The sequence below is a fragment of the Streptomyces glomeratus genome (assembly GCF_021462825.1).
GTDB lineage: Bacteria > Actinomycetota > Actinomycetes > Streptomycetales > Streptomycetaceae > Streptomyces > Streptomyces glomeratus.
On the sequence record NZ_JAKEEB010000030.1, the window covers coordinates 1 to 88,368 of the forward strand.

At 70.8% G+C, this 88,368-nt stretch carries 92 protein-coding genes and 1 rRNA gene; 57 read left to right on the forward strand and 36 right to left on the reverse strand.

Features of this window, described 5'->3' with window-relative positions:
* From rrf to LZ604_RS26890, 3 genes are all read left to right on the forward strand, one after another.
* Positions 1–70 (forward strand): 5S ribosomal RNA (gene rrf / locus LZ604_RS36585); the annotation flags it as partial.
* Positions 71–419: 349 nt separating this feature from the next.
* Positions 420–1,085: an alkaline phosphatase family protein gene (locus LZ604_RS26885; RefSeq protein ID WP_234518123.1), complete on the forward strand. Its 666-nt coding sequence runs from the start codon at positions 420–422 to the stop codon at positions 1,083–1,085.
* Between the two features lie 111 nt (positions 1,086–1,196).
* Complete coding sequence (locus LZ604_RS26890; RefSeq protein WP_234518125.1) at positions 1,197–1,742, forward strand: GNAT family N-acetyltransferase; 546 nt, start codon at positions 1,197–1,199, stop codon at positions 1,740–1,742.
* Between the two features lie 6 nt (positions 1,743–1,748).
* Here LZ604_RS26890 and LZ604_RS26895 read toward each other — a convergent pair whose 3' ends face one another.
* From LZ604_RS26895 to LZ604_RS26920, 6 genes are all read right to left on the reverse strand, one after another.
* Positions 1,749–3,341 carry a TraM recognition domain-containing protein gene (locus LZ604_RS26895; protein WP_234518127.1) on the reverse strand — a complete coding sequence of 531 codons (1,593 nt, stop codon included), beginning with the start codon at positions 3,339–3,341 and terminating at the stop codon, positions 1,749–1,751.
* Between the two features lie 13 nt (positions 3,342–3,354).
* The gene (locus LZ604_RS26900) at positions 3,355–4,779 is read right to left on the reverse strand and encodes an ATP-binding protein (RefSeq protein WP_234518129.1); all 1,425 of its coding nucleotides are present in this window, start codon (positions 4,777–4,779) and stop codon (positions 3,355–3,357) included.
* A gap of 7 nt (positions 4,780–4,786) precedes the next feature.
* Positions 4,787–6,346: an SCO6880 family protein gene (locus tag LZ604_RS26905; RefSeq protein WP_234518131.1), complete on the reverse strand. Its 1,560-nt coding sequence runs from the start codon at positions 6,344–6,346 to the stop codon at positions 4,787–4,789.
* Positions 6,343–7,662, reverse strand: coding sequence for a hypothetical protein (locus LZ604_RS26910; protein WP_234518133.1), 1,320 nt, complete (start codon positions 7,660–7,662; stop codon positions 6,343–6,345). Before LZ604_RS26910 ends, LZ604_RS26905 begins: the two co-directional genes overlap by 4 nt.
* Positions 7,652–8,482, reverse strand: a complete 831-nt coding sequence (locus LZ604_RS26915) for a DUF8175 domain-containg protein (protein WP_234518135.1) — start codon at positions 8,480–8,482, stop codon at positions 7,652–7,654. The genes LZ604_RS26910 and LZ604_RS26915 overlap by 11 nt, the downstream gene beginning before the upstream one ends.
* Before the next feature lie 230 nt (positions 8,483–8,712).
* Entirely contained in the window at positions 8,713–9,021 is a 309-nt protein-coding gene (locus LZ604_RS26920) for a DUF8827 family protein (RefSeq protein ID WP_234518138.1), read from the reverse strand.
* 659 nt (positions 9,022–9,680) lie between these two features.
* On the opposite strand from LZ604_RS26920, the gene LZ604_RS26925 reads away from it, so the two are divergent.
* The 3 genes from LZ604_RS26925 to LZ604_RS26935 all read left to right on the forward strand — a co-directional run bounded on the left by LZ604_RS26925 (position 9,681) and on the right by LZ604_RS26935 (position 12,620).
* Positions 9,681–10,436 (forward strand): trypsin-like serine peptidase, encoded by a 756-nt coding sequence (locus LZ604_RS26925; protein WP_234518140.1) that lies wholly within the window; start codon positions 9,681–9,683, stop codon positions 10,434–10,436.
* A gap of 190 nt (positions 10,437–10,626) precedes the next feature.
* Positions 10,627–11,634, forward strand: coding sequence for a C40 family peptidase (locus LZ604_RS26930; protein WP_308283649.1), 1,008 nt, complete (start codon positions 10,627–10,629; stop codon positions 11,632–11,634).
* 287 nt (positions 11,635–11,921) lie between these two features.
* A complete protein-coding gene (locus LZ604_RS26935) occupies positions 11,922–12,620 on the forward strand; it encodes a phosphatase PAP2 family protein (RefSeq protein ID WP_234518141.1) in 699 nt (232 codons plus the stop codon).
* An 88-nt stretch (positions 12,621–12,708) separates the two neighbouring features.
* On the opposite strand, the gene LZ604_RS26940 is transcribed toward LZ604_RS26935, so the two are convergent.
* On the reverse strand, positions 12,709–14,271 hold the full coding sequence (locus tag LZ604_RS26940; RefSeq protein WP_234518144.1) for an FAD-binding oxidoreductase: 1,563 nt from the start codon (positions 14,269–14,271) through the stop codon (positions 12,709–12,711).
* A gap of 462 nt (positions 14,272–14,733) precedes the next feature.
* Here LZ604_RS26940 and LZ604_RS26945 point away from each other — a divergent pair, with 462 nt between their 5' ends.
* Together LZ604_RS26945 and LZ604_RS26950 are read left to right on the forward strand one after the other, a co-directional pair.
* Entirely contained in the window at positions 14,734–15,576 is an 843-nt protein-coding gene (locus LZ604_RS26945) for an SCO4651 family lipoprotein (RefSeq protein ID WP_234518146.1), read from the forward strand.
* Between the two features lie 152 nt (positions 15,577–15,728).
* Positions 15,729–15,899: a hypothetical protein gene (locus LZ604_RS26950; protein ID WP_234518255.1), complete on the forward strand. Its 171-nt coding sequence runs from the start codon at positions 15,729–15,731 to the stop codon at positions 15,897–15,899.
* Between the two features lie 45 nt (positions 15,900–15,944).
* Here the strand turns inward: LZ604_RS26950 and LZ604_RS26955 are convergent, their stop codons facing one another.
* Positions 15,945–16,301 carry a metal-sensitive transcriptional regulator gene (locus LZ604_RS26955; protein ID WP_234518148.1) on the reverse strand — a complete coding sequence of 119 codons (357 nt, stop codon included), beginning with the start codon at positions 16,299–16,301 and terminating at the stop codon, positions 15,945–15,947.
* Positions 16,302–16,606: 305 nt separating this feature from the next.
* On the opposite strand from LZ604_RS26955, the gene LZ604_RS26960 reads away from it, so the two are divergent.
* From LZ604_RS26960 to LZ604_RS26970, 3 genes are all read left to right on the forward strand, one after another.
* A complete protein-coding gene (locus LZ604_RS26960) occupies positions 16,607–17,227 on the forward strand; it encodes a DUF47 domain-containing protein (RefSeq protein ID WP_234518150.1) in 621 nt (206 codons plus the stop codon).
* 7 nt (positions 17,228–17,234) lie between these two features.
* Positions 17,235–18,233 (forward strand): inorganic phosphate transporter, encoded by a 999-nt coding sequence (locus LZ604_RS26965; protein ID WP_234518152.1) that lies wholly within the window; start codon positions 17,235–17,237, stop codon positions 18,231–18,233.
* A 190-nt stretch (positions 18,234–18,423) separates the two neighbouring features.
* Positions 18,424–18,624 carry a DUF5988 family protein gene (locus LZ604_RS26970; RefSeq protein ID WP_234518154.1) on the forward strand — a complete coding sequence of 67 codons (201 nt, stop codon included), beginning with the start codon at positions 18,424–18,426 and terminating at the stop codon, positions 18,622–18,624.
* Between the two features lie 121 nt (positions 18,625–18,745).
* On the opposite strand, the gene pstB is transcribed toward LZ604_RS26970, so the two are convergent.
* From pstB to LZ604_RS27005, 7 genes are all read right to left on the reverse strand, one after another.
* Positions 18,746–19,522 carry a phosphate ABC transporter ATP-binding protein PstB gene (gene pstB, locus LZ604_RS26975; RefSeq protein ID WP_234518156.1) on the reverse strand — a complete coding sequence of 259 codons (777 nt, stop codon included), beginning with the start codon at positions 19,520–19,522 and terminating at the stop codon, positions 18,746–18,748.
* Positions 19,523–19,585: 63 nt separating this feature from the next.
* Complete coding sequence (pstA, locus tag LZ604_RS26980) at positions 19,586–20,650, reverse strand: phosphate ABC transporter permease PstA (RefSeq protein ID WP_234518158.1); 1,065 nt, start codon at positions 20,648–20,650, stop codon at positions 19,586–19,588.
* The gene (gene pstC, locus LZ604_RS26985; RefSeq protein WP_234518162.1) at positions 20,647–21,654 is read right to left on the reverse strand and encodes a phosphate ABC transporter permease subunit PstC; all 1,008 of its coding nucleotides are present in this window, start codon (positions 21,652–21,654) and stop codon (positions 20,647–20,649) included. Before pstC ends, pstA begins: the two co-directional genes overlap by 4 nt.
* 100 nt (positions 21,655–21,754) lie before the next feature.
* Positions 21,755–22,888 carry a phosphate ABC transporter substrate-binding protein PstS gene (gene pstS, locus LZ604_RS26990; protein ID WP_234518163.1) on the reverse strand — a complete coding sequence of 378 codons (1,134 nt, stop codon included), beginning with the start codon at positions 22,886–22,888 and terminating at the stop codon, positions 21,755–21,757.
* 385 nt (positions 22,889–23,273) lie between these two features.
* Positions 23,274–23,690: an NUDIX hydrolase gene (locus LZ604_RS26995; protein ID WP_234518164.1), complete on the reverse strand. Its 417-nt coding sequence runs from the start codon at positions 23,688–23,690 to the stop codon at positions 23,274–23,276.
* Between the two features lie 169 nt (positions 23,691–23,859).
* Complete coding sequence (locus LZ604_RS27000) at positions 23,860–24,972, reverse strand: CHAD domain-containing protein (protein WP_234518165.1); 1,113 nt, start codon at positions 24,970–24,972, stop codon at positions 23,860–23,862.
* The gene (locus LZ604_RS27005; RefSeq protein ID WP_372482206.1) at positions 24,953–27,367 is read right to left on the reverse strand and encodes an RNA degradosome polyphosphate kinase; all 2,415 of its coding nucleotides are present in this window, start codon (positions 27,365–27,367) and stop codon (positions 24,953–24,955) included. Before LZ604_RS27005 ends, LZ604_RS27000 begins: the two co-directional genes overlap by 20 nt.
* A gap of 400 nt (positions 27,368–27,767) precedes the next feature.
* Between LZ604_RS27005 and LZ604_RS27010 the strand changes: the two genes are divergently transcribed.
* Genes LZ604_RS27010 through LZ604_RS27030 form a run of 5 tightly spaced genes read left to right on the forward strand, consistent with a single transcriptional unit; the run spans position 27,768 to position 32,269 of the window.
* Positions 27,768–28,307: an RNA polymerase sigma factor gene (locus LZ604_RS27010; RefSeq protein ID WP_234518167.1), complete on the forward strand. Its 540-nt coding sequence runs from the start codon at positions 27,768–27,770 to the stop codon at positions 28,305–28,307.
* Entirely contained in the window at positions 28,304–29,176 is an 873-nt protein-coding gene (locus LZ604_RS27015) for a zf-HC2 domain-containing protein (protein ID WP_234518168.1), read from the forward strand. The genes LZ604_RS27010 and LZ604_RS27015 overlap by 4 nt, the downstream gene beginning before the upstream one ends.
* The gene (locus LZ604_RS27020; protein WP_234518169.1) at positions 29,173–30,042 is read left to right on the forward strand and encodes an ABC transporter ATP-binding protein; all 870 of its coding nucleotides are present in this window, start codon (positions 29,173–29,175) and stop codon (positions 30,040–30,042) included. The genes LZ604_RS27015 and LZ604_RS27020 overlap by 4 nt, the downstream gene beginning before the upstream one ends.
* Positions 30,039–31,613, forward strand: a complete 1,575-nt coding sequence (locus tag LZ604_RS27025; RefSeq protein ID WP_234518170.1) for an ABC transporter permease — start codon at positions 30,039–30,041, stop codon at positions 31,611–31,613. Before LZ604_RS27020 ends, LZ604_RS27025 begins: the two co-directional genes overlap by 4 nt.
* The gene (locus LZ604_RS27030) at positions 31,601–32,269 is read left to right on the forward strand and encodes an ABC transporter (RefSeq protein ID WP_234518171.1); all 669 of its coding nucleotides are present in this window, start codon (positions 31,601–31,603) and stop codon (positions 32,267–32,269) included. Before LZ604_RS27025 ends, LZ604_RS27030 begins: the two co-directional genes overlap by 13 nt.
* 121 nt (positions 32,270–32,390) lie before the next feature.
* On the opposite strand, the gene mshD is transcribed toward LZ604_RS27030, so the two are convergent.
* The 5 genes from mshD to LZ604_RS27055 all read right to left on the reverse strand — a co-directional run bounded on the left by mshD (position 32,391) and on the right by LZ604_RS27055 (position 37,507).
* Positions 32,391–33,329 (reverse strand): mycothiol synthase, encoded by a 939-nt coding sequence (mshD, locus tag LZ604_RS27035; RefSeq protein WP_234518173.1) that lies wholly within the window; start codon positions 33,327–33,329, stop codon positions 32,391–32,393.
* Positions 33,330–33,566: 237 nt separating this feature from the next.
* Entirely contained in the window at positions 33,567–35,015 is a 1,449-nt protein-coding gene (locus tag LZ604_RS27040) for a sensor histidine kinase (protein WP_234518174.1), read from the reverse strand.
* On the reverse strand, positions 35,012–35,743 hold the full coding sequence (locus tag LZ604_RS27045; RefSeq protein ID WP_234518175.1) for a response regulator transcription factor: 732 nt from the start codon (positions 35,741–35,743) through the stop codon (positions 35,012–35,014). The genes LZ604_RS27040 and LZ604_RS27045 overlap by 4 nt, the downstream gene beginning before the upstream one ends.
* A gap of 386 nt (positions 35,744–36,129) precedes the next feature.
* Positions 36,130–36,429 (reverse strand): hypothetical protein, encoded by a 300-nt coding sequence (locus LZ604_RS27050; RefSeq protein WP_234518176.1) that lies wholly within the window; start codon positions 36,427–36,429, stop codon positions 36,130–36,132.
* A 37-nt stretch (positions 36,430–36,466) separates the two neighbouring features.
* Complete coding sequence (locus LZ604_RS27055; protein ID WP_234518177.1) at positions 36,467–37,507, reverse strand: S1C family serine protease; 1,041 nt, start codon at positions 37,505–37,507, stop codon at positions 36,467–36,469.
* A gap of 415 nt (positions 37,508–37,922) precedes the next feature.
* On the opposite strand from LZ604_RS27055, the gene LZ604_RS27060 reads away from it, so the two are divergent.
* Positions 37,923–39,701 carry a trypsin-like serine protease gene (locus LZ604_RS27060; protein ID WP_234518178.1) on the forward strand — a complete coding sequence of 593 codons (1,779 nt, stop codon included), beginning with the start codon at positions 37,923–37,925 and terminating at the stop codon, positions 39,699–39,701.
* A gap of 148 nt (positions 39,702–39,849) precedes the next feature.
* Here the strand turns inward: LZ604_RS27060 and LZ604_RS27065 are convergent, their stop codons facing one another.
* A complete protein-coding gene (locus tag LZ604_RS27065) occupies positions 39,850–40,875 on the reverse strand; it encodes a LacI family DNA-binding transcriptional regulator (RefSeq protein WP_234518179.1) in 1,026 nt (341 codons plus the stop codon).
* Positions 40,876–40,924: 49 nt separating this feature from the next.
* Entirely contained in the window at positions 40,925–41,704 is a 780-nt protein-coding gene (locus LZ604_RS27070; protein WP_234518180.1) for a response regulator transcription factor, read from the reverse strand.
* A gap of 252 nt (positions 41,705–41,956) precedes the next feature.
* On the opposite strand from LZ604_RS27070, the gene LZ604_RS27075 reads away from it, so the two are divergent.
* From LZ604_RS27075 to LZ604_RS27105, 8 genes are all read left to right on the forward strand, one after another.
* Complete coding sequence (locus tag LZ604_RS27075; protein ID WP_234518181.1) at positions 41,957–42,811, forward strand: alpha/beta hydrolase; 855 nt, start codon at positions 41,957–41,959, stop codon at positions 42,809–42,811.
* Positions 42,812–42,848: 37 nt separating this feature from the next.
* The gene (locus LZ604_RS27080) at positions 42,849–43,103 is read left to right on the forward strand and encodes a MoaD/ThiS family protein (protein ID WP_234518253.1); all 255 of its coding nucleotides are present in this window, start codon (positions 42,849–42,851) and stop codon (positions 43,101–43,103) included.
* A gap of 3 nt (positions 43,104–43,106) precedes the next feature.
* The gene (locus tag LZ604_RS27085; RefSeq protein ID WP_234518182.1) at positions 43,107–44,327 is read left to right on the forward strand and encodes a hypothetical protein; all 1,221 of its coding nucleotides are present in this window, start codon (positions 43,107–43,109) and stop codon (positions 44,325–44,327) included.
* Between the two features lie 137 nt (positions 44,328–44,464).
* A complete protein-coding gene (locus tag LZ604_RS27090; RefSeq protein WP_234518184.1) occupies positions 44,465–45,202 on the forward strand; it encodes an LmeA family phospholipid-binding protein in 738 nt (245 codons plus the stop codon).
* 295 nt (positions 45,203–45,497) lie between these two features.
* Positions 45,498–45,578 carry an Ms5788A family Cys-rich leader peptide gene (locus LZ604_RS36370; protein ID WP_351335063.1) on the forward strand — a complete coding sequence of 27 codons (81 nt, stop codon included), beginning with the start codon at positions 45,498–45,500 and terminating at the stop codon, positions 45,576–45,578.
* 138 nt (positions 45,579–45,716) lie between these two features.
* The gene (locus LZ604_RS27095) at positions 45,717–46,562 is read left to right on the forward strand and encodes a sulfurtransferase (protein WP_234518186.1); all 846 of its coding nucleotides are present in this window, start codon (positions 45,717–45,719) and stop codon (positions 46,560–46,562) included.
* A gap of 34 nt (positions 46,563–46,596) precedes the next feature.
* Entirely contained in the window at positions 46,597–46,884 is a 288-nt protein-coding gene (locus tag LZ604_RS27100; RefSeq protein ID WP_020122955.1) for a DUF1416 domain-containing protein, read from the forward strand.
* Positions 46,885–46,972: 88 nt separating this feature from the next.
* Entirely contained in the window at positions 46,973–47,230 is a 258-nt protein-coding gene (locus LZ604_RS27105; protein ID WP_234518189.1) for a DUF3099 domain-containing protein, read from the forward strand.
* 37 nt (positions 47,231–47,267) lie between these two features.
* Here the strand turns inward: LZ604_RS27105 and LZ604_RS27110 are convergent, their stop codons facing one another.
* The 3 genes from LZ604_RS27110 to LZ604_RS27120 all read right to left on the reverse strand — a co-directional run bounded on the left by LZ604_RS27110 (position 47,268) and on the right by LZ604_RS27120 (position 48,355).
* A complete protein-coding gene (locus tag LZ604_RS27110) occupies positions 47,268–47,501 on the reverse strand; it encodes a hypothetical protein (protein WP_234518191.1) in 234 nt (77 codons plus the stop codon).
* A gap of 93 nt (positions 47,502–47,594) precedes the next feature.
* Positions 47,595–47,957: a DsrE family protein gene (locus LZ604_RS27115; RefSeq protein WP_234518192.1), complete on the reverse strand. Its 363-nt coding sequence runs from the start codon at positions 47,955–47,957 to the stop codon at positions 47,595–47,597.
* 23 nt (positions 47,958–47,980) lie between these two features.
* Positions 47,981–48,355 carry a hypothetical protein gene (locus tag LZ604_RS27120; RefSeq protein WP_234518195.1) on the reverse strand — a complete coding sequence of 125 codons (375 nt, stop codon included), beginning with the start codon at positions 48,353–48,355 and terminating at the stop codon, positions 47,981–47,983.
* Positions 48,356–48,537: 182 nt separating this feature from the next.
* Here LZ604_RS27120 and LZ604_RS27125 point away from each other — a divergent pair, with 182 nt between their 5' ends.
* The 6 genes from LZ604_RS27125 (at position 48,538) to ygfZ (ending at position 51,814) form a co-directional block, all read left to right on the forward strand.
* Positions 48,538–49,380: a helix-turn-helix domain-containing protein gene (locus LZ604_RS27125; RefSeq protein ID WP_234518196.1), complete on the forward strand. Its 843-nt coding sequence runs from the start codon at positions 48,538–48,540 to the stop codon at positions 49,378–49,380.
* The gene (locus LZ604_RS27130; protein WP_234518197.1) at positions 49,362–49,556 is read left to right on the forward strand and encodes a DUF397 domain-containing protein; all 195 of its coding nucleotides are present in this window, start codon (positions 49,362–49,364) and stop codon (positions 49,554–49,556) included. Before LZ604_RS27125 ends, LZ604_RS27130 begins: the two co-directional genes overlap by 19 nt.
* 64 nt (positions 49,557–49,620) lie before the next feature.
* Entirely contained in the window at positions 49,621–49,752 is a 132-nt protein-coding gene (locus LZ604_RS35835; RefSeq protein ID WP_267971893.1) for a hypothetical protein, read from the forward strand.
* Positions 49,753–49,789: 37 nt separating this feature from the next.
* Positions 49,790–50,365 (forward strand): heme-binding beta-barrel domain-containing protein, encoded by a 576-nt coding sequence (locus tag LZ604_RS27135; RefSeq protein ID WP_234518198.1) that lies wholly within the window; start codon positions 49,790–49,792, stop codon positions 50,363–50,365.
* A gap of 35 nt (positions 50,366–50,400) precedes the next feature.
* The gene (locus LZ604_RS27140) at positions 50,401–50,838 is read left to right on the forward strand and encodes a Fur family transcriptional regulator (RefSeq protein ID WP_234518199.1); all 438 of its coding nucleotides are present in this window, start codon (positions 50,401–50,403) and stop codon (positions 50,836–50,838) included.
* A gap of 10 nt (positions 50,839–50,848) precedes the next feature.
* Positions 50,849–51,814, forward strand: a complete 966-nt coding sequence (gene ygfZ / locus LZ604_RS27145; protein WP_234518200.1) for a CAF17-like 4Fe-4S cluster assembly/insertion protein YgfZ — start codon at positions 50,849–50,851, stop codon at positions 51,812–51,814.
* A 20-nt stretch (positions 51,815–51,834) separates the two neighbouring features.
* Here the strand turns inward: ygfZ and dtd are convergent, their stop codons facing one another.
* The gene (dtd, locus tag LZ604_RS27150; RefSeq protein ID WP_234518201.1) at positions 51,835–52,260 is read right to left on the reverse strand and encodes a D-aminoacyl-tRNA deacylase; all 426 of its coding nucleotides are present in this window, start codon (positions 52,258–52,260) and stop codon (positions 51,835–51,837) included.
* Between the two features lie 241 nt (positions 52,261–52,501).
* On the opposite strand from dtd, the gene LZ604_RS27155 reads away from it, so the two are divergent.
* The 10 genes from LZ604_RS27155 (at position 52,502) to LZ604_RS27200 (ending at position 63,120) form a co-directional block, all read left to right on the forward strand.
* A complete protein-coding gene (locus LZ604_RS27155) occupies positions 52,502–53,104 on the forward strand; it encodes an RsiG family protein (protein ID WP_234518202.1) in 603 nt (200 codons plus the stop codon).
* 109 nt (positions 53,105–53,213) lie between these two features.
* The gene (locus LZ604_RS27160) at positions 53,214–54,194 is read left to right on the forward strand and encodes an asparaginase (protein WP_234518204.1); all 981 of its coding nucleotides are present in this window, start codon (positions 53,214–53,216) and stop codon (positions 54,192–54,194) included.
* Positions 54,195–54,550: 356 nt separating this feature from the next.
* Entirely contained in the window at positions 54,551–55,843 is a 1,293-nt protein-coding gene (locus tag LZ604_RS27165) for a GNAT family N-acetyltransferase (protein ID WP_234518205.1), read from the forward strand.
* Between the two features lie 493 nt (positions 55,844–56,336).
* Positions 56,337–57,077: an HAD family hydrolase gene (locus tag LZ604_RS27170; protein WP_234518206.1), complete on the forward strand. Its 741-nt coding sequence runs from the start codon at positions 56,337–56,339 to the stop codon at positions 57,075–57,077.
* 147 nt (positions 57,078–57,224) lie between these two features.
* On the forward strand, positions 57,225–58,103 hold the full coding sequence (locus LZ604_RS27175) for a GntR family transcriptional regulator (protein WP_234518207.1): 879 nt from the start codon (positions 57,225–57,227) through the stop codon (positions 58,101–58,103).
* Complete coding sequence (locus tag LZ604_RS27180; RefSeq protein ID WP_234518208.1) at positions 58,103–58,840, forward strand: HAD family hydrolase; 738 nt, start codon at positions 58,103–58,105, stop codon at positions 58,838–58,840. The genes LZ604_RS27175 and LZ604_RS27180 overlap by 1 nt, the downstream gene beginning before the upstream one ends.
* Before the next feature lie 170 nt (positions 58,841–59,010).
* Entirely contained in the window at positions 59,011–61,362 is a 2,352-nt protein-coding gene (locus LZ604_RS27185) for an aminoglycoside phosphotransferase family protein (RefSeq protein WP_372482207.1), read from the forward strand.
* A gap of 22 nt (positions 61,363–61,384) precedes the next feature.
* The gene (locus LZ604_RS27190; RefSeq protein WP_234518210.1) at positions 61,385–61,888 is read left to right on the forward strand and encodes a helix-turn-helix domain-containing protein; all 504 of its coding nucleotides are present in this window, start codon (positions 61,385–61,387) and stop codon (positions 61,886–61,888) included.
* Between the two features lie 101 nt (positions 61,889–61,989).
* Positions 61,990–62,634: a hypothetical protein gene (locus tag LZ604_RS27195; protein WP_234518211.1), complete on the forward strand. Its 645-nt coding sequence runs from the start codon at positions 61,990–61,992 to the stop codon at positions 62,632–62,634.
* A gap of 150 nt (positions 62,635–62,784) precedes the next feature.
* Positions 62,785–63,120, forward strand: coding sequence for a DUF2516 family protein (locus LZ604_RS27200; RefSeq protein WP_267971890.1), 336 nt, complete (start codon positions 62,785–62,787; stop codon positions 63,118–63,120).
* Between the two features lie 13 nt (positions 63,121–63,133).
* Here the strand turns inward: LZ604_RS27200 and LZ604_RS27205 are convergent, their stop codons facing one another.
* The 3 genes from LZ604_RS27205 to LZ604_RS27215 all read right to left on the reverse strand — a co-directional run bounded on the left by LZ604_RS27205 (position 63,134) and on the right by LZ604_RS27215 (position 66,829).
* A complete protein-coding gene (locus tag LZ604_RS27205) occupies positions 63,134–64,426 on the reverse strand; it encodes a PP2C family protein-serine/threonine phosphatase (protein ID WP_234518212.1) in 1,293 nt (430 codons plus the stop codon).
* Between the two features lie 270 nt (positions 64,427–64,696).
* Positions 64,697–65,782, reverse strand: a complete 1,086-nt coding sequence (locus LZ604_RS27210) for a C40 family peptidase (RefSeq protein ID WP_234518213.1) — start codon at positions 65,780–65,782, stop codon at positions 64,697–64,699.
* A gap of 228 nt (positions 65,783–66,010) precedes the next feature.
* Positions 66,011–66,829 (reverse strand): class I SAM-dependent methyltransferase, encoded by an 819-nt coding sequence (locus tag LZ604_RS27215; protein WP_234518214.1) that lies wholly within the window; start codon positions 66,827–66,829, stop codon positions 66,011–66,013.
* A 224-nt stretch (positions 66,830–67,053) separates the two neighbouring features.
* Here LZ604_RS27215 and mshA point away from each other — a divergent pair, with 224 nt between their 5' ends.
* The 3 genes from mshA (at position 67,054) to LZ604_RS27230 (ending at position 70,738) form a co-directional block, all read left to right on the forward strand.
* Positions 67,054–68,391 carry a D-inositol-3-phosphate glycosyltransferase gene (gene mshA / locus LZ604_RS27220; protein ID WP_234518215.1) on the forward strand — a complete coding sequence of 446 codons (1,338 nt, stop codon included), beginning with the start codon at positions 67,054–67,056 and terminating at the stop codon, positions 68,389–68,391.
* A gap of 23 nt (positions 68,392–68,414) precedes the next feature.
* Positions 68,415–68,915, forward strand: a complete 501-nt coding sequence (locus LZ604_RS27225; protein ID WP_234518216.1) for a type III secretion system chaperone family protein — start codon at positions 68,415–68,417, stop codon at positions 68,913–68,915.
* 149 nt (positions 68,916–69,064) lie between these two features.
* Positions 69,065–70,738 carry a glycosyl hydrolase family 28-related protein gene (locus LZ604_RS27230; protein ID WP_234518217.1) on the forward strand — a complete coding sequence of 558 codons (1,674 nt, stop codon included), beginning with the start codon at positions 69,065–69,067 and terminating at the stop codon, positions 70,736–70,738.
* A gap of 4 nt (positions 70,739–70,742) precedes the next feature.
* On the opposite strand, the gene LZ604_RS27235 is transcribed toward LZ604_RS27230, so the two are convergent.
* Positions 70,743–71,327, reverse strand: a complete 585-nt coding sequence (locus LZ604_RS27235; RefSeq protein ID WP_234518218.1) for a TetR/AcrR family transcriptional regulator — start codon at positions 71,325–71,327, stop codon at positions 70,743–70,745.
* Positions 71,328–71,411: 84 nt separating this feature from the next.
* On the opposite strand from LZ604_RS27235, the gene LZ604_RS27240 reads away from it, so the two are divergent.
* Together LZ604_RS27240 and LZ604_RS27245 are read left to right on the forward strand one after the other, a co-directional pair.
* Positions 71,412–71,795, forward strand: a complete 384-nt coding sequence (locus tag LZ604_RS27240) for a DUF4267 domain-containing protein (protein ID WP_234518219.1) — start codon at positions 71,412–71,414, stop codon at positions 71,793–71,795.
* Positions 71,796–71,826: 31 nt separating this feature from the next.
* A complete protein-coding gene (locus tag LZ604_RS27245; protein WP_234518220.1) occupies positions 71,827–72,315 on the forward strand; it encodes a cupin domain-containing protein in 489 nt (162 codons plus the stop codon).
* Between the two features lie 108 nt (positions 72,316–72,423).
* On the opposite strand, the gene LZ604_RS27250 is transcribed toward LZ604_RS27245, so the two are convergent.
* Positions 72,424–73,677: an MDR family MFS transporter gene (locus LZ604_RS27250; protein ID WP_234518221.1), complete on the reverse strand. Its 1,254-nt coding sequence runs from the start codon at positions 73,675–73,677 to the stop codon at positions 72,424–72,426.
* Between the two features lie 175 nt (positions 73,678–73,852).
* Here LZ604_RS27250 and LZ604_RS27255 point away from each other — a divergent pair, with 175 nt between their 5' ends.
* Positions 73,853–74,614 (forward strand): phosphoglyceromutase, encoded by a 762-nt coding sequence (locus LZ604_RS27255; RefSeq protein ID WP_234518223.1) that lies wholly within the window; start codon positions 73,853–73,855, stop codon positions 74,612–74,614.
* Positions 74,615–74,953: 339 nt separating this feature from the next.
* On the opposite strand, the gene LZ604_RS27260 is transcribed toward LZ604_RS27255, so the two are convergent.
* Complete coding sequence (locus LZ604_RS27260) at positions 74,954–77,221, reverse strand: WD40 repeat domain-containing protein (protein WP_234518225.1); 2,268 nt, start codon at positions 77,219–77,221, stop codon at positions 74,954–74,956.
* A 282-nt stretch (positions 77,222–77,503) separates the two neighbouring features.
* Between LZ604_RS27260 and LZ604_RS27265 the strand changes: the two genes are divergently transcribed.
* The 4 genes from LZ604_RS27265 to LZ604_RS27280 all read left to right on the forward strand — a co-directional run bounded on the left by LZ604_RS27265 (position 77,504) and on the right by LZ604_RS27280 (position 80,329).
* Positions 77,504–78,424, forward strand: a complete 921-nt coding sequence (locus LZ604_RS27265) for a septum formation family protein (protein WP_234518227.1) — start codon at positions 77,504–77,506, stop codon at positions 78,422–78,424.
* A 56-nt stretch (positions 78,425–78,480) separates the two neighbouring features.
* A complete protein-coding gene (locus tag LZ604_RS27270; RefSeq protein ID WP_234518228.1) occupies positions 78,481–78,807 on the forward strand; it encodes an LAETG motif-containing sortase-dependent surface protein in 327 nt (108 codons plus the stop codon).
* 107 nt (positions 78,808–78,914) lie between these two features.
* Positions 78,915–79,529, forward strand: coding sequence for a DUF1326 domain-containing protein (locus LZ604_RS27275; protein ID WP_234518229.1), 615 nt, complete (start codon positions 78,915–78,917; stop codon positions 79,527–79,529).
* On the forward strand, positions 79,526–80,329 hold the full coding sequence (locus tag LZ604_RS27280) for a DUF2182 domain-containing protein (RefSeq protein ID WP_234518231.1): 804 nt from the start codon (positions 79,526–79,528) through the stop codon (positions 80,327–80,329). The genes LZ604_RS27275 and LZ604_RS27280 overlap by 4 nt, the downstream gene beginning before the upstream one ends.
* A gap of 102 nt (positions 80,330–80,431) precedes the next feature.
* Here LZ604_RS27280 and LZ604_RS27285 read toward each other — a convergent pair whose 3' ends face one another.
* From LZ604_RS27285 to phoU, 3 genes are all read right to left on the reverse strand, one after another.
* Positions 80,432–80,683, reverse strand: a complete 252-nt coding sequence (locus tag LZ604_RS27285) for an SCO4226 family nickel-binding protein (protein WP_234518234.1) — start codon at positions 80,681–80,683, stop codon at positions 80,432–80,434.
* Between the two features lie 174 nt (positions 80,684–80,857).
* Positions 80,858–81,010: a hypothetical protein gene (locus LZ604_RS27290; RefSeq protein WP_234518236.1), complete on the reverse strand. Its 153-nt coding sequence runs from the start codon at positions 81,008–81,010 to the stop codon at positions 80,858–80,860.
* 164 nt (positions 81,011–81,174) lie between these two features.
* Positions 81,175–81,864: a phosphate signaling complex protein PhoU gene (gene phoU / locus LZ604_RS27295; RefSeq protein ID WP_234518237.1), complete on the reverse strand. Its 690-nt coding sequence runs from the start codon at positions 81,862–81,864 to the stop codon at positions 81,175–81,177.
* Positions 81,865–82,104: 240 nt separating this feature from the next.
* Between phoU and phoR the strand changes: the two genes are divergently transcribed.
* On the forward strand, positions 82,105–83,373 hold the full coding sequence (phoR, locus tag LZ604_RS27300; RefSeq protein WP_234518239.1) for a two-component system sensor histidine kinase PhoR: 1,269 nt from the start codon (positions 82,105–82,107) through the stop codon (positions 83,371–83,373).
* Positions 83,374–83,378: 5 nt separating this feature from the next.
* On the forward strand, positions 83,379–84,050 hold the full coding sequence (phoP, locus tag LZ604_RS27305; RefSeq protein ID WP_010985401.1) for a two-component system response regulator PhoP: 672 nt from the start codon (positions 83,379–83,381) through the stop codon (positions 84,048–84,050).
* A gap of 103 nt (positions 84,051–84,153) precedes the next feature.
* Here the strand turns inward: phoP and LZ604_RS27310 are convergent, their stop codons facing one another.
* Entirely contained in the window at positions 84,154–84,813 is a 660-nt protein-coding gene (locus LZ604_RS27310) for a copper chaperone PCu(A)C domain-containing protein (RefSeq protein WP_234518241.1), read from the reverse strand.
* A gap of 737 nt (positions 84,814–85,550) precedes the next feature.
* Here LZ604_RS27310 and LZ604_RS27315 point away from each other — a divergent pair.
* The 4 genes from LZ604_RS27315 (at position 85,551) to LZ604_RS27330 (ending at position 88,188) form a co-directional block, all read left to right on the forward strand.
* Positions 85,551–86,033: a CarD family transcriptional regulator gene (locus LZ604_RS27315; protein ID WP_003953493.1), complete on the forward strand. Its 483-nt coding sequence runs from the start codon at positions 85,551–85,553 to the stop codon at positions 86,031–86,033.
* Between the two features lie 286 nt (positions 86,034–86,319).
* The gene (ispD, locus tag LZ604_RS27320; RefSeq protein WP_234518243.1) at positions 86,320–87,165 is read left to right on the forward strand and encodes a 2-C-methyl-D-erythritol 4-phosphate cytidylyltransferase; all 846 of its coding nucleotides are present in this window, start codon (positions 86,320–86,322) and stop codon (positions 87,163–87,165) included.
* Positions 87,155–87,649, forward strand: a complete 495-nt coding sequence (gene ispF, locus LZ604_RS27325) for a 2-C-methyl-D-erythritol 2,4-cyclodiphosphate synthase (RefSeq protein ID WP_234518246.1) — start codon at positions 87,155–87,157, stop codon at positions 87,647–87,649. The genes ispD and ispF overlap by 11 nt, the downstream gene beginning before the upstream one ends.
* A 131-nt stretch (positions 87,650–87,780) precedes the next feature.
* Positions 87,781–88,188, forward strand: coding sequence for a PPOX class F420-dependent oxidoreductase (locus LZ604_RS27330; protein WP_234518248.1), 408 nt, complete (start codon positions 87,781–87,783; stop codon positions 88,186–88,188).
* Positions 88,189–88,368: the final 180 nt, after the last annotated feature.

Genomic DNA, 88,368 nt, shown 5'->3' on the forward strand with positions numbered 1-88,368 from the left:
GGAAGCTAAGCCTTACAGCGCCGATGGTACTGCAGGGGGGACCCTGTGGGAGAGTAGGACACCGCCGAACAATACTTGAGAAAGAGCCCCAACTCCGGGTTGAACCCGTGAGTTGGGGCTTTTTCGTATGCTCACCAGACGGTCATGGCCACGCCGGTCGGACGTCAGGGGACCCCGCCATCGCGCCCAACAAGGATCCCGAGCACGCGTACATCTGGCAGCGGCTCTCGGATCACGGCGTCAGCTTCCGGAACTACGGGTTCTACGCGAGTGCGGACAAGAGTGGGAAGGCCGTGGTCGAGGACCCCGTGCTGAACGCCGGGACCGGCCACGCCTTCGGGCCCTAACCTGAGCTGCCCCCACTCCGCGAACACCTTCCGTGCCCGTGCCGCGACCTGCGGCAGCCCGCGGATCGTGGAGTGGAAGAAGGAGTTCGCCCGGTACGAGAAGGACGGGGGCTGCCCTCGTTCGAGAGGGTGCGGCTGCCCAACGACCCCACCTCCGGTACCAAGGCCGGCATGCCGACCCCGCAGGCGTACGTCACCGACAACGACTGGGCGCTCGGGCAGCTCGTCGACGCGGTGTCGCACTCGAGGTTCTGGAAGTCGGCCGCGATCTTCGTGACCGAGGACGACGCCCGGAACGGGCCCGACCATGTGGACGCACACCGGACGATCTCGCAGGTCATCAGCCTGTACACGCGCACGGGGCGGATCGACTCGACGTTCTACTCCACCGCGTCGATGGTCCGCAGGATCGAGCTGCTGCTCGGTCTCTCACCGATGACGCGGTTCGACGCGTACGCCACTCCGGTGGTCAACTCCTTCACGGCCCGGCCCGACGCGGCCGCGTACGACGCCATCAAACCGTCCTACGACCTGACCGCCGTGAACGCGGTCGACTCCCCGATGGCCGGGGTCTCCGCGAGGCAGAACCTCACCAAGGAGGACCAGATCGACGAGCGGACCTTCAACGAGGCGATCTGGAAGAGCGTGCGCGGTGCGAAGTCCGTGATGCCGGCGCCGAAGCACGGTCTGTACGGGTCCGCGCCGGACGACGGGCAGCAGGGACCGGACGACGACTGAACCCGGGTGACCGGGTGGGTGCCCGGCTGGGTTCCGCCCGCCGGGCAGGGTGCGGCTCCGCTCGAAAAAAATGGGGCCGCACCTGTCGCGTCCGGTCGTTACCGTGGCCGTATGCCTTATCTGATCAGGTCCATACGCCCCGACGAGTGGCCCGCGGTGAAGGAGCTGCGGCTCGCCGCGCTTCAGGACCCGGTCGCGCATCTCGCGTTCCTCGAATCCATCGAGCAGGCCTCGGACAAGCCGGACAGCTACTGGCGGGAGCGGACGGCGAACGGCGCCGAGGGGGCTCCCGGCGCGCAGCAGATCATCGCGGAGGGCCCGGACGGGCACTGGGCCGGCACCCTGACGGTTCTGGTCGAAGAGGCCGGGAGCAAGGACTGGGCCGGGTTCCCGGTCGAGCGGAGGCAGGGGCACGTCGTCGGAGTGTTCGTCCGGCCCGAACACCGGGGAAGCGGGCTGACCGAGGCGCTGTTCGAGGCCGGTCTGAAGTGGGCGTGGGGGCGCGGCGCCGAGCGGGTGCGGCTGATCGTGCACGAGGACAACGCCCGGGCCAGGGCCTTCTACCGCAAGGTGGGCTTCGTGCCGACCGGGCTCACCGTCCCTTTGTCGGAGGACTCGGGGGACTCCGAGCTGGAGATGGTGATCGAACAGGTCTAGCGGCTGCTACACCGGCAGTTCGTCCTGCGGCCAGCGCGCCCGGGCCTGTTCGCGGGAGCGCAGCAGGGCCAGGGTGGGCAGGCCGCGGTCCGCTCCGGTGGAGAGCAGTTCCGGGAGCTGGGGCAGGGGGGCCACGGCCGCCACGTCGTCCAGCACCAGGGTGAGTGGTGGGTCGAGCCGACCGGAGGATGACCGTTCGGCCACGCGCCGGCCGCGCTCGACCACGCTGGAGGCGAGAGCCGTCAGGAGCGGCATCGCGCCGGGCTGTTGTCTTGGGTCCTCGATGGATTCACCGACCACATAAAGCGTGCCCCCTTCGTTGACGAAGGAATCCAAGGCGAGGGTGTCATTTCGGTTGGGTGTACATGCCTCTCGGATGTTGACCGTGAAGAGGGAGGACAGGGCGCGTGCGGTCAACTCCTGGGCCATGTCGCGACGTTCGGGATACGAGGTGAGGGCCGCCTCCAGCTCCCCGGCCGCGCCGGAGGACGCCTTGGGGTGCGTACGCAGGGCCCGTACCGCTTCCTGGACCTGGCTGCCCTGGGCCCAGCGGTGGATGTGCCGGATGGTGCGGCCGTCTATGGCGGCGGCGTGCAGATAGCTGCGCAGGAGCGTCTCCGCCGTATCGGCGACCGCCTGGTCGATCCGGGCCGTGGGGCGTACGGGCGCGAGCAGCGCGGCGGCACGGGCCGCGGCGGTCGTCCTGTCCTCGCAGCCGGCGGACGGGGACCAGTGCAGCCGTGCCGGGGTGTCGCACAGATGCGAGGGGTCGTAGAGGAGAACCGGGCCGAGCTTGGCGCGGGCGTCCTTGGTCTCGGCCCAGAGGGCGGGGCTGGAGGTGATGACGAGAGCCGGGCCCGCGGCATCGCGCACGGCCTGGGCGGCTACGGGGTGCCGGATGTCCGAGGTGCCCAGGACCACGGACGGGGATTCCCCCGGGGCCGTGCGCGCAGCGGTGGAGCCGGGCTGCTCGGGACCCGCACCGATCGGCGGGGCGGGAGGTCTTCGCTCCGCCACGGCCGCGAGCGGGAGCGGCCGGGGCGCCGGCGGTCCCGCCACGAGGTGTTCCACGGCGGGGTGCTCCGCTGCCGGGTGTTCCGCTGCCGGGTGTTCCGCTGCCGGGCGCTCCCCTGCGGGGCGGGGGGCGGGAACCGGAGGGGGAGCAGTGCCGGTGTACGCAGGGTACGGAACACCGGCGTCCGCGCCGCCCGCGGCAGCCACCGCCTTCTTCTGCGCCCGTACCGTCTTCCACCTCGCCACCGTGCCGATCGCGAACACGGTCACCACGAACAGCACCATCAGTTCGCCTATGAACAGGCCCCAGAACAGTCCGTACCCGGACAGCTGGCCGGGCGGTGCGTCCGGCCATGCGCCCGGGAGGTCGTGGGGCTGGGCGATCAGATGGCGCATGGCCACCGGCGTACGGCTGAACCGGACGCCGTGCGGCCAGGAGGCCTGCGAGAACCAGCCCGCGAGGCACGTGGCCGTCCACACCATCAGCGTCACACCCAGCAGGAAGGCCAGTACACCCACCAACAGGCCGTCGGGGATGCCTCCCTGGCCGTCCCGCTGCTCCCGCCGCTCCTTGCCTGGTCTCATAGGGGCCCCAGTCTCAAGCCACCGTGGACTCGGACGAGCCGTCCAGGTCGCCCATCCGCTGCTCCACGAATGCCGCCGCCCGCTCCTCCGCCTCCAGCTCCGCGGCGCGCAGCGCGTCGTCCGCCAGACGGTCGCTCGCCGACTCCGTCATCGCGCGGTCGGTGAAGACGAGCGGCCGTTCCGTCTCCGTGACCAGGTGTTTGACCACCTGCACATTGCCGTTGACGTCCCAGACCGCGATGCCGGGCGTCAGGGTCGGGATGATCTCCACGGCCCACCTAGGCAGACCGAGCACCCGGCCCGTGGCCCGTGCCTCGTCCGCCTTCTGGGCATAAATCGTCCTGGTCGACGCCATTTTCAGAATCGCGGCCGCCTCCTTCGCGGCCGCTCCGTCCACCACGTCGCTCAGGTGGTGCACCACCGCCACGAAGGACAGACCGAGCCGTCGGCCGAACTTCAGCAGCCGCTGGAACAGCTGGGCGACGAACGGGCTGTTGATGATGTGCCACGCCTCCTCGACCAGGAAGATGCGCTTCTTGCGGTCGGGGCGGATCCAGGTGTGCTCCAGCCACACACCGACGATCGCCATCAGGATCGGCATGGCGATCGAGTTGCGGTCGATGTGGGACAGGTCGAACACGATCAGCGGGGCGTCCAGGTCGATGCCGACCGTCGTCGGCCCGTCGAACATGCCCCGCAGGTCACCGTCGACCAGGCGGTCCAGGACCAGCGCCACGTCCAGGCCCCAGGCCCGTACGTCGTCCAGGGCGACGTTCATCGCCTCCGCCGAGTCCGGTTCCGGGTGCCTCAGCTGCTCGACGATGTCGGTGAGCACCGGCTGGCGCTCGACGATCGTCTCGTTGACGTAGGCGTGTGCGACCTTCAGCGCGAAGCCGGACCGCTCGTCCAGGCCGTGTCCCATCGCGACCTCGATGATCGTGCGCAGCAGTGCCAGCTGGCCGGTCGTGGTGATCGCCGGGTCGAGCGGGTTGAGGCGGATTCCGTGGTCCAGGGCCGCCGTGGGGTCGAGGCGGATGGGGGTGATGCCCAGTTCCTGGGCGATGAGGTTCCACTCGCCGACCCCGTCCTCGCCCTGCGCGTCCAGGACCACGACCTGCCGGTCGCGGAAGCGCAGCTGGCGCAGCACATACGTCTTCTCGAGCGCCGACTTGCCGTTGCCGGACTCACCTAGGACGAGCCAGTGCGGCGCCGGGAGCTGCTGGCCGTACAGCTGGAAGGGATCGTAGATGTAGCCCTTCCCGGAGTAGACCTCGCGGCCGATGATCACGCCGGAGTCGCCCAGGCCGGGTGCGGCGGTGGGCAGGTAGACGGCCTGGGCCTGGCCCGTGGACGTGCGAACGGGCAGCCGGGTCGTCTCGACCTTTCCGAAGAGGAAGGACGTGAAGGCGTCGGTCAGGACGGACAGCGGATCCCGCATCAGGGCCTTACCTCCGAATGCCGGTGGCGAAGGGGAGCGTGTTGACGAAGGCCCGGTGGTGCTCGCGGTCGCACCACTCCAGCTTCAGATACGACTTGCCGGCCGAGGCGCGAATGGTCCGCTTGTCGCGGGCCAGGGCCTCCGGCGACCGGGCGGAGACCGTGATGTAGCCGACCAGGTTGACGCCCGCGGCGCCGCTCGCGAGATCCTCGCCACGCTGGTCGAGGCGGGAGTGGGCGGCGATGTCACGGGGGTCGACGGTGCGGTTCATCTTGGCGGCGCGGCTGGCCTCCGCCACGTCGTTCGTCTTCTCGGTCAGCATGCGCTCGATGGCGACCTCGGTGGGCTCGAGGTCCATGGTGACGGCGACGGTCCGGATGACGTCCGGGGTGTGGACGAGCAGCGGCGCCAGGAAGTTCACGCCGACCGGGGTCATCGGCCACTCCTTGATCCAGGCGGTGGCATGGCACCAGGGCGCGCGCGTCGACGACTCCCGGGTCTTCGCCTGGAGATAGGTGGCCTCCATGGCGTCCAGTTCGGCGGGCCACGCGTTGCGCTTGGTCATCGCCTGGATGTGGTCGATGGGGTGGTCCGGGTCGTACATGGAGTGGATGAGGGAGGCGAGCCGGCCCTGGCCCAGCGGCTGCCGTACGCGGATGTCGGCTTCCTGGAGACGGGAACAGATGTCGGTCAGCTCGCGCGCCATGACGACCGCGAGGCCCGCGTCCCGGTCGACCTTCTTGCCGCCCTGGGGACGCGCGGCGCGGGCCATGGCCTGGGCCTCGGCGGCGAGTTCGCGGGTGTAGTGCATACAGGCGACGAGGTAGGCGCGGTGCTGCTCGCTGCTCGTCGAGACCATGGACTGTAGCTGGTCGTAGGACTGGCGCAGCCAGGTCGGGGCGCGCTCGTCGCCGCGCTGGGCGACGTCCTTGGCGTGCGCGTCCGGATCGGCGGGCAGGGTGCGGGCGAGCATCTGGAGGCGGGTGACGAAGCCGTCGCCGTTCGCCACGTGCTTCAGGAGCGTGCCGAAGCGGTCGACGAGGGCCTCCTGGTCCTCGCTGTCGCGCAGGCCGACGCCCGGGCCCTCGATCTCGATGGCGGCGGTGACGGTGCGCCGGTCGGCATGCAGCAGTACGGCGATCTCGTCGGGCCCGAAGGGAGCGGCGAGCCAGGTGATCCGCCCGATGCCGGGCGGCGGCCCCACCTCGATCTCACGCCCGTCGAGCCCGGTTCCGGCCTCCATCACGGCGCTGCGGTACGTCGTCCCCTGCCGCAGGGTCCGCTTGTAACTGCGGTTGACCTCGAACCACTTGTAGAACGTGCGGTGCTTGTACGGGACGTACACGGCGGCCAGCGCGAGCAGTGGGAAACCCATCAGGAGCACGAGGCGCAGGGACAGGACCGGGACGAGAAGCCCGCACATCATGCCGAGGAACGCGCCCGCGATGATCAGCACGATCTCGCCGGACTCGCGGTTGCGGCCGATGATCGCGTTCGGCCGGGCGCGGCCGATCAGATAGGTCCGGCGGGGCGTGACCGGATGCGACACGTGGGACTCGGTCGTCAACGCCCTTCACCTCCTGTGCGGTTGGTACTGCTGTTGCGGGTGCTGCTGGCATGCGGGGTGTCGGCCGGGCTGCTACGCGGCGGGGGCGCGGACGAGGTGACGGGTCCGCCGCCCGGGGTGCGGGTGCTGTGCGCGGCCACGCCGCCGGTGGCCGGGTTGGCGGGGCGGGGCGGCTGGCCGCCGCCCTGGCCGCCGCCGGTGTCGGCGCGGGTGCTGTGGGTCTTGATGCCCTGGGCGACGAGGGTGGCCGGGGAGCTGATGACGGCCGCGGCCTTGCGTTCGGCGCCCTGCATGACGCGGTTGTTGCGGGAGGCGGCGATCTCGTCGCCGAAGCCGGGGACGAACCGGTAGATCATGGCGCTCGCGAAGATGGCGAGCAGGATGATGGCGAGTCCGGAGACGACGGCGGCGAGGGAGTCCGGGCCCTTGTCCGTGGCGAGGGCGCCGGCGAGGCCGAGCACGATGACGATCACCGGTTTCACCAGGATGACGGCGATCATGATGCCCGCCCAGCGGCGGACGTGGCCCCAGAGGTTCTTGTCGACGAGGCCCGAGTAGACGACCACGCCGAGAAGGGCGCCGACGTACAGCAGGACCGCCCTCAGGAACAGCTCCAGATACAGCACGCCCGCGGCGAGGATCGAGACGAGCGACACCAGGATCAGCATGATGGGGCCGCCGCCGATGTTCGTTCCCTTGCTGAGAGCGCCGGAGAACGCGCCGAAGAACGTCTGGGTCTGGTCGCCCGTGGTCTTGGCGAGGACGTCGCTGACGCCGTCGGTCGCCGAGACGACCGTGTAGAGGATCAGGGGGGTGAAGGCGGAGGCGAGCACGGTGAGCCAGAGGAAGCCGACGGCTTCGGACACGGCGGTGGCGAACGGGACGCCGCGGACCGCCCTCTTGGCGACGGCCAGGAGCCACAGCAGGAGGGTCAGGATGGCCGAGGCCGCGAAGACGATCTCGTACTGGTGGAGGAACGCCTGGTTGGTGAAGTCGACGCTGGCGGTCTGCTTCACGGCCTCGCTGAGCTTGTCGACGGTCCAGGAGGCGGCGTCGGCACAGCCCTTGGCGAGGGAGGAGAGGGGGTCGAGGCTGTCGGGGAGGGTGTTGGAGGGGCCGCTGGAGCCGGAGGAGTTGCCTTTTTCGCAGTACTTCTTGGAAGGGCCGATCAGGAGGTCGCACGGGTCGTTCGACTTTGTGGGCGACGGCGAGGGTGACGGAGCTGCGAAGGCACGCGTGGCGAGCAGCACGGCAGTGGTTTGAACGCCGGCTGCAGCGGCCGTGAACGTGAGTACGCGTCGCGGGCTACCGGGCATATGTGAACCCTCCGTACTCTTCGATGGCCTTGCTGATCTCGTCGGACGCGGCGGCCCGGTCATCACCGGGCACCGGGGCGGGGCCATCCGTCTGGGAGTCCGCGACGATCTTCCAGTCGCCGTTGGACCACTGCAGTTCCAAGGTCCAGGTCTTCCACGTGGAGCTGACGGGATCGGTTGAACCCTGACCGGACATGCCGATGAGCCCCATGTACCAGACGGAGACCTTGGCGTCGTTGGCGCTGTACTGCGTGATCTTCGTGCCCACCGGGATCGTGCGCGACACGAAGGTGCTGCCCGCCGGTGCGTTGCCGTCGGCATTCAGTCCCAGTTTGTTGAGGAAACTCGCCGAATACGCCTGGTCCATCGGTCCCTGGAGCTTGCTCGCGGCGGCCGGCGTGTAGATGGCGTCGACGATGCTGTGTCGGCTGTCCCTCTTGAACATCCCCGTCGAACCCAAAGCCACCGCATAATTAGCCGCAGCCGACTGCGCGCCCTGTTCGTTGCGGGGGAAGCCCGAGGGGATGGTGCCCGGGGTCGAGCGGACCGGGCGGGTGCCCGTCGCTGCCGTGGGGGCCGCGCCCGCCTTGTCGTTGCTGTTGCCGTCCGAGGAGGAGTCGCCCCCGCGGTTCGCGAAGGCGATCGCGGCGATCAGCAGGACGACCACCCCGACGACCGTGGCCAGACTGCGTGAGGAGGACCGGCCCCGCCGGGCGCCCCCGTACACGTCACCGGGCCGGTCGGGCAGCCGCGTCCGCGTCTGCCCGACGCCGCCGTACTCTCCCTCGCCCCCGCCGGAGGCACCGTCACCGGGACTCACGCCGCGCACGCCCCCTCGAACTCGTGGTCGTTCCGCGCTTGTGCGGAAACGCTTTGAAGTACGACGGTAGCCGTGCTGGTTCCCGCGCGGGCGCGGTGTGGTGACTCGACATCAGGGAAACGCAACCTCAGCCGGTGGGCGCGACGGACGGATGGGTCGGAGGAGCAAGCCGGGCGGTCCGGCGCGGGACTGGCGGCGCGCCAGGCGGGTGGTGGCGGTCCGGGACCGCCCTACACGGCCATGCCGTAGACGATCGTGAACAGCGTGCCGAGCGAGCCGATGATGAAGACGCCGGTCAGTCCCGCGATGATCAGGCCCTTGCCCTGCTCGGCACTGAACGTGTCGCGCAGGGCGGTCGCGCCGATGCGCTGCTTGGCCGCGCCCCAGATGGCGATCGCCAGGCAGAGCAGGATGGCAATGGCCATCACCACCTCGACCATCACGCGAGCCTCGTTGCCCAGGCTGCCGAACGGGCCCCAGTCCGGGGCGATACCGCCGATGATCGTGTTGATGTCGCCTTTTGCGGCCGCGAGCTGCATGTAAGTCACCGCCCCTGGTGGGTAGTTCCGTAGCCTCTGGCACGCGCGCAGAGGTCACGGTCATTCTCGCCGACAATGACGCCCTCGTATGTCGACTTGGCGTCATTGATTGGCGGGTTTCGTATGTGTCCCTTGCCTTCGGCCCGAAGGACCCCCCACGCAGGCGCGGGAAGAAATCGGAAGGGGCGCACGGCCACTGTGTGTATCACGGCAGGTGATGGCGGGCAATCAAGTCGAAGCGGAACCTGACGTGCGGTTCCGTCGTTAACCCCCCTTGTGCCGTGCCGAGTCGGTCCGGGCCCCGGGGTGCCGCGTTCGTCCGGTCCGTTCTGTACGGGGGTCACCCGTACGAGCGGAAGGCTATCCCCCTTCGGCGAGCAGCCGTCGCCGGTGGTGTGCTCCGGCCCGCCGCGTACGGCCGGTCCGTGCCCGTCCGCCTGCCGTGGTCGTCGAACGGGAAAACGTCGTTCATGTGAACGACGAACTGGGTCTCGTCGGCCCGCCTGCCGGGTATCGGTTCCAGGGGAAGGCGCGCGGCTGAAGGGGCGACGCCGCTGTGGGCCGGATGCGCGCGCTGACCTGCGGCGATGGATCCTCATAGGTTAATTTCGGGCTGCTCACAGGGCTTTTCTCACCTTCATGGGTCAGAGTGGAAGGCGATGACACGCATCACACGCCCCCCTGGCAACCGCCGGCACGCGTTCCTCGGTGCTCTCGTGCTGCTGGCCGTCACGGCCTCTTCCGTGGCCGCCGCCGACGGCGGTCCCGGACCGCTGGGCGTGACCACGGAGGCCGGGATCGACACGGCCAGTGCCCGGGTCGGCGCGCTCTTCGGTCCGGGCGGCGCCCTGGAGGGCGGGCACTTCTGCACCGCCTCCGTGGTGCACAGCAAGGCCCACAACGTGATCGTGACCGCCGCGCACTGTCTGGGCGGCGGCACCGTCTGGTTCGCCCCCGGCTACCGGGACGGCAAGGCTCCGTACGGCGTCTGGAAGGTCACCAGGACCTACCTGGGCGACGGCTGGACCGGTGACGAGGACGAGGACAGCGACGTCGCCTTCGCCGCCGTCGAGACGGTCGGCGGTGCCGACATCGAGGACCTCGTCGGCGGCAACCGGTTCGTCACGGGGCGGGAGACCGGCGCCACCGCCGTCACCGTCACCGGATACCCCAACTCCCGGGAAACCCCCATACGCTGCGTCAACAAGCCGACCGCCCACAGTGCCACCCAGCAGCGCATCGACTGCCCCGACTTCAGCAGCGGCACGAGCGGCAGCCCCTGGGTGGACGGCGACGGCGAGGTCGTCGGCGTGCTCGGCGGCCACGAACAAGGCGGCTCCACCGCCGACGTCTCCTACAGCGTCGTCCTGAAGGATGAGGCCGCGGACCTGTACCGGACCGCATCGGGCGAGTGACCCGGGCCCCTGGGCCTCCGGCGCGTTGGCCGGGCTGGCGTAGGGGCCCGCTGCACGGCATGCCGTCACCGGCCCCCGCGGTTGGCCGAACTGGTGCGCCGGTGGTGGCCGGACCAGCTCTTCTCCTCTTCCCCCTCGGCCCGGCGCCCCTACACTGACGCTCGGCGGACTCCCGGGCGCTGAGGGGCGGTTGACGGTGCGTAAGGCGTGGATCTGGGCGACCGTTGCCGTCGGTGCCGCGCTGAGCCTCGTGATGCTGCTCGTCGCCGGGGTCTATGTGGTGGCCGGAAACCTGGCGAACGGCCTCGGGCGGGGGCCCGTCGGGCTCGCCAAGAACGCCGTGCCCGCCGCGTACGCGTCGCTCGTGCAGAGGTGGGGCAACATGTGCGGCGCGATCAACCCCGCGCTGCTCGCCGCCCAGCTGTACCAGGAGAGCGGCTTCAGCCCGAACGCCAAGAGCCCCGCGAAGGCCGAGGGGATCGCCCAGTTCATCCCCGGTACCTGGGCCATCCACGGCATGGACGGCAACGGCGACGGACGGGCCGACGTCTGGGACCCGCGTGACGCGATCCCGTCGGCCGCCTCGTACGACTGCAAGCTCGCCTCGTATGTGAAGGACGCACCCGGAAACCCGACGGAGAACATGCTCGCCGCGTACAACGCGGGGGCGTACGCGGTCATCAAGTACGGGGGCGTGCCGCCGTACAAGGAGACCCAGAACTATGTGAAGACCATCACCACCCTGGCGAAGAGCTTCGCCGCGCCCGTCCGGCGGGTCGACCCGTCCAAGCAGGCCGCCGGCGCCATCTACTTCGCGCAGAAGAAGCTCGGCACCCCGTACCTGTGGGGTGGCGACGGCACCGCCGAACAGGGCGGGCGCTTCGACTGCTCCGGGCTGACCAAGGCCGCGTACGAGAGCGTGGGCATCACGCTGCCGCGCGTCGCCAACGACCAGTACAACGCCGGGCCTCACCCGAAGAGGGCCGAACTCCTCCCGGGGGACCTGGTGTTCTTCTCCGACGACCTGACCGATTCCCGCGCCATCCGGCACGTCGGCATCTATGTCGGCGGCGGCTATATGATCGACGCGCCCAGGACCGGCGCGGTGATCCGTTTCGACCCGATCGACACCCCTGACTACTTCGGGGCGACGCGTGTCACCGAAGATGGCGCGAAAGCGCTGCCCACGCCGGTGTGAACCGGGATGTGAAGGGCATGTGCGCAGGCACGCGGCGGCCGGAACTCTCCGTTACCGTCACCCCCCTGAGCTGCGAAGACGAGTCTCTCTTCGATAACGTCTGCGTGATCATTGTGTGGAGTGCGGAACGCTGACAGCAGGGCTGTGCGTTAGTTCTGACGTAGAGCGTTGACGTACGGCAGCCGGCTTGACGTGGAGCGGATCTACGACCACGGGGGTGGAGGAACGGCGCGCGCTGCGGCGCGTCCGGGCAAGCAACGCGACAGACGACGAAGGGGCCGCGCACGATGGCTGCACTCGCCGAATCCGGGTCGAACCCCGACGTCGATCTGCTGTACGACATCAATGGCCTGGCCAAGGATGCGCCGCACTGGTTCGACCGCGTCATGGAGTTCGTCGGTGAGTACGGGCTGCTGCTCGCCATGGTCCTGCTCGTCCTGTGGTGCTGGTGGAACGTGCGCAGGCGGGGAGGTGCCGATGCGGCGTCCTCCGTCGCCGCGCTGGTCTGGGCTCCGCTCGCCGCCGGTCTCGCGGTTCTCGTGAACGTGCCGATCCGGGGCTTCGTGGAGCGTCCCCGGCCGTTCGTCGATCACCAGGGACTCGAGGTCCTCGTCACCGGCAAGACGGGCTACTCCTTCGTCAGCGACCACGCCACGCTCACGATGGCGGCGGCGGTCGCCCTGTTCGTCGCGAACCGGAAATTCGGGCTCATCGGCCTGGGACTCGCGCTGCTCGAAGGTTTCTGCCGGGTCTACATGGGGGTGCACTACCCGACGGACGTCGTCGGGGGCTTCGCCCTCGGTACGGCCGTCGCCCTGCTGCTCTCCCCGCTCGCCATGGCGCTGCTCACCCCGCTCATGAAGGCGATCGAACGCTCCCCGCGCGCCGGACGGCTGGTCCGGGCCGGCGGCGCGCGCGCCGCGCGGACCGTGGTCCCCGAGGCGCGCTCGGACCAGACGGCGGAGGAAAGGGACCTGGCGGCGTAACGCCGGTTCGCCGCGGGTTGTCCCGCGCCTGTGGGGGCCGCCACGGGGCCGCGCTCGGCGGGGCGGCCCCGTGGCGGCCGGGCGTTCGCTACAGCGCCTGCGGGAACGTGAAGAACCCATTCGGGTCGTACTGGTGCTTCAGCTGCGTGAGGCGGGTGGCGGCGTCCCCGTAGTACGCCTTCCGCCAGTTCGTCAGGGTCGGGTCCGTGTAGTTCTGGTAAGCGGCCCCGGACGCGTAACCGCGCATCGACCCGTGTGCGGACGTCAGCCAGGACTGGGCCGTCGCACCGGAGGTGCCCGCGCGCCAGCTCGCGATGTACTGCGCCAGCATGCGGGAGCGGCGGTGGACGAACGCCGTGGCCGTCGGCGAGACCCGGTTGACCGCACCGCCGAGGGCGGTGAACGCGACGCTGCCCGCGCCGCCCCGGACCTGCGTCATCTGCCGAAGGATGGTCTGGATGCCGGCCGCCGGGATCGAACGGTCGAAGAAGTCCGAGCGTGCCGCGTACGTCTCACGGCCGAGGGCGCCCTGCGCGGCCCGGCCCGGGGTCGAGCCCGGCAGATGGCACTGGGCGTCGGAGGAGAAGGAGGAGCAGCCCGCGTACACCTCCATCGCGGCCTCGTACGACCTCCGCCGCAGCGAGACGGTGCGCGCCGGGGCCCCGACCTTCGCGGCCAGGCGGTCGACCGCGTTCTGCAGTTCGCCGTAGGTGCCCAGCGAGAACGCCGAGACCGAGACGGTGGGCGTGCCGCCGGCCGCGCTCTCCAGGTGGCAGGAGGACCAGATCTCGTCGGGCTGGCCGGGGCCCCACTCCTGCCAGGCGCTGAGGACGGCGGCGGCCTTGGCCCAGGGCCAGCTCAGGTACGCCGACACCGCCTGGGGCGCCGGGTGCGTTGTGAACCGCAGTTCGGTGACGACGCCGAAGTTGCCGTTGCCCGCGCCGCGCAGGGCCCAGAAGAGGTCCTTGTTCTCGGTGGCGTTCGCGACCAGCTGCTTGCCGTCCGCCGTGATCAGGGTCGCCTGGGTGAGGCTGTCGCAGGTCAGTCCGTACGCCCGGGAGACCACGCCATGGCCGCCGCCCAGGGTGAGCCCGGAGACGCCGACGGTGGGGCAGGAGCCGGCGGGTATGGTCACGCCCTTCGCGGTGAGCGCCCGGTAGACGTCGATCAGCTTGGAGCCCGCGCCGACCACGGCCTCGTTGCCGCTCGCCCGGATCTTGTTGAGCTTCGACACGTCGACGATCAGCCGGCCGTCGCCCGAGGACCAGCCGGCGTAGGAGTGCCCGCCGTTGCGTATCGAGACCTTGACGTGATGGGCCCGGGCGTACGCCATGACGGTGCGGATGTCGTCGGCATGCGCCACATACGCCACCGCCGCGGGCTTCAGGGAGTCGAAGCGGGTGTTGTAGAGCTGGTGGGCCGTCGGCCAGGCGTGGTCGCCGGGGCGGACCAGGGTGCCCGCCAGGTCCTTGGCCAGAGCCGTCCAGTCGGCGGCGGCGCGGGTGCCGGTGGTGGCCGTACGCATCGACGTGTCCGCGGCGCTCGCCGGGTTCGCGGCGGCGGCGGAGCCGCTGGTGCCGCCGGTGCACGCGGTGGTGACCGCCGTCGCGAGTGCGGCGGTGGTTCCGCCGATGAACGTACGCCGTTGCATGTGGGCCTCCCTTGGCTTCCGTGGAACGAGACGGGCCGGGAGGGCGGCGGGTTGCACAGGGAAAGGCCACAGAATCGCTACAGAGGGGGGCAGTTGCGCCCGGTTGCGGCTCGATGTGGTGGATGTGTCCGCATATGGCGCGACCGGGCGGCCTTCTCAGCCGGTGGCATGCCCCTCGGCGTCCGACCTCGCCAGGCTGCGGGCTCGGCGGGCCGGCCCTCGCCAGCCGCAGATGCACCGGGCCACACAGAACCGCCCCTGTTCGACCGTCGTCGTGCGGTGCTCTGCGGGGCCGGTAGGTAGATCCTGCTGTTCCACTCCGACAAGGTTACCCAAGTCGCGTGTGCCGGCGGCCAGGGCAAGTGGGCTGCCCGGCAAGGCGCGTGACGGGTCTCCCTACTGGTCGTTAACCGAAACGACAGGAGGGACACCGGGACGGGACCGGCTGGGGGTAGGCGGACGATGGTGGTGCGGCAGCACGGTCGGGTCGGTGCGGCGGTCGTCGCGACGCTGGGACTGCTGGTCTGCGGCACCTCGGCCACCGGATGCGCGGGCGGCGGGGCCGTCGCCGACGACGCGCCCTCCGGCACGGACGCGGTCAAGGCGATGCACGGGGCGGCCGCGGCCCTGGTGCGGGCGGGCAGTTCCCGAACGCGGACATCGATGGAGATGGCCACCGGCGGGACCCGGGTCACCATCCGCGGAGAGGGCGTCTACGACTTCCGTGCCCGGCTCGGCCGGCTGACGGTCCTGCTGCCCCGGGACCCCGCGGGCACCGAGGAGCACCGCCCGATCACCGAACTGCTCGCCCCGGGCGCCCTGTTCATGAAGAACCGGGGCGCGGGGGTGCCCGCCGACAAGTGGGTGCGGGTCGACACGGCCACGCTCTCCGACGGCAACCTCGTCACCGGCGGCGCCACAGACCCATACGCCGCGGCCCAGTTGCTGCACGGGGCCCGCAGTGCGCGGTACGTGGGGAGGGCCGAGGTCGCGGGGATCCCCGTGCGGCACTACCGGGGGGTGGCCGACATCGGGCTCGCGGCAGGAAGCGTTCCGGCCGCGGACAGGGAGCCGTTCCGGGCGGCGGCGAAAGGGTTCGCCACGGTCGAGGTGCCGTTCGACGCCTACCTCGACGACCAGGGGCGGCTGCGGAAGGTGCGCCACCGGTTCAGTTTCGTCAACGGCCGGCAGAAGACGACGGTCGCGGTGGCCTCCACGACGCTGCTGTACGGCTTCGGGGCCCCCGTCGACGTACGGCTGCCGGCGGCCGGGGACATCTTCGCCGGGAAGATCGCCGAGCAGTGAGGGGGCCGTGAGGGGCCCGGGGATCGCCGGGGGGGCGGAGAGGCCGGAACTGGCGCGGCTGAGGGGCCGGAAATGGTCCGTCCGTGCCATGCGCGGCCTGTAGGCCGCTGCCTACCCTAGGAAGTCGGTGACGGCAGAAAGAGGTGATGCACGTGGCTCCGGTCGGCGGTACGGCAGTTCAGGACCACGTGGCCCTCGCCGAGATCGAGCTGTGCGGTGACCTGATCATCGCGGCGTCGGCCGCACACGAGGACCGGCTCAGTCTTGAGAGCATCGACGAGGTGCTGAAGGTGGCCGAGGAGCGGGACGCGACCGGCGAGTGAGCCGTGATCCGCGCGCGGCGGCGGACGCTCCCTTCCCTCGGGGCATCAGGTGCGCAGCAGTCGGCCGATCGCCTTCGTGGCCTCCTCGACCTTCGCGTCGATCTCCGCGCCGCCCTTGAGTGCGGCGTCCGCGACGCAGTGGCGCAGATGCTCCTCCAGGAGCTGGAGCGCGAAGGACTGCAGGGCCTTCGTCGAGGCGGAGACCTGGGTGAGTATGTCGATGCAGTACACGTCCTCGTCGACCATGCGCTGCAGACCCCGGATCTGGCCCTCGATGCGGCGCAGCCGCTTGAGGTGCTCGTCCTTCTGCTTGTGGTAGCCGTGGACGCCCCGGTCATGGTCGGTCACCGCGGCCCCGGCGCCCTCGGAGGGCACCGCCGCGCCGGCCTCGGTGGTCGTCATCGCGTCCTCCTGTCGACAGCCGCCGGGGGATCCGGAACCGGACAGGCGACCCGCTGTGGCGGATTCTGCGCTCCGGCGGCGCGGACATATACCCCTGGCGGGTATATGGTAACGGACTTTGCTGGGTATAGGGCCCTTGGCCAGAGCCTTGGCCGCCCCCGTACCGCCCCCGTACCGCCCCCGTACCGCCCCCGTGCTGACCACCGTGTCCGATGGGCGACACTGGAGGACGGCCCCTTAGCCATTGGCCGGATGATGCGCCTAGCATCACCCTGACCGAAACCGAAGCATCCCGAGGATCCCACGTGCGCTTTCGTCTGACCCCCAGGGAGACGAGCTTCTACGACATGTTCGCCGCGTCCGCGGACAACATCGTCACAGGCTCGAAACTCCTGATGGAACTGCTCGGGGCGGACTCCTCCGCTCGGGCCGAGATCGCAGAGCGTATGCGGGCCGCGGAACACGCCGGTGACGACGCCACGCACGCGATCTTCCACCAGCTGAACTCCTCGTTCATCACGCCGTTCGACCGCGAGGACATCTACTCCCTGGCGTCCTCCCTCGACGACATCATGGACTTCATGGAGGAGGCCGTCGACCTGGTCGTCCTCTACAACGTCGAGGAGCTGCCCAAGGGGGTCGAGCAGCAGATCGAGGTGCTGGCACGGGCGGCCGAGCTGACGGCCGAGGCGATGCCGCACCTGCGCACGCTGGAGAACCTCACCGAGTACTGGATCGAGGTGAACCGTCTGGAGAACCAGGCGGACCAGATCCACCGCAAATTGCTCGCCCATCTGTTCAACGGCAAGTACGACGCGATCGAGGTCCTCAAGCTGAAGCAGATCGTGGACGTACTGGAGGAAGCGGCGGACGCGTTCGAACACGTGGCCAACACCGTGGAGACCATCGCGGTCAAGGAGTCCTGAGGCGTCCATGGACACCTTCGCTCTGATTCTGACCATCCTGGTCGCCCTCTTCTTCGCTTATACCAACGGTTTCCACGACTCGGCGAACGCGATCGCCACCTCGGTGTCGACGCGTGCGCTGACGCCGCGCGCGGCGCTGGCGATGGCGGCGGTGATGAACCTCGCCGGTGCGTTCCTCGGCAGCGGGGTGGCGAAGACGGTCAGCGAGGGCCTGATCCAGACGCCCTCCGGCGGCGGGGGGATGGGCATCCTCTTCGCGGCACTGCTCGGCGCCATCGTCTGGAACCTGGTCACCTGGTACTTCGGCCTGCCGTCGTCCTCGTCGCACGCGCTGTTCGGCGGACTGGTGGGCGCGGCGATGGCGGGCGGTACGACGGTGTACTGGTCCGGGGTGCTGGACAAGGTCGTCACGCCCATGTTCCTGTCCCCGGTAGTGGGCCTGATCGTCGGCTACCTGGTCATGACGGCGATCATGTGGATCTTCCGCCGGGCCAATCCGCACAAGGCGAAGCGCGGTTTCCGCATAGCGCAGACCGTCTCGGCGGCCGGCATGGCGCTCGGGCACGGCCTCCAGGACGCGCAGAAGACGATGGGCGTCGTGGTGATGGCGCTGGTCATCGCCGACGTCGAGAAGTACGGCGACCCGATCCCGGTGTGGGTGAAGCTGGTCTCCGCGGCGATGCTGTCGCTGGGGACGTACGCGGGCGGCTGGCGCATCATGCGCACGCTCGGCCGCAAGATCATCGAGCTGGACCCGCCGCAGGGTTTCGCGGCGGAGACCACGGGTGCGTCGATCATGTTCGCGACGGCGTTCCTGTTCAAGGCGCCGATCTCGACGACGCACGTCATAACTTCGGCGATCATGGGTGTGGGCGCGACGAAGCGCGTGAACGCCGTGCGGTGGGGGATCGCCAAGAACATCGTTCTGGGCTGGTTCATAACGATGCCGGCGGCGGCCGCCGTGGCGGCGTGCGCCTACGGGCTGATCAACCTGGCGTTCCTGTAGCCCCACCGGCCGAGGGCCCTGCGGGGCCTGCCGAAACGTTTCTCCACCCCCTCTCGCGCCCGGCGAGGCTCCACCGAAGCCGCCGGGCGCGAGAGGGGGTGATCTGTTTGCGCCCCGTCCCTGGCCCCGCCCCCGTCACCGCCGGACCGCTTCGAGATGCGGGACGCTCAGGCGCGAGAACACTGGAGCTATGACTGCGAAGGCACTCCTCGAAGGCGGGCCGGACGATCTCGCGGGCAAGCTCGTGCCCATCGTCCCGCCCGGAAAAGAGCTGAAGATTCCGCATCGCGGCGGATACGAGCACTACAAGATGACGCCGCGCCACGAGAACAGCCAGGAGGGGCAGGTCACCGTCTACCAGTGGTGGGAACGCACGGAAGTCGCCGAATGACGCGGACGAGTCGCCGCACGACGCGAACGGGCCCGCCCCCGGGAGCCAGGGGCGGGCCCTCTTCTACCTCACGGTGGCACCGCCATGCAGCACCGCGAGGGGTCCTCGGACCGGTCCCGGATCAGCCGAAGCGACCCGAGATGTAGTCCTCCGTCGCCTGGACCGACGGGTTGGAGAAGATCCGCTCCGTCTCGTCGATCTCGATCAGCCTGCCCGGCTGGCCCACGGCCGCCAGGTTGAAGAACGCCGTACGGTCGGAGACACGCGCCGCCTGCTGCATGTTGTGCGTCACGATGACGATCGTGAAGCGCTCCTTCAGCTCGCCGATCAGGTCCTCGATCGCGAGGGTGGAGATCGGGTCCAGGGCCGAGCAGGGCTCGTCCATGAGCAGGACCTTCGGCTCCACCGCGATCGCGCGGGCGATGCACAGACGTTGCTGCTGGCCACCGGACAGGCCGGAGCCCGGCTTGTTCAGGCGGTCCTTGACCTCGTTCCAGAGGTTCGCTCCCCTGAGCGACCTCTCCACGACGTCGTTCAGTTCCGACTTCTTGTAGTTGCCGTTCAGGCGCAGACCCGCCGCCACGTTGTCGAAGATCGACATCGTGGGGAAGGGGTTCGGGCGCTGGAAGACCATGCCCACCTCACGGCGGACGGCGACCGGGTCGACCCCGGCGCCGTACAGGTCCTCGTTGTCGAGGAGCACCTTGCCCTCGACGCGTCCGCCCGACGTCACCTCGTGCATACGGTTGAGCGTGCGCAGGAACGTCGACTTGCCGCAGCCCGAGGGGCCGATGAACGCCGTCACCGATCGCGGCTCGACCGACATCGAGATGTCCTCGATCGCCTTGTGGGAGCCGTAGTAGGCGGTGAGCCCGCTTACGTCGATTCGCTTGGCCATGACTACTTCACTTCCAGTATCAGTCGCTGTGGGCCCCGACCGGCGGAGCCGGAAATCGTCGCCTTAGCGACCGGTCTTCGGGGCCTTCCAGCGGGCGATGCCGCGGGCCACCAGGTTGAGGATCATCACGAAGGCGATGAGGGCGAGTGCCGCCGCCCAGGCCCGGTCGTAGGCCGCGCCGGAGCCGGCGCTGTTCGCGTACTGCTGGTAGATGTACAGCGGCAGCGAGGCCTGCGGGTCCTTGAACGGGTCGCTGTTGATGAAGTTGGTGCCCCACACCAGCAGCAGCACGGGCGCGGTCTCACCGGTGATACGCGCGACGGCGAGCATCACACCCGTCGTGATACCGCCGATCGAGGTCGGCAGGACCACCTTGAGGATGGTGCGCCACTTCGGGACACCCAGCGCGAGGGAGGCCTCGCGCAGCTCGTTCGGGACGAGCTTGAGCATCTCCTCCGTGGAGCGGACCACCACGGGCATCATCAGGATCGCCAGGGCCAGGGAACCGGCGAAGCCGGAGTAGCCCATCTTGAGGATGAGGATCCAGAAGCTGAGGACGAACAGACCGGCGACGATCGACGGGATACCCGTCATGACGTCGACGAAGAAGGTGACGGCACGGGCGAGCTTGCCGCGCCCGTACTCGACGAGGTAGACGGCGGTCATCACACCGATCGGCACGGCGATCACGGTGGCGATACCGACCTGCTCGAGGGTGCCGAGGATCGCGTGGTAGATACCGCCGCCGGTCTCGGTGTCGGCGACCACGCCCATCGAGTGGGTGAGGAAGTAGACGTCGAAGACCTTCACACCGCGCTTGAGGGTCTCCCAGACGAGGGAGGCCAGCGGAATGACGGCGAGGAGGAAGCAGACCCAGACGAGGCTGGTGGCGACGCGGTCCTTGGCCTGCCGGCGTCCTTCGACACGCGCGGCGATGACGTAGGTGCCGAGGACGAACAGGACCGCGGCCATCAGGGCCCACTGGATGCTGCTGTCGAGGCCGGCGGCCAGGCTGATGCCCAGGCCCACCGCGATAGAGCCCACGCCGATCGCCCACGGCGACCACTTCGGCAGGCTGGCACCGCGCAGGGTGCTGCGACGCTTTCCGGTGACGGCTGCGGTGCTCATGCGTTGGCCCCCGAGTACTCCTTGCGGCGGGCGATGATCACGCGGGCCGCACCGTTGACCAGCAGGGTGATGACGAAGAGGACCAGACCGGAGGCGATGAGGGCGTCACGGCCCTGGTCGGTGGCCTCGCCGAACTTGCTGGCGATGTTCTGGGCGAAGGTGCCGCCGCCCGGGTCGAGCAGACTGGTCTGGATGTCGAAGGTCGGGGAGAGGACGGTGGCGACGGCCATCGTCTCGCCGAGCGCACGGCCGAGGCCGAGCATCGACGCGGAGATCACACCGGAGCGGCCGAACGGCAGCACGGCCATGCGGATGACCTCCCAGCGCGTGGCGCCGAGGGCGAGAGCCGCCTCCTCGTGCATCTGCGGGACCTGCCGGAAGACCTCACGGCTCACGTTGGTGATGATCGGCAGGATCATGATCGCGAGCAGGATGCCGACGGTGAGCAGGGAGCGCGGGGCGCCGCCCTGCCAGGAGAAGATGCCGGTCCAGCCGAGGTAGTCGTTCAGCCAGCCGAACAGGCCGTCCATGTGCGGTACGAGGACGAGCGCGCCCCACAGGCCGTAGACGATGGAGGGCACGGCGGCGAGCAGGTCGATCACATAGGCGATGGGCCCGGCCAGCCGGCGCGGCGAGTAGTGCGTGAGGAACAGCGCGATACCGACCGCGACCGGAACCGCGATGGCCATGGCGATGATCGAGGAGACGACCGTGCCGAAGGCCAGGACCGCGATGCCGAAGACCGGCGGGGTCAGGTTGGTGTTCCACTCGAAGGTGGTCAGGAAGTTGCCGTGGTCCTTGCTGATCGCGAGGCTCGCACGGTAGGTGAGGAAGACCGCGATCGCGGCCATGATCACCAGGAGGAAGATTCCGGACCCGCGGGACAGGCCCAGGAAGATCCGGTCCCCGGGGCGGGTGGCGCCGCGGCCCGCACGCTTCTGCTCGGCCGCGGAGGGCCGGTGAGCGGGGGGAGGCGCGTCAGTGTTCTGAATAGTGATGTCCATCAGGATCTCCGGTCTGCGGAGCCGTGGCTGGTGTCGGCTCCAGGCGGCGGTGCACCGGACGGTGCGGCCCGCCCCGTGAGGGGGCGGGCCGCACATCGGGTCAGCTCAGGCTCGAGATGGTCTCGCGAACCTTGGAGTTGATCTCGGCGGGGATCGGCGCGTACTTGGCCTCGGCCAGCTGGTTCTGGCCGTCCTCGGACGCGGTGTAGGTGAGGAAGGACTTCACGGCCGCCAGGGTGTCGGCCTTGTTGCCCTTGTCGCAGACGACCTCGTAGGTGACCAGGGTCAGCGGGTAGGCGCCGGCCTCGGTGGGCTGGTAGTTGAGCTTCAGGGCCAGGTCCTTGCCGGTGCCGGCGACCTGGGCGGTCGCGATGGCCTTGGTGGCGTTCTCGACGGTGGCCTTGGCCGGGGTGGAGGCGCCGGTCTTGAGGTCGGCCGCCTTGATGCCGTCAGCGGCGTAGGAGAGCTCGAAGTACGCGATCGCACCCGAGGTCTGCTTGACCTGCTGGGCGAGGCCGGAGGAGCCCTGCGCGGACTGGCCGCCCTTCGCCTGCCAGGCCTTGCCGCCCGAGTACGGCCAGTCGCTCTTCGCGGTGGCGATCAGGTACTTGGTGAAGTTGTCCGTGGTGCCGGACTCGTCGGAGCGGTGGAACGCCTGGATCTTGAGGGCCGGCAGCTTGACGCCCGGGTTCAGCTTGCTGATCGCCGTGTCGTTCCACATCTTGATCTTGCCGTTGAAGATCTTGGCGATCGTGGAGGGGTCGAGGACCAGGCTGTCGACGCCCGGGACGTTGAAGCCGACCGCGATCGGGCCGCCGACCATGGGCAGGTCGATGGCCTGGCCGCCGGTGCAGACCTTCTTGGAGTCGGCGATCTGCTCGGGCTTCAGCGCCGAGTCGGAGCCGGCGAACGCGGTCTGGCCGCCGAGGAACGCGGTGACGCCGGCGCCCGAACCGGTCGGGTTGTAGTTGATCTGCACGTCGTGGCAGGCCTGGGTGTACTGCTTGACCCACGCGTCGATCGCGTTCTTCTGCGCGGAAGAGCCGGAGGCCTGGAGCTGGCCCTTGGCGTTGTCGCACTTGATGGAGGAGGTGCTGGACGCCGACGTCGAGCTGCCGCCGGTGCTGCTCTTGCCGGTGTCGTCGGAGCCGCACGCCGTCAGGGCCAGGGCGCCGGAGACGGCGACAGCACCGAGAGAAAGGGCGCGAAGCCGGTTCTTGCGCTGAAGCATCACTTTCGGAAGTTCCTTCCAGGAGCCGCCGTCCGTGGCGGCGTGCGAGGGGTGCGGTAGCCCGTCAGGGCTGCCGTGACTGGAAATGCGACAGCACGCCTCATGCGCGCTTCGCACCGTGTACGGCCGAAATTAGGCAGAACAGGTGAAGCTGCCGATGGTCGAGAGTGAACGGAAGGTGAACCCCTGCGGTCGGTGTGGTTAGGTCACGGAACGCTTACGTCTCGGACACGAGGGCATTCCGGCGGCCGAGTCGCAACAAGGGGCGGCTGGCCTGCGCTTTTCGGTCGATGCGGGCTGCCTCCGGCTGCTCACGCGGGCTCCCATGCCTCGAGTGGACGCAGGTGTCGCTCCGCGTACCGGATGCCCCTTTCAGGGGTCTCGATGCTTATGTCAGGTTGAGTACGTTCAGGAAGGCGTCGACCAGTTGTCTGTCGCGCGGCTGGGTCAGACGGGCCCGGGCCGCGGCAGGCGAAAGCCACAGGATGCGGTCGACCTCGTGGTTCGGAGCGAAGGAGCCCCCCGCCGCCTCGGCCGCCCAGTAGTGGACCTGCTTGGGGCGGCCGGCCACCTCGTACCACGCGGTGGGCAGGCGCGCGCCGGGGACGGCGGTGTATCCCGTCTCCTCCTCCACCTCGCGCAGCGCACCCGCGAGCGGGTCCTCACCACGCTTGAGCTTGCCCTTCGGGTGGGACCAGTCGTCGTACTTGGGCCGGTGGACCAGACAGATCTCCAGCGCGCCGTCGACGGGCGAGCGGCGCCACAGGACACAGCCCGCCGCGCGGATGGTGTCGTCGTCGGTCATCGGGTGCTCCGGCTCCTCTCTCGCGCCGCGCGGCACCTCTCGCCCTGCCGGGTGGCGCTGCCGGTCGTGACTGCCGTGCCGTTCCGTGCGATGCCGTGCCGTGCCGTCGTACGCGTGCCCGTCGCCGGGCGCCTGCGGAGTGCCCGTCGCCGGGCGCCTGCGGAGGCGCCTACGGAGTACCCACCGTCTGCTTCTGCCATGACTGCTGGAACGCGAACCTGGCCGCCTCCACCTCGTGGCGCTGGTCGGCGTGCAGCACACCCAGGGCGTACGCCGTCGCCGGGGCGATGCGCGGGGTGCGCGCAGCCGCCGCGGCGGCCGCGGCCGCCTCCGAGGCGTCCCGGTGCCGGTTCAGGGCCTGGCCCGCCGTCAGCAGCCGTACGTCGACGGGCGCGTTCTCCCCGTACAGCACCTCCCGGGCGTAGCGGTGCAGGCGCAGCAGCAGCCGGACCTGGTGCCAGGGACCGTCCTGCGGGTGCGGGGCCGGGTCGGGGGAGAGGCCGTGGATCAGCGCCTCCGCGTTGTACGGGTGGCCCGCGGTGATCAGCGGCAGCGCGGCAACCGCGTCGCACAGCCGCTCCTCCGCGGCGGCGGCCAGCGGGCGCAGGTCGGCGGTGGCCGCGGCGGACGTGAGCGGCACCTCGCTGGCGAGGACGGCGACGCTGTCCGCCACCGCGTGGAACCGGCTGGAGCCGAGAGCCTGGAGGGCCGCGGAGTGGGCGCGCGTCCGGGCCAGGGTCAGCTGGCGCTCCAGCAGGGCACCCGCCTTGGCCGCGCCGACGGTCAGATTGCCCCGCTCCGGGACGCCGGGCTGGCTGCGCGTCCCGGTGCCGGACTCCGCCGCGACCCCCGGCTGCGCGGGGAAGACCGAGGATCCCGACAGCCGGTGCAGGGCGAGCAGCAGCCGCTCGAGCCGGGCCGCGTACGCGTGCTCGCGGGCGAGGGTGCCCGACAGCCAGGCGAGTTCGGGACGCATCGCCTCCGACCAGTCGGCGTCCAGGAGCGGGCGGAACGTGTGGAGCGTGCCGCTGATGCGGCGAGCCGAGCGGCGCAGGGCGAGCGCCGCGTCGCCGGAGGCGTCCATGCCGTTCCCCCCGACTCCCGGCTCCACCCCCACTCTCGACCTCGCATGAGCGGGGGTGCCCCCACCGGCACCGGTCTCCCGGTGCTGCCGCAGCGAGCGGAGGAACTCCGTGGCCTGGGCCCGCAGATAGCCCGCGAGGGCGTCCCCGGTGGGCCCGGCCGTGGGGTCGGTGGGGGGATCAAGGTGTTGCTGTGCCACGCCGGCGCCTCCGGGCGTCTATGAGCATCTCCTGGATGTTCCGCAGGGGGTGGCCGTCCCCATCGGTCGCGTGCCGGGTCCACTCGCCGTCCGGTCCCAGGTGCCAGGAGGCCGTGGAGTCGGACATGCCGGTCTCGAAGAGCCGGTTGAGGGCCGCCCGGTGCGACGGGTCGGTGACCCTGACGAGTGCTTCGATGCGGCGGTCGAGGTTGCGGTGCATCATGTCGGCGCTGCCGATCCACACCTCGGGCTCACCGCCGTTTCCGAACACGAAGACGCGCGAGTGTTCGAGGAAGCGGCCGAGGATGGACCGCACCCGTATGTTCTCCGACATGCCGGTGACGCCCGGGCGCAGCGCGCAGATGCCGCGCACCCACACCTCGACCGGCACGCCCGCCTGCGACGCGCGGTAGAGCGCGTCGATGATCGCCTCGTCCACCATCGAGTTGACCTTGATTCGGACGCACGCGGGCCGGCCGGCCCGGTGGTGCTGGATCTCCTGGTTGATCCGGGAGATCAGGCCGTCGCGCAGGGACTTGGGGGCCACCAGCAGCCGGCGGTAGGTCTCACGGCGGGAGTAGCCGGAGAGCCTGTTGAACAGGTCGGACAGGTCCGCGCCGACCTGCTGATCGGCGGTCAGCAGCCCCAGGTCCTCGTACAGACGGGCGGTCTTGGGGTGGTAGTTGCCCGTGCCGACATGGCTGTAGCGGCGGAGCGTTTCGCCTTCCTGCCGCACGACCAGCGAGAGCTTGCAGTGCGTCTTCAGACCGACGAGTCCGTAGACGACATGGCAGCCCGCTTCCTCCAGCTTGCGAGCCCACTTGATGTTGGCCTGCTCGTCGAAGCGGGCCTTGATCTCGACCAGTACGAGGACCTGCTTGCCGGACTCGGCCGCGTCGATGAGCGCGTCGACGATCGGCGAGGTCTCCGAGGTCCGGTACAGCGTCTGCTTGATGGCGAGCACGTCCGGGTCGGCGGCCGCCTGCTCGAGGAAGGCCTGCACCGACGTGGAGAAGCTGTCGTACGGGTGGTGCAGCAGGATGTCCCGGTCCCGCATGGCCGCGAAGATGTCGGGTGCGGACGCCGACTCGACCTCGGCGAGGTCACGGGGGGTGACCGGGACGGACTTCGGGTACTTCAGTTCGGGCCGGTCGAGGTTCGCGATGCCGAAGAGGCCTGTGAGGTCCAGGGGACCCGGCAGCGGGTACACCTCTGCCTCGGAGATCTTCAGCTCGCGGATCAGCAGGTCGAGCACGTACCGGTCGATGGACTCCTCGACTTCCAGGCGCACCGGCGGCCCGAAGCGGCGCCGCATGAGCTCCTTCTCCAGGGCCTGGAGCAGGTTCTCGGCGTCGTCCTCCTCGACCTCGAGGTCCTCGTTGCGGGTGATGCGGAAGGTGTGGTGCTCCAGCACCTCCATGCCCGGGAACAGCTCCTCCAGGTGCGCGGCGATGACGTCCTCGATGGGGACGTAGCGCTGCGGGGATGCCTCCAGGAAGCGGGAGAGCAGCGGCGGCACCTTGACGCGCGCGAAGTGGCGGTGGCCGGAGACCGGGTTGCGCACGACGACCGCGAGGTTGAGCGAGAGGCCCGAGATGTACGGGAAGGGGTGCGCGGGGTCGACGGCCAGCGGGGTGAGCACCGGGAAGATCTGATGGCGGAAGAGCGTGAACAGGCGCGCCTGCTCCTTGTCCGTCAGCTCGTTCCAGCGGACCAGGTGGATGCCCTCCTCCGCGAGCGCGGGGGCGACGTCCTCGTGGAAGCAGGCCGCGTGGCGGGCCATGAGCTCGCGCGAGCGGGCCCAGATCATCTCCAGCACCTCGCGGGGCTGGAGACCGGACGCCGAGCGGGTGGCGACACCGGTGGCGATACGGCGCTTCAGACCCGCCACCCGGACCATGAAGAACTCGTCCAGGTTGCTGGCGAAGATCGCCAGGAACTTCGCGCGTTCCAGAAGGGGTGTGTTCGGGTCCTCGGCCAGCTCGAGTACGCGCTCGTTGAACTGGAGCCAGCTGCGTTCCCGGTCGAGGAAGCGGCCCGGCGGGAGCTGGGCGCCCTCGCTCACCTCGTACGCGTCGAGGTCGGCGTCGATGTCGGGTTCGAGTTCGGAGACCGTCGCGGCCACGGTGTGCGGGCGGTGCGCGGCGATGGAACCCACGGAGGGCTGCTGATTCTGCACGGTCGCGCGACCCGTGGGCTCTCCCTCACGGGGAGTGGCGGGGGAGGACTGGGCCGGTGCCTGGGCGTTCTGCTGGCTCATGAATCCATTCTTCCGCGCCAACCGGGTGACGGGCGCGTCGGAGACGGCGGGCAGTGGCGCGGCAGACGGACGCCCGCGTTCCGCACCGGCCCCGTTGCGAGGCGGTGGTGGCGGCTCAGGCAGGGCGGTGTTCATTGGCTGAGCGTCGCAAGCTCGTCTGAATCAATGGTTACGGCGACATGACGTGCGGGATAGCGAGGGGAGGCTCGCGGACGTCTAGAGGGAGCGCGGCGGCGTACGAGGGGGCTGGACGAGGCCTATGCGCCGTCGCGGACCGGAGGGACGGTGGCGGCGGGCCGCCTGGGGAGGCGGGTGGCGGGGAGGTGGACGGCGACGGGGATGGGGGCGGACGGCGGCGCGGGTGGCCGGGAGGCGGACGGCGACGGGGAGGGCCGCGGACGGGGCGGACGGCGGCGGGAGGCTGCCGGGGCGGTGGACGGAGGCGGGCACGGCCCGGCGGCAGGAGCCTGCCGGGCTCGCCGAAGATCTCTGCCGGGGTGTGAACCGTTCGCGAGGGCTCATCCGATGAAGGGGCGTGAGGGAAACGAGAAGTGACGGGGAGCTGCTGCGTGCCGCGGCAGACGGGGACCGTCGCGCCTTCGAGGAGCTGTACCGGCGGTATGCGCCGTGGCTCACGGCACGGCTGCGCGGCCGCTGCGCCGACCCCGGGGTCGTGGACGACGTCGTGCAGGAGACGTTCCTGGCGGTCTGGCACGGCACCGCGCGGTACCGCGAGGACGGCGACGTGTCCGGCTGGCTCTGGCGCATCGGCGCCCGACGGCTGGTGGACGCGCTGCGCGGCGACGGCGCACGCGGCCGGCTGCGCCAGACACTGGCGCGGCTGCGGCACCGGCACGAGGCCTCCGCGGAGGAGCGCGTCCTGGCCGGAGTGGAGCACGGCGACCTGGCGGGAGCACTGATACGGCTCTCGCCCGAGCTGAGGGCCGTCCTCCAGGCGACGGTGATCGACGGACTCACGACCAGGGAGGCGGCCGTCCTGCTCGGCATTCCTCCCGGCACGGTCAAGACACGGGCGCTGCGGGCGCGCAAGCGGCTGCGGGAGGAGCTGGCATGAGGGATGTGAAGAGCGACGGCGCCGCATGGCACGCGGACGCCGAGGACCTCCGCGCCTATGCGCGCGGAGAGCTGGAGGCACCCCGGCTGTGGTCCGTGGACACACACCTGGCCGCCTGCGCACCCTGCCGTCAGGCACTCGCCGAGGCCGGCGACCCGCTCGCCGTGGACCTCGGCTGGGAGCGGCTCGACGCCGAACTGGACGCGCCCCGGCCGGGTCCCGTCGAGGCGCTGCTGACCCGGTTCGGGGTGGCCGACCACATCGCGCGGCTGCTTGCCGCGACCCCCGTGCTGCGCGCGTCCTGGCTCGGCGCGGTCATGCTGGTCCTGGCCATGACCGTGGCGAGTGTGTACGCGATGGACTCGCCGACGGTGTTCCTCGCCCTGGCCCCGCTGCTGCCTCTCGCGGGCGTCGCCCTGTCGTACGGACCGGCTCTCGACCCGACCTACGAGATGACGGTGGTCGCCCCGCTGCACGGCTTCCGCCTGCTGATGATCCGTACGGTCGCGGTGCTGGTGGCGAGCCTCGGGCTGAACGGCCTGGCGACGCTCGCCCTCCCGCTCTACGGACTGCATGCCCTGTCCTGGTTGCTGCCCGGCCTCGCCCTGACCGCGACGGGACTCGCGCTGACCGCCCGGCTGGGCCCGGTCCTCGCCCCGGCCCTGGTCAGCGGCGTCTGGGTCGCCCTGCTGGTGGTGGCCGAGGCGACCGTACACGGGACGCCCCTGCCGTTCACGGCTCCGGGCCAGGGGGTGGCCGCGGCGGTCGCGGTCGTCTCGGCCGTCCTGCTGCACCGCCTGCGTGACCGCTTCGACGCCTCGCCGGCCCACCCCTTGTCCACCGACTTCGCCCACAGGAGCACCTCATGACCACGGCCCCCACCGTCTCGGCCTCCGGCCTGACCGTGCGCTACGGCGGCAGGCCCGCTCTGGACGACGTCTCCCTGTGCCTCCACGAGGGTGTCACCGGCCTGCTCGGGCCCAACGGCGCGGGCAAGACGACCCTGCTACGGGTGCTCGCCACCGCCGTGCCCGCCGACCGGGGCTCGTTCACCGTCCTCGGGCACGACCCGGGCACGGCCGCCGGCCGTCAGGAGGTGCGGCGCCTGCTCGGCTATCTGCCGCAGACCCCGGGCTTCCACCCGGACTTCACGGCCTTCGCGTTCGTCGACTACGTGGCGATCCTCAAGGAGCTCACGGACCGGGCCGGACGCCACCGCGAGGTGCGGCGTGTGCTCGAGGCCGTCGGTCTCTCGGATGTACGGGCCAGACGCATCAAGCGGTTGTCCGGCGGTATGCGCCAGCGCGTCGCGCTGGCCGCCGCGCTCGTGGGCGACCCCCGCCTGCTGCTCCTCGACGAACCGACCGTCGGTCTCGACCCCGAACAGCGCATGCGCTTCAGGGAGGTGATCGCCGAGGCGGGCGAGGGCCGGACGGTGCTGCTGTCCACCCATCAGACCGAGGACGTGGCGATGCTGTGCCACCGCGTGATCGTGACGGCCCACGGCCGGCTCCGCTTCGAGGGCACCCCGGCCGAGCTGACCGCACGGGCGGCAGGCCGGGTGTGGAGCAGTACGGAACGCGACCCGGGCGCCCGCGCCGGCTGGCGTACGGGCATGGGCACGTTCCGCAACGTCGGCGACCCGCCCAAGGGTGCCGAGCTCCTCGAACCGACCCTGGAGGACGGCTACTTGCTGGTCCTCGACGGCGAGCCCGCGGAGGTGGCGTCCGTATGAGCACGGTCATCGACAAGGCCCCGGCGGTCGCCGCGCCGGTGCGGACCGGGCGCCACTCGGCCGCAGCCGTCCTCGCCCTGGCGCGCTTCGAGGCCCGCGAACTCCTGCTCCAGATCCCCGTGTTCGTGTTCTTCTTGCTGTACATCGGGCACGCCCTGTGGAAGCTGTTCCTCCCCGGGGACGGCATGGACGACTATCCGGCCCTGCAGAGCGTCGACCGCAGCTCCCAGTCCGTCCTGCCGTTCCTGGCCGTCGCGGTCCTGATGTGTGTGAACGTGGCCGCTCTGCGGTCCCGGCGCCACGGCACGGACGGGCACTTCGACGTCCTGGTCATGGAGCCCTGGCGGCGTACGGTGGCGCACGCGCTGTCCGTGGTGCCCTTCGCGGCGGTCACCGCCCTGGTCGTCGCCGTCCAGTTCGGCCGGGCGGCCCTGAAGCCCGGGGCGGCGGGTCATGGATCGCCGGCGGAACTGGCGGTGGGACCACTGGTGGTGCTGCTGGCCGGGGTGCTGGGGGTGCTGATCGCACGCCTCTGCCCCAGCATCGTCGGTGGTCCGCTGTTCATAGTCGTCGGATTCGCCACATTCCTGACCGCCTCCGTGGTCACGGGGGAGAAGGAGCACTGGCTGAACTGGCTGTATCCGGTCGTCTCCGAGAACGGCGCCGATCCGATCCCCTCCGACCTCCTGGGCCGCCCGGCCGCCTGGCACGCCCTGTACCTGCTGGGGCTGACCGCGCTGCTGCTGTGTGCCGCGGCACTGGTGAGCGGGGGACGCACCCGCCTGCTGAAGGCGCTCACGGTGGTCGCGCTCGGCGCCACGGCCGCGGGGATCGCCGGTCAGTCCCCGGGCCACGAGGCCCGGCTGACCGCGGCGCGCACGCAGGTGAACCGTACGCCGGGACGGTTCCAGTCGTGCGTGGTGCACGGCCGCTCGACGTACTGCTCGTTCCCGGAGTGGACCGGCTGGCGGGACGACTGGGCGCGGGTCGCCGACCGGGTCCAGCGTCTCGCGGGCGGGGGCGCCGGCGGGGAACGGCTGACCATCCGGCAGCGGATACCGCTGATCTACGACCTGAGCAGTGATGCCGCCCTGACGCCCTTGAGCACGCCGGGTGAGGTGACCGTCGGCACACGGTGGGGCGGAAGCCGCGTCCCCGAGTTCGCCGTCGGTGTCGCCTCGGTCCTTGTCGCCGGGGACGAGCAGGCGGTGTCCCGTGTGTGCGACGCCCGCGTGATCACCGTCATGTGGCTGGCGCTGGCCGCTCAGGACGATCCGGCGGCCGCGTTCCGCGCCGTCCGCCTGGACGACAGCACGGCGGGCTCCGCCCTCGCGCTGGCCCCCACGGAACCGGTCCCCATGAGTGCGGAACAGACCCGGATCGTCCGGGAACTGCTCAGGCAGCCGCGCTACAGCGTGACGGCCAGGGTGAAGGCCCACTGGACGGAGCTGACGTCCCCGAAGACATCGGAGGCCCGGGTGGCGGAACTGCTGGGTGTGCCGGGGGCGGCCGACGGGGCGCGCAACGGGTCCGGCAAGGGTGCCGACGAGGGGGCGTGGTGTCAGCAGTAGCCGACGGGTGCCTGCGGGTTCCGGTCCTTCTCCCGCCGGTGTGGCGCGCTCTGCCCTGGCGGGCGCTGGGTGCCGCGGCCGGGGCGGGCCTGGCTGCCGCCGCGGTCGCACGGCTGGTGCCCGGCGGGCCCGACCCGGCGTTCGCCCTGGTCCTGCTGCGGTGCGCCGCGGTCGCCTTCGCGCTGGGCCTGGCGTTCCTGCTGGACGATCCGGCACGGCACATCACCGCGGCCGTGCCGACCCGGCGAGCGGTGCGGACCGGACTGAGGATGGCACTAGCCGTCCCGCTCGCCGCGGTGTGCTGGACGGTGGCCCTGCTGCTGATACCGGGCCGTACACGGCCCCCGGCGGGTGATGTCACGCTCGAGGCGGCGGTGCTCGCGGCGCTGGCGCTCACCGGCGCCGCGGCCGCCGTGCGGTGCACCGATGAGCCGCAACCGGGAGCGGCCGTGGCGGTGACGTCGGCGGCCGGTACGGCGCTCGCGCTGCTGCTTCCCGAGCGCTGGGCACTGTTCGTCGCGGCGGGCTCCCCCGACTGGGCGGTGGCGCATCAGCGCTGGGCCGCACTGCTGGCACTCACCGTGGCGGCGGGGACGGCACTGCTGCCGGAACCTCTGCGCAGAGGCCCGTCGTTGGCACTCCGGCCCCCTCACTGACCCGGTCACCCCCGGCAGGAGCCCAGCCCCCGGCCCACCGCACCGACCCACCGCACCCGGCCCACCCCCACCGGCCTGCCCCCCGGCCTACCCCACCAGGCACTACGGCCCCTCGGGTCCCTCAGGTCTCCGTTCGGTACATCAGATCCGTCTCGTATGTGGCGAAGCCCAGCCGCTCGTACACCGTGAGCGCGGCCGCGTTGTCCGCGTCGACGTAGAGCATGGCGGTCGGCAAGCCCTGGGCGGTCAGGTGCCGCAGGCCGATCGTGGTGAGGGCACGGCCCAGGCCGCCGCCCTGTGCGCCGGGCCGGACACCGAGGACGTACACCTCGCCGAGCTGTTCCTCGGCGTGGACCTTGGTCCAGTGGAAGCCGACGAGCTCGAGGCCGTGCTCGCCCTCGCGTTCCGCGAGGAAGAAGCCCCGGGGGTCGAACCACGGCTCGGCCTTGCGGTCGTCGAGATCGCGCTGGGTGACGGAGCCCTGCTCGGGGTGGTGGGCGAAAGCCGCCGCGTTGACGGCGAGCCAGGCCGCGTCGTCCTGGCCGGGGACGAAGGTGCGGACGGTGACACCGTCGGGCAGCTTCGGCTCGACCAGCTCGAGCTGGTCCAACGGGCGGCGCAGCTGGCGCAGTTCACGGAAGAGGGTGAGACCGAGGACCTGGGCCAGGTGCCGGGCCGCCGAGTGACCGCCGTGTGCCCATACCCGCAGCCGCTTGCCGGAGGCTGCCAGAAGCGCGGAGCCCAGCGCCCGGCCGTGCCCATGGCCGCGGTGCGAGGGGTGCACGACCAGTTCGGCGGCCGGGGCCTCCACCGGGTCGGTGTCCTCCAGCTGGGCGTATCCGACGAGCGTCTCCCCGACCGTCAGCAGCAGATGGGAGACGCCCTCACGCTCACCGCCGCGCAGTTGCAACCGTCCCTGTTCGGACACCGCCTGTTGTCCGTCGATCCGGGCGGCGTCGGCGAGCAGTTCTAGTACGGCCTCGGCCTGCGCGGGCGAGAGTGCGCTGACCGTCTCCAGGGAGCGGGTCAGTGCCGGGCGGGCGTCGTCGTCGCTGGTCATGGATACGAGGGTAAAGGGCGGGCCGGGGGGAGGGGAGGAGATGGAGGAGGGCGGGAGAGATCCGTCGAATGCGGTACCCCGATCACCGCCGCCTCGGCGATGACGTCGGCGTCCTGCACGGCCGAGGCGGGATCACCGCCGCCTCGGCGATGACGTCGGCGTCCTGCACGGCCGAGGCGGGGCAAGCCCGGGGCGGTCGGCGGTTCCGGGTACCCCTGGGCGGGTCAGGCCGGCCGTCTACTCGTCCGGACTCGGCGGCGGCGGTGTCGGTGCCCCCGGCAGCCGTACCGTCGCCACAGTGCCCCCGCCCTCCGCCGGCCGCAGGGACACCTCGCCACCGGCCTGCTGGACCGTGCGGGCCACGATGGACAGGCCCAGGCCCGAGCCGGGCAGCGCGCGGGCCGAGGGGGAGCGCCAGAAGCGGTCGAAGACGTGCGGGAGTTCCTCGGCCGCGATGCCGGGGCCGTGGTCGCGGACCGTCAGTACGCCGTCCGTGAGGGCGACCTCGATCGTGCCGCCCTCGGGGCTGAACTTCACCGCGTTGTCGAGGATGTTCACAACCGCCCGCTCCAGCGCGGACGGCTCCGCTCGTACGTACCAGGGCTGGAGGCCCGCCATGATCGTCAGCTCGGGACCGCGCAGCCGGGCGCGGCGCAGGGCGTTCTCGACGGTGTCCTGCAACTCCACCACCTGGGTCTTGCCGGCGTGCAGGCCCTTCTCGGGACGGGACAGCTCCTGCAGGTCGCCGATCAGCGAGGCCAGTTCCGTCATCTGTGCCTTCACCGAGGCGAGCAGTGCCCTGCGGTCCTCCGCAGGCAGCGGACGGCCCGTCTCCTCGCTGCGGGTGAGGAGTTCGATGTTCGTCCGCAGGGAGGTGAGCGGTGTGCGCAGCTCGTGACCCGCGTCCGCGATCAGCTGCTGCTGTAGCTCCCGGGAGCTGGCGAGGGCCGAGGTCATCGAGTTGAAGGAGCGGGACAGACGGGCGATCTCGTCCTCGCTGTCCTCGTCCACCGGGATCCGCGTGGTCAGGTCCTCCGTGCGCGCGATGTGTTCGACGGCCTCCGTCAGCTTGTCGACGGGGCGCAGGCCCGCACGGGCCACGGCCAGGCCGACTGCACCGGCGCCCACGACGCCGAGGCCGGAGACGATGAGGAGGATCACGGCGAGGTCGTTGAGCGTCTTGTTGGTGTCCTTCAGGGGGTACGCCAAGGTCAGGGCATAGCCCTGGTACACCGTCGGGTCGCCCGGAGTGTCGGCGAGCAGGGGCGTCGTCAGCACCCGTACCGGTTCGCCCTTGCTGTCGACGCTGTTGTGGAGGACGCCGTGGATCGGATTCCGGGCGATCTCGATGTCGTCGTGGGTCGGTTTTACGAGGCCGGTCGAGTTCGGAAAGATGCAGGCCTGGCCGCTGGCATTGATCACCTGCGTGTAGTGGGTGTTGAGATCGGGGCCGCGGTCGTCCTGCGGGGAGGGCGTGGTCGAGCAGTCGCCCAGGACACGTGCCAGGCCCCCCGGCCGGATCGGCCCGCTGGAAGACCTCAGATCGCTGTCGACCTGGGCGTACAGCTTGCCCTGGACGATGAACCAGCAGCTCACCGACACCGCCGCCACCCCGAACGCCACCGCCGCCGCCACCAGCAGGGCGAGCCGGGAGCGCAGCGGCAGAGAGCGGAGACGCTTGATCACTCGGCGCCGCCCTGTCGCAGGACATAGCCCACACCGCGCACCGTGTGCACCAGGCGGGGTTCGCCGCCCGCCTCCGTCTTGCGGCGCAGGTACATCACGTACACGTCGAGGGAGTTCGACGACGGCTCGAAGTCGAAGCCCCAGACCGCCTTGAGGATCTGTTCGCGGGTCAGCACCTGGCGCGGGTGTGCCATGAACATCTCCAGCAGTGTGAACTCGGTGCGGGTCAGTTCCACGGCTCGCCCGCCCCGTGTGACCTCGCGTGTCGCCAGGTCCATCCGGAGGTCGGCGAAGGTCAGCGCCTCGTCCTCCGGGCTGCCGACCGCCGTGGCCGCGTAGCCGCTGCGGCGGAGCAGGGCGCGGATACGGGCGAACAGCTCGTCGAGTTCGAACGGTTTGACCAGGTAGTCGTCCGCCCCGGCATCGAGACCGGTGACGCGGTCGCCGACCGTGTCGCGGGCCGTGAGCATGAGGATGGGGGTGGTGGAGCCCGCCCCGCGCATCCGGCGGGCGGCGGTGAGGCCGTCCATCCGGGGCATCTGGATGTCCAGGACGACCAGGTCGGGCTGGTACGCCGTCGCCTTCTCCAGTGCGTCCCCGCCGTCCACGGCGACCTCGGTGTCATAGCCCTCGAAGGCGAGGCTGCGCTGGAGTGCTTCGCGGACCGCCGGCTCGTCGTCGACGATCAGGATGCGCTGGAGTTCACGGTCGCCTTCGGCGGGGCTCATGGAGGTGAGTTCCTAGGGGTGCGACGGGACGGGGCTGAACGTCTTCAGCCTCGCATGTTTCCCGGCGGTGACGGAAAGGGCCGGACGGGTGCCGGCGCCGGGTTCGTACGCCGTACGGAGGGGCGAGGGCCGGCGCCGGGGCATGTGCGGAGGTGGATCGGACGGGTGCCGGTGGTGCGGACCGGTGCGGATGGTGCGGACGGGTGCGGGTGGTGCTCGCGGGTGCGAGTGATGCTGGCGGGTGCGTGATGCTGGCGGGTGCGTGGTGCGGGCGGGTGCCGGGGGGTGCCTGTGGGATCCGGGTCCGGTTTCCGGTGCGGTTTCGGGTGCGGTTGGGCGGACCGGCCGAGTGCCGGGGCCGGGGCCGGGGCCGTGCGGTGTGCGGGTCAGTTCAGCGCCAGGGTGAGCCGGCTCAGCGGCACCACCTTGCAGCGGTGCGGGCGCACGGCGTCGGTTCGCCGCAGGCCCATCATCTGGGGGACCGGCACCACCGGGACCCGAGTGCCCGGTGCGCGCAGCTCGTACGTCCTCCGCAGAGGCGCCGTGAAGCTCACGACGGTGCGGAGTTCGTACGCCTCCGGAGCGGGGGCCGCCGGGCTGTGGAGTTCGTAGGCCACGGCCAGGGCCAGGGAGACCCCGGCGGGGCCGACGGGGGTGGTCGTCTCGTGCAGTACCTGCTTGATCATGTCGTGCTCCTTACCAGCCGCCCTACCGGGCGCCCGCTCAGCTCCGGGATCCGGAGCGGAGCGTCTTCAGGTCGGACTTGACGGTGTTGATCGGGATGGCGAAGCCGAGGCCCACGCTGCCGGCGCTCGACGAGGTGGAGTCCGAACCGGCCGAGTACATCGCCGAGTTGATGCCGATGACATTGCCGTTCATGTCGATGAGGGCGCCGCCGGAGTTGCCCGGGTTGAGGGACGCGTCCGTCTGGATCGCCCTGTAGGTGGTGGTGGAGGGCCCGGTGTCGCCGTTGAAATGGCGGCCGCCGAACTCGAACGGCCACTGGCCGTTGCCCTGGCCCTGGTTCTCGTCGGTCGAGACGGTGACGTCGCGGTTGAGGGACGAGACGATGCCGCTGGTGACCGTGCCGGTGAGGCCCTCGGGGGAACCGATCGCCACGACCTGGTCGCCGACCTGGATGCCGTCGGAGTTGCCCAGCGTGGCGGCCTTCAGTTTCGAGGCGCCCTCCGCCTTGATGAGCGCGAGGTCCTTCTTGCTGTCCGTGCCGACGACCTGGGCGGTGTAGGACCTGCCGCTGCTCGTGGTCACCTTGATCGAGGACGCGCCGGAGACGACGTGGTTGTTGGTGACGATCTCGCCGTCGCCGGTGACGATCACGCCGGAGCCGGTCGACTCGCCGGTGTTGGACGTGGCGCTGATCTCCACGATGCTCGGGCTGACCGCGGCGGCCACTCCCGCCACCGTGCCCTTCTTGCTCGACGGCACCACGGTGGTGCTGGTCGAGCTGGAGGGGACGGTGCTCTTGCCGGTGAGTTCCTGGATGCCGAACGCCGTGCCGCCCCCGATCGCCGCGGCGACGATCGCCACGGCGGCGAGGAGGGCGAGCGGCCCCTTCGCACGCTTCTTCGACGTGGCCGAGGGGTCCGGCTCGAACGGGGCCGAGGGGCCCGGCTCGAACGCCGGCGGGGGCGGCCACTCCGGGTTCACGGGGGAAGAGACGTGCTGCTGCCGGGGGTGCGCGGACTGGCGCCCGTCACCCTGGGGGTACTGGTCCTCGCCGCTGCGGCGGAAGCTCTCGGTCATGTAAGAGAGAGTGTCCCGCGATCATGAGAGCCGTCTGAGTCGCCGCTGAGAAGCCCGACAGAACCGCGTATGCCCGTTGTAAGGGCGTCTCCGGACGAGGGCGTCTCCGGGAGCCCAGGGGTTCACGGGCCAGTGAGGCAAAGGAAACCACGGATGTCCCCGAGGTGAGAGCACGGGGTGCGGCGGCCGAACGTTTGTCTGAGACCTGTGAAGCCGGTGTGCCGGAAGGGCGCCCGAGGCTACGATCACGGCCACCTGAGGGGGGCTCCGCGGTTTTGCCCGACTGCGCCGCGCGGTTTCGCGCCGCGCCGCGTCGGGCCGGTGCGTCGTACGCCCTTCCCGGGCCCTTGCCTACGACACATCCCAGGAGCCCTGAGTGATACGTGCCCTGCGCGGCCGCTGGAGACGCCCCACCGTGGCACTTCCCGCGGCCGCCCTCGCGCTGGCCCTGACCGGCGCCGGCGCCCTGGCGGCCCAGTCGGCGGTGGCCGCCGGCGGACTTCCCAGGCCGGCCGCCGCCGAAGGACTCCCCACCCCCGGAGCCCTCCCGCATCGGACCGCCGTTCCCAAGCCGGCCGCCTCCTCCGAGGAACTGCACGAACGACTGCTCAACGCCGCCAGGAGCCAGGCCGCCGAGAACGAACGGCAGAAGCAGCAGACGGCCGCCAAGGCGCCCGCCGCCACCGCCGATGCGAACAAGGTGTCGCCGTTCATCATCGGCGGCACCGAGACGACGATCGCCTCGGCGCCCTGGATGGTCCAGCTCGGTTACTACGACCCTGCCACCGGCAAGGGCTACTTCTGCGGCGGCACCCTGGTCGCCCCGAACAAGGTCCTCACCGCCGCCCACTGCGTCGCGGGCCTGAACTGGCCCGCGAACGGTGTCGTGCGGAGCGGCTCCGCCGACCTCGACGGCGGAACCGCGGTGGGTGTGCTGCGTCAGTGGAGCCACCCCCGCTACAACCCGGACACCATCCGGAACGACATCGCGGTCCTCACCCTCGACCAGCCGCTGGAGCAGCAGTGGCTGCAGCTGGCCGCGTCGAACGACAGCGCGCTCTACCAGCCCGGCACCCCCGCCACCGTCTACGGGTGGGGCCTCACCTCGGGTGCCGACGGCGCCCAGCTGTCGGCCACGCTGCGCAAGGTGAGCCTGCCGCTGGTCGCCGACGCGACCTGCAACAGCGCGATGCAGACGGTCATCGGCGCGGACTACTTCGCCGAGGGCTCGATGATCTGCGCCGGCACTCCGGCCACCGGCACCGACGAGGGCACCAAGAGCACCTGCAGCGGCGACTCCGGCGGCCCGCTCGTGGTCGGCGGCAAGATCGTCGGTGTGGTCTCGTGGGGGGTCGCGGGCTGCACGGGCAAGGGCGCCTACCCGGTCTTCACCAAGGTCTCCTCGTACACCTGGGCCGCGCAGCCCCGCATCGACGACACGGACCTGTCCTACGACGGCCGCGCCGACCTGCTGGAGCGCACCCCGTCCGGAGGCCTGTTCGAGCAGGACAGCAAGGGCACCTCGCTCACCCAGCGCTCCTACGGCAGCAACGGCTGGCAGAACGCCGGCTGGGCTCTCCAGGCCGACCTGGACCGCGACTACTACCAGGACCTGATCGTCCGCGACAAGGGCGACGGCAAGCTGTACCGCAGCTACATGGACCACGCGTCCGGGCAGTTCACCTGGATGCAGATCAGCACGGTGTGGGGCGGCTACAAGTCGTACGCCATCCCCGGTGACCTGACCGGTGACGCCCGCCCCGACCTGGTCGCGGCGGACACGGACGGCTCGGTCTACCTGTACCCGGGCAAGGGGAACGGCCAGTTCTACGGCCGCGTCAAGGTCGTCGACCGGGCCTGGAAGGGTGTGAAGCTCTTCGGTCACGGCGACCTGTCCGGCGACGGCAAGGCCGACCTGCTGGTCCGCTCCACCGACGGCACCCTGTGGCTGTACCGGGGCACCCAGCAGGAGCACACCCCGTGGTCGACCCGGATCAAGGCGCGTACGGGCTGGAACTTCACCTCGAACGTCACGAACGGCGATGTGACGGGCGACGGCATCGCCGACGTCATCACCCGTGACTCCGGCGGCACCCTGTGGCTGTACCCCGGCACCAACAAGGCGTCCTCGTCCCTGTTCGGCTCGCGGATCAAGCTCGGCACCGGTTACAACCAGTACAACCTGCTGTTCTGAGTGTTCCCGGCAGCCTCTGCACCACTGCCTCAGCGACGGCCCGCCGGCGATCCGGCGGGCCGTCGCCTTCCCCGCACATGGCGCCGGGACGGGCCGTCTCGTGTGGTCCGGCGGCGGCAGGACCGGCCGTCTGCCCTGATCGGGTGGCTCAGTCCTGGCACCCGCAGGACCGGCGCACCACCAGCCGCGACGGGAACTGCCTGACCCGCTCGCGTCGTGAGCCGGCCACGCGCAGGCCGTCGTCGAGGACGAGGTCCACGGCCGCCCGGGCCATCGCCGACCGGTCCGAGGCCACCGTCGTCAGCGGCGGATCCGTGAGCGCCGCCTCCTTGACGTCGTCGAAGCCCGCCACGGCCAGCTCGCCCGGCACGTCGATGCGCAGCTCGCGTGCCGCGCGCAGCACGCCGATCGCCTGGTCGTCGGTGGAGCAGAAGATGGCCGGCGGCCGGTTCGGCCCGGACAGCAGCTCAAGGCCCACCTGATACGCGTCGTAGCGGTTGTACGCCGCCTCGAACAGCCGGCCCTCCGTCGGGAGCCCGGCCTCCCCCATCGCTCGCCGCCAGCCCTCGACGTGGTCGGAGACGGGGTCGCCGACCGCCGGGGTCTCCGCGGTGCCGCCCATGCAGGCGACGTACTCGTAGCCGTGCTCCAGCAGGTGGCGTACGGCGAGCTGGGCGCCACCGAGGTCATCGGTGACGACCGCGACGTCGTCGATCGCCTCGGGGCGCTCGTGCAGCAGCACCACCCGGGCGTCCCAGGCGTCGATCTCGGCGGCGGCGTGGTCGTTGAGCGCGTGGCTGACCAGGATCAGCCCGGAGACGCGCATACCGAGGAAGGCCCGCAGATAGTGGACCTCGCGCTCGGCCACATAGTCGGTGTTGCCGACCAGCACCATCTTTCCCCGCTCGGCGGCGGCCTGCTCGACCGCGTGCGTCATCTCGCCGAAGAAGGGCTGGCGCGCATCCGGGACGATCATGCCTATGAGGTCCGTGCGCCGCGACGCCATCGCCTGGGCGACCCGGTCGGGCCGGTACCCCAGCTCCTTGATCGCGGCGAGGACACGCTCGCGCGTGGCCGGGGCGACCGGCCGGGGTCCGTTGTTGATGACGTAGCTCACGACCGCCGTGGAAGTTCCCGCCAGCCGCGCCACATCGTCCCGAGTCACCTTGGCCACGCGCGGAGTCTACGCGGATGGACCGCCTCTGGGCAGGGCTTACGCGGTTCTATGCCTCAGCCGTGACCTCGGCCGCGGACACGGCTGCCGTCTCGTCCGCTTCCGTGGCCTTCGGCTGGCCCGCCTTCGGCTTCGTCTCCTCGGCCGCGCGGTCCGCCTTCTCCGGGGTCACGAACCGGTAGCCGACGTTCCGGACGGTGCCGATCAGCGACTCGTGCTCGGGGCCGAGCTTGGCGCGCAGCCGTCGTACATGGACGTCGACCGTGCGCGTGCCGCCGAAGTAGTCGTAGCCCCAGACCTCCTGGAGCAGCTGGGCGCGGGTGAAGACGCGGCCCGGGTGCTGCGCGAGGTACTTCAGGAGCTCGAACTCCTTGAAGGTGAGGTCGAGGACCCGGCCCTTGAGCTTGGCGCTGTAGGTCGCCTCGTCCACGGACAGGTCACCGTTGCGGATCTCCATCGGGGAGTCGTCGTTGACGATCTGCTGGCGGCCCATGGCCAGCCGCAGCCGCGCCTCCACCTCGGCCGGCCCCGCGGTGTCCAGCAGGACGTCGTCGATGCCCCAGTCGGCGGTGACCGCGGCGAGACCGCCCTCGGTGACGACGAGGATCAGGGGACAGCCGGGGCCGGTCGAGCGCAGCAGCTGGCACAGGCTGCGGACCTGCGGGAGGTCCCGTCGCCCGTCGACCAGGATCACGTCGGCGCCCGGGGTGTCGACGAGAGCGGGGCCTTCCGCCGGAGCCACTCGCACGTTGTGCAGGAGCAGGCCGAGCGCCGGAAGCACCTCCGTCGACGGCTGGAGAGCATTGGTCAGGAGCAGCAGGGAACTCATCGCACCTCTCCCGCTTTGGTCGTCATACGTCCGTGCACGGTTCGCTCGCCCATAACGTCTGGTTCCTCCTCGGTCCCTTCGAGGACGTATGCGGCACTGCTTCGTACGGTGCGAGTCCCGGCCTCTGGGCCCCGCTATGCGTTCGACAACCCGTACACCTGCGGTTTCCCGCTTCGTATACAACGCCTCCGAAAGCACGAAAGGACCCGGGGGCTACGCTGCCCGAGTCCTCTGCCCAGCAGAATAGCCCACATGAGCGCTGGTCGGGCAGGTCACGCGGCATCATTCGCAGTACGTCCGGAGTCCGAGACGGCCCGTCGGCCGCCTTCGCGGACCTTTCTGCGCACGGTCGACGGGGTCTCGATCGACGCCGCATACAATCCTGGCTCCTCCGTACACGACACCGGACGTACATCCGCCGGCCACCTGCGGGATCTTGTATTCGTCGTCGCGCACGGCTTCACCGGCGATCTGGAACGGCCTCATGTGCGCCGGATCGCGGGCGTCCTCGCCGGGCACGGAGCGGTGGTCACCTTCTCCTTCCGCGGGCACGGGACTTCGGGGGGACGCTCGACGGTCGGCGACCGGGAGGTGCACGACCTGGCGGCCGCTGTGCGCTGGGCACGCGAGCTGGGACACTCCCGGGTGGTGACCGTCGGCTTCTCGATGGGCGGGTCGGTGGTGCTGCGGCACGCGGCGCAGCCCCAGGAGGGCACGGGCCCGGACGCGGTGGTGGCCGTCAGCGCCCCCGCCCGCTGGTACTACCGCGGTACGGCCCCCATGCGGCGGGTGCACTGGCTGGTGACCCGGCCCGCGGGCCGCCTCGTGGGCCGCTACGGCCTGCGTACCCGTATCCACCACCGGGACTGGGACCCGGTTCCCCTTTCCCCGGTGCAGTCCGTACCGCTGATCGCGCCGGTCCCGCTGCTGATCGTGCACGGCGACCGGGACGGCTATTTCCCCGTCGACCACCCGCGGATGCTGGCGAACGCCGCCCCCGGACACGCCGAACTGTGGCTGGAGCCCGGCATGGGCCATGCCGAGCACGCCAGCGACGACGGCCTGATGGCCCGGATCGGGGCGTGGGCGGTCTCGCGCGCGGGCTAGCCTGACGGTGTTCACCACGACCGAGTTGAGGAAGCAGATGGCAAAGGGCACGGTGCGCTACTGGGCCGCCGCCAAGGCCGCGGCCGGGACCGCCGAGGAGCCGTACGACGCGATCACGCTCGCGGAGGCGCTCGACGCGGCCCGCGAGCGACACCCCGGCGAACTCGTCCGTGTCCTGCGACGATGCTCCTTCCTCGTCGACGGTGACCCCGTCGGGACCCGCGCGCATGAGACGGTTCGGCTGGCCGAGGGCGGCACGGTCGAGGTGCTCCCGCCGTTCGCAGGAGGATGAGCGATGAGCAACCAGCCCCATGAGGGATACGACCCGGGCTACGACCCCTACCGGCAGCACGGGCATCAGCAGCCGGGATACCCGCACCAGGCGCAGCAGCCGGGATACCCGCAGCAGGCGCAGCAGCCGGGATACGAGCAGCAGGGATACCAGCAGCAGGGATATCCCCAGCAGGCGCAGCAGCAGGAGTGGTACGACCCGAACGGGCCCGCCTATCCCCATCAGCAGCCGCAGCAGCAGCCGTATCCACAGCAACAACCCCAGCAGAGCCAGCAGCACCAGCAGCACCCTCAGCCACATATGCAGCAACCGCAGCAGTGGGACGGACAGTGGCAGGGACCGGCCTACGGGCAGCCGCTGCCGCAGGAGACGCCGGTGTACGAGCCCCACGGCCACGCCATGCCCGCCACCGGCGGTCACGCCGCCACGGCGACCGCCGCGCACCCCGCCGCCGTCGACCGCTCCGCGCTTCCCGCGAACCAGCGGGCCCGGCTCGAGGGCCGTTCGCCGATCATCGAGCCCGGACTCCAGCCCGCCGCGCTCACCGCGGGCCTCGGGGTGCTGCTCGCCGGTGCCGCGGCCCTCGGGATCTACGCCCTCGTCGTACCGCTCGTGCTGCTCCAGGCCCTGACGGCCGCCGGATGGTTCCGGCTGAACGGCATGTGGCCCGCCCGGCAGGGCATCGCGCTGGCGTTCCTGGGCGCGGTCACCGCGGATGTCGCGCTGCTCGTGGCCGGCCGGGAGCAGGCGCCCGCCGCGATCCTGGGCACCCTCGGCGTCTGGGTGCTGCTGTCCCTCGTCCTGCAACTGCGGTCGCACGCCGATCCGGACACTCGGATGTACGGCCTGATGGCGACGGTCGCCTCGGCCGCGCTGTCGATCGTCGCGGCCGGGCACCTCGCGGCCTCGCCGCACGCCGTCACGGTGAGCGCCCTCGCGGTCGCCGCCGCCGTTCTGGCGCGTGCGCTGCCGCTGCCGACCGCGGCCTCGGTGGTCGTGGCTCTGCTGGCGGCGGCGGGTGCCGGCATCGCGATGGGCGGGGCGACGGGCCTTGGCACATCCGGAGCCTTCCTGGGCCTCGGCGCGGGCGTCTGTGCCCTGATCGGCCACCGGGTCGCCTCCTACGACTACCCGTCCCGCTTCGTCCACTTCACGGCGGGCGTCGCCCTGCCGCTGACGGCGGCGGCACCGGTGGTCTGGGTGCTGGGGCGCGCTCTCGGCTAGGGGCGCCTGCGGTGCGTGTCACAGGTGATCCACAATCCGGTGGCCGCCACAGCGCGCGGGGTTACAGTCGCGCTCGGCGGCCACCCGGTCGTCAGTGACCTGTCGTGGACGACTGCCGAGGTGGGGGAACACCGAGCATGCGCGCACTGCGAATACTGCTGATCGTCGCCGTGATCCTGGGAGGGCTCTTCGCGATCGTGGACCGGGTGGCGGTCCACTTCGCCGAGGGCAAGGTGGCCGACAAGCTGAAGACCACCGAGAACCTGGCCACCACCCCGGACGTGTCCATCAACGGCTTCCCCTTCCTCACCCAGGTCGCCGACGGGGAGCTGGACGACGTAGAGATCGGCATCAAGGACTACGAGGCGGCCACCGGCAACGGCGGCGAGCACGTCCGTATAGACGACCTCCACGCGCATATGAAGGGCGTCAGGTTCTCCGGCGACTACAGCTCCGCCACCGCGGCCGACGCCACCGGCACCGCGCTCATCACCTACGACGAGCTGCTCAGGAAGGCCAAGTCGGAGCCCACCGACGTGGGGCTCGGCGTGATGGCCCGGGTGACCGGCCTGTCGGACGGCGGTAACGGCAAGATCAAGGTGGCGCTCACGATCCAGGCCCCCGGCTTCAAGACGTCGAAGCCCGTCTCCGTGCTCAGCTCGGCCACGGTCCGGGGCAACACCGTCCAGGTGCACGCGGACGGGCTGCCCCAGCTCCCGGGGCTCCAGTTCCTCGAGAACCGGTTCCGTACCGTTGCCGACTTCCAGCAGGGGATCGCCCGGCTGCCCGGCGGTATCCGCCTCGACCGGGTGCGGGCGACCAAGGACGGCGTGGAGATCACGGCGAAGGGTTCGGACGTCAGTCTGGCGGGGTAGCACGGAAGACGGCTCCGGCCCGACGGGCGAGGGGCCCGGGACGAAGGGGGCCAGGACGAAGAGCCCAGCACCAGGGCCCCCGGGCGGAGAGGCCCCGGTTCCGGGTGTCCACGGGCCGAGGTGTCCGAGGGGCGAGACGGCTCGTCCGTACCGCAGATGACGTGACGGGCGCGGGCGGCCCGGAGCCGTCCGGCGGCCGTCGGATCGCACATCCTTTCTCGCATGCCGGACGATCGCATCTCAACATACGACACGCCGGTGACATGCCCGGCGATCCGTCCCTACGATCGACCCCATGCAGCGACAGGCGGATCTCACGAAGCGGCGGGCAGTAGACCTGTGCCGCGTCGCCGCCATGCTCTGTCGCCCCTTCTGAGCGGGAACCCCTTCCCGTAATCACCGGCCCCGCGCCCGACCCCGGGGCCATCCTGCGCCGTGTACGCCCGGCCCGACCGCGTACCCGCGCCCCTTCGCACCCGCACCACCGCCGCAACTGCCCCGGAGGAGAAAGCGCATGAGCCGCAGCGACGTCCTGGTCGACGCCGACTGGCTTCAGGACCACCTCAACGACCCCACCATCGCGATCGTCGAGGTGGACGAGGACACGTCCGCATACGAGAAGAACCACATCAGGAACGCGATCCGCATCGACTGGACGAAGGATCTCCAGGACCCGGTCCGCCGCGACTTCATCGACCAGGCCGGCTTCGAGAAGCTCCTGTCGGAGAAGGGCATCGCCAACGAGCACACGGTGATCCTCTACGGCGGCAACAACAACTGGTTCGCGTCGTACGCCTACTGGTACTTCAAGCTGTACGGCCACGAGAACGTGAAGCTGCTCGACGGCGGCCGCAAGAAGTGGGAGCTGGACGCCCGCGAGCTGGTCGACGGCACCGAGGTGCCCGAGCGCCCGGCCACCGAGTACAAGGCCAAGCCGCAGGACACCTCCATCCGCGCCTTCCGTGACGACGTCGTGGCCGCGATCGGCGCCGAGAACCTGGTCGACGTCCGCTCGCCCGACGAGTTCTCCGGCAAGCTGCTCGCCCCGGCGCACCTGCCGCAGGAGCAGTCGCAGCGCCCGGGCCACGTCCCGACCGCCCGTAACATCCCGTGGTCGAAGAACGCCAACGACGACGGCACGTTCAAGTCGGACGAGGAGCTCAAGAAGCTGTACGCCGAGGAGAACGTCGACCTCGCCAAGGACACCATCGCCTACTGCCGCATCGGTGAGCGCTCCGCGCTGACCTGGTTCGTCCTGCACGAGCTGCTCGAGGTCCCGAACGTCAAGAACTACGACGGCTCCTGGACCGAGTACGGCTCCCTCGTCGGTGTCCCGATCGAGCTGGGCGCCGCCAAGTAATCCCGGACCCCGGACCTACCCCGAAGGAAGAACCATGTGTGGAGCGAAGGCCGGCGGCCCCGACGCCTCGACGATCAAGCCCGGTGAGACCACCATCCAGGGTCAGGTGACCCGCGACGGCGAGCCCGTCGTCGGCTACGTGCGCCTGCTGGACTCGACCGGCGAGTTCACCGCCGAGGTCCCGACCTCGGCAACCGGACAGTTCCGCTTCTACGCGGCCGAGGGCACCTGGACGGTACGCGCCCTGGTGCCGGGCGCCACCGCGGACCGTACGGTCGTTGCCCAGCAGGGCGGTCTCGCGGAGGTCGCGATCGCCGTCTGAGCAGGACCGGCACAGCCGGAAGGGCCGCACTCTCGGGTTGGACGCCTCGGGTGCGGTCCTTCCGCATGTCCGGGGGCATAGTGAAGGTATGTACGCACGACGACGTCACGTGTACTTCGCCATGATGGGCACCTGCCTGGTGCTCTTCGTTCTGGCCTGGGGAGTCGTGCGTCTGTGGTCCGTCCCGGCGGCCGTGGCGATGTGTGTGGTCGCCATGGTGATACCGCCGCTGGCGGCGGTGGTGGCGAACCGGCGCGGCCCCGACGACCGCTGGTGGGACGACCCGTCCGGGGACCCGAAGTCAGACGAGTGGTGGGACGAGCTGGACGGGAAGAAACGGCACTAGGAGGGCCTGTCCGGCGGATCGGATCCCCCGGAATGGCTCAGTTCCTGGACGCTGCCCGGGTGAAGACCCACAGCGCGAGGATCAGCGTGATGGGATGGGCGGCCGCCGACCACGGCTGCGGCACCCGGTGCCGGGCCCCCACCACGCCGGCAGCGAGCAGGAGCCGGCTGAACGACAGCCACGGCCGCTTGACCAGGCTGCCGCACACCGCGCCCAACCGGCTTGCGGAGTTCCGTCTGGCCGCCGACCCGCCCGACCCCGTCGACCCCATGGCCGAACCCCAGCCATTCACAGAGCGCCTCACCGGCGCACCCGTGATCCGCCGGGCAGGGTCTGCCGGTCCTTGTTCCGGCGTGCCTGCGTGTCAGTACACGAGCGCCTGCGTGTCGTCCGTCAGCGCCTCCTGGACGAACACCTGCGAGCCCGCGATCCTCACGCCCTCGATGACGTCCTTCTCCGTGATCTCGCGGCGGGCCGCACACTGCGTGCACAGGGTGATCCGCCCGGCCGCCAGGACGGAATCGATCAGATCCGGCAGCGGCGCGGCGTGCGGCAACTCGAACTCGGCGGCACGTCCCGGCAGCGCGAACCAGGACGACTCCCCGGTCAGCCAGAGCGACACGTCCACACCGCTGGCCACCGCCACGGCCGCCACGGTGAACGCCTGCGAGCAGCGCTCCGGGGCATCCGCTCCGGCCGTCACCTTGATCACGAGCTTCTTCGCCATGCCCGCAGCCTAGCCCCGCAAGGTCATGGGCGGTGCTCCCGGCTGTGGTGGCGCCGCAGCAGAACGTTCGCGTCCGTTTCCGCGCTGCCGTCGCACTCCGCCCGTGCGGCCTCCCGCAGTCCGTCCAGCTCCGTGCACATGGCGCAGCCACGGACCGGAAGCGGCGGGCGGCTCGTGTCGCCGGCCGACCGGGTGCGCTCGTTCGCCGCCGTCACCCCGGCGCTGAGCCGCTCCCGCGCCGTGGCCGGGCGGAGCGTGGCGGGATCGGCCTGCCACTCCCGGCCCCCGCCGACCGGGCGCAGCATCGCATACGGCCCCGACCGGTCCTGGTACGCGCCGACCTTGCCCGTCGCCGGGTCGTAGAGGAGCGCTCCGCGCTCGGGGGACTCCGTGTTCATGGGGTGCCGTTCCTTTCCGCCCAAGGCCTGCGCGGGGCGTGACAGTTGGACTACGCTGCGTGTTCCGGACAGTACGAGCATGGCCGCTGAGCAGGGCCGGAACGCCGTGGACGGGATCTCCTTCGCCGCTGCTCGGCACTCCTTCCACACCTTCCACAGCCGTCCTTCACGACAGGAGCGCGATGCCACCGCGACGGGTGATCACGGGGCGCAGCCAGGAGCCGAGGAAGCGGTTCGCCGAGGAACTCCGGTTACTGCGCACCGAGCGGGGCGAGAGTCTGCGGAAGCTCGGCGAGGTGCTGGGCTGGGACTGGTCCCTGTTCGGAAAGATGGAGAGCGGTCAGACCCTGGGGAGCCCGGAGGTGGTCCAGGCGCTGGACCAGCACTACGGGACCCCCGGACTGCTGCTGGCCCTGTGGGAACTGGCGGTGGGGGACCCGACGCAGTTCAAGGAGCAGTACCGGCGGTACATGGTCCTGGAGGCGGAGGCGGTGAATCTGTGGCACTTCGGGGTGAGCACCGTTCACGGTCTGCTTCAAACGGAGGGCTACGCGTACGAAGTTCTCGCACTCGGCGGTGCGAAGGGGCAGGAGCTGGATCAGCAGGTCGAGGCGCGAACGGGGCGACGTGAACTCCTGGAGGGTGAGGACGCGCCGCCACTCCGAGCGCTGCTCGCCGAGGCGGTGCTGCGCACCCCGCTGCGCGACGAGGCGGTTTGGCGGAAGCAGCTGGAGTACCTGATGGAGGTGTCCGGCCGCCCGAACATCACACTTCAAGTGCTGCCGCAGGGCGTCGGCCTGCACGGGCTGGTGAGCACCGACGTGATGTTCCTGCGCCTGCTGGACGGAAAGACGGTGGCGTACACGGAGAACGCTCACCGCGGTGAACTGATCGAAGAAAACAGCTCAGTTGAGCGGCTGCAACGTGCGTACGATGCGATGCGCGACCTGGCTCTGAGCCCGGCCGAGTCGCGGAAGTTCATCCTGCGGATGTTGGAGGAAGTGCCGTGCGAGCCATCGACCTGAGCACCGCGACATGGCGCAAGAGCAGCTACAGCAATCCGGACGGCGGTGCCTGCGTAGAGGTCGCCCAGAACCTCCCCTCCGTCGTCCCCGTCCGTGACAGCAAGGACCCCGCCCGCGGCACCCTCCTTTTCGAGGCGGCCGCATGGTCCCGCTTCATCGACGAAGTCAAGCGCTGAACCCGGGGGAGTCCCCCTCGCCGAGAAGGCCGGGGTCCGGCCACGTAAGCTTGGAGCCGGCTCTGTGTACCCACCCTCGCTCACCAAGGAGCACCCCGTGGAGATCTTCTTCGAAACCCTGCTGGTCCTGGTCTGCGTCGGCGTGCTCGCCTTCGCCGGGCTGGCCGTGAAGAAGCTGTACGAGGGCCAGCGCTGATCCCCGCATCCCCGACGGACACGACGAAAAGCAGCTCATGATCGAGATCCCGTCCGACCTCCACAAGGACCTCGTCCCGCTCGCCTTCCTGCTCGGCAACTGGGCGGGCGCGGGCGTGCACGACTTCCCCGGCTCCGAGAAGTGCAACTTCGGGCAGGAGGTCTCCTTCACCCACGACGGCCGGGACTTCCTGGAGTACCACTCCCACACCTGGGTGCTGGACGGCGACGGCAACAAGGTCAGGCCGCTGGAGTCCGAGTCCGGCTTCTGGCGGATCGGCAAGGACCGCAAGGTCGAGATCACCATGGTCCGCAGCGACGGGGTCGTCGAGGTCTGGTACGGCGAGCTGGCCGAGAAGAAGCCGCAGGTCGACATCGCCACGGACGCCGTGGCGCGGACGGCGGCGTCGGGTCCCTACACCGGCGGCAAGCGGCTGTACGGGTACGTCAACAGCGACCTGATGTGGGTCGGCGAGAAGCAGACCCCCGAGGTCCCGCTACGCCCCTACATGTCGGCGCACCTGAAGAAGGTCGTCACTCCCGAGGACGTCGAGCGCTGGGCCAAGGCCCTTCCGGACGACCTCCCGGACGACGGGATCGCCTTCTTCAAGTAGGCCGGGCTCACGGCGCCGGTCCTACACTGGGTGCTGTGGTGAGCACCGACTGGAAAAGCGATCTGCGGCAGCGTGGCTACCGGCTGACCCCGCAGCGGCAACTCGTGCTCGAAGCCGTGGACACCCTGGAGCACGCGACCCCCGACGACATCCTCGTGGAAGTGAGGAAGACGGCGTCGGGGGTCAACATTTCCACCGTCTACCGCACCCTGGAGCTCCTGGAGGAGCTGGGGCTGGTCAGCCACGCCCATCTGGGGCACGGTGCGCCGACGTACCACCTCGCGGACCGGCACCACCACATCCACCTGGTCTGCCGCGACTGCACGAACGTGATCGAGGCCGACCTCGACATCGCCGCAGAGTTCACCGCCAAGCTGCGCGAGACGTTCGGCTTCGACACGGATCTGAAGCACTTCGCGATCTTCGGCCGGTGCGAGGACTGTTCCCTCAAGAGTTCAAATACCGCGTCGTAGGCTTGGGTCCATGAAGAGTCCTCTGCTGTCCCTGCCCGGCGCCGTCCCCGCCGAGGGTGTGGACGAAGGTGTCGCCGCCCACTACGGCGACCTGTTCCGCGAGCAGCGCGCCCTCGCCGACGGCTCCGGATTCGTGGACCTCTCGCACCGCGGTGTGGTCACCGTCAGCGGCGAGGACCGACTGAGCTGGCTGCATCTGCTGCTCACCCAGCACGTCAGCGAACTGCCCCCGCACCAGGCCACCGAGGCCCTCGTCCTGTCCGCGCACGGGCACATCGAGCACGCATTGTACCTGGTCGACGACGGCGAGACGGTCTGGGCGCATGTCGAGCCCGGCACCCAGGACGCGCTGATCGCGTACCTGGAGTCGATGAAGTTCTTCTACCGCGTCGAAGTCGCCGACCGTACGGACGAGTTCGCGGTCGTGCACCTGCCCGCCGGTTCGATCGCCGAGGCCCCCGAGGGCGTCATGGTCCGCGAGACGCCGTACGGCCGGGACCTCTTCCTGCCGCGCCTGGACCTGGAGTCCTACGCCGGGAAGAACGGCCCCGCGGCCGGCCTGCTGGCGTACGAGGCGCTGCGCGTGGAGCAGCACCGCCCCCGTCTCGGCTTCGAGACCGACCACCGCACCATCCCGCACGAACTGGGCTGGATCGGCTCCGCCGTGCACCTCCAGAAGGGCTGCTACCGCGGTCAGGAGACCGTCGCCCGCGTCCAGAACCTGGGCAAGCCGCCGCGCCGTCTGGTCTTTCTGCACCTGGACGGCAGCGAGGTGCATCTGCCGCCGCACGGCACCGAGCTCCGCCTCGCGGACGAGGGCCCGGAAGGTCGCAAGATCGGGTTCGTGACGACGTCGGTGCGCCACCACGAACTGGGCCCCATCGCCCTCGCCCTGGTCAAGCGGAACGTTCCGGTCGACGCCCGCCTCATGGCGGACTCGACGGCGGCGGCGCAGGAGGTCGTCGTAGAGCCGTAGGGCTCGTACCGCCCGGGGCCTCAGATCTCCAGGAGCACGGTGAACGGGCCGTCGTTCGTCAGCGACACGCGCATCTGCGCACCGAACCGGCCCGTCGCCACCGTCGCGCCCAGCGCACGCAGCTGCGCGACCACCTCCTCGACGAGGGGCTCGGCGACATCGCCCGGGGCGGCCGCGTTCCAGGTGGGGCGGCGGCCCTTGCGGGCGTCGCCGTAGAGCGTGAACTGGCTGATCACCAGCAGCGGCGCGTCGACGTCCGAGCAGGACTTCTCGTCCTGCAGCATGCGGATCGACCACAGCTTGCGGGCGAGCTGGGCGGCCTTCTCCTTGGTGTCCTCGTGCGTGACCCCGACGAGCACGCACAGCCCCTCGCCGCTGATCTCGCCGACCGTCTCGCCGTCCACGACGACACTCGCGCCGTCCACTCTCTGCACCACCGCACGCATGGGGTCCATGATGCCGTGCGGCCCGAACGCCCCTCGCGGGCGCCCGCTCGAGCGTCCCCGAATCCCGCGGCCGACCGGACCGGTGATCTCTTATGAGGGCATTCTTATTGCCCCTTAACGCCTCCATCCGGGGCAGATCGGTGGCACTCGGTCACGCGACGGCCGTGCGGAGTGGCACGATGCGTCTGTCGCGGCCCATCCGTGGGGGGTGCCGCGCCGGTCGAGGGGACGGTAGAGGCACATGAGCACATCGAGTACCGGGCAGCCGCCCGGGGTTGTCGGGCCCGCCCTGTCGGGGGTCCTGAAGCAGCACCGGCCGCCCGTGCAGCGCATGGACAGCCCCCTGGCCGACGATCCGCCCGGGCACGACCTGTCCGCGCTGCGGCTCACCGAGCTGCGTGCGCTGCGCCGGGACGCCCAGCGGGACGAGGCCGATCTCAGCTACGTACGGCGGCTGCTCCAGGGCCGTATCGACATCCTGCGGGCGGAGCTGGCCCGGCGCGGCGGCCGGGCGGCCCCCGAGGACGTCATGGAACGGCTCGCGGAGATCCTCAAGGACGAGCCCGCCCGCCATCGCTCCTCCGCCCGCCATGTGACACTCGGCACACCGCACGGAGAGGAGTACCGGCGGCTGGCGTCCCGGATGCTGGGCGGGGTCGAGCTGTCGGACCTCAAGGCGCGCACGGACGAGGAGTTGGGCGCGGGGATGGTCCGGCTCGTGGGCTACGAGCGGCAGGTCTCCCGGCGGCGGCAGCAGTTGCAGCGCACGGCGGACGATTGCAGCGCCGAAATCGCACGCAGGTACCGTGAAGGAGAAGCACAAGTAGACGACCTGCTCATGTGACGCGAGGGTCCCGGCGAACCCGGGGCCCCGAGTGTGGACGGCGCCGGTCCGGAGACCTTCCGGGGCGGGTGTCGCCCGGGCGGGTCCCCGTCCCGGAGGCCACCACCCCATGCCGACGCCGGCCCAGCCCGCCCTGTCCGCTCCGTCTTCCGTGCCCCCGGTGCTCGCCGAGGTGGTGCGCTCCGGGTTCGTCGAGGGGCGGCATCGCGGGAGCCTCGTCCTGCTGGCCGCGGACGGTTCCGTGGAACTGGCGCTCGGTGAGGTGCGGGCGCCGGTCTTCCCGCGCTCGTCCAACAAGCCGATGCAGGCGGCCGGTGTGCTGCGCGCGGGCCTGGAGCTGGCGGGCGAGCGCCTGGCGCTCGCCGCCGCGAGCCATTCGGGCGAGGCGTTCCACCGGGAGCTGGTGCGGCGGATGCTGTCGGAGCACGATCTGAGCGCCGATCGGCTCCAGTGCCCGCCCGACCTGCCGCTGGACCCGGCGGAGGCGGAGGCGTACCTGGCGTCGGGTGCCGTGCGGGAGCGGATCACCATGAACTGTTCCGGCAAGCACACGGCGATGCTGGCGGCGTGCGCGCTGCGGGGCTGGCCGCTGGACTCCTACCTCGATCCCGGGCACCCGTTGCAGCAGCTGATCCACTCGGTGGTGGAGGAGGCGGCCGGCGAGCCGGTCGCCGCGGTCGGCACGGACGGATGCGGGGCCCCGCTCATGGCGATCAGCCTGGTCGGGCTGGCCCGCGCCTTCCGCTCCTTCGTCCTGGCGGCACCCGGCACCGCGGAGCGCCGGGTGGCGGACGCGATGCGGGCGCATCCGGAGTACGTGGCCGGTACCCGTCGCCCCGACACCTGGCTGATGCGGGAGATTCCCGGCGCCCTGTCGAAGATGGGCGCGGAGGCGGTCCAGGCGGTGGCGCTGCCCGACGGCCGGGCCCTCGCCTTCAAGGTGGACGACGGCGGTACCCGCACGCTGGGCCCGGTACTGGCCCGGGCCCTGACCCTGTTGGGCGTCGAGGCCCCGGTGGTGACCCGGATCGGCCGGGCACCGCTGCTGGGCGGGGGCCGTGAGGTCGGCGGGGTCCGCGCGGCCTTCTAGCGCCCCGATGGCCCTCGGGCGACGACATGCGTGGGGGTCTTTGAGGCAGGGGCCCGGCCGCGCGCCGATGGCTGCCGGGTGACGGCATGTGCGGGGGTCTTCCAGGCACGGGCCCGGCCGCGTGCCGATGGCCGTCGGGTGACGGCATGTGCGGGGGTCTTCCAGGCAGGGGCCCGGCGGCGCGCCGATGGCTGCCGGGTGACGGCATGTGCGGGGGTCTTCCAGGCACGGGCCCGGCCGCGTGCCGATGGCCGTCGGGCGACGGCATGTGCGGGGGCCTTCCAGACACCGGCCCTGTCCCCCCGCACCGGCCAAATTCACACGACACGCCGGGCGCCGCACCCTAGCGTGTGCGCATGAGGCGCCTTGAGGACATCGACGTACGTGCCGTCTCCGAGTCCGAGATCAAGGAGTGGAGCCGCGCTCTCACCACCGGCTTCCTCCGTCCCCCGGAGATGTCGGACCACGACGTCGCGCATGTCGCCAAGCGCTTCCTCCCCGGCCGCACCCTCGGCGCCTTCGACGACGGCGCCCCCCGCTCCGGGCTCCGCTCCGGCGGCGGGACCCCCATCGTCGCGACCCTCCGGTCCTTTCCCCAGGAGCTGACCGCGGTCGGCGGCACTCCCGTCCCCGCCGACGCGATCACCAACGTCTCCGTCACGGCCACCCACCGCCGCCGTGGCCTGCTGAGCCGCATGATGGCCCTCGACCTCGCCGCCGCGAAGGAGCGCGGCGACGTCGTCGCCACGCTCATCGCCGCCGAGTACCCGATCTACGGCCGTTTCGGTTTCGGCCCCGCCACCCACACCGCGCAGTGGGCCGTCGACGTGCCCCGCACCGGCCTGGACCGCCACCGCCCCGTCCCGGACGACGGCGGCCGTATCGACCTCGTCGGCGGCGCCGACGTCCGCGCGCTGGGCCCCGCACTGCACGAGCGACTGCGTCGCGGCCAGGCCGGCGCCGTCGACCGCACCGAGCGCTGGTGGCAGCTCGCCACGGGCGCGATCCGCCTGGACGCCCGGCCCTGGACCGAGCCGTTCCACGCCGTCTACCGCGGGCCCTCCGGCGAGGTCGAGGGCCTGGTCACCTATGTGTGCGACGACCGATGGGGTGACGACAAGCTGCCCGGCGGCACGGTGACCGTCAAAGGGCTGATCGCCACCGGGCCGGACGCCGAGCGCGCCCTGTGGCGCTATCTCTGCTCGATCGACTGGATCACGACGGTACGGACGGGCCACCGCGCCCCGGACGATCTGCTGCCGCACTTCCTGCCGGATCCCCGCGCCGCCCACCTCGTCATGCACGCGGACTGGCTGTGGGTGCGGATCCTGGACGTCGTACGGGCCCTGGAGGCACGGACGTACGGCAGCTCCGGCACGCTCGTCCTGGAGGTCGTGGACGAGGCCGGTCTGGCCCCCGGCCGCTACCGGCTGGAGGCCGGACCGGACGGCGCGCAGTGCACGGCGACCGGCCAGGAGCCCCAGCTGACCCTGCCGGTGGGCGAGTTGGCGACCCTGTGGCTGGGTGACGAGTCCGCCGTGCGGCTCGCGGCGCTCGGGCGGGTACGGGAACAGCAAAAGGGCGCCGCCTCCGTGGCCGACGCCCTGCTGCGTACGTCCAGGCGGCCGTGGTGCCCGGACATCTTCTGAGCCGTCGCGGGCTCGGGGATGGCGCTCCTTCCGTGCGGGTGGTGACCGCCGTGCCGTGCTGCTGCGCATCCGTAGCCATGCGGTTGTGGGTGACCGGGCTCCCGGCTCCCCTCCGGAAGGGAACCCGGTCGGCAGCGTCACGAGGTCACGGTGACCGACCTTTCCAAAGATGTGACCATGTTGTTCAAAAACGCTCAGACTTGCTCAACTTCTAATGAAGTTGGCGACCAACTTCACCTCAGTTATCTCCACTTGGAGTCGCCTCATAACCACCTTTCGCTGAACTGCCCGAAGATGGCGTGAAGTTGCGCTGCTCGGCCATGGAGGCGTGAGCCCGACTTCGGCATCGCTCACGCCGGCGATGGGCGAGCCGTTGCGTGAGATCCACGCGGGGCGCATAGAACCGGCCAGATTGCACGGCTTTCGTGGAGCCGTCGCAGGTGTGGTCCGACGCCCTCTGGGAAACGATCACCACGGATCCGACACTCTCCTGGTGACCTCTGATACGACGCGGACCACGCCGGTGACGGCGGAGGCCGAGAGACTGCGCGAGCTGGTCGAGGCCGCACGCTTCGTGCTCTTCGACTTCGACGGACCGATCTGCCGGCTGTTCGCGGGCCGCAGAGCCACGGACGTCGCCCGGGAACTGGAGAGGTGGCTGGAGCGGCAGGGGCTGCCCGCGCTGCTGACCGAGGAGGAGAGAGGACGGCCCGACCCCCAGGTGGCGCTGCGCGCCGTCGACCGGCGGCACCCGGGGAGCGACCTCGTGGCCGACCTGGAGGAGCTGCTCACCCGGCAGGAGCTGAGGGCCGTGCCCAGCGCCATGCCCACCCCGTACGCCGACCCGCTCATCCGGACCTGGACCGCGCTCGGCGCACGGCTCGCGATCATCAGCAACAACTCGGCACGCGCGGCCTCCGCATACCTGGCCGGCCGAGGGCTCGTCGGCTGTTTCGCCCCGCACATCTACGGCCGCACGCACGACCTCCACCGGCTCAAGCCGGACCCGTACCACCTGAACCGGGCCCTGCGGGCGATGGGAGCGGCCGCGGGGCACGCCCTGATGATCGGGGACACCCCGTCCGACCTCCAGGCCGCCGAGCTGGCGGGGGTGCCCTTCCTCGGGTACGCCCGCAACGAGGACAAGGAGCAGTGCCTGCGCCAGGCGGGCGCCGAGGTGGTCGTGCGCTCACTGGAGCCGGTGCTGCAGGTGCTGCGGGACCTGCGGGAGTGATCGGCCGCGGGTGGTATGCGAGGAGCGGCGGACCTTCCACCAACTCCGCTGATGTCGCCGCCAACTTTTCCGTTACCGCACCTAGTTGGTCACAGGCGTCGAACAAGTCTTAAACAACTGCCCATAGATGGACGCCGGTTGTAACGTTTGGTCGTGACCCAGGAGAAGGCCGCAGTCAACGGCACCAGAAGGTCCTCGTCCCAGGAGCTCGCCGACACGTTGCGGGCTCGCATCCGCACCGGCGAGCTGAAGGCGGGCGACCGGCTGCCCACGCAGGCCGAACTGGCGAAGGAGTTCGGGGTGCAGCGGGGCGCGGTACGCCAGGCCCTGCGCGCGCTCCACGAGGACGGCCTGCTCAGCAATGTCACCAAGGGCAGCCCGCCCCGGGTCGCCGAGGCCCAGCCGGTCGGGGACGAGCCGCAGCCGACGATGGTCGGACTGGCGCAGAGGCTCACGCAGGCGTTCGCGGCGCCCCACGTCCGCATCGACGCGGCCTGCCTGACCGCAGAGACGCTGATGCTGGCCCTCGGTGAACCGGTGCGGCTGATCCACGAGGGCCGTATCCGCCCCCGGTCGATCGACGTGCGTATCCTCCTGCCCTCCCGGGAGATCAATCTCGCGTTCCCGATCTCCGTCAACAGCCCCGGGGAGGAGGACCCGGTGCACAGACGCTGGCTCGAGCAGCGCAATGCCCAGGGGCATGTCCTGCGCCACAACCTCCAGGCCCTGCGTGCCTCGCACCACATCGACGTCCGTGTGACCTTCCGCGCACTGCCCTTCACCCCGCCGGTGAAGCTCTACCTCCTCAACGGGGCGGAGGCCCTGATCGCGTACTACATGCTCACCAAGCGGGAGGAGGAGGTGGAGAGCGAGACCCTGGAGCTGTACGACACCCTGGGCGCCAAGTCGCTCCTCTTCTCCTTCGAGCAGCGGGCGGGCAGACGGGACGCCGCGTTCGTGGAGCAGTCCCAGAAGTGGTTCGACGCCCTCTGGGAAACCATCACCACGGACCTGACACTCTCCTAGTGACCTCTGATACGACACAGGCTGATCAAAATGCGGAAGAGATCGGGCAGTTGCGGGAACTGATCGGACCTGTGCGCTGCGTGCTCTTCGATTTCGACGGTCCCGTGTGCCGTCTGTTCGCGGGCCACTCGGCCGAGGGCGTGGCGCAGGATCTGGTCGAGTGGCTGGAGGGACAGGGGCTCCAGGGCCTGCTGACGGAGGAGGAACGCGTCCACCCGGATCCCATGGCAGTCCTGCACGCGGTGAACCGCCGGCGCCCGCACAGCGACCTGGTGGCGGAGCTGGAGGAGCGGCTCACCCGGCAGGAGCTCAAGGCGGTGGTCTCCGCCTGGCCCACCGCCTACGCGGATCCGCTGATACGGACGTGGACCGCCCGTGGGGCGAGGCTGGCCATCGCGACGAACAACTCCGCCCGGACCGCCGTGAGCTACCTCGACGACCGCGACCTGACCGGCTGTTTCGCCCGCAACGTCTATGGCCGCACCCGTGATCTGCACCATCTGAAGCCGGATCCGCACTGCCTCAACCGTGCCCTCAGCGCGATGGGCGCCTCACCGCCCACGGCTCTGATGATCGGGGACACCCCCTCCGATCTCCAGGCGGCCCGGCAGGCCGGAGTGCCGTTCCTGGGTTACGCCGGCAGCAGCCACCAGGAGAAGGCGCTGCGGGAGGCGGGAGCCGAGTGCGTGCTGACCTCGCTGAAGCCGGTGCTGCGGATCTTGCGCGAGCGGCCCTGACCCGCCGGATCACCGTCCCCTGCGGCGGCGCGGGCGGGTGATCCTTCCGAGTGCCGCGGGTGCCCGGATCCGCAGTGGAATGCCGAGTCCGCCTCTCGGCAGGGCGGGCGATGCCCTAGGGTGTGCCCACCTCGTTCGCGGCGCATGAACATCGAGAGTGCCGCACAGTCATGCAGGAGTCCCCGTTGGGCGGTCCGCCAGTGCCTGACCACCGCGCTCGGCAGCGCCCGGCGGACGACGAGTACCAGCGGTTTCTGCGCTACGCCCGGGCGCTGGGCTCCTTCGACCGCGGCCACCACCACCTGAACTACACGGTGCGGCCGCTGACGGAACGGGACTGTCCTCTGGTGGCCCCTGACCACCGGGCGCCGGTCACGGTCCGCCGGCGGATCCCGACGGCGCTGCCCGTCGTCATCAGGACCTGGCAGGACGAGTCGGAGATCCTCCATGCGATCCAGGGCGTCCTGCCGTACGTTCCCCGCTGCGTGGCCCGGCACCGGGACATCGTCGTCCTCGGCCACGTCGAGGGCGTGCCCCTTTCGCGCATCCACCCCGACGGCACCCCGCTGGACTCCGGCGTCATCACCGCGCTGGCGGGCCTGCTCGCGGACTTGACCCGGGTACGGCGACGGCACCTGCCGCCGCTGCCCGCGTCCTGGCCGCGTTCCAACCGGGACGGCAGGGCCTTTCTGCGCGCCCTCGCCTACGCGGCGGAGGAGCAGATCAGGGAGCGCAACCAGGCCCGGTTCGGCGGCCTGTTCGCGATGCTGGGTATCCCCGAGGACGCCATGGTCCGCTTCGCGGAACGGCTCCCGGCGCTCATCAGCCGCCCCTTCAGCCTGCTCCACACGGATCTGCACCGGGACAACGTCATCGTGTCCTCCCACGGTCGCCCGCCGCTGATCTGCGTCGACTGGGAGCTGGCGACATACGGCGACCCCCTGCACGACCTGGCCACCCACCTGGTGCGGACGCGGTATCCCCGGCACCAGTGGGACGAGGTCGTCGAAGCCTGGAGCACCGTCATGGGGGAGCGGCGCAGCGAGGCCGTCCACGGACTGGACCGGGACCTGCAGCACTATCTGGCCTTCGAGCGCGCCCAGTCCGTCTATCCGGACGTGATGCGCGCCGCGGAATCGCTGGGCGGCTCCCCCGACGGGCGGGACCTGGACGCGGCGACGCAGACGGTGCATCGGTCGCTGGTGGCGGCGGAGGAGCCGCTACGCCTGAGGAAGGTGCCCGGCGAGCGGGAGATCGAACGCATCCTCTTCCGGTGGAACGAGTCCCATGGTGCCGGGCCCAGCCGGGAACGCGCCATGTTCCCGGTCGCCTGGAAGCGTGACCGGCGGGTTGCCGTCCGCCCGGATTTCCCCCTCTGGGCGGTGAGCCGTGCGCTGTTCGAGGAAGGGGGAACGTCGCCGGGGCGGGTCTTCAAGGGCACGGCTCACCTCAACACGGCCGTGCGGGTGGAGGGCGTCGGCTTCCCGGTCATGGTGCGCAGAAAGGTGGGATCACCGAACCCCCTGGAGCGGCGCTTCCTGAACGAGCACGTCGTGCTGGGCGTGATCGAACGGACCGGGGTCCGCGTACGGGCGCCACGGGTACTGGCCCTGGGCACCAGCGGACTGGACGAGCCGTTCACCATCCACACCTACGAGGGGCCCCCGGACGGCATCCGGCCGCCCGCCCACCCCGTGTACGGGCTGCTGCCGAACGAAGCGGACGACCTCGTCGACCAGCTCGCCGAGCTGACGGCCGTCCCCTGTGACCGGATCGAGCCCCTCTTCCCGGTTGTGGACTTCTCCTCCTGGCTGCGGGCCGAACTGGTCCGCATGGTCGGCGAGCTGCCCAAGGCCACCCGGGACCTGGCTCGGGAACTGGGACTTCCGGACAGTGTCCGGCTGGCGGAGATCCTCACCCGCCACATCCTGGCCCCGCGCCGGCCGGTGCTCCTGCACGGCGACCTCAACCCGTGGAACCTCGTACGCCGTGCGGACGGGGGCCTGACCCTCATCGACTGGGAGATGGCCGTGATCGGGGACCCGCTGTACGACCTCGTCCGCCATATGCACCTGACGCCCACCCGTCCCGACATCCGCAGGCGGCTGCTGAGCCGCTGGTCGCGCCGGCTGCCGGACGACTGCACCAAGGGCTGGCAGGAGGACTGGCGCGTCTACCGGTGGATCGAGATCATCCGCTCCGCGTACGTGGACCTCGACCGCCTGGTGACGGGCGAGGGGCCGGCGGCCCCGAACGTACGCCGGGCGCTCGACACCTACGCGATGACCCTGGTGGAGGCCACGGCCGCCCTGGGCCTGCCGGGCCGGTCGACGGCGAACCCATACCTCGCGCGGACGCTGCCGCCCGGGGGGCGCGGGCGCCGCGGTGGCCAGGGCGGCCGCGGGGGCACACGGATGCGGGGCGGCGCCGCGGACATCCGGCGCTCGGCACCGAGCGCCCCGGTGGGCCCTGCCGTGCGGGGTGCGGCGCACTATTGCAAGCGGTGCGCTTGCAATTGTTAGCGCCAGGCTGCACAGTGGAGTCATGGCATCGCTCAACGTCGGCAACCTCGGTGAGTATCTGCGTGAACAGCGGCGCAATGCGCAGCTGTCGCTCAGGCAGCTCGCCGAAGCCGCCGGGGTGTCCAATCCGTATCTGAGCCAGATCGAGCGCGGGCTGCGCAAGCCGAGCGCGGAGGTGCTCCAGCAGGTCGCCAAGGCGCTGCGGATCTCCGCCGAGACGCTGTACGTGCGGGCCGGCATCCTCGACGCCGAACGCGACAAGGAGGAGTGCCGGCGGGAAGGCGCGACGCGCGCCGTCCTCCTCGCCGATCCCTCGCTCACCGAGCGGCAGAAGCAGGTGCTGCTCCAGATCTACGAGTCCTTCCGCAAGGAGAACGGCTTCGAGATCGCCCGGGCGGGCACGGCGGAAGAGAACGGCCGGGTGGCCCAGGAGGCTCCTGACACGGACGACGCCCAGCACACCGACACGCCCGGCCCCCGCACGGCCGACGGCAGCGATGCCGGTCCGCGGCGCGACGCCGGCTGACCGGGCCGGCCGGGATGACCGGGCCGACCAGGACGACCGGACGCCGACCGGCGGACCGCCCCAAACCCTCAGTCGAAAGCCGAACCGGGAGGACCGTTCCCATGGCCATCACCGACGACCTGCGTAAGACCCTCAGCGACCCGACCCCGCTCTACTTCGCCGCCGGCACCGCCGACCTGGCCATTCAGCAGGCCAAGAAGGTCCCCGGCCTGGTCGAGCAGCTGCGCACCGAGGCCCCGGCCCGTATCGAGGCCGTGCGCAACACCGACCCGAAGGTGGTCCAGGAGAAGGCCGCCGCCCGCGCCAAGGAGGCCGGTGCCCGGGTGAAGGTGACGCAGGAGACCATCCAGGCGAGGGTCGGCGAGTTCCTCAACTCGCTCGACTCGGACCTCAAGAAGTTCGGCAGCACCCTGGACGCCGATCTGAAGAAGCTCGGCGAGACCGCCCAGGACCTCGCCCTGCGCGGCGTCGGCGTCGCCGCCGAGTACGCCGTCAAGGCACGCGAGACCTACGAGAAGGTCGCCGAGCACGGCGAGCAGGCCGTGAAGACCTGGCGCGGTGAGGCCGCCGAGGAGATCGAGGAGCTCGCCGTCGCCGTCGAGGGCAAGCCGGAGCCCGTCGAGGTCAAGGACGAGCAGAAGCCTGCCGAGGCCAAGGCCGCGCAGGCCGAGAACAAGTCCGCGGCGAAGAAGGCGGCGCCGGTGCGCAAGCCGGTGGCGAAGAAGACCCCGCCGCCGGCCAAGTGAGCAGTTTCGGACCGGGCCCGCGTACCGCGGGCCGGCGGTGATGGGCCGGGCACTTCGCTGGTGCCCGGCCCGTTGTACGGATACACGGCGGCCGGACACGGGTACGGTGGCCGTACACAGGACTCGACCCGGGTGGTGGGCATCGTGCTGATGACGGCTTTCGGCGGCTTCTTGTCGCTGCTCTATCTCGCCATGCTGGTGCTCGCCGTGGTGGCACTGGCGATGGCAGCGCTCTACCGCGACGACGCGTACCGCGCCGCCGACAAGCAGAACAAGGGCTTCTGGCTGATCATCCTCGGTATCGCGGTCGCCGTGAACCTGCTGGTGCCGATGCTCTTCCTCCAGCTCGCCGGCCTGGTCGCCACCATCGTGTTCTTCGTGGACGTCCGGCCCGCGCTCAGGCAGGTCTCGGGCGGCGGCTGGGGCCGTCGCCGCCGCGGAAGCAGCAGCGACGGTCCCTACGGCCCGTACAACGGCGGACGGTAGTCCGCCAGGGGTCTTACGGCGCGCGGTCGAGCAGGACGACCGCGACGTCGTCCGTCAGCTCCCCGCCGTTCAGATCGCGGACCTCGCTGACCGTCGCGCGCAGCAGCTCCTCGCCGGTCAGGCCCTCGGCCAGCCGACGGCGGACGAGTTCCACCATGCCGTCCTGCCCGAGGCGTTCCCCGTCCTCGCCGACGCGCCCCTCGATGAGGCCGTCCGTGTAGAGCATCAGGCTCCAGGCCGCGCCCAGCTCCACCTGCATCCGCGGCCAGCGGGCGTGCGGCAGCAGACCGAGCGCCGGGCCGTTGTTGCCGTACGGCAGCAGCTCGGCGGGCCTGTTCGGGCGGGCGATCAGCGGGGACGGATGACCGGCCAGGCACAGCCCGGCGCGGCGGCCGTCCGGTGCGATGTCCACCGTGCACAGCGTCGCGAAGATCTCGTCGTTGTCCCGTTCGTGCTCCAGGACCTGCTGAAGCGTGGACAGCAGCTCGTCGCCGCACAGGCCCGCCAGGGTCAGCGCTCGCCAGGCGATACGCAGCTCCACGCCGAGCGCGGCCTCGTCCGGGCCGTGGCCGCAGACGTCGCCGATCATCGCGTGCACCGTGCCGTCCGGCGTACGCACCGTGTCGTAGAAGTCACCGCCGAGCAGCGCGCGCGAACGGCCGGGGCGGTAGCGGGCGGCGAAACGCAGCGAGGAGCCGTCGAGCAGCGGGGTGGGCAGCAGTCCGCGCTCCAGGCGGGCGTTCTCCTGCGCCCGCAGCTTGGACTCCGTCAGCCGCCGCTCGGCCGTGTCGGAGCGCTTGCGCTCCACCGCGTAGCGGATCGCGCGGCTCAGCAGGCGCCCGTCGAGTTCGTCGCGGAACAGGTAGTCCTGGGCGCCGACGCGCACGGCCTCGGCGCCGCGCTCGGCGTCGCCGGACGCGGTCAGGGCCAGCACGGCATGGCGGGGCGCGAGCTGGAGCACGTGCCGCAGCACGGCCAGCTCGTCCTCCTCCTTGGCGGCCCGGCCGGGGCCGGGCAGCGCGAGGTCCAGCAGAATGCAGTGGACGTCGTCGGTGAGCAGCCGCTCGGCCTCGGTGAGGTTGCGGGCGGTGCGCAGCCGGATGGGGCGGCCGGCCGAGTCGAGCAGCTCGGGCACGATCGGCGCGCCGGTCGGATCGTCCTCGATCACCAGCAGGGTGAGCGTGTCGGCCGCGGCCTTTCCACGGGCCGGCCCCGGTGCGGCCTGGGTCCCGGGCAGGGACGCGGCTTGAGCCTGACCACTCTCCACGGCCGGGATCACTCTCTGCCGCGGTACGGGTACGGGCATCGTCTGGTTCCTTCCCTCCCCCCGAGGGCACGGGCGGGGCGAAGGACCTCGACCCACCGACGGGGACCATAGCGGTAGCCGAGGCCGCAACGGAATGCCCGGCGGCGTGGTGTTGGGCAACGGGCCGCCGTCATATGCCGCATCCCCTATCGCAGTTGGACAGGGGTGACATCGCCGGGGATGACGAACGTCACGTCGGGGGCGGGTTTGAAACGGAGGGTGGCGTGCGCGGCGTCACGTGGGGCCCGTCACGTGGGATGCGCGGGCGTCTCAGTTCGCGTCCGGGCGCACCACTCCCAGAATCGGCATCGAGCCAGCGCCCGCGATCGTCACCGTGCGTCCCGGGCGCGGTGCGTGGACGATCGCGCCGCCGCCGACGTACATCGCCACATGGCTGGCGTCCCGGAAGTAGATGATCAGATCGCCGGGGCGCATGTCCTTGATTTCGACGTGCCTGAGCCGCTTCCACTGCTCCTGCGAGGTGCGCGGGATGGCGGTTCCGGCCGCCGACCAGGCCTGGGACGTCAGCCCCGAGCAGTCGAAGGACTTCGGGCCCTCGGCGCCCCATTCATACGGTTTACCGATCTGGTCGGTCGCGAACTGCACGGCCTTTCGGCCCTCCGCCGAGGCCTTGTCGCTGAGGTCGTCGAGTATGCCGGTGTCGAGCCAGGCCGTCTGTGCCTGGTTCGCGGCCTGCTCCTCCAGCTCCCGCAGCCGCTCCTGCTCCTGCTTCCTCAGCCGGGACCGGAGTTCCTCGGCGGCCGCGATCTCCTTCTGGATCCTCTTCTTGGCCTCGGCCTTGGCCTTGCGGTGGGCGTCCAGTCTCTTCCACTGGTCGGCGGCGTCGCGCGCGTACTGCTTCAAGTCCTCCTGCGTGCGCGTCATCTCGGCGAGCAGCCCCCTGGCCGCGTGTTCGCCCTGGCGGACCCTGCCCGCGTCGTCGAGGAACTCCTGCGGGTCGCGGCTCAGCCAGAGCCTGACCTCGGGCGGCAGCCCTCCGCCGCGGTACTGGGCCCGGGCCGCGGCGCCCGCCCGGTCCTTCAACTCGGCCAGCTTCTCCCGGCCCTTGACGATTTCCCGGGCCAGCTCGACGATCCGCGCCGACTGCTGCTCGGTCTGCTCGGCGGCGGCGTTGTACGCGTCCGTGGCGACCGCGGCGTCGTGGTACAGCTTGTCCAGCTTTCGCCGGACCGCTTCGAGGTCCTTGTCGGCCGACGGAGCCGACCGGCCGGGCGGAGTGGGCTTCGGGGCCGGCCGGCCCAGGCTCGCATAGGCGGCGCCCGGTGCGCCCAGCACGGTGACCGCGCAGACCAGGGCGATGGCCGCCGTGGTCAGGGCCCGCTTCCCGGATCCCATACTTCGCCCCCAAATCTGGTTTACCGTCAGTAACTTGCCACGTCTGGGGGATCGTGCCACGTCGGCGGGCAAAGCGACAGAGGCGGGACTTATCCGCACAAAAAACTCCCTCGCCTGCCGCACCTGGTACGACGATCTCCCTGCCCGGCCGGTCGCACTCGAACGGCGACCGGCCGCGAATGTGACGAAGGACGCAGGAAGATCGTTCCCCGCAGGTCGGACGGGTTTTCACGCGCGAGGCGCCAAGGCTCCCCAGGCGACCGTGACTTCCCCCTGGCGCCAGCGCGCCGGGCCGTCCGTCACCGGCCAGTCCGCCGTCAGCCGGCGGACCGTGCGTATCCAGCGCTGGCGGGCGCCGTAGGACGCGTAGGGCGCGGCGGCGGCCCAGGCGCGGTCGAAGTCGCGCAGGAAGGCGTACACGGGCTCGCCCGGGACATTGCGGTGGATCAGCGCCTTCGGCAGCCGCTCGGCCAGGTCGGACGGGCGGTCCAGGGAGCCGAGCCGGGTGGCGAAGGTGACCGTGCGCGGGCCCTCCGGGCCGAGGGCGACCCAGACGTGACGGCGGCCGATCTCGTCGCACGTGCCTTCGACGAGCAGTCCGCCGCGGGAGCCGGTCGCCGGGTCGGCGGGGGAGAGGCGGGCGCACAGCCGTACCCAGACGTCGGCGACCTCGCCCTCCTCGTACTGCCGCAGGACGTTCGCGGCGCGGATGAGGCAGGGGCGGCCGGGCACCGGCACCTCGAAGCCGCCGTGCCGGAAGACCAGGCCCTCGCGGGCGTACGGCCGCGCGGCCGCGACCCGGGCGGGCTCGATCTCCACCCCGACCACACGGGTGCGGGGCGCGGTGGTGCGCAGTCTGTGCAGCAGCTCAACCGCGGTCCAGGGCGCGGCCCCGTACCCGAGGTCGACGGCCACGGGATCCGTCGTGCGGCGCAGTTCGGCGCCGTGGACGGCGGCGATCCAGCGGTCCATCCGGCGCAGCCGGTTCGGATTGGTCGTCCCGCGCGTCACCGTACCCACGGGGCGGGACGCGGCGCGGGTTGACATGCGTACGAGAGTAAGCGGCCGTACGGGGTTGCGGGCCGGCCTGTGGACAACGGCACGGCGCGCCTGTGGACGACCGCGCGGTCGAACGGTTGACCGACACATGGTAATGATTCGGTAAAGCGGCCTGCGGGGGAAATGGAGCGCCCCCTCCTGGCGTTCGCACCGGTTACGGGGGTGTGTCGCGCCCTCGCGCAAGGCATGCCCGCAGCAAGGAGGAACGCCACGTGAGCCAGTACGTCAGCAGGCTCGGGCGTCGCTCGGCGGCTGCCCCCCGCCTCCGGCTGCCGCACCGCAGGCCTCGTCGCGTGGCCATGCTCTCCGTGCACACCTCACCGCTCCACCAGCCCGGCACGGGCGACGCCGGAGGCATGAACGTCTACATCGTGGAGCTGGCCCAGCGGCTGGCCGCGATCAACATCGAGGTCGAGATCTTCACCCGGGCCACCACGGCCGCCCTCCCGCCGGCCGTCGAGCTCGCCCCCGGCGTCCTCGTCCGGCACGTGGACGCCGGACCCTACGAAGGGCTCGCCAAGGAGGACCTGCCCGCGCAGCTGTGCGCCTTCACCCACGGTGTGATGCAGGCCTGGGCCGGTCACCGCCCCGGCTACTACGACCTCGTGCACTCCCACTACTGGCTCTCCGGCCACGTCGGATGGCTGGCCGCCCAGCGCTGGGGCGCCCCGCTGGTGCACGCCATGCACACCATGGCCAAGGTCAAGAACGCCTCGCTCGCCGAGGGCGACACCCCCGAACCCGCCGCCCGCGTGATCGGCGAGACCCAGATCGTGGCCGCGGCCGACCGGCTCATCGCCAACACCTCCGAGGAGGCCGGCGAACTCGTCCGGCACTACGCGGCCGACCCCGGCAAGGTCGCCGTCGTCCACCCGGGCGTCAATCTGGAGCGCTTCCGGCCCGCCGACGGCCGCGCAGCCGCCCGCGCCCGGCTCGGACTGCCGCAGGACGCGCTCATCCCCCTCTTCGCGGGACGCATACAGCCTCTGAAGGCGCCCGACGTGTTGCTGCGGGCCGTCGCCCTCCTCCTCGACGACCGTCCCGAGCTGCGCTCCCGCATCGTCGTGCCGGTCGTGGGCGGCCCCAGCGGCAGCGGTCTGGCCAAGCCGGAGGGGCTGCAGAAGCTCGCCGCCCGGCTCGGCATAGCCGATGTCGTGCGCTTCCGGCCACCCGTGGGCCAGGACCAGCTCGCCGACTGGTTCCGCGCGGCCTCCGTCCTGGTCATGCCGTCGTACAGCGAGTCCTTCGGGCTCGTCGCCATCGAGGCGCAGGCGGCCGGTACGCCGGTGCTGGCGGCCGCGGTCGGCGGACTGCCCGTGGCCGTCCGGGACCGGTTGACCGGATTCCTGGTCCAGGGGCACGACCCCGCCGGCTACGCGCGCGTACTGCGCGACTTCGCGGACGACCCGCAGCTGTCCACCCGTCTGGGAAGGGCCGCGGCCCGGCACGCCGAGTCGTTCGGCTGGGATGCGGCGGCCTCGGCGACGGCGGCCGTGTACACGGCCGCCATGGGGGCGCACCGGCGCCGGGTGCGCGCGCACCACGGCTGATGCCCGTCGCGTACGCTGCCCGCATGGCTGAGGAACAGCGGGCGGCACAGGTCATCGAAGGTGTCCTCAAGGACGCCGAACTGGAGTGGGAGAGCCCGCAGTCGGGCTCCTTCGTCGTGAAGCTCCCCGGGACGCGCAAACTGTCGACGACCGTCTCACTCATCGTCGGCAAGCACTCCCTGTCCCTCAACGCCTTCGTGATCCGCCACCCCGACGAGAACGAGTCCGCGGTACACCGCTGGCTGCTGGAGCGCAACCTCAGGCTGTACGGCGTGAGTTACGCAGTCGACCCGCTCGGCGACATCTATCTGACGGGCAGGCTGCCGCTGGCCGCGGTCACCCCCGAGGAGGTGGACCGGCTGCTCGGCTCGGTCCTGGAGGCGGCGGACGGCAGTTTCAACACCCTTCTCGAGCTGGGCTTCGCGTCCGCGATCCGCAAGGAGTACGCCTGGCGGGTGGCGCGCGGCGAGTCGACGCGGAATCTGGAGGCGTTCAGCCATCTGACCCAGCGCCCGGAGGCCTGACCCTCCGGGCCCTGCCGTCAATCGCTGCACGACCCTTTCCCCGCTGAGGGACCTCATGGCATGCTCACCGCCAACGCAATGCTGAACGTCGTTCACATCCATGGAAGCTCTCCGGAGGTTGCCGAGAGTTCTGGGAAGGCGGTTCGGACATGGGCACCGGGCACGCGGACATCAGCAGACGGGGCCTGATCGGCGGTGCCATCGCCGTGGCGGCCGTCGCCGGGACCGGAACACCGGCGACGGCCGTCGCACCGAGCGGCCCGAAGGGCGAAGTCCCGGCCCTCTGGCGCGAGTTCGTCCGCACCCGTTTCACCCACCCACAGATCCCGTTCGTCGGCCGGGCCGGCTACCGCAGCGGGGCGGTGCGCTTCCCCCGCCACCCCGTGGTCGCCGACGTCACCGCGTACGGAGCCGTGGCGGACGGCGTCACCGACTGCGCCCCCGCGATCAACCGTGCGATCGCCGCCGCGGGAAGGGCCGGCGGCGGCACCGTCCTCGTCCCGCCCGGAACGTTCCGCATCGACGGCCTCGTCCGCATCGGGTACGACAACGTCGTCCTGCGGGGCGCGGGCAGCGACCGTACGACGCTGTACGCCACGAAGAACCTCACCGAGCTGATCGGCGTCTACGGCTCCCGGTACGGCGGCGACAAGTCCTCCTGGTCCTGGGCCGGGGGCCTCGTCTGGCTGGCTCCGACGGAGCGTTGGGACTCCCTGGTCGAGGCCGTCCGGGCCAAGGCGTGGCCGTTCGAGGGATGGACCGGCAACCGGCGCGACGAGTGGGAGACGCTGACCACGGTCGCCCCGGCCCGGCAGGGCTCCCGGACGGTGACGGTCGCCGACGCGCGCCGGCTGCGGCCGGGGCGGTTGGTCCTGCTCCGGCTCGCGGACGATCCCGGCCACACCCTGCTGGAACACATGGCCGGCGGCGGCCCGGGCGCCGAGGCGTACTTCTGGGACGACAAGACGAAGCTGACGTCGTACGTTCCCTACGAGTGGCCCGTGCGCATCGCGCGCGTGGCGGGCCGGAAAGTCACGTTCGAGCGACCCCTGCCGCTCGATGTGCGCCCGGAGTGGGACCCGCGTCTGACGACCCACGTACCGGCGCTCACCGGCGCGGGTGTGGAGGGTCTGACCCTCCAGGCGGTCGAGACACCCCAGGGCCCGCATCTGCTCGACAAGGGCTACAACGGGGTCGTGTTCCAGTGCGCGTACGACTGCTGGGCGGACGACGTCGTCGTACGGCACGTGGACAACGGCTTCGGCCTGGTCGCAGCCTCCTCCTGCACCCTGCGCCGCACGCGCGTGGCGGGCCGGGGCTCGCACCACCCGTACTTCTGCCGGGAGGGCTCGCACGACAACCTGATCGAGGACTTCACCGTCGAGCAGCGCACGGTCCCTGCCCCGCCGAACACCCAGCTGCACGGCATCAACGTGGAGGGCCTGTCCTCCTACAACGTCTGGTCGCGCGGCGAGATGCAGATGGGCACCTTCGACTCGCACCGCGGGCTGCCGTTCGCGAACGTCCGTACGGACATCACGGTGAACAACAACGGCCGCCATGGCGGGGACGCCTCCGCCGGGCCCCTCTTCGGCGCCCGCTTCACCCACTGGAACGTCCGCGTCACCAACGGCCGCGCCGGTCTGGTGAAGATCGACGGGCTGGCCCCCTGGTCCGCGACCGTCGGCCTGAACGAGGTCGGCGAGTTCGACCAGATCGACGTGCCCGACTTCACCGGCGACCTGCATTCCCGCCTCGAGCTGTACGGCACGGCGGACGTGGTCCGGCCGCGGAATCTGTACGAGGCCCAGCGGGAGCTGTAGGCCGTTACTTCTCCGGCGGGCAGAAGCGGTCGATGAGCAGGGCGAGCCGGCGGTCGTGCTGATCGCGGCGCAGACGGCCGCTGCGCATCAGCGTGAGCAGGCCGTGCAGCCCGCTCCACACGGTCTCGGTGAGGACGCCCGGGTCGTCGTCGCCGGTGGCGAGCGGGGTGACGGCCAGGCGCAGCTCGTCGAAGGCGGCGCGCAGCGGGGCGGGGGTCTCGGGCCGCGCGAACGGCAGATCCACGGCGAGCGTGAACATCGCGTCGTAGAGCGCGGGCCGCCGCTCCCCGAAGTCGGCGTAGGCTCGGCCCACCGCGGCGAGGGCCTCGCGCGGGGAGGGCGCGGAGGTGCGGGCGGCGTGCAGCTGCCCGGACAGCTCCTCGAAGCCCTGCACGGCGACGGCCGCCATGATCGCGTCCTTGCCCTTGAAGTGGCTGTAGAGCACGGGCTGGCTGTACTCGATCTCGGCGGCGAGCCGGCGCGTGGTCACCGCGTCCCAGCCCTCGGCCTCCGCCAGCTCCCGTGCCGCCGTGACGATGAGGCGTTCCCGTTCCGCTCGCTCGCGCTCCCGGCGCGTCTGGATGGACATGGCAGTGATGCTAGCACTGCTAGTCATTCTGTCGCAGCTATGCTAGCTTCGCTCTGACATCTAGCATTGCTAGCCAGCAGAGAGATGGAGACAGACGTGCTCACCACCATCGCCTACGGCCTTGCCGTCGTCCTCGACCTGCTCGTCCTCGTGATCGGCGCCCGGTTCCTGCTCCAGCCCCGGGCGGCGGCCACCGGCTACGGCGTGCCCGCCAAGGCCGACGGCGATGCCGCCTATCTGCAGATCAAGGGCCTCAGGGACGGCGTCAGCGGCATACTGGGCCTCGCTCTTCTCGCCTTCGCGGGGGTGCGCGCCGAGGGCTGGTTCATGCTGGCCGTCGCCCTGGTGCCGCTCGGTGACACGCTGATCGTGCTCCGCCACGGCGGCACTCGGGCCGCCGCGTTCGGCATCCACTTCGCCACGGCGGTCGTGGTTCTGGCCTCCGCCGCGCTGCTCTTCGCCGTCTGACCCGCCGACGCTCACCCCGGGGAGTTGTGAAATGTCGCTGTTCGTACCGGACTTCGACTCGTCCGTAATCGTCCGCTCCGCTGATGCCGAGGTCGTCGGGCGGGCCCCCACGACCGTCCGGCTGCTGGCCGACAGCAGTGCGACCGGCGGGGCGCTGTCCGCGCAGCGCGTCACCCTCGGCGCGGGCGCGGACGGTGCCCGGCCCCACTACCACAGCGGTTCGGCCGAGATGTTCTATGTGCTCGACGGCACGGCGCAGGTGCTCTCCGGCGACTCGATCGTCTCGGCGGAGCAGGGCGACCTGGTCGTCGTACCGCCGGGCCTGCCGCACGCCTTCGCCGCCGCGCCCGGACAGGAAGCCGACCTGCTGATCGTCCTCACTCCGGGCGTCGAACGCTTCGAGTACTTCCGTCACCTCGAGCGCGTCGGACTCGGGAAGGTGCCGCCGGAGTCCCTGCTGGAGGTCCAGGAGCTGTACGACAACCACTTCCTCACCAGCGAGGTGTGGGAAGGGCGCTGAAGCCGGTCCCGGGGGGTGGTGGAGCCGGTCCGGAGGGGCGCTGTACGCCGTCGGGCCGCGCCCTCAGGCCGCGCCCACTCGCCGTCCTCAGGCCGCGCCCACTCGCACTCAGGCCGCGCCGACTTCGGCGCCGGCCGTCTCCGCCCGCGTCCCCGCCGCCGTCTCCCGTGCCGGGACGCGGCGCATCAGTGCCCCGTATCCGGCCGCGGCGGCCGTGCCGACCACCGCGCACAGCGCCCACAGCCACTGTGCGCCGAACCGGTCGATGACAAGACCGGACATCAGCGGGGCGACCAGGGCGGCCACGGACCACGACATCGTGTACATGCCCTGGTAGCGGCCGCGTCCGCGCACCGGGGAGAGGCGCACGACGAGGCCCGTCTGAGTGGGCGCGTTGACGATCTCCGCGAGCGTCCATACGCACACCGTCAGCGCGAAGACGCCGACCGACCCAGCGAACGCGGTGAGACCGAACCCGTATCCCGCGAGCAGGGACGAGGCCACCAGCAGCAGGCGCGGGTCGCGGTGCTCGATGAACCGGGTGACCGGGATCTGGAGCGCGACGATCAGCACGCCGTTGACGGCGATGGCAAGGCCGTAGTCGGCGGGCGTGAAGCCCGCCCGGCCCATCGCCACCGGCAGGCCCACCGATCCCTGCTGGAAGACGAGCGCGACCAGGAAGGACAGCCCGACCACGCTCATGAAGCGGCCGTCGCGCAGCACGGTCCCGAGCCGCACATCGTCCTCGGCGCCGTCGGGGAGCGGCGCCGGCTTCGACTCGGGCAGCTTCATGAAGACGACGACCGCGCAGATCATCGTCATCCCCGCCTCGATCAGGAACCCGGCGAGATAGCTGTACTCGGCGATCAGCCCCGCGGCCATGGAGGAGACGGCGAAGCCGAGGTTGATCGCCCAGTAGTTGAGGGAGAAGGCGCGCAGCCGGTCCTCGGGGCGGACGATGTCGGCCATCATCGCCTGCACGGCCGGGCGGGAGGCGTTGGAGGCCATGCCGACGACGAAGGCGACGGCGGCGATGGCGACCGGATCGCGCATGAAGCCGAGCAGGGCCACGGACACGGCCGTGGAGGACTGGGCGACGAGCAGGGTCGGCCGCCGCCCGAGCCGGTCGGCCATCACTCCCGCGCCGAGGGAGGAGACGACTCCGCCGAGCCCGTGCAGCGACGCGACGAGACCGGCGTAGGAGGCGGAGTAGCCGCGGTCCAGCGTGAGGTAGAGCGCCATGAAGGTGGCGACGAAGGCGCCGAGCCGGTTGACGAGCGTGCTCGTCCACAGCCACCAGAACTCCCGGGGAAGCCCGGAGACGGTCTCCCGGGCGGCGCGTCCGAGGCCGGCGAGTGACATACGTGATCCCCCATGGATGTAAGTGGCTCGAACAGTGAGCACAACTTACGAGGGCGGGACTCGGAAAGGCCACCGAATTAACAGATGCCGTCAACTGTCGTACGGACGAGGAGCCGGCTGTCCGCCCTGCGGGCGGCGACGCGAGGTGGCGAATGTGTGGATTACGCTCTGACGCATGGCCGACGCACCGTACAAGCTGATCCTCCTCCGCCACGGCGAGAGCGAGTGGAACGCGAAGAACCTGTTCACCGGCTGGGTGGACGTCAACCTGAACGAGAAGGGCGAGAAGGAGGCGGTCCGCGGCGGTGAGCTGCTGAAGGACGCCGGCCTGCTCCCCGACGTGGTCCACACCTCCGTCCAGAAGCGCGCGATTCGCACCGCCCAGCTCGCGCTGGAGGCGGCCGACCGCCACTGGATCCCGGTCCACCGCTCCTGGCGCCTGAACGAGCGCCACTACGGCGCCCTCCAGGGCAAGGACAAGGCGCAGACGCTCGAGGAGTTCGGCGAGGAGCAGTTCATGCTGTGGCGCCGCTCCTACGACGTCCCGCCGCCGCCGCTCGAGGACGACTCGGAGTTCTCGCAGGCGCACGACCCGCGTTACGCGGTGCTCCCGCCGGAGCTGCGCCCGAAGACGGAGTGCCTGAAGGACGTCGTCTTCCGCATGCTCCCCTACTGGTACGACGGCATCGTCCCGGACCTGCTGACCGGCCGCACGGTCCTGGTCGCGGCCCACGGCAACAGCCTGCGGGCCCTGGTCAAGCACCTCGACGGCATCTCGGACGCCGACATCGCGGGCCTGAACATCCCGACGGGCATCCCCCTCTTCTACGAACTCGACGCCGACTTCAAGCCGCTCACCCCGGGCGGCAGGTACCTCGACCCGGAGGCTGCCGCGGCGGCGATCGAGGCGGTCAAGAACCAGGGCAAGAAGAAGTAAGTACGCCTGAACAGGCCCCCTACCTGCGGTTTCCCTGCTGGTACGGGGCCTGTTGCTGTGCTGGGGCCGTCTCAGGGCCGTCAGGTGCTGATCGGGCCGGCAGGTACGCCGGCGCCAGCGGCGGATGCGGATGTCGAGTGCGAGCGCCCCTCCGGGCCGTCCCTGGGCCGTGGAAGGGCGCTCAACGATGACCAACGCTGACAACCGTCGACGGCTCAGGCAGCAGGTCAGAGCGTTGGTCAATCGTGACCCCGCTCCGCGAACAAGGGTGCACGAAGGGCCCGCCCGAGGTCGGGCGGGCCCTTCGTCATCTCACGGTCGAGCTGTCAGGACTGCGGCTCAGCTCCTGACGGTGAAGTACTGCCAGGCACCCCAGGTGCTGACATTGGTGTTGTCCTTGCTGCTGTGAACGTACTCAGCGGCCATGCGGAACTTGCCGTTGATCGCATTGCTCAGGCTCACCCATCCAGCGCCGGTGCTTGCGGAGTCGAGGGCGAAACAGGGCGAGGTGGTCAGCGTGTGCCAGGCGCCGCTGTAGTACTGCTGCACCCGGTAGTACGTGCACTGCCCGGCCTTGTTGGGCGTGACCGCGACGTTGAGCTGCTCCTTGGCCGTGTGGTGGTAGACCCGGTAAAGGGTGCTCCCGTAGTAGGTGCTGGTGTAGTACCCGCTCAGCGTTTCGGCCACCTTGACGCGGTCATACACGGTCCGGGTGGCAGTGGCGGGGGCGTAGCGGTAGTCACCGGCGAAGACTGCGCTGAAGACGGTGTTCCGGCTGAGCTTGTAGCTCGCCACCAGGTTCCCGTGGCTGTCCACAGTGCCGGTCTTGACCAGAGTCTTGGTGCCCCCGTAGGGCTGCGCGTAGATCGAGACGGTACGGCCGTTGTAGGTGGTGCCGAGGTGCGCAGTGGCCGTGGCCGTCGCGCCGTAGGAGTACGTCGAGGCGTTGGTGGTCACCGTCAGGGCCGAGGCCGTGCGCGAGACCTGGACGGTCGTCGATGCGGTGGATCCCTTGTGGATGTCGTCGCCCGGGTAGCTCACCGTGTAGGTGTTGTTGCCGCCGATGGCCGGGGTGTCGTGGATGGTGAAGCTGCCGTCCGTACCCACCGTGGCCGTGCCGATGCCGTAGCCGGCGGAGTGGGCCAGGTCCTTCTTGGTGAGCTGGACCGTTTCGCCGGCGGTGTACGGTCCGTTGGCCAGCGTGCCGGTGAGGGTGAGCTGCGCCGTGCGGGTCGAGGTGGCCGGGGCGGTCAAGGTCATCGTGGAGGCCAGCTTGGCCACCTGGACGCTGTACGAGGCGTTCGCGGACAGGTGCTTGGAGTCGCCTACGTACGAGACCCGGTAGGTGGTTGCCCCTTCGGTTGTCGGGGTGTCCGTGACTGTGAACCCGCCGTTGGCATCCGTGACGGCGTCCGGCAGAGCGATGCCGTCCGGGTTCGCCGAGTCGACCCGGGTCACCTTGACCTGCTGCCCAGCGGGAATCGGGTTCGTCGAGGTGAGCGATCCGGTCAGGCTGAGCTGCCGGGTCGGGACAGTCGTGGCCGGTCCGGCCAGGGTGAGCGCGGAGGCGGCCGCCTCGGGGTTGGACAGGACGTGCAGGGTGGGGTTGGCGCCGTAGACGTCGGCCGTGACGGCGAAGAGCCGACTTTCGTCCGGGGCCCAGGCGAGCCCGGAACCGGCCAGCGTGCCGCTGGATCCGAAGTCGTACGTGTTGATCGGGGACGACTGGTGGGCCTGGTAGACGTAGACGTCCTTGTCATAGGACGCGTTGCTGCCTGCGGCGACAGCGCCGTCCGGCCCGATCGCCACCGAGTTCGGGTAGGACGTGCTGGGGTAGGTGCCGTCTGCCGAGAGGTCGGAGAGCTTCAAGACCTGGTGGTAGTACGGCGCTCCGGTCGCCAGCACCACGTCCTGCCCGTCCGGCGTGATCTGCATGTCGCTCACGTCGGACGAGTCCTGCAGCCAACGGCGCACGCCGACGACCGGAGTGCCCGAGGACACGTCGTAGCGCGTCAGATAAGGCGGACTGGTGTCCTGGTCAGCGGCGAGGAGCGTCCCCGGCGCCGACGGGTCGGCGGCCAGCGTCGGCGCGCTGTACCACCCGCCGGCGGTGTTGAGGGTGACGCTCGCCGGGTCGCTACTGGTGTCGATCGACCCGATGTTCCCCTCGGCTGCTCCGCCGTAGCCGAACCAGACCTTGCCGCCGGTGCAGGCGACGCTCCGAGGCTCGCTGCCGGCGCCGGTGCTGTAGCGGTGGGCCTCGTTCAGCGATGTGGTGTCGATGGCCGAGATGGCGTCGCCGTTGTAGAGCGCTGCATAGACGGTGCTGCCGTCGGGGGACAGAGCGAGGCCGATCGCCCCGGGCTCGTTGTCGATGGTGCGGACAGTGACGCCGTCGTAGTCGGTCACCAGGATGGTGCTGTTACCGACGCCACTGCTGAAGAACAGGTGCTGGTGAGCCGGGTCGACCAGCATGTGCGAGTAGCGGGGCAGCGACAGTGGCACTGCAGTATCGGCCCAGGCATTACTGCTGAGGCCGACAGTGGTGGTGGTCAGCCCGGCGAGGAGGGATATCGCCGCCATGAGCGAGACCTTCTTGAGGCGCATGAAGCTCCCTGCGAAGTAAACGGGAACAAGCATCCGGACGATAGCGCACACTGTCGGACCGGCCTCACTCCGCCAGGCAAGCCGGCGGGTGCACTGACAATGGCCTGGCAGCAACGGAGTTGCGGTACAGCAGCGAAGTACAGCAACCCCGGCAACCGGCAGCGCCCCATACCGGCCCGGCGGTCTCCATGACCGTCAATGACCTCTGGGGGGACTGAGATGCCTGGTCGTGTGCGAAGATCCGGCTCCGCATACGTGTTTGCCGAGGTCGACCGGAGACCCATGTCCGCCATACCGCCGCCCGCGCCGTCTGAGCCCGGCTCCAAGCGCAACCAGAAGCGCCGCAACCTAGCGATCGCGGGTGTACTGGCGCTCGGTGGGGTCGTGCTGGCGATGAGCCTCATCAGCAGGGCAATCGCCGGTGACGCCGACGAAAATCCGGATAAGCGGATGTCTGGCGCAGGGGACCGGTCGGCCGTAAGCCTCGCGGTGGGCGACTGCTTCACCAGCTCGCAGCACAAAGAGGTCTACTCCGCGGTACGCGTGCCGTGCTCCCGGCCACACGACGGCGAAGTGTTCGCCACGGTCGCTCTCACCGGGTCCAGCGGCGCCGACGACATCCTCGCCAAACGGTCATACCACCAGTGCAGCGATCGGCTGACCGACTACGTCATGGACGACTGGTCCTTGCCCCACACGATGGGCGTCAACTACTACTACCCGACCCGTGAGGTCCAGCAGTCGGGTAACAGGACCGCCACCTGCTTTGCGGCCGACACGGACGGTCAGACCACTGGCAGCGTACGCGAGCAGGAGACCGGCCTGGCAGCAGACCAGCTTGCCTTCCTCAGGCTGGAGCTGGCCTCCGCGCGCGTCTTCAAGAGCTATCCGCACCCGGGCAGCACGGCCGCCAATCGCGTCTGGGCTGCGAAGATGGCGGCCGCGCTGGACCATGAGGCTGATGGCCTCAATGCCGCCAACTGGTCTCCCGGCGCCAGGCCCAAGGTCACCGCCTACGTCGGGGAGCTTCGAAAGAGCGCCGAGCTGTGGCGCAAGGCTGTGGCGGCGCGTTCGGACAACGGTTACTGGGCCCGTTCCGACGACGCCTGGCCACACCCTTCCTACACGTACCAGCGGGACGTCCGGAAGGCTCTGCGACTGGCTTCGGATGTCCCCGCCACCTCTTTCGGGCCGCCGTTCTAGGATCGACACGCCTCGGGTTGCTGATCAGCCTGCCTGATCGGGCCGCCTGTCGCGCGGTGGTCCGGCGCAACATCGATCCGACCTCGGCGGCGGAGGTCTTCCGACCGGCCCTGCAGGCCGAGCCGCAGGAGCGGCCCTACGCCTTCGACATCCAGGTCCAGCTCTGCACCGACATGGAGCGCATGCCGGTGGAGGCGCCCTCCGCGGCCGCCGCGCCGAGCGCGAGCAGCGCCCCCTCGCCCGCGGGCGGTGGCTCCGGCCTCGCCGAGACCGGGGCGAGCGGCGGCACCCCGGTGATCGCCGGCGTGGCCGTGGCGCTGGTCCTCGCCGGTGGTGGCACCGTCATCGGGCTGCGCCGCCGAACGGCACGCCGCTCCCACTGACACATCTCATCCCCGCGGCGGCGCGCCTGTGGCGTGCCCGGTCCGCAGGCGCGCGCCGCGGGGAGGCGTTCTAGCCTGGGAGTGGCGTGACAGGCAGGTGACGGGACATGGCCTGGAATCTGAGCGGCACTTATCTGGAGAGCTGTAACTGCGACGTGGTGTGTCCGTGCACCACCTCCGGCCTCACAGCACCCGCGGACCGGGAGCGCTGCCAGGTGACATTCGCCTTTCACATCGAACGGGGCGAGGTCGACGGCGTGGACGTGTCGGACCGCAACGTCGTCGTCTTCGCCGACACTCCCCGGCTGATGGCCGACGGTGGCTGGCAGGTGGCGCTGTACGTGGACGGTTCGGCCGACGACCGCCAGGCCGACGCGCTGGGGAAGGTCTTCTCCGGTCAGGCGGGCGGGCCGATGGCGGCGCTCGCACCTCTTGTCGCAGAGGTCCTCGGCGTCGAACGCGTCCCCATCGGCTACCACGACGACGGTCGCCGTCACAGCGTGCGGGTGTCGGACGTCATCGACATAGAGATCGAGGACCAGGTGGCCCCGCAGTTCGGCGAGGGCGGGCCGGTGATGCGGTTGACCGGAATGTTCCACCCGGCGAGCAGCACGCTGACCATCGCCCGGTCCACCAGGGCGATCGGCAGGGGCGTGCACGGTCGCTCGTGGGACTTCACCGGCGGCAACGGGCACGCGGCGCCATTCTCGTGGGCGGCGTGACCAGGACGACGGTCACGGTCCGCCGCACGGGCCGCGATACCGGGCTGGTGCTGGTGACGGCGGCCGCCGCGTGGGTCTGGCTGGTACTGCACCGGGGCGGCATGGGGTCCCCGACGACGGCCGGGGACCTGCTCGCCTTCGTGGGCGTCTGGACGGTGATGATGGCCGCGATGATGCTGCCCGGCACGGCGCCCATCGCCTCGCTGTACGCCCGGACGGCCACCGCGCACAGGGCGCCGCGCGTGATCGCGTTCACCACCGGCTATGTGCTGGTGTGGGCGGCGGCCGGGTTGCCCGCGTACGCCCTGGCGGTGGGCGCGGACCGGGTCGCGGGCGCGCATGCCACGACCGGGACGGCGGTGGCCTCCGCACTATTCGCGGTCAACGGCGTCTACCAGCTCAGCAATCTCAAGGACCGCTGCCTGGTCAAGTGCCGCTCACCGATCGGTCTGATGCTGCGCTACGCGTCGTACCGCGGGCCCACCCGCCATCTACGGGCCGGGGCGCATCACGGCGCGTACTGCCTGGGATGCTGCTGGTCCCTGATGCTGCTGTTCGCCGCGTTCGGTGTGATGAACCTCTGGGCCATGGTGGGCCTCGCCGCCGTCGTCGCCGCCGAGAAGCGCATGCCGGGGGGTTACCTGGTGGCCCGCGTCGTGGGCGTCGCCTCGCTCGCGCTCGCCGTCGCCGTCTTCTGGGTGCCCGCGCTCGCTCCCGACCTCACCGGCGGCGGCATGGGCGGCATGGGCATGGGCGGGACGAGCGGCCCGGGCGGCGGGGGCGGGATGCACGTCGTGTAGGACGCGCGGGCGGCCAGGCCGACCCGCCGTGTAGGCCGCGCGGCCGGTCCCAGGCCGGTCACCGGGTGACCGGTCGGCGGATGGCCTCACCGGCGGATGGCCTCACCAGATGGACAGCGGGACCGCGTACACCTCGTCGGGTGCGTGGCCGGCGCGTTCGTGGACGCGGCGGACCGCGTCGGCCGAGGGGGCCTCGGAGAGGCAGTACACCGTGCCCGACTCCGGGTCGGCCCAGGCCCGCTCGAAGTGCACGCCCTCTTCCTTCTCTATGGCGAGGTCGGCCCGGTGCGCCTGCTTCAGCTGCTCGTCGGTGATGCCCTGCATGCCGTGGTGGACGTCCATGAACTGGGTCATGGCCTCGCACCTCCCTCTTCCGGGTGCGTTCGCCCTGTCACCCCTCCATGCTGCGCCCGCAGGGCCGGGGTGTCACGAAAGGCATGGAGGTGAGGGGCCCGCGTCCTGCCGGGCCCCTCACCTCCTTGTGCTCCCTGTGCGGTTGTGGCGTAAGAGCGTGCGTGCCGTGCGTCGTCAGCCGCACTGGCAGGGTGCACCGGACTGGCACCCGCACCCGCAGCCGGAGCCGCAGCCGCATGCGCCGACCAGGGGGAGGCTCTTGATCTCGATGGGCTGCTGGGTCTCGCGCTCCTGCGTGGGGTCGGGCGTGCTGGGGGCTTCGGCCATGGGTCCCTCCTCGAGTCAGACGAGTCAGACGAGACTGTGCCTGTGTGCCTATTTCATGCCCGTTCCGGCAGGCGCATCAACGGCGCACGGAGGCTCGCCCACGCCCGGGCGGGCTCCTTCGGCCCCGGCCCGGGCGCTTCCGCCCTCGCCGGTCCGCCCGGCGGTCAGGCGCCTTCCACGCCCGTCACCGGCTGGATGTCCTGCTGGAGGTCGTCGGCGTACTCACCCGTCACCAGGTACACCACCCGCTTCGCCACCGCCACCGCGTGGTCGGCGTAGCGCTCGTAGTAACGGCCCAGCAGGGTGACGTCGACGGCCGTCTCTATGCCGTGCTTCCAGCGGTCGTCGATCAGGTGCTGGAAGAGGGTGCGGTGCAGGAGGTCCATCTCGTCGTCGTCCTGCTCCAGCTGGAGCGCCAGGTCGACGTCCTTCGTGACGATGACCTCGGCGGCCTTCGCCATCAGGCGCTGCGCGAGCTGGCCCATCTCCAGGATCGTCGCGTGCAGGTCCTGCGGGACGGCGCGCTCCGGGAAGCGCAGCCGGGCCAGCTTCGCGACGTGCTGGGCGAGGTCGCCCGAGCGTTCGAGGTCGGCGCTCATCCGAAGCGACGTGACGACGATGCGCAGGTCCGTCGCCACCGGCTGCTGGCGGGCGAGGAGGGCTATGGCGCGCGCCTCCAGGTCGTGCTGAAGATCGTCGATCTTCTTGTCGCCCTCGATCACGGCTTCCGCCAGCTTGAGGTCGGAGTCGAGGATCGCCGTCGTGGCGCGCCCGATCGCCGACCCGACGAGCCGGGCCATCTCGACCAGACCCTCGCCGATCGAGTCAAGTTCCTCGTGGTACGCGTCCCGCATCAGGGTTCCCTCTCTTACGTCTGTTCAGGGGCCGGGGGCCGGGGCCCGTCGTCACCATGGCGAACACGGCGGACACGGCGCCCTTCGGTTCCCACGCTCCCACGTTCCGGTCCGTACGCGACCGTTTCCGACATCCCAAATGAACCAATACTGGCTCCAAGGTGAACTCTGGGCGACGAGTGGTCGAGGTCGCACTCCGATGGCTGTGGGCAAGCCTCGCGGCGTGCCTAACCTGGGTGCATGGACGTGAACGCGGCGGTCGCCGCAGCGGCAGCGATCGCCGGAGTGCTCACCGGCGTCATCGCCATGCTGGCGTTTCGCTGGAGCGAGCGCGACCAGAAGCGCCCGACCCGCACCTCCCTGCACACCGACCCCGTGCTTCCGCCGGGCGTGGACACGGTGCTCTCCGTGCTGCGGTCCTCGGCCGTCGTCCTCGACGAGTCCGACGCCGTCGTCAAGGCCAGCTCCGCCGCCTATGCCCTCGGCCTCGTGCGCGGTGGCAAACTCGCGGTCGAGCCCATGCTCCAGATGGCACGTGACACCCGACGGGACGGCGAGATACGCCAGGTAGAGCTGGACCTGCCGCGCCGCGGCACCGGACGCGGAGAGGCCCTCGCCGTCTCCGCGCGCGTGGCACCGCTCGGCTCCCGGCTGGTGCTGCTGCTGGTCGAGGACCTCACCGAGGCCCGGCGGATAGAGGCGGTGCGCCGCGACTTCGTGGCGAACGTCAGCCATGAGCTGAAGACACCGGTCGGCGCCCTGTCGCTGCTCTCCGAGGCCGTGATGGACGCCTCCGACGACCCCGAGGCCGTGGAGCGCTTCGCGGGCCGTATGCAGATCGAGGCCACCCGGCTGACCAATCTGGTGCAGGAGCTCATCGACCTGTCGCGGGTGCAGAACGACGACCCCCTCGAGGACGCCGAACCCGTGCGCGTCGACGAACTCGTCGCCGAGGCCATCGACCGCTGCCGCCACCAGGCCGGCACCAAGCAGATCACCATGGCCGCCGGAGGCACCGCCGACCTGCATGTGTGGGGCAACCGCGGCCAGCTTGCCGCGGCCCTGGGCAATCTCGTCGAGAACGCCGTCAACTACTCGCCCGCCCGTACCCGCGTCGGCATCGCCGCCCGCAGGGTGCCCGCGACCGGCGGGGACATGATCGAGCTTGCCGTGACCGACCAGGGCATCGGCATCTCCGACAGGGACAAGGAGCGCATCTTCGAGCGCTTCTACCGCGTCGACCCGGCCCGCTCCCGTGCCACGGGCGGCACGGGCCTGGGGCTCGCGATCGTCAAGCATGTGGCCGCCTCGCACGGCGGGGAGGTCACGGTGTGGAGCTCGGAGGGACAGGGCTCCACGTTCACCCTGCGGCTGCCGGAGGCGGGTGCGGCCCGCGACCGCGCGACCGACCATCCGTCCGACCTCGATGAAGAGGACGGCCGGCCCGACGGGACGACCACCGTCTCATCCCCGTACGAACCGCTTCCCGCCCCGGAGGTCCTTCCGTGACCCGAGTGCTCGTCGTCGAGGACGAGGAGTCCTTCTCCGACGCCCTGTCCTACATGCTCCGCAAGGAGGGCTTCGAGGTCGCCATCGCGACCACCGGGCCCGACGGTCTCGACGAGTTCGAGCGCAACGGCGCCGATCTCGTCCTGCTCGACCTGATGCTGCCCGGTCTGCCCGGCACGGAGGTCTGCCGCCAGCTGCGAGGCCGCTCCAACGTCCCGGTGATCATGGTGACCGCCAAGGACAGCGAGATCGACAAGGTGGTCGGCCTGGAGATAGGGGCCGACGACTACGTCACCAAGCCGTTCTCCTCGCGCGAGCTTGTCGCCCGCATCCGGGCCGTCCTGCGCCGCCGCGGCGAGCCGGAGGAGGTGACGCCGGCCGCGCTGGAGGCCGGGCCGGTGCGCATGGACGTCGACCGCCACGTGGTCACGGTCTCCGGCTCGAAGGTCGACCTGCCGCTGAAGGAGTTCGACCTCCTGGAGATGCTGCTGCGCAACGCGGGCCGCGTCCTGACCCGTATGCAGCTGATCGACCGCGTCTGGGGCGCCGACTACGTGGGCGACACCAAGACCCTGGACGTCCATGTCAAGCGGCTGCGCGCCAAGATCGAGCCGGACCCGGGCGCCCCGCGCTACCTGGTCACGGTCCGGGGCCTCGGCTACAAGTTCGAGCCGTAAGCCGGCCCTCTGCACGAGGAAGGGCGGCACCCCTGGTGGGGTGCCGCCCTTCGCGCGTCGGGAGGTGCCGGCAGACGGACGGGGCCTCGGCCCCGCCCGTGCGTCAGTGGCCGGCGGAGGCGGACTCGGTCGCCGTCGCCTTCGACGACGCCTTGTCCGGGGTGCCGGACGAGCCCGCCGCGGGCGAGCCCGACGCCGACTTCGAGGGCTTGGGGCTCGTGCTCTGCGCGGGCGAGGCGCTCGGCGTCGGGATGTTGCTCGGGCCCCACTTGCTGAAGTAGCTCTCGGCCGGCACGACGAACGCCCGCAGGCTCACATCGCCGGTCTTGCTGAAGCTGAAGGTGATCTTCTGCGCATTGCCGTTCTGGACGGCGGCGCCCGGGTTGTCCAGGACGGCGGAGACCTGGTTCTTGCCGCCGATGACGACGGAGCCGTGGGCCGGGACGGTCACCTTGCCCTTGCCCTTGGCGGGGGAGAGGGAGGCGGTGCCGTCGCCGTCCACGCTGATCGAGTCCAGCGTCTGGTCGGTGTTGCCGGCGTTGAAGACGGTCGCCGAGATCACCGCGGGGCCCGTGGCCTTCGGGTCGGGCTGGGTGATGACGAGAGCGTTCTGGACCTTGATGTCGCCGAGGCTGGTCGCGGCGTTGTCCGGCTTGATCTCGAGCGTCTGGCTGTCGTTGCCGGCGCCGCATGCGGCGAGCGAGGCGATCGAGAACGCGATGGCGGCGGCGGCGAGGGCGCCGCGTCGAAGGCTGCTGCTCACGGCGGCGGCAACTCCTTGAACGTGGGCGGAGCAGGGCGACTCCCTGATAAAGCCGCCCTAAGTGTCTGTCAGCGGGCTTAGGTTACCGAGCCGTTCCCCGGCCGCCTCACCCGACCCTCCCCAAGGCCCCGACTTCGTTCGGTATAGGCGGGTACGAACGGTCCCCGGAGGGCGGCGCGCCGGTCCTCGGGGATACGCCAGGGCCGGGGGAATACGGCCAGGGCCCCGGGGGCCGCCTCCCGGGCCCGCCCTGAACCGCCGCCTGCCAGGCCGTTCCCATCAGCTCCATCAGCCCCATCAGCCCCTTTGACCTCTGCTTGGCCTGTCATTCACATAACCGTCCGGGTTCCGTTCGGGGATTTCCCGAGGAATGCATGGCGGTGCCGAAAATCGATCAAGAGGACAACACCCAGGGATCGGCGCCCGCCTTGATCAATTCCGGATTCGGCTCGTAGGCGACGACAGGCACCGAACGGAGTAGCGGAACTCGAAGGCTTGGAGCCGGACAAACAGGGACGTTTAGGCCCTGGTCGGAGGGCTCCGGCGCGTGTAACGTACGGGTTTCCCCCTGCCCGCAGAGCCGCTCCGACCTGCGAATACCCCCTTCCGCTCCCCCCTCGAAGCACGTTCGTGTCGCGGTTGTCAAGCCCCGAGATATGCCCTGACCTGCGAAAACGCCATTCAGAAGACGCGGTTTCCGTGTTACCCTGGATAGCCACGGAAGGGGTACCTGTCACATGACGTTCAAGGTTGGCGACACCGTGGTCTATCCCCATCACGGGGCCGCGCTGATCGAGGCCATCGAAACTCGCCAGATCAAAGGCGTGGACAAGACCTACTTGGTGCTGAAGGTCGCGCAGGGCGACCTGACGGTGCGTGTGCCAGCGGACAATGCGGAGTTCGTCGGCGTGCGTGATGTGGTCGGTCAGGACGGACTGGACCGGGTCTTCGAGGTGCTGCGCGCGCCGTACGCCGAGGAGCCCACGAACTGGTCGCGTCGCTACAAGGCAAATCTGGAGAAGCTCGCCTCCGGCGATGTCATCAAGGTCGCGGAAGTCGTGCGTGACCTGTGGCGCCGCGAGCGCGAGCGCGGACTGTCCGCGGGTGAGAAGCGGATGCTCGCCAAGGCCCGGCAGATTCTGGTGAGCGAGCTGGCCCTCGCGGAGAACACGAACGAGGACAAGGCCGAGGCACTGCTCGACGAGGTCCTCGCGTCCTGACGCCCCCATCTCACATGCCGCGGTGCCCGATGACGCAGTAGCTGTCGCCGGGCGCTGCGGCATGTTCATGCCCGGAGGCAGTGGCGGTACGTCGTGCCCGAAGGCCTGTCCGAGGTGTGGCGCCCTGCCCGGATGTCGTACGTCCGGGGGAAACCCGGATACTTGGCGTGCCGGGCCCGGGCAGCTGGCTCGACCAGAGGTCACGGAAGGGTCCGGTCAAGGCGTCGCGCCCGGCACGGTGTGGCCATACCCATTCCTGCCGAGCACACAAACCTGACAGGAACCGATGTCTGACGATTCGCGCCCTTCACTCCCCGGAGTCCCCTCCCAGGCTCTCGGCTCGTCCCCCACTCTCGGCTCCTCCCCCGCTCTCGGCCCCGCCCGAGCGGGGGGACCCCAACGACCGGGTGCGACCCGCATCGCCGCGGTGATTCCGGCCGCCGGCCGGGGAGTTCGCCTCGGTCCGGGTGCCCCCAAGGCACTGCGCGCACTGAACGGCACCCCCATGCTCGTCCACGCGGTGCGCGCGATGGCCGCGTCCCGCGCCGTCTCCCTGGTGATCGTCGTGGCCCCGCCGGACGGCGCCGCGGAGGTCAAGTCGCTGCTGGACGCGCACGCGCTGCCCGAGAGGACGGACTTCCTGGTCGTCCCCGGCGGCGACACACGCCAGGAGTCCGTGAAGCTCGGCCTCGACGCGCTGCCGCCGGAGTACGAGATCGTCCTCGTCCACGACGCGGCCCGCCCGCTCGTTCCGGTGGACACGGTGGACACGGTGATCGAGGCCGTACGGGAAGGCGCGCCGGCCGTGGTGCCGGCGCTGCCGCTCGCCGACACGGTCAAGGAGGTCGAACCCGCCGACACGCCCGGCGAGCCGGAACCGGTCGTCGCGACCCCGCAGCGAGCCCGGCTGCGCGCGGTGCAGACCCCCCAGGGCTTCGACCGCGCCACGCTGGCGCGGGCGCACGAGACGGTGACGGACAACGTCACGGACGACGCCGGCTTGGTGGAGCAGCTGGGGCTGCCGGTCGTGGTGGTGCCCGGCCACGAGGAGGCCTTCAAGGTGACGCGGCCCCTGGACCTGGTGCTCGCGGAGGCGGTGCTGGCGCGCAGGAGGCTGAACGATGGCTTCTGAGGCGCAGCTGTTGCCGCAGGTGGGCATCGGCACCGACATCCACGCCTTCGAGGAGGGGCGGGAGCTGTGGTGCGCGGGCCTGAAGTGGGAGGGCGAGGGACCGGGCCTCGCGGGCCACTCGGATGCGGACGTGGTCGCGCACGCCGCGTGCAACGCGCTGTTCTCCGCGGCCGGACTCGGCGATCTGGGACAGCACTTCGGTACGGGCCGCCCCGAGTGGTCGGGCGCGTCGGGCGTCACGCTCCTGACGGAGGCGGCGCGGATCGTCCGCTCGGCGGGGTTCCGGATCGGGAACATCGCGGTGCAGGTCGTCGGGCCCCGCCCGAAGATCGGCAAGCGCCGTGACGAGGCGCAGAAGATCCTCTCCGAGGCGGTGGGCGCGCCCGTCTCGGTCTCGGGAGCGACGACGGACGGCCTCGGCTTCCCGGGGCGCGAAGAAGGGCTGATGGCGGTGGCGACGGCGCTTGTGGTGCGGGTGGGCTGAGGGCGGTAGCGGCGCCGCCCGTGCCGGGGGCGAGCCGCGGGCGGTGGCGACCGCGCCCGTGGTGCGGGTGAGCCCGGAGCGTGCGAGGGTACCCGGGGAGTCACCAGTGACCCAGGTCCCGGAGGTGCCCCATGCCAGCCGCCGTCCTGTCCGACCGGCTCAAGTCCCTGCTCGACCGCCCCGTCTTCATCGTCCTCGGCACGATCCAGCCCGACGGCAGCCCGCAGCTGTCACCGGTGTGGGTCAAGCGGGATGGTGATCACCTCCTCGTCTCCACCACCGTCGACCGGCGCAAGAAGAAGAACCTGGACCGCGACCCCCGGGTGAGCGTCGTCGTCCAGGACCCCGACTCACCGTACGAGTACGCGGAGATCAGGGGTGCCGCGGAGCTGTCGGCGGAGGGCGCGCGTGAACTCATCGACGAGCTGTCGCTGAAGTACACCGGCAAGAAGTACGCGGAGTTCAACCCCGCCTCGGTCCAGGACGCGGAGCGGGTGGTGGTACGGATCGTGCCGCGGAAGGTGGCCGGGGTGCTGTGACCGCGGGCGCCCGGCGCGCTTGAGGTTCGTCACGAATGCGTGGCCCCCGGCGGCAAGGGGCGCGAGGCAGTCCCCGCGGCCCACTACCCTGGAGCACGTGACTATTCGCCTGTACGACACCAGCGCCCGGCAGATTCGTGACTTCGCCCCGCTCCGGCCGGGTTGTGTCTCGATCTACCT

Bases quoted from the DNA above. Each gene is read 5' to 3' on its own strand.
- LZ604_RS26890 (WP_234518125.1), top strand. From the start codon at position 1,197: ATGCCTTATCTGATCAGGTCCATACGCCCCGACGAGTGGCCCGCGGTG.
- LZ604_RS26895 (WP_234518127.1), bottom strand. From the start codon at position 3,341: ATGAGACCAGGCAAGGAGCGGCGGGAGCAGCGGGACGGCCAGGGAGGC.
- LZ604_RS26900 (WP_234518129.1), bottom strand. From the start codon at position 4,779: ATGCGGGATCCGCTGTCCGTCCTGACCGACGCCTTCACGTCCTTCCTC.
- LZ604_RS26910 (WP_234518133.1), bottom strand. From the start codon at position 7,662: ATGCCCGGTAGCCCGCGACGCGTACTCACGTTCACGGCCGCTGCAGCC.
- LZ604_RS26920 (WP_234518138.1), bottom strand. From the start codon at position 9,021: ATGCAGCTCGCGGCCGCAAAAGGCGACATCAACACGATCATCGGCGGT.
- LZ604_RS26925 (WP_234518140.1), top strand. From the start codon at position 9,681: ATGACACGCATCACACGCCCCCCTGGCAACCGCCGGCACGCGTTCCTC.
- LZ604_RS26935 (WP_234518141.1), top strand. From the start codon at position 11,922: ATGGCTGCACTCGCCGAATCCGGGTCGAACCCCGACGTCGATCTGCTG.
- LZ604_RS26940 (WP_234518144.1), bottom strand. From the start codon at position 14,271: ATGCAACGGCGTACGTTCATCGGCGGAACCACCGCCGCACTCGCGACG.
- LZ604_RS26945 (WP_234518146.1), top strand. From the start codon at position 14,734: ATGGTGGTGCGGCAGCACGGTCGGGTCGGTGCGGCGGTCGTCGCGACG.
- LZ604_RS26955 (WP_234518148.1), bottom strand. From the start codon at position 16,301: ATGACGACCACCGAGGCCGGCGCGGCGGTGCCCTCCGAGGGCGCCGGG.
- LZ604_RS26965 (WP_234518152.1), top strand. From the start codon at position 17,235: ATGGACACCTTCGCTCTGATTCTGACCATCCTGGTCGCCCTCTTCTTC.
- LZ604_RS26970 (WP_234518154.1), top strand. From the start codon at position 18,424: ATGACTGCGAAGGCACTCCTCGAAGGCGGGCCGGACGATCTCGCGGGC.
- pstB (WP_234518156.1), bottom strand. From the start codon at position 19,522: ATGGCCAAGCGAATCGACGTAAGCGGGCTCACCGCCTACTACGGCTCC.
- pstA (WP_234518158.1), bottom strand. From the start codon at position 20,650: ATGAGCACCGCAGCCGTCACCGGAAAGCGTCGCAGCACCCTGCGCGGT.
- pstC (WP_234518162.1), bottom strand. From the start codon at position 21,654: ATGGACATCACTATTCAGAACACTGACGCGCCTCCCCCCGCTCACCGG.
- LZ604_RS26995 (WP_234518164.1), bottom strand. From the start codon at position 23,690: ATGACCGACGACGACACCATCCGCGCGGCGGGCTGTGTCCTGTGGCGC.
- LZ604_RS27005 (WP_372482206.1), bottom strand. From the start codon at position 27,367: ATGAACACCGCCCTGCCTGAGCCGCCACCACCGCCTCGCAACGGGGCC.
- LZ604_RS27015 (WP_234518168.1), top strand. From the start codon at position 28,304: ATGAGGGATGTGAAGAGCGACGGCGCCGCATGGCACGCGGACGCCGAG.
- LZ604_RS27020 (WP_234518169.1), top strand. From the start codon at position 29,173: ATGACCACGGCCCCCACCGTCTCGGCCTCCGGCCTGACCGTGCGCTAC.
- LZ604_RS27025 (WP_234518170.1), top strand. From the start codon at position 30,039: ATGAGCACGGTCATCGACAAGGCCCCGGCGGTCGCCGCGCCGGTGCGG.
- mshD (WP_234518173.1), bottom strand. From the start codon at position 33,329: ATGACCAGCGACGACGACGCCCGCCCGGCACTGACCCGCTCCCTGGAG.
- LZ604_RS27045 (WP_234518175.1), bottom strand. From the start codon at position 35,743: ATGAGCCCCGCCGAAGGCGACCGTGAACTCCAGCGCATCCTGATCGTC.
- LZ604_RS27050 (WP_234518176.1), bottom strand. From the start codon at position 36,429: ATGATCAAGCAGGTACTGCACGAGACGACCACCCCCGTCGGCCCCGCC.
- LZ604_RS27055 (WP_234518177.1), bottom strand. From the start codon at position 37,507: ATGACCGAGAGCTTCCGCCGCAGCGGCGAGGACCAGTACCCCCAGGGT.
- LZ604_RS27070 (WP_234518180.1), bottom strand. From the start codon at position 41,704: ATGAGTTCCCTGCTGCTCCTGACCAATGCTCTCCAGCCGTCGACGGAG.
- LZ604_RS27075 (WP_234518181.1), top strand. From the start codon at position 41,957: ATGAGCGCTGGTCGGGCAGGTCACGCGGCATCATTCGCAGTACGTCCG.
- LZ604_RS27080 (WP_234518253.1), top strand. From the start codon at position 42,849: ATGGCAAAGGGCACGGTGCGCTACTGGGCCGCCGCCAAGGCCGCGGCC.
- LZ604_RS27085 (WP_234518182.1), top strand. From the start codon at position 43,107: ATGAGCAACCAGCCCCATGAGGGATACGACCCGGGCTACGACCCCTAC.
- LZ604_RS27090 (WP_234518184.1), top strand. From the start codon at position 44,465: ATGCGCGCACTGCGAATACTGCTGATCGTCGCCGTGATCCTGGGAGGG.
- LZ604_RS36370 (WP_351335063.1), top strand. From the start codon at position 45,498: ATGCAGCGACAGGCGGATCTCACGAAGCGGCGGGCAGTAGACCTGTGC.
- LZ604_RS27095 (WP_234518186.1), top strand. From the start codon at position 45,717: ATGAGCCGCAGCGACGTCCTGGTCGACGCCGACTGGCTTCAGGACCAC.
- LZ604_RS27100 (WP_020122955.1), top strand. From the start codon at position 46,597: ATGTGTGGAGCGAAGGCCGGCGGCCCCGACGCCTCGACGATCAAGCCC.
- LZ604_RS27105 (WP_234518189.1), top strand. From the start codon at position 46,973: ATGTACGCACGACGACGTCACGTGTACTTCGCCATGATGGGCACCTGC.
- LZ604_RS27110 (WP_234518191.1), bottom strand. From the start codon at position 47,501: ATGGGGTCGACGGGGTCGGGCGGGTCGGCGGCCAGACGGAACTCCGCA.
- LZ604_RS27115 (WP_234518192.1), bottom strand. From the start codon at position 47,957: ATGGCGAAGAAGCTCGTGATCAAGGTGACGGCCGGAGCGGATGCCCCG.
- LZ604_RS27120 (WP_234518195.1), bottom strand. From the start codon at position 48,355: ATGAACACGGAGTCCCCCGAGCGCGGAGCGCTCCTCTACGACCCGGCG.
- LZ604_RS27125 (WP_234518196.1), top strand. From the start codon at position 48,538: ATGCCACCGCGACGGGTGATCACGGGGCGCAGCCAGGAGCCGAGGAAG.
- LZ604_RS27135 (WP_234518198.1), top strand. From the start codon at position 49,790: ATGATCGAGATCCCGTCCGACCTCCACAAGGACCTCGTCCCGCTCGCC.
- ygfZ (WP_234518200.1), top strand. From the start codon at position 50,849: ATGAAGAGTCCTCTGCTGTCCCTGCCCGGCGCCGTCCCCGCCGAGGGT.
- dtd (WP_234518201.1), bottom strand. From the start codon at position 52,260: ATGCGTGCGGTGGTGCAGAGAGTGGACGGCGCGAGTGTCGTCGTGGAC.
- LZ604_RS27155 (WP_234518202.1), top strand. From the start codon at position 52,502: ATGAGCACATCGAGTACCGGGCAGCCGCCCGGGGTTGTCGGGCCCGCC.
- LZ604_RS27160 (WP_234518204.1), top strand. From the start codon at position 53,214: ATGCCGACGCCGGCCCAGCCCGCCCTGTCCGCTCCGTCTTCCGTGCCC.
- LZ604_RS27165 (WP_234518205.1), top strand. From the start codon at position 54,551: ATGAGGCGCCTTGAGGACATCGACGTACGTGCCGTCTCCGAGTCCGAG.
- LZ604_RS27185 (WP_372482207.1), top strand. From the start codon at position 59,011: ATGCAGGAGTCCCCGTTGGGCGGTCCGCCAGTGCCTGACCACCGCGCT.
- LZ604_RS27190 (WP_234518210.1), top strand. From the start codon at position 61,385: ATGGCATCGCTCAACGTCGGCAACCTCGGTGAGTATCTGCGTGAACAG.
- LZ604_RS27195 (WP_234518211.1), top strand. From the start codon at position 61,990: ATGGCCATCACCGACGACCTGCGTAAGACCCTCAGCGACCCGACCCCG.
- LZ604_RS27200 (WP_267971890.1), top strand. From the start codon at position 62,785: ATGACGGCTTTCGGCGGCTTCTTGTCGCTGCTCTATCTCGCCATGCTG.
- LZ604_RS27205 (WP_234518212.1), bottom strand. From the start codon at position 64,426: ATGCCCGTACCCGTACCGCGGCAGAGAGTGATCCCGGCCGTGGAGAGT.
- LZ604_RS27210 (WP_234518213.1), bottom strand. From the start codon at position 65,782: ATGGGATCCGGGAAGCGGGCCCTGACCACGGCGGCCATCGCCCTGGTC.
- LZ604_RS27215 (WP_234518214.1), bottom strand. From the start codon at position 66,829: ATGTCAACCCGCGCCGCGTCCCGCCCCGTGGGTACGGTGACGCGCGGG.
- LZ604_RS27225 (WP_234518216.1), top strand. From the start codon at position 68,415: ATGGCTGAGGAACAGCGGGCGGCACAGGTCATCGAAGGTGTCCTCAAG.
- LZ604_RS27230 (WP_234518217.1), top strand. From the start codon at position 69,065: ATGGGCACCGGGCACGCGGACATCAGCAGACGGGGCCTGATCGGCGGT.
- LZ604_RS27235 (WP_234518218.1), bottom strand. From the start codon at position 71,327: ATGTCCATCCAGACGCGCCGGGAGCGCGAGCGAGCGGAACGGGAACGC.
- LZ604_RS27240 (WP_234518219.1), top strand. From the start codon at position 71,412: ATGGAGACAGACGTGCTCACCACCATCGCCTACGGCCTTGCCGTCGTC.
- LZ604_RS27245 (WP_234518220.1), top strand. From the start codon at position 71,827: ATGTCGCTGTTCGTACCGGACTTCGACTCGTCCGTAATCGTCCGCTCC.
- LZ604_RS27250 (WP_234518221.1), bottom strand. From the start codon at position 73,677: ATGTCACTCGCCGGCCTCGGACGCGCCGCCCGGGAGACCGTCTCCGGG.
- LZ604_RS27255 (WP_234518223.1), top strand. From the start codon at position 73,853: ATGGCCGACGCACCGTACAAGCTGATCCTCCTCCGCCACGGCGAGAGC.
- LZ604_RS27260 (WP_234518225.1), bottom strand. From the start codon at position 77,221: ATGCGCCTCAAGAAGGTCTCGCTCATGGCGGCGATATCCCTCCTCGCC.
- LZ604_RS27265 (WP_234518227.1), top strand. From the start codon at position 77,504: ATGTCCGCCATACCGCCGCCCGCGCCGTCTGAGCCCGGCTCCAAGCGC.
- LZ604_RS27275 (WP_234518229.1), top strand. From the start codon at position 78,915: ATGGCCTGGAATCTGAGCGGCACTTATCTGGAGAGCTGTAACTGCGAC.
- LZ604_RS27285 (WP_234518234.1), bottom strand. From the start codon at position 80,683: ATGACCCAGTTCATGGACGTCCACCACGGCATGCAGGGCATCACCGAC.
- LZ604_RS27290 (WP_234518236.1), bottom strand. From the start codon at position 81,010: ATGGCCGAAGCCCCCAGCACGCCCGACCCCACGCAGGAGCGCGAGACC.
- phoU (WP_234518237.1), bottom strand. From the start codon at position 81,864: ATGCGGGACGCGTACCACGAGGAACTTGACTCGATCGGCGAGGGTCTG.
- phoR (WP_234518239.1), top strand. From the start codon at position 82,105: ATGGACGTGAACGCGGCGGTCGCCGCAGCGGCAGCGATCGCCGGAGTG.
- LZ604_RS27315 (WP_003953493.1), top strand. From the start codon at position 85,551: ATGACGTTCAAGGTTGGCGACACCGTGGTCTATCCCCATCACGGGGCC.
- ispD (WP_234518243.1), top strand. From the start codon at position 86,320: ATGTCTGACGATTCGCGCCCTTCACTCCCCGGAGTCCCCTCCCAGGCT.
- ispF (WP_234518246.1), top strand. From the start codon at position 87,155: ATGGCTTCTGAGGCGCAGCTGTTGCCGCAGGTGGGCATCGGCACCGAC.
- LZ604_RS27330 (WP_234518248.1), top strand. From the start codon at position 87,781: ATGCCAGCCGCCGTCCTGTCCGACCGGCTCAAGTCCCTGCTCGACCGC.